This is a genomic window from Nocardioides sp. AX2bis (assembly GCF_902506435.1).
Classification (GTDB): domain Bacteria; phylum Actinomycetota; class Actinomycetes; order Propionibacteriales; family Nocardioidaceae; genus Nocardioides.
In genome coordinates, this window is the sequence record NZ_LR733215.1 from 3,081,660 (window position 1) to 3,195,001 (window position 113,342).

General features: G+C 73.9%; 107 protein-coding genes, 3 tRNA genes and 1 pseudogene (2 of these 111 cut by a window edge). 48 read left to right on the forward strand and 63 right to left on the reverse strand.

Features of this window, described 5'->3' with window-relative positions:
* Positions 1-689, forward strand: the end of a protein-coding gene (locus GV155_RS14790) for a SulP family inorganic anion transporter (RefSeq protein WP_236554342.1). It extends 820 nt beyond the left edge of the window; the window shows 689 of its 1,509 coding nt (coding positions 821-1,509); the start codon falls outside the window, past its left edge; its stop codon occupies positions 687-689.
* A 436-nt stretch (positions 690-1,125) separates the two neighbouring features.
* On the opposite strand, the gene GV155_RS14795 is transcribed toward GV155_RS14790, so the two are convergent.
* Both GV155_RS14795 and GV155_RS14800 read right to left on the reverse strand, forming a co-directional pair.
* Positions 1,126-1,698, reverse strand: coding sequence for a peroxidase-related enzyme (locus GV155_RS14795; RefSeq protein ID WP_160011406.1), 573 nt, complete (start codon positions 1,696-1,698; stop codon positions 1,126-1,128).
* A 5-nt stretch (positions 1,699-1,703) separates the two neighbouring features.
* Positions 1,704-3,326: an AMP-binding protein gene (locus tag GV155_RS14800; protein WP_160009161.1), complete on the reverse strand. Its 1,623-nt coding sequence runs from the start codon at positions 3,324-3,326 to the stop codon at positions 1,704-1,706.
* A 133-nt stretch (positions 3,327-3,459) separates the two neighbouring features.
* Here GV155_RS14800 and GV155_RS14805 point away from each other — a divergent pair, with 133 nt between their 5' ends.
* The 8 genes from GV155_RS14805 to katG all read left to right on the forward strand — a co-directional run bounded on the left by GV155_RS14805 (position 3,460) and on the right by katG (position 12,412).
* Positions 3,460-4,314: a helix-turn-helix transcriptional regulator gene (locus tag GV155_RS14805; RefSeq protein ID WP_160009163.1), complete on the forward strand. Its 855-nt coding sequence runs from the start codon at positions 3,460-3,462 to the stop codon at positions 4,312-4,314.
* A 144-nt stretch (positions 4,315-4,458) separates the two neighbouring features.
* The gene (locus GV155_RS14810) at positions 4,459-5,310 is read left to right on the forward strand and encodes an ABC transporter ATP-binding protein (protein WP_236554343.1); all 852 of its coding nucleotides are present in this window, start codon (positions 4,459-4,461) and stop codon (positions 5,308-5,310) included.
* Positions 5,307-6,197, forward strand: a complete 891-nt coding sequence (locus tag GV155_RS14815) for an ABC transporter ATP-binding protein (RefSeq protein ID WP_160009165.1) — start codon at positions 5,307-5,309, stop codon at positions 6,195-6,197. Before GV155_RS14810 ends, GV155_RS14815 begins: the two co-directional genes overlap by 4 nt.
* Positions 6,194-7,069: a branched-chain amino acid ABC transporter permease gene (locus tag GV155_RS14820; RefSeq protein ID WP_160009167.1), complete on the forward strand. Its 876-nt coding sequence runs from the start codon at positions 6,194-6,196 to the stop codon at positions 7,067-7,069. Before GV155_RS14815 ends, GV155_RS14820 begins: the two co-directional genes overlap by 4 nt.
* A complete protein-coding gene (locus GV155_RS14825; RefSeq protein WP_160009169.1) occupies positions 7,062-8,231 on the forward strand; it encodes a branched-chain amino acid ABC transporter permease in 1,170 nt (389 codons plus the stop codon). The genes GV155_RS14820 and GV155_RS14825 overlap by 8 nt, the downstream gene beginning before the upstream one ends.
* A gap of 23 nt (positions 8,232-8,254) precedes the next feature.
* A complete protein-coding gene (locus tag GV155_RS14830) occupies positions 8,255-9,487 on the forward strand; it encodes an ABC transporter substrate-binding protein (RefSeq protein WP_160009171.1) in 1,233 nt (410 codons plus the stop codon).
* Positions 9,488-9,611: 124 nt separating this feature from the next.
* On the forward strand, positions 9,612-10,079 hold the full coding sequence (locus GV155_RS14835) for a hypothetical protein (protein WP_160009173.1): 468 nt from the start codon (positions 9,612-9,614) through the stop codon (positions 10,077-10,079).
* Positions 10,080-10,141: 62 nt separating this feature from the next.
* Positions 10,142-12,412: a catalase/peroxidase HPI gene (katG, locus tag GV155_RS14840; RefSeq protein WP_160009175.1), complete on the forward strand. Its 2,271-nt coding sequence runs from the start codon at positions 10,142-10,144 to the stop codon at positions 12,410-12,412.
* 89 nt (positions 12,413-12,501) lie between these two features.
* On the opposite strand, the gene GV155_RS14845 is transcribed toward katG, so the two are convergent.
* On the reverse strand, positions 12,502-12,870 hold the full coding sequence (locus GV155_RS14845; protein ID WP_160009177.1) for a VOC family protein: 369 nt from the start codon (positions 12,868-12,870) through the stop codon (positions 12,502-12,504).
* A 62-nt stretch (positions 12,871-12,932) separates the two neighbouring features.
* Here GV155_RS14845 and GV155_RS14850 point away from each other — a divergent pair, with 62 nt between their 5' ends.
* Positions 12,933-13,388 carry a MarR family winged helix-turn-helix transcriptional regulator gene (locus GV155_RS14850; protein ID WP_160009179.1) on the forward strand — a complete coding sequence of 152 codons (456 nt, stop codon included), beginning with the start codon at positions 12,933-12,935 and terminating at the stop codon, positions 13,386-13,388.
* A gap of 240 nt (positions 13,389-13,628) precedes the next feature.
* Here the strand turns inward: GV155_RS14850 and GV155_RS14855 are convergent, their stop codons facing one another.
* The 3 genes from GV155_RS14855 to GV155_RS14865 are packed head-to-tail and all read right to left on the reverse strand — an operon-like array spanning position 13,629 to position 15,420.
* Positions 13,629-14,183: an NADPH-dependent FMN reductase gene (locus tag GV155_RS14855; protein WP_160011410.1), complete on the reverse strand. Its 555-nt coding sequence runs from the start codon at positions 14,181-14,183 to the stop codon at positions 13,629-13,631.
* A gap of 5 nt (positions 14,184-14,188) precedes the next feature.
* Positions 14,189-14,551 carry a hypothetical protein gene (locus GV155_RS14860; protein WP_160009181.1) on the reverse strand — a complete coding sequence of 121 codons (363 nt, stop codon included), beginning with the start codon at positions 14,549-14,551 and terminating at the stop codon, positions 14,189-14,191.
* Entirely contained in the window at positions 14,548-15,420 is an 873-nt protein-coding gene (locus tag GV155_RS14865; protein ID WP_160009183.1) for an extradiol ring-cleavage dioxygenase, read from the reverse strand. Before GV155_RS14865 ends, GV155_RS14860 begins: the two co-directional genes overlap by 4 nt.
* Before the next feature lie 128 nt (positions 15,421-15,548).
* Here GV155_RS14865 and GV155_RS14870 point away from each other — a divergent pair, with 128 nt between their 5' ends.
* Positions 15,549-16,343 (forward strand): IclR family transcriptional regulator domain-containing protein, encoded by a 795-nt coding sequence (locus GV155_RS14870; protein WP_160009185.1) that lies wholly within the window; start codon positions 15,549-15,551, stop codon positions 16,341-16,343.
* Positions 16,344-16,380: 37 nt separating this feature from the next.
* Here the strand turns inward: GV155_RS14870 and GV155_RS14875 are convergent, their stop codons facing one another.
* Positions 16,381-17,844 carry an amidohydrolase family protein gene (locus GV155_RS14875; RefSeq protein WP_201300182.1) on the reverse strand — a complete coding sequence of 488 codons (1,464 nt, stop codon included), beginning with the start codon at positions 17,842-17,844 and terminating at the stop codon, positions 16,381-16,383.
* Between the two features lie 161 nt (positions 17,845-18,005).
* On the opposite strand from GV155_RS14875, the gene GV155_RS14880 reads away from it, so the two are divergent.
* Both GV155_RS14880 and GV155_RS14885 read left to right on the forward strand, forming a co-directional pair.
* Positions 18,006-19,187, forward strand: coding sequence for a CaiB/BaiF CoA transferase family protein (locus tag GV155_RS14880; protein WP_201300183.1), 1,182 nt, complete (start codon positions 18,006-18,008; stop codon positions 19,185-19,187).
* Positions 19,184-19,984: a citryl-CoA lyase gene (locus GV155_RS14885; protein ID WP_160009191.1), complete on the forward strand. Its 801-nt coding sequence runs from the start codon at positions 19,184-19,186 to the stop codon at positions 19,982-19,984. The genes GV155_RS14880 and GV155_RS14885 overlap by 4 nt, the downstream gene beginning before the upstream one ends.
* A gap of 14 nt (positions 19,985-19,998) precedes the next feature.
* Here GV155_RS14885 and GV155_RS14890 read toward each other — a convergent pair whose 3' ends face one another.
* Complete coding sequence (locus tag GV155_RS14890; protein WP_236554344.1) at positions 19,999-20,967, reverse strand: MsnO8 family LLM class oxidoreductase; 969 nt, start codon at positions 20,965-20,967, stop codon at positions 19,999-20,001.
* 165 nt (positions 20,968-21,132) lie between these two features.
* Between GV155_RS14890 and GV155_RS14895 the strand changes: the two genes are divergently transcribed.
* The 4 genes from GV155_RS14895 (at position 21,133) to GV155_RS14915 (ending at position 26,374) form a co-directional block, all read left to right on the forward strand.
* On the forward strand, positions 21,133-21,966 hold the full coding sequence (locus GV155_RS14895; protein ID WP_160009195.1) for a formate/nitrite transporter family protein: 834 nt from the start codon (positions 21,133-21,135) through the stop codon (positions 21,964-21,966).
* A gap of 720 nt (positions 21,967-22,686) precedes the next feature.
* Positions 22,687-24,750 (forward strand): glycosyltransferase, encoded by a 2,064-nt coding sequence (locus tag GV155_RS20490; RefSeq protein ID WP_201300184.1) that lies wholly within the window; start codon positions 22,687-22,689, stop codon positions 24,748-24,750.
* 23 nt (positions 24,751-24,773) lie between these two features.
* Complete coding sequence (locus GV155_RS14910; RefSeq protein WP_160009197.1) at positions 24,774-25,670, forward strand: DUF4397 domain-containing protein; 897 nt, start codon at positions 24,774-24,776, stop codon at positions 25,668-25,670.
* On the forward strand, positions 25,670-26,374 hold the full coding sequence (locus tag GV155_RS14915; RefSeq protein ID WP_160009199.1) for a class F sortase: 705 nt from the start codon (positions 25,670-25,672) through the stop codon (positions 26,372-26,374). Before GV155_RS14910 ends, GV155_RS14915 begins: the two co-directional genes overlap by 1 nt.
* A 356-nt stretch (positions 26,375-26,730) precedes the next feature.
* Here the strand turns inward: GV155_RS14915 and GV155_RS14920 are convergent, their stop codons facing one another.
* Positions 26,731-27,504: an isoprenyl transferase gene (locus GV155_RS14920; protein ID WP_160009201.1), complete on the reverse strand. Its 774-nt coding sequence runs from the start codon at positions 27,502-27,504 to the stop codon at positions 26,731-26,733.
* Positions 27,505-27,556: 52 nt separating this feature from the next.
* Here GV155_RS14920 and trhA point away from each other — a divergent pair, with 52 nt between their 5' ends.
* The 3 genes from trhA to GV155_RS14935 all read left to right on the forward strand — a co-directional run bounded on the left by trhA (position 27,557) and on the right by GV155_RS14935 (position 31,259).
* Positions 27,557-28,297, forward strand: a complete 741-nt coding sequence (gene trhA / locus GV155_RS14925; protein WP_160009203.1) for a PAQR family membrane homeostasis protein TrhA — start codon at positions 27,557-27,559, stop codon at positions 28,295-28,297.
* A gap of 93 nt (positions 28,298-28,390) precedes the next feature.
* Positions 28,391-29,323: a TauD/TfdA dioxygenase family protein gene (locus GV155_RS14930; RefSeq protein ID WP_160009205.1), complete on the forward strand. Its 933-nt coding sequence runs from the start codon at positions 28,391-28,393 to the stop codon at positions 29,321-29,323.
* Positions 29,324-29,375: 52 nt separating this feature from the next.
* Positions 29,376-31,259, forward strand: coding sequence for a DHA2 family efflux MFS transporter permease subunit (locus tag GV155_RS14935; protein ID WP_160009207.1), 1,884 nt, complete (start codon positions 29,376-29,378; stop codon positions 31,257-31,259).
* A 27-nt stretch (positions 31,260-31,286) separates the two neighbouring features.
* Here the strand turns inward: GV155_RS14935 and GV155_RS14940 are convergent, their stop codons facing one another.
* The gene (locus GV155_RS14940) at positions 31,287-32,459 is read right to left on the reverse strand and encodes a cysteine--tRNA ligase (protein WP_160009209.1); all 1,173 of its coding nucleotides are present in this window, start codon (positions 32,457-32,459) and stop codon (positions 31,287-31,289) included.
* A 66-nt stretch (positions 32,460-32,525) separates the two neighbouring features.
* On the reverse strand, positions 32,526-32,798 hold the full coding sequence (locus tag GV155_RS14945) for a GlsB/YeaQ/YmgE family stress response membrane protein (protein ID WP_236554345.1): 273 nt from the start codon (positions 32,796-32,798) through the stop codon (positions 32,526-32,528).
* Between the two features lie 157 nt (positions 32,799-32,955).
* Between GV155_RS14945 and GV155_RS14950 the strand changes: the two genes are divergently transcribed.
* The 5 genes from GV155_RS14950 to GV155_RS14970 all read left to right on the forward strand — a co-directional run bounded on the left by GV155_RS14950 (position 32,956) and on the right by GV155_RS14970 (position 39,661).
* Positions 32,956-33,474 (forward strand): hypothetical protein, encoded by a 519-nt coding sequence (locus tag GV155_RS14950; protein ID WP_160009211.1) that lies wholly within the window; start codon positions 32,956-32,958, stop codon positions 33,472-33,474.
* Complete coding sequence (locus tag GV155_RS14955; RefSeq protein WP_160009213.1) at positions 33,471-35,339, forward strand: alpha-amylase family protein; 1,869 nt, start codon at positions 33,471-33,473, stop codon at positions 35,337-35,339. Before GV155_RS14950 ends, GV155_RS14955 begins: the two co-directional genes overlap by 4 nt.
* A gap of 268 nt (positions 35,340-35,607) precedes the next feature.
* A complete protein-coding gene (locus GV155_RS14960) occupies positions 35,608-37,428 on the forward strand; it encodes a PKD domain-containing protein (RefSeq protein WP_160009215.1) in 1,821 nt (606 codons plus the stop codon).
* A gap of 59 nt (positions 37,429-37,487) precedes the next feature.
* Entirely contained in the window at positions 37,488-39,032 is a 1,545-nt protein-coding gene (locus tag GV155_RS14965; protein ID WP_160009217.1) for a fatty acyl-CoA synthetase, read from the forward strand.
* 2 nt (positions 39,033-39,034) lie between these two features.
* Positions 39,035-39,661 carry a class I SAM-dependent methyltransferase gene (locus GV155_RS14970; protein ID WP_160009219.1) on the forward strand — a complete coding sequence of 209 codons (627 nt, stop codon included), beginning with the start codon at positions 39,035-39,037 and terminating at the stop codon, positions 39,659-39,661.
* 19 nt (positions 39,662-39,680) lie between these two features.
* Here the strand turns inward: GV155_RS14970 and GV155_RS14975 are convergent, their stop codons facing one another.
* The gene (locus GV155_RS14975) at positions 39,681-39,971 is read right to left on the reverse strand and encodes a hypothetical protein (RefSeq protein WP_160009221.1); all 291 of its coding nucleotides are present in this window, start codon (positions 39,969-39,971) and stop codon (positions 39,681-39,683) included.
* A 7-nt stretch (positions 39,972-39,978) separates the two neighbouring features.
* On the reverse strand, positions 39,979-40,935 hold the full coding sequence (mca, locus tag GV155_RS14980) for a mycothiol conjugate amidase Mca (protein WP_160009224.1): 957 nt from the start codon (positions 40,933-40,935) through the stop codon (positions 39,979-39,981).
* Positions 40,936-40,994: 59 nt separating this feature from the next.
* On the opposite strand from mca, the gene GV155_RS14985 reads away from it, so the two are divergent.
* Together GV155_RS14985 and greA are read left to right on the forward strand one after the other, a co-directional pair.
* Entirely contained in the window at positions 40,995-41,399 is a 405-nt protein-coding gene (locus tag GV155_RS14985) for a DUF4307 domain-containing protein (protein WP_160009226.1), read from the forward strand.
* A gap of 179 nt (positions 41,400-41,578) precedes the next feature.
* Positions 41,579-42,082 (forward strand): transcription elongation factor GreA, encoded by a 504-nt coding sequence (gene greA / locus GV155_RS14990; RefSeq protein WP_160009228.1) that lies wholly within the window; start codon positions 41,579-41,581, stop codon positions 42,080-42,082.
* A gap of 25 nt (positions 42,083-42,107) precedes the next feature.
* Here greA and ilvA read toward each other — a convergent pair whose 3' ends face one another.
* The 4 genes and pseudogenes from ilvA to GV155_RS15010 form a co-directional block, all read right to left on the reverse strand.
* The gene (ilvA, locus tag GV155_RS14995) at positions 42,108-43,337 is read right to left on the reverse strand and encodes a threonine ammonia-lyase (RefSeq protein WP_201300185.1); all 1,230 of its coding nucleotides are present in this window, start codon (positions 43,335-43,337) and stop codon (positions 42,108-42,110) included.
* A gap of 46 nt (positions 43,338-43,383) precedes the next feature.
* Positions 43,384-44,208: pseudogene (locus tag GV155_RS21145) on the reverse strand (AI-2E family transporter); the annotation flags it as partial.
* A 4-nt stretch (positions 44,209-44,212) separates the two neighbouring features.
* The gene (locus tag GV155_RS15005) at positions 44,213-45,658 is read right to left on the reverse strand and encodes a glutamate mutase L (RefSeq protein WP_160009230.1); all 1,446 of its coding nucleotides are present in this window, start codon (positions 45,656-45,658) and stop codon (positions 44,213-44,215) included.
* 7 nt (positions 45,659-45,665) lie between these two features.
* Positions 45,666-46,856, reverse strand: a complete 1,191-nt coding sequence (locus GV155_RS15010) for a cystathionine gamma-synthase (RefSeq protein WP_160009232.1) — start codon at positions 46,854-46,856, stop codon at positions 45,666-45,668.
* A 91-nt stretch (positions 46,857-46,947) separates the two neighbouring features.
* On the opposite strand from GV155_RS15010, the gene msrA reads away from it, so the two are divergent.
* The 4 genes from msrA to GV155_RS15030 all read left to right on the forward strand — a co-directional run bounded on the left by msrA (position 46,948) and on the right by GV155_RS15030 (position 50,683).
* Positions 46,948-47,592 (forward strand): peptide-methionine (S)-S-oxide reductase MsrA, encoded by a 645-nt coding sequence (gene msrA, locus GV155_RS15015; protein ID WP_160009234.1) that lies wholly within the window; start codon positions 46,948-46,950, stop codon positions 47,590-47,592.
* Positions 47,593-47,703: 111 nt separating this feature from the next.
* A complete protein-coding gene (locus tag GV155_RS15020; RefSeq protein ID WP_201300186.1) occupies positions 47,704-48,864 on the forward strand; it encodes a calcium-binding protein in 1,161 nt (386 codons plus the stop codon).
* A gap of 72 nt (positions 48,865-48,936) precedes the next feature.
* Positions 48,937-49,284 (forward strand): cupin domain-containing protein, encoded by a 348-nt coding sequence (locus GV155_RS15025; protein WP_160009236.1) that lies wholly within the window; start codon positions 48,937-48,939, stop codon positions 49,282-49,284.
* 58 nt (positions 49,285-49,342) lie between these two features.
* Positions 49,343-50,683, forward strand: a complete 1,341-nt coding sequence (locus GV155_RS15030; RefSeq protein WP_160009238.1) for an ABC1 kinase family protein — start codon at positions 49,343-49,345, stop codon at positions 50,681-50,683.
* Between the two features lie 19 nt (positions 50,684-50,702).
* Here GV155_RS15030 and GV155_RS15035 read toward each other — a convergent pair whose 3' ends face one another.
* The 4 genes from GV155_RS15035 to GV155_RS15050 are packed head-to-tail and all read right to left on the reverse strand — an operon-like array spanning position 50,703 to position 53,033.
* Positions 50,703-51,212 (reverse strand): GNAT family N-acetyltransferase, encoded by a 510-nt coding sequence (locus GV155_RS15035; protein ID WP_160009240.1) that lies wholly within the window; start codon positions 51,210-51,212, stop codon positions 50,703-50,705.
* A complete protein-coding gene (locus GV155_RS15040) occupies positions 51,209-51,589 on the reverse strand; it encodes a pyridoxamine 5'-phosphate oxidase (RefSeq protein ID WP_160009242.1) in 381 nt (126 codons plus the stop codon). The genes GV155_RS15035 and GV155_RS15040 overlap by 4 nt, the downstream gene beginning before the upstream one ends.
* Positions 51,590-51,598: 9 nt before the next feature.
* On the reverse strand, positions 51,599-52,246 hold the full coding sequence (locus tag GV155_RS15045; protein ID WP_160009244.1) for an IMPACT family protein: 648 nt from the start codon (positions 52,244-52,246) through the stop codon (positions 51,599-51,601).
* Between the two features lie 7 nt (positions 52,247-52,253).
* Entirely contained in the window at positions 52,254-53,033 is a 780-nt protein-coding gene (locus GV155_RS15050; RefSeq protein WP_160009246.1) for a TSUP family transporter, read from the reverse strand.
* A 45-nt stretch (positions 53,034-53,078) separates the two neighbouring features.
* Here GV155_RS15050 and GV155_RS15055 point away from each other — a divergent pair, with 45 nt between their 5' ends.
* Complete coding sequence (locus GV155_RS15055; protein WP_160009248.1) at positions 53,079-53,927, forward strand: cobalamin-binding protein; 849 nt, start codon at positions 53,079-53,081, stop codon at positions 53,925-53,927.
* Positions 53,928-54,206: 279 nt separating this feature from the next.
* Entirely contained in the window at positions 54,207-55,745 is a 1,539-nt protein-coding gene (locus tag GV155_RS15060) for an HNH endonuclease signature motif containing protein (RefSeq protein ID WP_160009250.1), read from the forward strand.
* A 588-nt stretch (positions 55,746-56,333) separates the two neighbouring features.
* On the opposite strand, the gene GV155_RS15065 is transcribed toward GV155_RS15060, so the two are convergent.
* Both GV155_RS15065 and GV155_RS15070 read right to left on the reverse strand, forming a co-directional pair.
* Complete coding sequence (locus GV155_RS15065) at positions 56,334-58,403, reverse strand: vWA domain-containing protein (protein ID WP_160009252.1); 2,070 nt, start codon at positions 58,401-58,403, stop codon at positions 56,334-56,336.
* A 49-nt stretch (positions 58,404-58,452) separates the two neighbouring features.
* Complete coding sequence (locus GV155_RS15070; protein WP_160009254.1) at positions 58,453-59,871, reverse strand: sigma 54-interacting transcriptional regulator; 1,419 nt, start codon at positions 59,869-59,871, stop codon at positions 58,453-58,455.
* A 131-nt stretch (positions 59,872-60,002) separates the two neighbouring features.
* On the opposite strand from GV155_RS15070, the gene GV155_RS15075 reads away from it, so the two are divergent.
* Positions 60,003-61,436 carry a WS/DGAT/MGAT family O-acyltransferase gene (locus tag GV155_RS15075; RefSeq protein WP_201300187.1) on the forward strand — a complete coding sequence of 478 codons (1,434 nt, stop codon included), beginning with the start codon at positions 60,003-60,005 and terminating at the stop codon, positions 61,434-61,436.
* Positions 61,433-62,278 carry an adenylate/guanylate cyclase domain-containing protein gene (locus tag GV155_RS15080; protein ID WP_160009256.1) on the forward strand — a complete coding sequence of 282 codons (846 nt, stop codon included), beginning with the start codon at positions 61,433-61,435 and terminating at the stop codon, positions 62,276-62,278. Before GV155_RS15075 ends, GV155_RS15080 begins: the two co-directional genes overlap by 4 nt.
* Here GV155_RS15080 and GV155_RS15085 read toward each other — a convergent pair.
* From GV155_RS15085 to GV155_RS15095, 3 genes are all read right to left on the reverse strand, one after another.
* Entirely contained in the window at positions 62,275-62,988 is a 714-nt protein-coding gene (locus tag GV155_RS15085; protein WP_236554346.1) for a response regulator transcription factor, read from the reverse strand. The genes GV155_RS15080 and GV155_RS15085 overlap by 4 nt on opposite strands.
* Before the next feature lie 63 nt (positions 62,989-63,051).
* Positions 63,052-64,851, reverse strand: a complete 1,800-nt coding sequence (locus GV155_RS15090; RefSeq protein WP_160009260.1) for a BCCT family transporter — start codon at positions 64,849-64,851, stop codon at positions 63,052-63,054.
* A 79-nt stretch (positions 64,852-64,930) separates the two neighbouring features.
* Positions 64,931-66,337, reverse strand: a complete 1,407-nt coding sequence (locus tag GV155_RS15095) for a cystathionine beta-synthase (protein ID WP_160009262.1) — start codon at positions 66,335-66,337, stop codon at positions 64,931-64,933.
* A 61-nt stretch (positions 66,338-66,398) separates the two neighbouring features.
* Here GV155_RS15095 and GV155_RS15100 point away from each other — a divergent pair, with 61 nt between their 5' ends.
* Positions 66,399-67,454, forward strand: coding sequence for an SGNH/GDSL hydrolase family protein (locus GV155_RS15100; RefSeq protein WP_160009264.1), 1,056 nt, complete (start codon positions 66,399-66,401; stop codon positions 67,452-67,454).
* Between the two features lie 29 nt (positions 67,455-67,483).
* Here GV155_RS15100 and GV155_RS15105 read toward each other — a convergent pair whose 3' ends face one another.
* From GV155_RS15105 to eno, 7 genes are all read right to left on the reverse strand, one after another.
* Positions 67,484-68,368 (reverse strand): Bax inhibitor-1/YccA family protein, encoded by an 885-nt coding sequence (locus GV155_RS15105; RefSeq protein ID WP_160009266.1) that lies wholly within the window; start codon positions 68,366-68,368, stop codon positions 67,484-67,486.
* A 207-nt stretch (positions 68,369-68,575) separates the two neighbouring features.
* Positions 68,576-68,649, reverse strand: a tRNA-Leu gene (locus tag GV155_RS15110).
* A gap of 9 nt (positions 68,650-68,658) precedes the next feature.
* A complete protein-coding gene (locus tag GV155_RS15115; RefSeq protein ID WP_160009268.1) occupies positions 68,659-69,465 on the reverse strand; it encodes a uracil-DNA glycosylase in 807 nt (268 codons plus the stop codon).
* 70 nt (positions 69,466-69,535) lie between these two features.
* Positions 69,536-70,462: a Ppx/GppA phosphatase family protein gene (locus GV155_RS15120; RefSeq protein WP_160009270.1), complete on the reverse strand. Its 927-nt coding sequence runs from the start codon at positions 70,460-70,462 to the stop codon at positions 69,536-69,538.
* Positions 70,455-70,982: a DUF501 domain-containing protein gene (locus tag GV155_RS15125; RefSeq protein WP_160009272.1), complete on the reverse strand. Its 528-nt coding sequence runs from the start codon at positions 70,980-70,982 to the stop codon at positions 70,455-70,457. Before GV155_RS15125 ends, GV155_RS15120 begins: the two co-directional genes overlap by 8 nt.
* A complete protein-coding gene (locus GV155_RS20810; RefSeq protein WP_236554347.1) occupies positions 70,979-71,545 on the reverse strand; it encodes an FtsB family cell division protein in 567 nt (188 codons plus the stop codon). The genes GV155_RS15125 and GV155_RS20810 overlap by 4 nt, the downstream gene beginning before the upstream one ends.
* A 17-nt stretch (positions 71,546-71,562) precedes the next feature.
* Positions 71,563-72,840 (reverse strand): phosphopyruvate hydratase, encoded by a 1,278-nt coding sequence (gene eno, locus GV155_RS15135; protein ID WP_160009274.1) that lies wholly within the window; start codon positions 72,838-72,840, stop codon positions 71,563-71,565.
* Between the two features lie 92 nt (positions 72,841-72,932).
* On the opposite strand from eno, the gene GV155_RS15140 reads away from it, so the two are divergent.
* A complete protein-coding gene (locus GV155_RS15140) occupies positions 72,933-74,414 on the forward strand; it encodes an amidase (RefSeq protein ID WP_236554348.1) in 1,482 nt (493 codons plus the stop codon).
* Here GV155_RS15140 and GV155_RS15145 read toward each other — a convergent pair whose 3' ends face one another.
* The 7 genes from GV155_RS15145 to GV155_RS15175 form a co-directional block, all read right to left on the reverse strand.
* Positions 74,415-75,038: a MazG family protein gene (locus GV155_RS15145; protein WP_160009276.1), complete on the reverse strand. Its 624-nt coding sequence runs from the start codon at positions 75,036-75,038 to the stop codon at positions 74,415-74,417. It lies immediately after the preceding gene.
* Positions 75,039-75,042: 4 nt separating this feature from the next.
* Positions 75,043-75,765: a hypothetical protein gene (locus GV155_RS15150; protein WP_160009278.1), complete on the reverse strand. Its 723-nt coding sequence runs from the start codon at positions 75,763-75,765 to the stop codon at positions 75,043-75,045.
* On the reverse strand, positions 75,762-79,325 hold the full coding sequence (mfd, locus tag GV155_RS15155; protein ID WP_160009280.1) for a transcription-repair coupling factor: 3,564 nt from the start codon (positions 79,323-79,325) through the stop codon (positions 75,762-75,764). Before mfd ends, GV155_RS15150 begins: the two co-directional genes overlap by 4 nt.
* Positions 79,326-79,492: 167 nt before the next feature.
* The gene (locus GV155_RS15160) at positions 79,493-80,368 is read right to left on the reverse strand and encodes a hypothetical protein (protein WP_160009282.1); all 876 of its coding nucleotides are present in this window, start codon (positions 80,366-80,368) and stop codon (positions 79,493-79,495) included.
* Between the two features lie 50 nt (positions 80,369-80,418).
* Positions 80,419-81,039 carry an HAD-IA family hydrolase gene (locus GV155_RS15165; RefSeq protein ID WP_160009284.1) on the reverse strand — a complete coding sequence of 207 codons (621 nt, stop codon included), beginning with the start codon at positions 81,037-81,039 and terminating at the stop codon, positions 80,419-80,421.
* Positions 81,036-81,860, reverse strand: coding sequence for a 3'(2'),5'-bisphosphate nucleotidase CysQ (locus GV155_RS15170; protein ID WP_160009286.1), 825 nt, complete (start codon positions 81,858-81,860; stop codon positions 81,036-81,038). Before GV155_RS15170 ends, GV155_RS15165 begins: the two co-directional genes overlap by 4 nt.
* Positions 81,861-81,895: 35 nt before the next feature.
* Positions 81,896-82,630, reverse strand: coding sequence for a helix-turn-helix transcriptional regulator (locus GV155_RS15175; RefSeq protein ID WP_160009288.1), 735 nt, complete (start codon positions 82,628-82,630; stop codon positions 81,896-81,898).
* Between the two features lie 259 nt (positions 82,631-82,889).
* On the opposite strand from GV155_RS15175, the gene GV155_RS15180 reads away from it, so the two are divergent.
* Positions 82,890-83,609 carry a response regulator transcription factor gene (locus GV155_RS15180; protein ID WP_160009290.1) on the forward strand — a complete coding sequence of 240 codons (720 nt, stop codon included), beginning with the start codon at positions 82,890-82,892 and terminating at the stop codon, positions 83,607-83,609.
* On the opposite strand, the gene pth is transcribed toward GV155_RS15180, so the two are convergent.
* Both pth and GV155_RS15190 read right to left on the reverse strand, forming a co-directional pair.
* A complete protein-coding gene (gene pth / locus GV155_RS15185) occupies positions 83,606-84,202 on the reverse strand; it encodes an aminoacyl-tRNA hydrolase (RefSeq protein ID WP_160009292.1) in 597 nt (198 codons plus the stop codon). The two genes, GV155_RS15180 and pth, sit on opposite strands and share 4 nt — an antisense overlap.
* A 107-nt stretch (positions 84,203-84,309) precedes the next feature.
* A complete protein-coding gene (locus tag GV155_RS15190; RefSeq protein WP_160009294.1) occupies positions 84,310-85,008 on the reverse strand; it encodes a 50S ribosomal protein L25/general stress protein Ctc in 699 nt (232 codons plus the stop codon).
* A gap of 269 nt (positions 85,009-85,277) precedes the next feature.
* On the opposite strand from GV155_RS15190, the gene GV155_RS15195 reads away from it, so the two are divergent.
* On the forward strand, positions 85,278-86,567 hold the full coding sequence (locus GV155_RS15195; protein WP_160009296.1) for a hypothetical protein: 1,290 nt from the start codon (positions 85,278-85,280) through the stop codon (positions 86,565-86,567).
* Complete coding sequence (locus tag GV155_RS15200) at positions 86,564-87,154, forward strand: hypothetical protein (protein ID WP_160009298.1); 591 nt, start codon at positions 86,564-86,566, stop codon at positions 87,152-87,154. The genes GV155_RS15195 and GV155_RS15200 overlap by 4 nt, the downstream gene beginning before the upstream one ends.
* A 24-nt stretch (positions 87,155-87,178) precedes the next feature.
* Here GV155_RS15200 and GV155_RS15205 read toward each other — a convergent pair whose 3' ends face one another.
* The 8 genes from GV155_RS15205 to GV155_RS15240 all read right to left on the reverse strand — a co-directional run bounded on the left by GV155_RS15205 (position 87,179) and on the right by GV155_RS15240 (position 91,976).
* A complete protein-coding gene (locus GV155_RS15205) occupies positions 87,179-88,159 on the reverse strand; it encodes a ribose-phosphate pyrophosphokinase (protein WP_442938847.1) in 981 nt (326 codons plus the stop codon).
* A gap of 43 nt (positions 88,160-88,202) precedes the next feature.
* A complete protein-coding gene (glmU, locus tag GV155_RS15210; protein ID WP_328820806.1) occupies positions 88,203-89,711 on the reverse strand; it encodes a bifunctional UDP-N-acetylglucosamine diphosphorylase/glucosamine-1-phosphate N-acetyltransferase GlmU in 1,509 nt (502 codons plus the stop codon).
* Positions 89,668-89,776: transfer RNA gene (locus GV155_RS15215), tRNA-OTHER, on the reverse strand. The genes glmU and GV155_RS15215 overlap by 44 nt, the downstream gene beginning before the upstream one ends.
* A gap of 52 nt (positions 89,777-89,828) precedes the next feature.
* Positions 89,829-90,293 carry a hypothetical protein gene (locus tag GV155_RS15220; protein WP_160009304.1) on the reverse strand — a complete coding sequence of 155 codons (465 nt, stop codon included), beginning with the start codon at positions 90,291-90,293 and terminating at the stop codon, positions 89,829-89,831.
* Positions 90,286-90,732 carry a DUF3592 domain-containing protein gene (locus GV155_RS15225; protein WP_160009306.1) on the reverse strand — a complete coding sequence of 149 codons (447 nt, stop codon included), beginning with the start codon at positions 90,730-90,732 and terminating at the stop codon, positions 90,286-90,288. The genes GV155_RS15220 and GV155_RS15225 overlap by 8 nt, the downstream gene beginning before the upstream one ends.
* A gap of 82 nt (positions 90,733-90,814) precedes the next feature.
* On the reverse strand, positions 90,815-91,267 hold the full coding sequence (locus tag GV155_RS15230; RefSeq protein WP_160009308.1) for a hypothetical protein: 453 nt from the start codon (positions 91,265-91,267) through the stop codon (positions 90,815-90,817).
* A 102-nt stretch (positions 91,268-91,369) separates the two neighbouring features.
* Entirely contained in the window at positions 91,370-91,822 is a 453-nt protein-coding gene (locus GV155_RS15235) for a hypothetical protein (RefSeq protein ID WP_160009310.1), read from the reverse strand.
* Between the two features lie 72 nt (positions 91,823-91,894).
* A tRNA-Gln gene (locus tag GV155_RS15240) sits at positions 91,895-91,976 on the reverse strand.
* Between the two features lie 61 nt (positions 91,977-92,037).
* On the opposite strand from GV155_RS15240, the gene GV155_RS15245 reads away from it, so the two are divergent.
* Positions 92,038-93,138 carry an ATP-dependent DNA ligase gene (locus GV155_RS15245; RefSeq protein ID WP_201300188.1) on the forward strand — a complete coding sequence of 367 codons (1,101 nt, stop codon included), beginning with the start codon at positions 92,038-92,040 and terminating at the stop codon, positions 93,136-93,138.
* The gene (locus tag GV155_RS15250) at positions 93,131-93,706 is read left to right on the forward strand and encodes a hypothetical protein (protein WP_160009312.1); all 576 of its coding nucleotides are present in this window, start codon (positions 93,131-93,133) and stop codon (positions 93,704-93,706) included. The genes GV155_RS15245 and GV155_RS15250 overlap by 8 nt, the downstream gene beginning before the upstream one ends.
* Positions 93,707-94,134: 428 nt before the next feature.
* Here the strand turns inward: GV155_RS15250 and GV155_RS15255 are convergent, their stop codons facing one another.
* Positions 94,135-95,196, reverse strand: coding sequence for a DNA polymerase domain-containing protein (locus GV155_RS15255; RefSeq protein ID WP_160009314.1), 1,062 nt, complete (start codon positions 95,194-95,196; stop codon positions 94,135-94,137).
* A 34-nt stretch (positions 95,197-95,230) separates the two neighbouring features.
* Here GV155_RS15255 and GV155_RS15260 point away from each other — a divergent pair, with 34 nt between their 5' ends.
* The gene (locus GV155_RS15260; protein WP_160009316.1) at positions 95,231-96,565 is read left to right on the forward strand and encodes a GNAT family N-acetyltransferase; all 1,335 of its coding nucleotides are present in this window, start codon (positions 95,231-95,233) and stop codon (positions 96,563-96,565) included.
* 24 nt (positions 96,566-96,589) lie between these two features.
* Entirely contained in the window at positions 96,590-96,994 is a 405-nt protein-coding gene (gene msrB / locus GV155_RS15265; RefSeq protein ID WP_160009318.1) for a peptide-methionine (R)-S-oxide reductase MsrB, read from the forward strand.
* A 22-nt stretch (positions 96,995-97,016) separates the two neighbouring features.
* On the opposite strand, the gene hemQ is transcribed toward msrB, so the two are convergent.
* The 8 genes from hemQ to GV155_RS15305 all read right to left on the reverse strand — a co-directional run bounded on the left by hemQ (position 97,017) and on the right by GV155_RS15305 (position 105,318).
* Positions 97,017-97,748 carry a hydrogen peroxide-dependent heme synthase gene (gene hemQ, locus GV155_RS15270; RefSeq protein WP_160009320.1) on the reverse strand — a complete coding sequence of 244 codons (732 nt, stop codon included), beginning with the start codon at positions 97,746-97,748 and terminating at the stop codon, positions 97,017-97,019.
* On the reverse strand, positions 97,745-99,154 hold the full coding sequence (gene hemG, locus GV155_RS15275) for a protoporphyrinogen oxidase (protein ID WP_268892606.1): 1,410 nt from the start codon (positions 99,152-99,154) through the stop codon (positions 97,745-97,747). The genes hemQ and hemG overlap by 4 nt, the downstream gene beginning before the upstream one ends.
* A gap of 111 nt (positions 99,155-99,265) precedes the next feature.
* A complete protein-coding gene (locus GV155_RS15280; RefSeq protein WP_201300189.1) occupies positions 99,266-99,817 on the reverse strand; it encodes a flavin reductase family protein in 552 nt (183 codons plus the stop codon).
* Positions 99,814-100,329 carry an NADPH-dependent FMN reductase gene (locus GV155_RS15285; protein ID WP_201300190.1) on the reverse strand — a complete coding sequence of 172 codons (516 nt, stop codon included), beginning with the start codon at positions 100,327-100,329 and terminating at the stop codon, positions 99,814-99,816. Before GV155_RS15285 ends, GV155_RS15280 begins: the two co-directional genes overlap by 4 nt.
* On the reverse strand, positions 100,326-101,519 hold the full coding sequence (locus tag GV155_RS15290) for an LLM class flavin-dependent oxidoreductase (protein WP_160009324.1): 1,194 nt from the start codon (positions 101,517-101,519) through the stop codon (positions 100,326-100,328). Before GV155_RS15290 ends, GV155_RS15285 begins: the two co-directional genes overlap by 4 nt.
* 13 nt (positions 101,520-101,532) lie before the next feature.
* Entirely contained in the window at positions 101,533-102,762 is a 1,230-nt protein-coding gene (locus GV155_RS15295) for an SfnB family sulfur acquisition oxidoreductase (RefSeq protein ID WP_160009326.1), read from the reverse strand.
* A complete protein-coding gene (gene sfnG, locus GV155_RS15300) occupies positions 102,759-103,880 on the reverse strand; it encodes a dimethylsulfone monooxygenase SfnG (protein ID WP_160009328.1) in 1,122 nt (373 codons plus the stop codon). The genes GV155_RS15295 and sfnG overlap by 4 nt, the downstream gene beginning before the upstream one ends.
* 157 nt (positions 103,881-104,037) lie before the next feature.
* Positions 104,038-105,318 (reverse strand): acyl-CoA dehydrogenase family protein, encoded by a 1,281-nt coding sequence (locus GV155_RS15305; protein WP_160009330.1) that lies wholly within the window; start codon positions 105,316-105,318, stop codon positions 104,038-104,040.
* Between the two features lie 151 nt (positions 105,319-105,469).
* On the opposite strand from GV155_RS15305, the gene GV155_RS15310 reads away from it, so the two are divergent.
* Together GV155_RS15310 and GV155_RS15315 are read left to right on the forward strand one after the other, a co-directional pair.
* Positions 105,470-106,405, forward strand: a complete 936-nt coding sequence (locus GV155_RS15310) for a LysR family transcriptional regulator (protein ID WP_160009332.1) — start codon at positions 105,470-105,472, stop codon at positions 106,403-106,405.
* The gene (locus GV155_RS15315) at positions 106,402-107,415 is read left to right on the forward strand and encodes an NYN domain-containing protein (protein WP_160009334.1); all 1,014 of its coding nucleotides are present in this window, start codon (positions 106,402-106,404) and stop codon (positions 107,413-107,415) included. The genes GV155_RS15310 and GV155_RS15315 overlap by 4 nt, the downstream gene beginning before the upstream one ends.
* A gap of 18 nt (positions 107,416-107,433) precedes the next feature.
* On the opposite strand, the gene hemE is transcribed toward GV155_RS15315, so the two are convergent.
* A complete protein-coding gene (gene hemE, locus GV155_RS15320; RefSeq protein ID WP_160009336.1) occupies positions 107,434-108,477 on the reverse strand; it encodes a uroporphyrinogen decarboxylase in 1,044 nt (347 codons plus the stop codon).
* 71 nt (positions 108,478-108,548) lie between these two features.
* Between hemE and GV155_RS15325 the strand changes: the two genes are divergently transcribed.
* On the forward strand, positions 108,549-109,157 hold the full coding sequence (locus GV155_RS15325) for a DUF3000 domain-containing protein (protein ID WP_160009338.1): 609 nt from the start codon (positions 108,549-108,551) through the stop codon (positions 109,155-109,157).
* The gene (locus GV155_RS15330; protein ID WP_160009340.1) at positions 109,157-110,500 is read left to right on the forward strand and encodes an HRDC domain-containing protein; all 1,344 of its coding nucleotides are present in this window, start codon (positions 109,157-109,159) and stop codon (positions 110,498-110,500) included. The genes GV155_RS15325 and GV155_RS15330 overlap by 1 nt, the downstream gene beginning before the upstream one ends.
* Before the next feature lie 4 nt (positions 110,501-110,504).
* Here the strand turns inward: GV155_RS15330 and GV155_RS15335 are convergent, their stop codons facing one another.
* From GV155_RS15335 to hrpA, 3 genes are all read right to left on the reverse strand, one after another.
* The gene (locus tag GV155_RS15335; RefSeq protein WP_160009342.1) at positions 110,505-111,944 is read right to left on the reverse strand and encodes an ABC transporter substrate-binding protein; all 1,440 of its coding nucleotides are present in this window, start codon (positions 111,942-111,944) and stop codon (positions 110,505-110,507) included.
* Between the two features lie 266 nt (positions 111,945-112,210).
* Positions 112,211-112,816 carry a hypothetical protein gene (locus tag GV155_RS15340; protein WP_160009344.1) on the reverse strand — a complete coding sequence of 202 codons (606 nt, stop codon included), beginning with the start codon at positions 112,814-112,816 and terminating at the stop codon, positions 112,211-112,213.
* A gap of 54 nt (positions 112,817-112,870) precedes the next feature.
* A protein-coding gene (gene hrpA, locus GV155_RS15345; protein WP_236554350.1) for an ATP-dependent RNA helicase HrpA crosses the window boundary here: on the reverse strand, positions 112,871-113,342 show its 3' portion. It continues 3,470 nt past the right edge of the window; 472 of the gene's 3,942 nt are visible here — the last part of the coding sequence; the start codon falls outside the window, past its right edge — the gene reads right to left on this strand; the stop codon is at positions 112,871-112,873.

The window sequence follows — 113,342 nt, forward strand, 5'->3', positions numbered from 1 at the left end:
CGAACGTGGTCACCGGCTTCTTCGGCGGCATGGGCGGCTGCGCGATGATCGGCCAGACGATGATCAACGTGAAGGCCTCCGGCGCCCGTACCCGGATCTCGACCTTCTGCGCCGGGCTCTTCCTGCTCGTCCTCGTGGTCGGGTTCGGCGACGTCGTGGCCACGATCCCGATGGCCGCCCTGGTCGCGGTGATGGTCATGGTCGCCGTCGGCACCTTCGACTGGCACAGCATCACCCCCGGCACGCTGCGCCGGATGCCCAAGTCGGAGACCCTGGTGATGCTGGTGACCGTCGCGGTCACCGTCACCACCCACAACCTGGCCATCGGCGTGGTCAGCGGCGTGCTCGTCGCGATGGTCCTCTTCGCCCGCCGCGTCGCGCACCTGACGCAGACCCACCGCGAGGTCGTCCAGGACGGCGGCGTCGAGACCGCGGTCTACCGCGTCACCGGGGAGCTGTTCTTCGCCTCGAGCAACGACCTCTACACCCAGTTCGAGTACGCCGACGACCCGCAGCGCGTGGTCATCGACCTCTCCGGGTCCCACGTCTGGGACGCCTCGACCGTGGCCTCCCTCGACGCCATCACCACCAAGTACGGGCGCCGGGGCAAGCAGGTCGAGATCCGCGGCCTCGACGACCACAGCGCCCACCGCCACGACCGCCTCACCGGCCGCCTCTCCGCCCACTAGCCGCACGGGGCCCGACCCCGGCGGTCGCGGAACGGACGCCAGCCACCCGGCGGTCGAGGAACGGACACCAGCCACCCCGGTGGTCGAGGAACGGACACCAGCCACCCCGGTGGTCGAGGAACGGACACCAGCCACCCCGGTGGTCGAGGAGCGAGCGCAGCGAGCGTCACGAGACCCTCTGACCCAGCGGCAGCACTCGCACCCCCGTCACACCGGCAGCTCTCAACTCGCGATCTGGTGCCACCTGCTGGCACCGGACCACGACCCGAGGACCTGGCGCGGTTCGGCTACGCCTTCTGACCGTCGACCTGTGACTTTCACGCACCTGGTGCGTGAAAGTCACAGGTCGAGGTCTCGTGAGGCTCGCTGCGCTCGCTCCTCGACCACCGGGGCTGAGGCTCGCTGCGCTCGCTCCTCGACCACCGGGGCGCCAGCGTCAGCGCCCCATCCCGAAGAACTCCGGGTTCGGCTGGAGGCCGACGAGGTGGGCGAGGCGGTTGGAGGCGGCGAAGAGCGCGGTGATCGAGCCGACGTCCCAGACCTCGTCCTCGCTCAGTCCCGCCGCCCGCGCCGCGGCGACGTCGGCCTCACCGAAGCCGCCGGGGTCGCCGGCCAGGGCGAGGGCCAGGTCGACGATCGCCCGCTGGCGGGGCTCGAGGTCGGCGCCGCGCGGGTGGGTCGCGACGTGGTCGGCCAGCTGCGGGTCCTTGCCCCGGATGCGCAGCACGGCGCCGTGCGCCACCACGCAGTAGAGGCAGTCGTTCAGCCCCGAGGTGGCCACCACCACCAGCTCGCGCTCGGCCTTGGAGAGTCCGTCGTCGGAGTCCATCAGCGCGTCGTGGTAGTCCAGGAACGCCCGCAGCTCGGCCGGCCGGCGGCCCAGCGCTCGGAAGATGTTCGGTACGAACCCGGTCTTCTCGACCAGCGGCTCGAGCCGCTCGCGCAGGTCGTCGGGCAGGTCGGCGACCTCGACGGTGCCGAACCGGCTGACCGGCCGCTCCTGCCGCATCCCGCTCACAGGCCGAGCCGCGCAGCCGTGGTCTCGCGCATCTCGACCTTGCGGACCTTGCCGGTCACGGTCATCGGGAACTCCTCGACGACCATCACGTAGCGGGGGACCTTGAAGTGCGCCAGCCGCCCGTCGCAGAACGCGCGCACGGCCGCCGCGTCGAGCGGCTCGGCACCGGCCTTCATCTTGACCCAGGCGCAGAGCTCCTCGCCGTACTTCTCGTCCGGCACCCCGATCACCTGCACGTCCTCGATGTCGGGGTGGGTGTAGAGGAAGTCCTCCACCTCGCGCGGGTAGACGTTCTCCCCACCGCGGATCACCAGGTCCTTGATCCGCCCGACGATGTTGCAGTAGCCGTCGGGGCGCATCTCGGCCAGGTCCCCGGTGTGCATCCACCCGTCGGCGTCGATGGCCTCCGCGGTCTTCTCCGGCTCCTCCCAGTAGCCGAGCATCACCGAGTAGCCGCGGGTGCACAGCTCCCCGGTCGTCCCCCGGCCGACGGTCTCCCCGGTCGCCGGGTCGACGACCTTGATCTCGAGGTGCGGGTGCACCCGCCCGATCGAGGCCGTACGCCGGTCGAGGTCGTCGTCGGAGCGGGTCTGGCAGGACACCGGGGAGGTCTCCGTCATGCCGTAGGCGATCGAGACCTCGCTCATGTGCATCTCGGCGATGCACCGCTTCATCACCTCGACCGGGCAGATCGAGCCGGCCATGATGCCGGTGCGCAGCGAGGACAGGTCGTGCTCGGCGAAGGTCGGGTGGTTCAGCATCGCGATGAACATGGTCGGCACGCCGTAGACGCCCGTGCACCGCTCGTCGGCGATCGCGCGCAGCGTCGCCTCGGCGTCGAAGCCCGGCGCGGGGATCACCATCGTCGTGCCGTGCGAGGTGCAGCCGAGGTTCGCCATCACCATCCCGAAGCAGTGGTAGAAGGGCACCGGGATGCACAACCGGTCCTCCGGCCCCAGGTTGATCAGCTCGGTGGTGAAGAAGCCGTTGTTCAGGATGTTGCGGTGGCTCAGGGTCGCGCCCTTGGGCCGGCCGGTCGTGCCGGAGGTGTACTGGATGTTGATCGGGTCGCGCGCGTCGAGCGTGGCCATCCGCTCGGCCACTGCCCCGGCCGGGACGTCGGCGCCGTCGGCCAGGAGCGCGTCCCAGTCGTCGGTGTCGACGAAGACCGCCCGCTCGAGCGCGGGGCACTCCCCGCGCACCTGCTCGACCATGCCGCGGTAGTCGCTGGTCTTGAACGACGACGCGGCCAGCAGCAGCCGCATCCCGGACTGGTTCACCGCGAAGGCCAGCTCGTGGGTGCGGTACGCCGGGTTCACGTTGACCAGGACCACGCCGGTCTTGGCGGTGGCGTACTGCGCGATGGTCCACTCGGCGCAGTTCGGCGCCCACATGCCCACCCGGTCGCCGCGCTCGAGCCCGGCGCCGATCAGCCCGCGCGCCAGCGCGTCGACCGCGGCGTCCAGCTCGGTCCAGGTCCAGCGGCGGCCGCTGGCCACCTCCACCAGGGCCTCCGCGTCGGGGTGCGCGCGCACCGTGGCCTCGAAGTTCTCGCCGATGGTGTCCTCCAGGAGCGCAGGCTCGTGGGGGCCGCGGTCGTAGGACGTCTCCGTGCTCATGGGGGGAGGCTAGGCAGCGCGAGACGTGGGTCACACCTCCAAGGGGAGGTTCGACCCTCCCCGGGTCGGACCCGGTGGGGCATCCTGTGCTGTGACCCAGCCCACAGGGGTGTGGTGGAGCAGGAGGAGAAGCGTGACGACGTCGACCGAGATGGTCCTCAGCCGCCTGAGCCCGGCGCTGCCCGCGTGGCGCAGCACCAGCGGGATGGACCTCGCCTTCGGCAGCGTCGTCGACGACCGCACCGGCTCGCTGCAGATCCTGTGCACCCTCGGCACGCGCAGCCGCGCCCTCGACCACCTCGAGATCACCCCGGGCACCGGCCTCGGCGGCAAGGCGCTGGCGCTCTCGCGCCCCACCAGTGTGGGCAACTACGAGAACGCGCGCGGCATCACGCACCACTACGACCACGCCGTGCGCAGCGAGGCCATCGTCACCACGGCCGCCGTCCCGATCATCGTGACCGGCCGGGCCCGGGCCGTGGTCTACCTCGGCAGCACCTCCGAGCTGCCCCTGGGCGACCGGTGGTTCGACAGCCTCGACCCGCTGCGCCGGCGGCTGCAGCACGAGATCCTCGTCGAGGACGAGGTCCAGGCGCGGCTGGCCCAGCTGGAGGCCGCCCAGGCGTCCCTGCGGCCCGACCCCAGCGCCGCCGAGCTCGCCTCGGTGGCCCGGGAGCTGGGCGAGGTGGCCGCCCAGCTCGGCACGTCGGCGATCAGCGCCCAGCTCGACCGGATCCGTCAGCGGCTCGACGGCGGCGCCGCGGTCGACCACGGCATCACCCTGCCCGACGGGTCGTCGCTGACCCGCCGCGAGCTCCAGGTGCTCGTCGAGGCCGCCCGTGGCCTGTCCAACCGCCAGATCGCAGCCAACCTCGGCCTGCTGCCCAACACCGTGAAGTCCTACTTCCAGGACCTGCTGCGCAAGCTCGACTGCGCCAACCGGGTGCAGGCCATCGACCTGGCCCGCCGCGCCGGCTGGATCGACTGAGCCGCCCCGGGTAACGATTCGGGCGTGACCGGGCTCACACCTCTGATCGGAGGTAGGCAGGCGCCTCCGCACCGCCCACTCTCAGCGGACGCAACGCCGCCTGGGACACGTGTCACAGGGGCGGCCTGACGGAGGGACACCCAGTTGAGCGAGCACCCGGGCGTGGACCAGACGCCGCCCGTGCTGTCGATCACGGACCTGGTCACCGGCTACGGCACCAGCACCAGCGTCCTCGACCACGTCGACCTCGCCGTGCGGCCGGGCACGGTCGTGGCGGTCCTGGGCAGCAACGGCGCCGGCAAGTCGACCCTGCTCCGGGCCATCTCCGGCACGCTCGGCATGCACGGCGGCGCGATCCGTTCCGGCTCGATCGAGTTCGAGGGCCAGGCGCTGCACAAGCTCGCCCCCGCCGCGATCACGCGGGCCGGCATCGTGCAGTCCCCCGAGGGCCGCCAGGTCTTCGGCCGGATGACGGTCGAGGAGAACCTCGCGGTCGGCGGCCTGACCACCCCGCGTCCGCGCCGCTCGGCCTCCCGCGACCGCGTCATGGACCTGTTCCCGCGCCTGGCCGAGCGCAGCAAGCAGCGCGCCGGGCTCCTCTCCGGCGGCGAGCAGCAGATGCTGGCCATCGGCAGGGCCCTGATGGCCGAGCCGAAGGTGCTGCTGCTCGACGAGCCCTCCCTCGGTCTGGCGCCGCTGCTGATCGACCAGATCGGCCAGATCGTCACGACGATCAACAGCCAGGGCACGCCGGTCGTGCTGGTCGAGCAGAACGCCGCCATGGCGCTGCGGGTGGCCCACGACGCCGTCGCCCTCGAGGTCGGCCGGGTCGCCATCCGCGGCACCGCGGCCGAGCTCGCCGGGTCCGACGCCGTCAAGGCGCTCTACCTCGGCGGGCACGGCGGCACCGACCACGGCGACGACGAGAACACCGGCGACGACACCGACCACCAGCGGCGTACGGGCCGCCCGACCCTGAGCAGGTGGACCCGATGACCGCCACGACCACGGCCCCCGAGCCGACCGCGGAGGACGTCCCGACGCTGCACGTGGAGGACGTCACCGTCCGCTTCGGGGGCGTCACCGCGCTCGACCACGTCAGCTTCGACGTCCGTCCGGCCACGATCCACGCCGTGATCGGCCCGAACGGCGCCGGCAAGTCGACCTGCTTCAACGTCATCTCCGGCCTCTACAAGGTCAGCGAGGGCACCGTCCGCTTCGGCGACGACGACGTCGTCGGGCGCCGCCCGCACCAGCTGGCGCACCTCGGCATCGGCCGCGCCTTCCAGAACGTCTCGCTGTCGGCGCACACCACGGTCCTCGACACCGTGATGCTCGGGCGCCACGCGCTCACCTCCGGCGGCTTCGTCAGCGCCGGGCTGCGCCTGCCCCGGATGCGGCGCGAGCAGGCCCGGCACGCCGAGCGGGTCGCCGAGATCTGCGCCTTCCTCGGCCTGGGCGACCGGCTGCACCGCCCGGTGACCGAGATGTCGTACGGGGACCAGAAGCGCGTCGACATCGCCCGCGCGGTCGCCACCGAGCCCCGGCTGCTGATGCTCGACGAGCCCGCCGCCGGGATGAACGAGGGCGAGACGCGGGAGATGGCCCGCACCATCACCGACCTGCGCGACGCGCTCGGCATCTCGGTGCTCCTCGTCGAGCACGACATGGCGCTGGTGATGGGGATCGCCGACCACGTCACGGTCCTCGACTTCGGCAAGCGGATCGCCGACGGCACCCCGGCCGAGATCCAGCAGGACCCGGAGGTGATCCGGGCCTACCTCGGCGACATGGCCGCCGAGGGCGTCACCGCCGACGACCTCGACACCCACCACCACGACCACCCGGCCACCTCGGGCCCCACGGAAGGCACCTCGTCGTGACCACCCTGCTCCAGCTCACGGTGAACGGCGCGGGCCGCGGCGCGGTCTACGCGCTGCTCGCCCTCGGCTTCGTCATCATCTTCCGTGCGACCGGGGTGGTGAACTTCGCGCACGGCTCGCTGGTCCTCGCCGGTGGCTACGTCGCCTACCGGTTCTCCGACCAGGGCTTCCTGGTGGCCGGGGTCGCGGGGGTCCTGACCGCGGGCCTGCTCGCGGTCTTCATCGAGCGCGTCCTGGTCGCCCGCAGCCGCAACGCCGACCCGATCGCGCTGGTGCTGCTCACCATCGGCGTCGACGTGATCGTGACCGAGGAGGTCGCCCGGCGCCTCAGCACCGACGCGCCGTTCCTGCGGCCGCCGTGGGCGCAGGAGGTCCTCCGCTTCGGCGAGATCACCGTCCTGGTCGGCCAGCTCGTGGCCCTGGGCACCGGGCTGGTCCTGATCGGTGCGCTGCTGGCGCTCTTCCGCTTCACCGGGTGGGGCCTGAGCATGCGGGCCCAGGCCGAGAACCGGGAGGCGGCCGCCCTGATGGGCGTCCGCAACGCCCAGGTCACCGCCGCCGCCTGGCTGGTCGCCGGGCTCCTGGCGGGGGTCGCGGTCCTCTTCCTGGCCACGCCGGACTTCTCCGGCTCCGGCGTCTCCCGTGCCACCCACTTCCTGGCGCTGGTGGCCTTCCCGGCCGCCATCCTCGGCGGGCTCGACTCCGTCTTCGGCGCGGTGGTCGGCGGGTTCGTCGTCGGGCTCACCGAGGCCTACGCCGCGCAGTACATCGGCTTCGACTTCGCCAAGAGCGCGGTGTTCCTGGTGATGCTCGCCGTCCTCGTCGTCCGCCCGTCCGGCCTGTTCGGCTCCGTGGAGGTGCACCGTGTCTGACACCCAGAAGCCCGACCGACCGACCGCGCCCGCGGCCGCACCGACCGCGACACCGGCCACCGGCCGTACCCGGGCCCTGGTCCGCGTGGTCCTGGGCCTGGCCCTGCTGCTGGTCCTGCTCGCGTTCCCGCTCTACGTCGACGCCACCTGGCTGCGCGTCGGCGAGTTCGTGATGGTCAGCGCGGTCGCCGCGATCGGGTTGACCATGCTGACCGGGCACTGCGGCCAGCTCTCGCTGGGCACACCGTTCTTCATGCTGGTCGGCGCGACGACGTACGCCACGCTGGCCAGCGACCCGGTCGCCGAGTCCGGCCTGGTGGCCCTCGGGTGGCCGCCGCTGCTGGCGCTGCTCGGCGCGATCGTGGTCAGCGGGCTCGCCGGCCTGGCCTTCGCGCCGGTCGCCGGCCGGGTCGGAGGCATCTACCTGTCGGTGGCGACCCTGGCGCTGGTCTACCTCGGCCTCTACCTCGGCCAGCGGTTCTCCGAGCTCACCGGCGGCGCCGCGACCGGCCGCCCCTCCCCCGCCTTCGACGTGCTCGGGTTCTCCTTCACCACCGCCGAGCCGGAGTTCCTGCTGCTCGGCGTGCCGCTCCAGGCCCCCGAACGCACCTGGTACCTCTTCCTGGTCTTCACCGCCATCGCCTTCGTGCTGGCCACCGGCGCCGTGCGCTCCCGCCCGGGCCGCGCCTGGCGCGCCGTGCGGGACAACCCGGCCTCGGCGACCGCGATGGGCGTCGACGTCGCCCGGACCCGGGCCGGCGCGTTCGTGGTCTCCTCGGCCTACGCCGGACTCGCCGGGGTGATGACGATCCAGTGGTTCGGGCTGCTGAAGGCCGACGAGAACGAGTTCGACGGCTCGTGGTCCATCACGGTCGCGATCGGGCTGCTGGCGATGATCATCATCGGCGGCCTCGGCTCGATCACCGGTGCCGTCGTCGGTGCCGCGTTCGTCTCCGGCTTCCCGCTCGCCCTGAACGTGCTCGTCCCCCAGGTCGGCTTCCTGCAGGACCTCACCACCGGCGACGGCGGCTTCACGCCGGTCGTGCTGACCGCCTACGCCTACGGCGCCCTGATCGTCCTGCTCGTGATCTTCGAGCCAGGGGGCCTGGCCGCCATCGCCCGTCGACTCACCCACCGCTTCACGCGCGCCACCACCCGATGAAGAACCCCGAGAGAAGAGGCACCATGAAGACCCGACGCCTACTGGCCACGGCCGCCGTCGCCACCCTGGCCCTCACGGCCTGCAGCAGCAAGAGCACCGACAGCGCCGAGGGCGGCGCCGCGGCACCCGGCGTCACCGACGACACCATCAGCCTCGGTGTCCTCACCGACCAGAGCGGGCCGTTCATCCAGCTCGGCACCGGCACCGTCGACGGCCACCAGATCTGGGCCGACGAGGTCAACGCCGCCGGCGGCATCTGCGGCCGCCAGATCGAGCTCGTGGTGCGCGACCACGGCTACCAGGCCGACGCCGGCGTGCTGGCCTACCAGGAGCTGCTGCCCGAGGTGCTCGGCTTCATGCAGATCCTGGGCTCGCCGGTCATCGCCGCGCTCGACCAGCAGCTGATCGACAACGAGACCACCTCGGTGGCGCTGTCGTGGTCGTCGTTCCTGCTCAAGAACCCCTACGTCGTCATCCCCGGCACCACCTACGACGTCGAGATGGTCAACGGCCTCTCCTACCTCCTCGAGCAGGGCGAGATCGCCGAGGGCGACACCGTCGGCTTCGTCTACCTCGAGGGCGAGTACGGCGAGAACGGGCTGCTGGGCGCGGAGTACTTCGCCGAGCAGCACGACATCACGCTCGAGGCCGTCAAGGTGCTGCCGACCGACACCGACCTCCGCAACGTGGTGACCGGCCTGCGCGGGGCCGACGTCTCCGCGATCGGCCTGACCACGACGCCGTCGCAGACGCTGTCGGTGGCCACGGTCGCCGCCCAGCTGGGCCTCGACGTCCCGCTGGTGGGCAACAACCCGACCTTCGCCCCGGCCATCCTCACCGAGGACACCGCGGCCGCGCTCGAGAACTACTACCTCGTCGGCAGCGCGACGCCGTACAGCTCGGACGTGCCGAAGGCTGCCGAGGTCGCGACCGCCTACGAGGAGCTCGGCAAGTCCGAGCCCGCGAACGCCGGCATCCCCTACGGCTACGCCATCGGGGAGATCTGGGGCCAGGTGCTCGAGGCCTCCTGCGACGACCTGACCCGCTCGGGCATCCAGGACGCCCTGGCCTCGAGCACCGACGTCACCACCGACGAGCTCGTCGCCGACCTCGACCTCACCTCCCCCGGCTCGCCGGCCACGCGTGAGGTCTACATCGCCACCGCCGACATCGACGCCGAGGGCGGCCTCACGCAGCAGGGCGACCTGTTCACCTCCCCCGACGCCGAGAGCTACGTGGCGCCCGAGGAGCAGTGACCCCAGCTCGACGACGACGGGCCCGTCGCGGCCTCCGGTGACGGAGGTCGTGGCGGGCCCGTCCCGCGTCCGGGGCCGTCTAGGCTCGCCCGCGACGCGCCCCCTCTCGGATCGGAACCACACCGTGCTGCTGAACCCCCGCACCCTGCTCGCGACCTCGGCCCTGCTGCTGCTCGCCTCCTGCGGCTCCGACGACGGATCCGCCTCCGACTCCTCCCCCGCGACGGAGGAGTCCTCGAGCGCCGCCCCGGTCGAGACCCCCAGCGCCCCCGACACCAGCCAGGTCGAGATCGACGCCGAGGTGTCCAAGGTCGAGGGCGAGGCGACGACGGTCGGCCTCGACGTGGCGCAGTACGCCATCGACCAGGGCTTCGTGAACCCGAAGGACCAGGCCGACTTCGAGGCCAACGTCGACTACGACCGCAGCCTGCGGACCGGCAGCGAGGCCGGCTACGAGGTGATCGGCAAGACCTTCCGCATCTGCGTCACCCGGGTCGTCGACGGTGAGCCGCTGGCGTGGGCGATCTACGACGGCAAGTCGGGCCGCTCCGAGGGCGAGGCCGGCGCGCCGACCGAGCCCTTCTGCCCCTGAGTCACGAGCGGATCCTGCCGGGGTCACCCGCACGGTCGGGTGGTGCTGATTAGCATCCGGACATGACCCAGTACACCGAGTACGACGACGTCCTCGCGGGGACGTGCCCCTTCGGCGGCCACACCATCGGCGGTGCCTACACCTCCAGCCCGACCCTGTCGGACTGGTACCCCAACCGCCTGCGCGTCGAGCAGCTGCACCGTGACGGCGCCGCCGCGAACCCGCTGAGCGACTTCGACTACGAGGCCGCCTTCAACACCATCGACCTCGCCGAGCTCAAGGCCGACCTCCGGCACTTCATGACGACCTCGGTCTCGTGGTGGCCCTCGGACTACGGCAACTACGCACCGCAGATGATCCGGATGGCCTGGCACTCGGCCGGCACCTACCGGATCGCCGACGGTCGCGGCGGCGCCGGCCAGGCGCTCCAGCGCTTCGCCCCGATCAACAGCTGGTGGGACAACGGCAACACCGACAAGTCGCGCCGCCTGCTGTGGCCGATCAAGAAGAAGTACGGCAACGCCCTCTCCTGGGCCGACCTGATGGTCCTTGCCGGCAACGTGGCGCTCGAGGTCATGGGCTTCCCGACGACCGGGTTCGGCGGCGGTCGCCGCGACGCCTGGGAGGCCGACGACGGGACGTACTGGGGCCCGGAGTACATCGAGAACTCCAACCCCGAGTCGTACGACGCCATGGTGATGCGCAGCCAGCGCTGGACCGGCGAGCCCGGTGACAGCGACTACGAGCTCGAGCAGCCGCTCGCCGCCTCGCACCAGGCGCTGATCTACGTCAACCCCGAGGGTCCGAACGAGAACGGGATCCCCGAGGAGTCCGCCGTCGACATCCGCATCACCTTCGGGCGGATGGCGATGAACGACGAGGAGACCGTCGCGCTCATCGCCGGCGGCCACGCCTTCGGCAAGAGCCACGGCAAGGTCGCCGCGGACAAGATCGGCGCCCCGCCGGAGATCGCCCCCATGGAGGCCATGGGCATGGGCTGGAACAACCCCGAGGGCAAGGGCTTCGCCGAGTACACGATGACCAACGGCATCGAGGGCGCCTGGACGCCGGACCCCACGCAGTGGGACAACTCCTACCTCGAGAACCTCTTCGCCTACGAGTGGGAGAAGATCGAGAACCCCGACACCGGCGCCACCCAGTGGAAGCCGATCGACGCGAGCGCGCCGAAGACCCCCGACGCGCACCTCGAGGGCGTCGAGCACGAGCTGATGATGATGACCAGCGACATCGCGCTCAAGGTGGACCCGGTCTACCGCGAGATCTGCCTGCGCTTCCGCGACGACTTCGACTACTTCACGCAGGAGTTCTCGAAGGCCTGGTACAAGCTGACCCACCGTGACATGGGCCCGAAGTCGCGCTACCTCGGGCCCGAGGTCGCCGAGGAGGACTTCATCTGGCAGGACCCGCTGCCCGTCGCGCAGCACCCGGTCGTCGGCGACGAGGGGATCGGCCGGCTCAAGCAGGCCATCCTCGACTCCGGCCTCACGGTCTCCGACCTGGCCTACACCGCGTTCTCCGCGGCCGTGACCTACCGCGACACCGACAAGCGCGGTGGCGCCAACGGCGCCCGCCTCGCCCTCGCGCCGCAGAAGGACTGGGCCGTCAACCGCCGCACCGTCGACGTCGTCGCCCGCCTGCGCGGCGTCATGGCCGACTTCAACACCGGCACCGAGAAGGTCAGCCTGGCCGACCTGATCGTGCTCGGTGGGTGCGTCGCGGTCGAGCAGGCCGCCCGGGCGGCCGGCGAGGACGTGTCCGTCCCCTTCACCCCGGGCCGCGTGGACGCCACCGACGAGCAGACCGACATCCGGCAGTTCCAGTGGCTCGCCCCGGTCGTCGACGGGTTCCGCAACTTCGTCATGGACGACTTCGCCACGGTCGCGCCCAAGGTCTCCCCCGAGCAGATGTTCCTCGACCGGGCCGGGCTGCTGAGCCTGTCCGCCCCGGAGTGGGTCGCCCTCACCGGTGGCATGCGGGTGCTCGGGTGCAACCACGACGGGTCCGACCACGGCGTCTTCACCGACCGGGTCGGTGTGCTGTCGACGGACTTCTTCGACAACCTGACGAGCACCGACTACGAGTGGAGCAAGGCCGACGAGGCCGGGCTGTCGTTCACCCTCGACGACCGCGGGACCGGCCAGCCGGTCTTCCGCGCCACCCGTAACGACCTGGTCTTCGGCTCCAACTCCCAGCTGCGCGCCGTGGCCGAGGTGTACGCCGCCAGCGACGGCCAGTCGCGGTTCGTGCGCGACTTCGTCGCCGTGTGGGACAAGGTGATGATGGCCGACCGGTACGACGTCAAGCCCGGCTGACGTACCCCTCGTCCCTCTCGGAGCCCCCGTCCCGCCTCGTGCGGGGCGGGGGCTCCGTCGTGCCCGGTCTCGGGCACGGTCGTGCCCGGTCAGGCGCGGTCGTGGAGGGTGACGTGGTAGCCGTCGGGGTCGGCGAAGGTGAACGTCCGGCCGAACGGGCCGTCGACCGGGGCGGCCACGATCCTGTGCCCGTCCGCGTCGAGCGCGTCGTGGATGGCCTGGACGTCGGTGGCGTGCAGCCAGATCGCGGCGCCGATGCCGGGCCGGCTCGCGCCGTCGAGGTCGGTGCCGGGCACGACCTCGCGCAGCGCGAACGCGATCGGCGTGGTCCCGAACACGACGGCGTGCGGAGGTCCGGCCGGGGAGCGGACCAGACCGAGGTAGTGCTCGTAGAACGCCTGCGAGGCGACGAGGTCGCGGGCTTGGAGCGAGACGAAGTCGGGGCCGGTGACGGGCATGGGGTGCTCCTTCGGTTTCGTGTCAGGTTCCTGACATCCAGAACGTATGTCAGGATGCTGACATGAGTCAAGACGGCGCCGGCATCGACCTCCAGACGTCCCTCGGCTACCTCCTCAAGCAGGCATCGAGCGCGCTCCGCGCCTCGATGGAGGAGGCGCTCCGGCCGCTCGACATGACCGTGACGCACTACTCCTGCCTCGAGCTGCTGGCCCAGCGGCCCGGCCTGTCCAGCTCGGAGCTCGCCCGGGGCGCGTTCGTGACCCGCCAGTCGATGAACGCGTTGCTGCAGACCCTGGAGCGGGACGGCCAGGTGACCAGGCCGGCCGAGGCGCCGGTCGGCAAGGCCCTCCCCGCCCAGCTCACCGCTCGCGGACGGCGGGACCTGGCGGAGGCGACCGCCGCGGTCCGGGCCGTCGAGGACAGGATGCTGACCGGCCTGAGCGACACCGAGCGGTCGGCCGCGCGCGGGGTCCTGCGGAGCATGGTCGCGTCGCTCCAGACCCCTCCTCCACCGTAGGACGAGGAGCGGGCGGAAACCCGCCGGTGGTCGAGGAGCGAGCGAAGCGAGCGTCACGAGACCGGTCGCGGCGGGTCGAGGAGCGAGCGGAAACCCCCGGTGGTCGAGGAGCGAGCGAAGCGAGCGTCACGAGACCAGTCGCGGCGGGTCGAAGAGCGAGCAGAAACCCCCGGTGGTCGAGGAGCGAGCGAAGCGAGCGTCACGAGACCGGTCGCGGTGGGTCGCTCCACGCCATCGAGCTCAGCCGGTGCCGCGCACCTTCGCGGTGAGGTCGGCGAGCTGGTCCAGCAGCGTCGACAGCTCGGTCGCGCGCCGCTCGAGCGGGGCCAGCCCTGCGCCGTCGAAGTCCGTGAACAGCGACATCGCCACCTGCTGGCGTACGTCGAGCATCTGGAAGTTGGCCACGATGGACCGCCAGTGCTCGACGCACCGCACCCCGCCGTCGGCGCCGTAGGAGACGAACCCGATCGTCTTGCCGACCCACTCCGGGCCCAGGCTGTCGACGGCGTTCTTCAGCGCTCCCGGGACGCCGTGGTTGTACTCCGGGGTCACCATGACGAAGCCGTCGCAGGCGTCGATCGCGCGGCTCCAGGCAGCGACGCCCGGCGAGTCGTAGGACCGGTTCGCCGCCATCGGCAGCGTCTCGGTGGTGAGCAGCGGGACGTCGAAGGCGCGGAGGTCGACCAGCTCCGCGTCGAGGTCGTCGCGCCCGGCCGCGGCGTCGTGCACCCACTGCGCCACTGCTCCGGCCCGGCGGCCCTCCCTGACGGACCCGATGATGATGCCGATCTTCATGGTGCTCACGTCTCGATGCTCGGGTAGGGCAGCCCCAGGTGGGCGAGCTGGCGGGCGTAGTCGAGCTGCATCCCCAGGGGTTCGTCCCAGTCACGCTCGAACATCGCGATCCAGAGCGTGAGCGTGAGGAAGGGGTGGGCCCCGAGGCCGAAGAGCGTGACGTGGTCGTGGGCCTCCAGGGCGGTGCGCTCCTCGTCGGTGAAGGACAGCCAGGTGGTGTCCTCGGCCGGGATCGACCCGAGGACCCGGTTCGCCCGCTCCCGCTCCCACCAGGCCACGGTCGCGACCGGGTCGCGGCGGTAGCGCTCGGTGAGGTCGGTGTCGCGGTCGACGGTGAAGAGGAACTTGTTGACCAGGTACCTGCTCACGACGGGTCTCCGATCAGCTCGGGGTTCGGGTACCAGGTGAAGTAGGCCTCCATCGTGTGGAACAGGTCGAGGGAGTCCGTGTGGTCGGCCTTGGCGTAGCCGGCGATGCCCATCATCAGCATGAAGTCCATGAAGCCGTGGGTGGCGTTGCCGGGCTCGTGCAGGCTGTCCAGGCTCACCCCGGCCAGGCATCCGTCGATGTCACCGCGGGAGATCCAGTCGACCGCGCGGGCGTCGAACTCGGGGTCGGGGCCGTGCGGCCCGAACTGGCGCGGACCGCCGAGCTCCAGCGAGAGGTGCCCGGTGCCGATCACCGCGACCCGCAGGTCGCTGGGCCACGCGTCGATGATCTCGCGGATGGTGCGCCCGAGCTGGACGAACCGCTCGGGGCGCGGCAGCGGAGGCGCGAAGATGTTGGTGTAGATCGGCACGATCGGCAGGTCGTTCTGCGGTCGTACCGTGAGGATCGGGCAGGTCACCGAGTGGTCGACGCGCAGCTCGTTGGAGAAGGCCAGGTCGAACCCCTTGTCGATGCCCTCGCGCAGCATGTAGGCCGACAGCTCCTCGTGGCCGCGCAGGAGCATCTTGGGCAGGCCGAACTCGCGGACCTCGTTCTCCCAGTTGCCGTCGTAGAACGGCGCCTTGCCGACCAGGAACTGGGGCATGTTGTCCAGCCACAGCTGGTGGAAGTGGTCGGACCCGACCATCACCAGCACGTCGGGCCGGGCCCGGGTCAGCGTCTCCCGGTAGGTCGCGACCTTGCTGACCCACTCGGCGGCGAAGGGCGGCGCCTCCTCGGGCGGGAGCTGGCTGGTGCGGTAGTAGAACGGGTGGTGCGTGGTGGCCAGGATCGCGACGAGCTTCGCCATCAGCGCCCCTCCTTCTTCGTCGGGACCGTGGTGCGGGTCGGGGTGGGGCGGGCGGCCGGTACGTCCCGGGCAGCGCCGCCGCTGTGGCAGGATCGCCGCCGGCGGGCGGAGCAGGACGAGGAGCAGGCGTGGCGGGTCGAGGGACGGGGCCGGACTTCGTCGAGGCGCTCGCGCGCGGCCTCGACGTGATCGCCTGCTTCGACGCCACCCACCGTCGGCTGAGCCTGGCCGAGGTGGCCGCGGCCACCGACCTGACCCGGCCTACCGCGCGCCGGCTCCTGCTGACGCTGGAGGAGCTGGGCTTCGTGCGCGCGCTGGACGGGGGCTACGAGCTCACGCCGCAGGTGCTGCGCCTGGGTACGGCCTACGCCAGCTCGCTGGGCCTGTGGGAGATGGCGCGGCCCCACCTGCGCACCCTGGTCGAGCGCACCGGCGAGTCGTCCTCGATGAGCCAGCTCGACGGGTCCGACATCGTCTACGTCGCGCGGGTCTCGGTGCCCAAGCTGATCGCGCTGCGCGTCGACATCGGCACCCGCTTCCCGGCGCTGTGGACCTCCCAGGGCAAGGTCCTGCTGGCGGCGCTCACGCCCGAGGAGCGCCGCGCCGCCCTGGCCGAGGCGTCCCGCGCCGGGGTCGCCGTACCCCCGATCGGCGCCGACCGGGACGTGGAGGCGGAGCTGGCCCAGGTCGCCGCCCGCGGCTGGGCCGTGGCCGACGAGGAGCTGGCGCTCGGCGTCCGCTCGGTGGCGGTGCCCGTGCGCGGGGAGGGCGGGGAGGTCCGGGCGGCGATGAACGTGACCGTCCACGCCGCCGAGACCAGCCTCGAGACGCTCGTCGAGGACTACCTCCCGCTGCTGATGCGCACCGCGGGCGACGTCTCCGCCGACTGGGCGCTGTGGCTCTCGCGCCCGCACGAGGAGTAGCGGGCCGCGCGGTTCCTTCGGGCACCGGGCCACGGGCTCAGCCACGCTGGTGCGTCGAGGCGTCCCGGTACTCCGTGTAGGTGTACGGGTTGTCGAGCACCGCGGTGTCCGGCACGTCCGGGGTCATCCCCGCGGCCCAGCCCTCGGCCCCGAGGGTGGACTCGAGGTGGGCGACGGTGTCCTCGATCGCGGCGCGCGCCTTCGCGAGGTCGGCGTCGACCAGGCGGTGCTCGTGCTTGACCAGGCGGCCGTTGCTCAGCACGGTGTGCACGTCCCCGCGCTGGGCCTGGAAGACCACGTGGCCGTAGGGGTTGAGCACGGGGAACATCGTCGGGGAGTCGTCGTTCTTGATCAGCACGACGTCGGCGCGCTTGCCGACCTCGAGGCTGCCGACCTCGTCGGCGATCCCGAGGGCCTCGGCGCCGCCGCGGGTCGCCCAGCCGACCACGTCCTGGGCGCGCAGACCGATGTGGGTGACGGTGTCACCCTCGGCGTGCGCCAGCTCGTGCTCGCGGGCACGGTCCGAGGACAGCGTCGCGCGCATCGCGGAGAAGGCGTCCGCGCTCCACCAGACGCTGGTGTCGACCGACAGCGAGACCGGGATGCCGTGCCGGCGCAGCTTCCACGACGAGGGGTAGCCCTGCCCGCAGGACGACTCGCTCTCCGAGGAGACCGAGGCGGAGCCGCCGGTCGCCGCGATCCGCTGGTAGGAGTCCTCGCTGAGCGTCGCGGCGTGCACGTAGGTGGTCCGCGGCGTCATGAAGCCGTGCTCGTGCATGAGCCGGATGCCCTCGTCGTTGGTCGCGCCCCAGACCCCGGCGTGGGTCGTCACCGGCAGGCCGAGGTCCCGCGCCACCTCGAAGGCCGCCTTCTCGGGGAACGACGGGTCACCGGTCACGTCGAAGGCCATCTGCAGGCTGGTCCGACCGCCGTCGACCACCCGGCGGGCGAAGGCCTGGAAGTCCGCGGACGCCGACCACTCCCACGGCGCGGCGTGGATGTTGCCGTAGGCGAGCACCCAGCGGCCCGGCGTCTCCTCCAGCGCGGCCAGCGCGGCCTCGGCGTGCCCGACGCTCTGCAGCCCGTGCGACCAGTCGACGCTCGTGGTCACCCCGGCCTCGAGCGAGTCCAGGGTGCTGAGGAGGTTGCCGGCGTAGACGTCCTCCGGACGGAAGTGCCGACCGTGCTCCAGGTAGTTCCACACGAAGTACTGCGTGAGCGTCCAGTCGGCGCCGTAGCCGCGCATCGCGGTCTGCCACATGTGCCGGTGGGTGTCGATCATCCCGGGCATCACGATGCCGTCGGTGGCGTCGACCTCGGCCGTGCCCTCGGGCACCTCGAGCCGGGGCCCGACGGCCGCGATCCGCTCGCCGACCACGAGCACGTCGGCGTCGCGCAGCACGGTGCCGGCGGCGTCCATGGTCAGCACGGTCCCGCCGCGCAGGACGACGGCGGGGGCGTCCCGCACGGCTGCGGTCCGGGGGTTCTCGGCTGTGGTCACGGACGTCACCTCGGGGTCTCGGACCGTCGCGCGGCGACGATCTGCGGACACCTGTCCGCTCCGACCGAGCATGCGGTGACGCCGATCACGTGTCAACCCCTCCGCAACCGTCCTGGGCGGGCGGTTGACCGCAGCGCGATCCGCCGCGCACTATGACGGACATGTGTCCGCAACCACCGGCCGAGGCCGCCCCCGGCCCGCTCGACGGCCTGCTCGTCGCCGACTTCAGCCGGGTGCTGGCCGGGCCGTACGCGACCATGCTGCTCGCCGACCTCGGCGCCGACGTGGTCAAGGTCGAGGGACCGACCGGCGACGACACCCGGCACTGGGTGCCGCCGGTGCGCGACGACGTGGGCACGTACTACCTCGCGATCAACCGCAACAAGCGGTCGATCCAGCTCGACCTCAAGGACCCCGCCGACCAGGAGGTCGCCCGACGGCTGGCGACCCGCGCCGACGTGATGATCCACAACTTCAAGCCGGGCGGCCTCGACAAGTACCGCCTCGGGTACGCCGCGGTGTCGGCCGCCAACCCCGGCAGCGTCTACTGCTCCATCAGCGGTTTCGGGTCGGCCGGCGGCGCCCACCTGCCGGGCTACGACCTGCTCGTCCAGGGCATGTCCGGGCTGATGAGCCTGACCGGCGGCCCGGACGGCCCGCCGTACCGCGCCGGGATCTCGGTCTTCGACGTGATGACCGGGATGCACTCGGTCATCGGCATCCTGGCGGCCCTGCGCCACCGCGAGGCGACCGGGGAGGGCCAGCACGTCGAGACCAACCTGCTGTCGACCGCGATGTCGGCACTGGTGAACCAGACCTCGGCCTACGTGGCCGGCGGGGTCGTGCCGGGCCGGATGGGCAACGCCCACCTCTCCCTGTTCCCGTACGAGCCGCTGGCCACCGGCGACGGCGACCTGATCGTGGTGGCCGGCAACGACGGGCAGTTCCGCCGGCTCGCCGCGGCGCTGGGCATCCCCGAGGTGGCCGACGACGAGCGCTTCGACTCGGTCGGGCGGCGCAACGACCACCGCGAGGAGCTGCGCCCCCTGCTGCTCGAGGCGCTGTCGACCCGTTCGGCCCAGGAGTGGTTCGACCTGCTGTCGGACGCCGGCATCCCCTGCGGTCCGATCAACGACGTCCGGGGCGGGGTCGAGCTGGCCGAGAGCCTCGGCCTGGAGCCGGTGGCGATGGCCGGCGGCGTGCCGACGGTGCGCAACCCGATCCGCCTGAGCGCCACGCCCGCGCGCTACGACCTGCCCCCACCCGCGCTGGACAGCCACGGCGACGAGATCCGTGCCTGGCTGGCCGACGACACCCGGCCCGACCCGCAGGAGACCCCGTGAGCACCGACGACCGGCCCCGCTTCCCGACCTCGCTGGGCACCTCCGACCTGACGTCGATGAGCCTGCTGGGCCAGGACGTCACCGAGGACCTGATGGGCAAGGTCAGCTTCGGCGAGCTGGCCTACTGGCTGCTCACCACCCGCCGCCCCAGCGCGGAGCAGGGCCGGGTCTTCGAGGCGGTGCTGATCGGGCTGGCCGACCACGGCTTCACCCCCACCGCGATCGCAGCCCGGCTCACCTGGCTCAGCGCACCCGACGCGATCCAGGGCGCGCTGGCCGCCGGGCTGCTGGGAGGCGGGTCGCGCTACCTCGGGGTCACCGAGGACACCGGCCGCTTCCTGGGCGACGTGCTCGACGGCCTGGACGCCCACCCCACCACCGACGCCGGCTGGGACGAGGTGGCCGAGGCCGCCGTCCGTCGGCAGCGCGAGGCCGGCCGGTTCGTGCCGGGCCTGGGGCACCCGGTGCACAAGCAGGGTGACCCGCGGACCCCGGTGATCCTGCGGATCGCCCGCGAGGAGGGCCAGCACGGCCCCCACCTGGCGCTCTTCGAGGCGATCGGCCGCACCCACGAGCGGGTGCTCGGCAAGCGGCTGCCGCTCAACGGCGCCGGCGTCAGCGGGGCCGCGCTCGCCGACGTGGGCATCCCCTGCGAGCTGCTGCGCGGGGCCGTGCTGCTGGCGCGGTGCGCCGGGCTGCTCGGCCACATCGCCGAGGAGATCCGCACCCCGATCGCCAACGACATGTACCTCTCGATCGACCGCAACGCCGTGTACGTCGACCCCGACCAGGCCTGAGACCGCCCGACGTCTCAGGCCACCAGCTCGCGCAGCATCGCGTCGGAGGCCAGCAGCGCGTCGCGGTCGTAGGTGGAGGTGCTCGCCAGCAGCTCGTCGGCGCCGGTGAGCTCGGCCAGCCGCTCCAGACGTCGCCGCACCGTGGCCGGACCACCAGCGACGGCGCGGTCCAGGGACTCCTCGACCCGGCGTCGCACCTGGTCGCCCCAGGCGGCGGCGCGGATCGTGGCCGGGCTCTCCAGCGCCCCGAACTCCCCCGTCTGCCGTGACCGGGCCATCGCCCAGGCCTCGGGCAGCGCCAGCTCGCGGGCCGTCGCGTCGTCGTCGGCCAGCGTGACGTCGAGCGACACCGTGACCGACGGCGTGCTGCCGCGGTGGGGCCGGAACTCCCGGCGGTAGTCCGCCAGGGCATCGGTGACCTGGTCGGACTCGAGCACCGGACCGCCCACGACCACCGGCAGCCCCAGCCGGGCGGCCACCGCGATCCCGCGACCGGTCGCGAGCAGGTGCAACGGCACGGGCCGTACGGCGGCCGGGCGGGCGGTGACCGACCCGGTCCCGTCGACGTAGCCGCGGAGCTCGGCCAGGTCGTCCTCGAACGTGTCGGGCTCGTCCGCGCGCCGCCGCAGCGCCTCGCGCACCGGCCGGGTGAACCCCAGGGAGCGGCCGAGGCCGAGGTCCACACGGCCGGGGTGCAGGGCCTCGAGCAGCAGGGCTTGCTCGGCCACGACCAGCGGCTGGTGCAGCGGCAGCATCACGCCGCCGGACCCGATCCGGATCGTCGAGGTCCGCGCCCCGACGGCGGCCAGCAGCACGGCCGGGGCACCCGACCCGATGCCCGGCACGGCGTGGTGCTCGGCGACCCAGAACCGCTCGTAGCCCAGGCGCTCCGCGTGGACCGCGCGCTCCACGGTGCCGGTGACGGCCTCCGCGTCGGGGTGGCCCGCGCGGGTCCGGGAGCGGTCGAGCAGGGAGAGCCTCACGCTTCCCCAACGCCGGGATGACTGCTGCCCTTCCCCGATGACCGCGGCGGTCGTCCTGGGCGGCCCGGTCGGAAGCATCGGACCGTATCCCTGGCGGACGGGGCGGGCGGTGCGGTTGACTCCCCAGCGTCGTCGACCGGCGGCCCCGCCCAGCCAGGAGGCCCCATGTCCGCCCGTGAGCCTGCAGAGACCGCAACCGTGGCCGTCGAGGCCGGCACCAAGAAGACCCAGCGCAGCTGGGACAAGCTGCTGCTCAGCTCGTTCCTGGCCGGCGCCTACATCGCCTTCGGCGCGCTGGTCGCGATCACGGTCTCCTCGGGCCTGGACCCCGCGACGTGGGGGACGCTGCCGACGCTGTTCATGGGGTTCGCGTTCACCCTCGGCCTGGTCCTCGTCCTGATCGCGGGTTCGGACCTGGCGACCGGGAACATGATGCTGGTCCCGCTGAGCGCGATGCGCGGCAAGATCGCGACGAAGGACGTGGCGGTCAACCTGGCCCTGGTCCTCCTCGGCAACCTGATCGGGGCGATGTTCGTCGCGTTCTTCCTCGCTGTGCAGGCCGGCGTCATCGGCGGCACCGGCGAGGAGGCCGGCAGCGTCGCAGCGATGACGCACGAGCGGCTGGCGACCATCGCCACGGACAAGACGGGTGAGACCGCGTGGGAGACGTTCCTGCGGGGCGTCGGCTGCAACTGGCTGGTCTGCCTGGCGGTCTGGATGTCGCTGTCCGCCTCGACGGTCTCGGGCAAGATCCTGGCGATCTTCTTCCCGGTCATGGCGTTCGTGGCCATGGGCTTCGACCACGTGGTGGCGAACATGTTCTTCCTGCCGGCGGCGATCTTCGCGGGCGTCCCAGGCGTGGACTGGAGCGCCACGCTGCTCAACTGGGGCGTGGCCGGGGTGGGCAACCTGGTCGGTGCCGTGGTCTTCGTGGCCACCTCGTACTGGTACCTGTTCGTGAAGGACCAGCCGGAGGCGGAGGCCACCAGCGACGCGTAGCCCCGCAGCAACCGCGACCGCCGGGGCTCCGTCACCGCCTCCAGCGGTGGTAGTGCGTCGTGTGCGGGCAGTGCGACCCGTGGTCGCGTCGGCAGCGCAAACGACGTAATCACTGCTTCAGCATCCCCCCACGCTTCCCCGGGGCCGCCGGACCGTGAAGGGCACATCGGCCCTGCCGTCCGGGCAGAGGACGGCGCCTGCGCCGACCCCCGGCCGAGCTGCCGTCCCCCGACGCCCTGAGCCACAACGGGGTAACAGCAGCGCCCGGCATCCCGGACGGGGACGGCCCGGACCGGGGTCCGGACCGGCCTGGACGTCGTCCAACCGGTGTCGCCGAGCCCCGAACCGCCTCGGCGGTAATGCCCGTCACACCTCTGACCTGGAAAAACGGGTCCGCAGGGGGCTTACTTGAGAGTAGCCAAAGAAGGCGTGCACAGGCCGGTGACAATCCCCGGTTCGGGCAATCGAAGTCGGTCGCAGGGCCGTAGTACCCACCGTGACCATCTGCGACACCCGCCCCCTGGCCATCGTGCCCACGCCTCCGTCCCCGCGCCGCCCCTCCGTCGAGCGCGAGCGCGCCCGGACGACCACGTGACGGGCGGGTCGCCACGTCCCGTGCAGCAGCAGGCCGCACGTGCTCCCGACAACGACGTCGAGGAGGAGCGTCCACCTGAAGGGGGGACGACGTCCCGGTCGCAGTTCCACCATCGAGGAGTCCACATGAGCAGCTCACGTCCGCGGCCGGCCGTGCCGACCGTCACGATCATCGTCCCGGCGCGCAACGAGGCCCGCAACCTCGAGCTCATCCTCCCGACCCTTCCGGAGGTGCACGAGGTCATCGTCGTGGACGGGCACTCCGTGGACGACACCGAGGACGTCGTCCGCCGCACGCTGCCGTCGGCGCGCTTCGTGCAGCAGACCCGACGGGGCAAGGGCAACGCCCTGGCCTGCGGCTTCGAGGCCGCGACCGGTGACGTCATCGTCATGTTCGACGCCGACGGGTCGGCGGATGCGGCCGAGATCCCCGCCTACGTCTCGACCCTGGTCGCCGGTGCCGACTTCGCGAAGGGCAGCCGCGTCCTGGGAGACGGTGGCAGCGAGGACATCACCTGGCTGCGCGACGCCGGCAACCGCGGGCTCACCGGTGTCACCAACCTGCTCTTCCACACGCGGTACACAGACCTCTGCTACGGCTACAACGCCTTCTGGCGCGACATCCTCCCGACACTGGCCATCCCGAGCTCCCGCGGGAGCGACGCGCAGTGGGGTGACGGCTTCGAGATCGAGACCCTCATCAACACCCGGGTGGCCGCGGGGAACCTCCAGATCCACGAGGTCCCGAGCGTCGAGCTCGCCCGGATCCACGGTGAGAGCAACCTGAACACCTTCCGGGACGGCTTCCGGGTGCTGCGCACCATCGTCACCGAGCGTTTCCGACGCGGGGCGACCGCGATCCCCACCCCGTCGGCCGACACCGTGCGACACAGCGACGACGCCCAGACGACGAACGTGCACCCCGCCCCCGCCGCGGGCGACACGACCACCCCGCGCGTGCTGGTCGTCGGGTCGGGCTGGCGCTTCACCTCGGGCATCAGCTACTACACCTGCTCCCTGGCCAACGCCCTCGCGTCCTCCCTCCCGACGGACGCCCTCCTGATGCGCCAGCTGGTGCCGACGTTCCTCTACCCCGGGCGCAAGCGCGTCGGGCTGCGGGTCAACGAGCTGGACTACGACGACAGCGTGACCGTCTACGACGGCGTGGACTGGTCGTGGGGCCCCTCGATGCGCGGCGCCAGCCGCTTCCTGCGCACCCGTCGCCCGCAGGTCGTCGTGCTGCAGTGGTGGACCGGCGCCGTCCTCCACAGCTACCTGCGTCTCGCCCGCCAGGCCAAGAAGCAGGGCGCCACGGTCGTCATGGAGTGGCACGAGGTGCAGGACACCGGGGAGGCGCGCATCCCCGGGGTCACCAGCTACGTCACCAGGGCGATGGGCAGCCTGCTCCGCCAGGTCGACTCGCACGTCGTCCACTCCGACTTCGACCTGGACCAGCTCACGCGGGCCTACGACATCACCGCCGACGGGACCCCGGTCACGGTGGTGCCCCACGGGCCGTACGCCCACGTGCGGACCCCCGCCGTCGAGGCCGGGACCACCGCGACCGCACCGACCACCGAGGCCACCGAGGCCGCCGAGGCGGCACCGTTCAACCTGCTGTTCTTCGGCGTGATCCGGCCCTACAAGGGGCTGGAGGACCTGGTGGACGCGTTCGGCGCGCTGCCCGCCGAGGTGCGCGAGCACGTCCACCTGACCATCGTGGGGGAGACCTGGGAGGGGTGGGACGCCCCCCTCGACCGGGTGGCCTCGAGCCCGGCCCGGCACCAGATCACCGTGGTGAACCGCTACGTGACCGACGCCGAGGCCGCGCAGCACTTCGCTGCGGCCGACGCCGTGGTGCTGCCCTACCGGCGGTCGTCGTCGTCGGGGCCGTTGCAGATGGCGATGAGCGCCGGGCTCCCCGTCGTCGTCACCTCCGTCGGCGGACTCGTCGAGGCCGCCTCGGGCTACCAGGGCGTCCGGTTCGTGCCGCCGGCCGACGTCCGGGAACTCACCACGGCCCTGGCCGAGCTGCCCGCCCTGCGTGGTCGGCGCTACCCGGACATCCGGAGCTGGGAGGACACCGTCTCGTCCTACCGGGCGATCTTCGCCGAGCTCGGCGTCCCCATCCACACCGACGACGACGCCGACAGCGCCGAGCCCACCAGCTCCCTGTCCGCCGTCTCGTGACCCCCCTCGGAAGGACCCACCCCATGGACCCCCGCACCCAAAGGGTGTCGCGCCACCGACTCCCGTACGTCGTCGCGGCCCTGCTCCTCGGCCTGCTGGTGCTCGCCGTGCCCGGCGCCGCCCAGGCGGAGGACGGCGTGCCCCCGGGCAAGGCCTGGGTCCGCGTCGGACACTTCGTGCCCGGCATGGGCACGACCAGCGTCGACGTCGAGCCCCTGGACGGCTCCTCCGCACCGACCACGCTGGCCGGCAGCGCGCGGTACGGCGACGTGTCGAGCTACGAGCAGCTGGCCCCCGGCAGCTACACCGCCACGGTCCGCGAGACCTCGGCGGCGGCGGACGCCGCCCCGTTGCTGTCCCGCTCCTTCGAGGTCACCTCCAGCGAGGCCAGGACCATCGCGGTGGTCGGGGCCGCCGACGCGCCCCGCCTGGCCCTGCTCTCCGACGACCTGACACCCCCGGAGCCCGGCACCGCCCGGGTCCGGATCCTGTCCGCCTTCGAGGGTGCCGATTCCGTCACGGTCGAGGCCGTCGACGGACCCACCATCGCCGAGGACGCCGTCCTGGGCCAGGCCACCGACTACGCCACGGTGCCCGCCGGGTCCTGGACCCTGCAGCTGCAGAGCAGCACCGCGGACGCCTCCCTGCAGCAGGTCCCGGTGTCCAGCGGCAGCGTCTACACCGTGGTCGCCCTCGACGCCGCGAACGGTGGCGTCGAGCTCGAGGTGGTCACGGACGCCGCAGGCACCGTGGTCGCCCCCCGTGGTGGGGCCGAGACCGGTGGTGGCGGCACGGCCGTCGCGCAGGCCGCCGCCCCCCAGCAGGTCGTCCCGGTCGGCGCCGGGCTGCTGGCGCTCGCCGGTGCCCTCGGAGTCCTGGGCCTGATGGGTCGTCGACGCCCGGAGCGGGTCGCCGACTGATGCCGGTCCCCACCAGGGGACCGGGCCGCTCCCGCCGGCCCGGTGCGTCGGTCCTGCTGCCCCTGACCCTGGCCGCGGTGCTGCTGACGGGCGCCTGCGCCTCGGGTGACGCCGGGAGCGGGACCGCACCGGCCGCCCCCACGACGACCTCGACGCCGGCCGCACCGTCACCCGACGCGCCTGCCGGCGCGGTGTCCGGCGCGACGTCCGGCTCGACGGCCGACGCGGCGGTGCCGGGTCCGACGGGCGCGGTGACCTCGACGACCCCCACGACGCTGCGCCCGGTCCGGATCGCCGTCCCGTCCATCGGCGTGGACGCCTCGATGGTCGACCTCGGCATCGCGGGGGACGGCTCCATCGAGGTGCCCCACGACCCCGACCAGGCGGGGTGGCTGGACGCCAGCCCGGCCCCGGGCGAGCAGGGACCCGCCGTCGTGGCCGGTCACGTGGACTCGACCACCGGGCCGGCCGTCTTCGCCCGGCTCAGCACCCTCGAGGTGGGCGACGAGGTCGTCGTGACCCGGCAGAACGGGTCGACCGCGACCTTCACCGTCGACGGCGTCCGCACCTATCCGCAGGACAGGTTCCCCACCAGCCAGGTGTACGGACCGGTGCCCGGCCCCGCGCTGCGCCTGATCACCTGTGGCGGCGCCTACCTGGAGGACGAGGGCTACCAGGACAACGTCGTGGTCTACGCCTCGTGACCCGCACCCGCACCCGCACGGCCTCCCCCGACCACCCCCCGACGGCTGGTGGAGGACGCGGTGCTGGACGCGGGGCTGGGCGCGGTGACGGTCACGGTGGTTCCTCACAGGACGGCGCGCGCACTCCTCGCCCCGGCCCTAGTCGCTGCTTCTCTCGGACCGGGAGAGCGCGCGACCACCGGAGTGCCGGCGTCCGGGACCACCGTCGGCCGGGGCCGACGGTCGTTCCAGGTCGTGAGCTGCCACGAACGAGCCTCCCAGTACGGCGGGCTTCCCCACCCGCCATTGCTGGTGAAATTACGCCCGGGCGCGGGCCGTGGCGGGGCGACACGCCCGACCACGAGGTGAACCGCGTGTTACGAGCCGAAGCGGCGCTCGCGCTGGGCGTAGGCCCGGATCGCGCGCAGGAAGTCGACCTTGCGGAACTCGGGCCAGTAGGCCTCGCAGAAGTAGAACTCCGACTTCGCGCTCTGCCAGAGCAGGAAGCCGCCGAGCCGCTGCTCGCCGGAGGTGCGGATGACGAGGTCCGGGTCGGGCTGGCCCTTGGTGTAGAGGTGGTCGGCGATGTGCTCGACCTCGAGCACGGCGGCCAACTCCTCCAGCGTCGTGCCCCGCGCCGCGTGCTCGTGCAGCAGCGAGCGGACCGCGTCGGTGATCTCGCGGCGACCGCCGTACCCGACCGCGATGTTGACCAGCGAGCCGTCCACCTCCGCCGTCGCCTCGGCGGCCGCCTTGAGCCGCTCGGCCGTCGCCGGCGGCAGCAGGTCGAGGGCGCCGACCGGGTGCAGGCGCCACCGTCCGCGGCGCACCAGGGCCTCGACGGCCTCCTCGATGATCTCGAGCAGCGGGACGAGCTCGGCCTCGGGCCGGTTCAGGTTGTCGGTGGACAGCAGCCACAGGGTGACCACCTCGATGCCCACCTCGTCGCACCACTCCAGCAGCGGCTCGATGTTGGCGGCGCCGGCGCGGTGACCGTGGGCCGAGTCCCGGCCGACCGCCCGCGCCCACCGACGGTTGCCGTCGAGCATCACGCCGACGTGGTGCGGCAGGTGCTGCGGCATCCGTCGCACCATCCGCGCCTCGTAGGCCGGGTAGAGCACCCGCCGCACGCCTCGCTTCCAGTCGACCACCCGCCGATGGTAGCCGCGACGGGGCCCGTCGCGGCCCCGCTAGGCTCGTCTCATGAACGAGGCCGCCGACCGTGCGCAGGAGCGGGCCCGCCAGGGCCTGGACCACCTCGGCGACCAGATCAGCGAGGTCCTCGCCGAGGTGAAGCCACGCCTGCGGGGCTGGCTCCACCTCGGCACGGCCCCGCTGACCCTGGCCGCGGGGATCGTGCTGGTCGTGCTCTCACCGACGAGCGAGACCAAGATCGCCAACGCGATCTTCTGCGGCACCGGCGTCCTGCTCTTCACCGTCTCGGCGGTCTACCACACCGGCACGTGGTCGCCCGCCACTTGGCGACTGCTGCGGCGGATGGACCACTCCAACATCTTCCTGCTCATCGCGGGCTCCTACACGCCGTTCAGCGTGATCCTGCTCGACGGCACCGAGCAGACGGTGCTGCTGGTGGTGGTGTGGTCCGGTGCCATCCTGGGGGTGCTCTTCCGGGTGTTCTGGACCGGCGCCCCACGGTGGCTCTACGTGCCCATCTACCTCGCCCTGGGCTGGGCCGCGGTCTTCTTCATCCCGTCGTTCTTCGACGGCGCCCTGGACCTCGGGGTCGGCCTCGGCGTCGCCGCGTTCGTCATGATCATCGTCGGCGGCGGCCTCTACACCGTGGGCGGCGTGGTCTACGGGCTGAAGAGGCCGAACCCCTGGCCGCGCTGGTTCGGCTTCCACGAGATCTTCCACACCTTCACCATCGTCGCCTTCGCCGCGCACTACATCGGCGTCTCGCTGGCCACCTACTCGCTGCGCTGACCGCGCCCGCCCCGCGCCGTCGCCGCGGCGGGGCTGATCTCGCCCGGCCGCTTTAGTCGAGTGTTTTGATTGACATTGTGTAGTCTCAGGTCCATGAACCTCGCCCTCGCCCACACCCGGTCCGCCTCCGTCCAGCAGCTCGGGGGCCGCATCGGCGCCCGCGTCGACGGCGTCCGCCTCGGCGCCACCACCTCCGACGCCGACGTCGCAGCGGTCCGCGACGCGATCCTGCGGCACAAGGTGGTCTTCCTGCGCGGCCAGCACCACCTCGACGACGAGGGCCAGATCGCCTTCGCCGAGAAGCTCGGGCCGCTCACCAGCGCCCACCCGACGGTCAACACCGGCAGCGCCAAGGTCCTCAGCGTCAACGCCACCAAGGGGATGGCCGCCAACTCCTGGCACACCGACGTCACCTTCGTCGACCGCGTGCCCGCCTTCAGCGTCCTGCGCGGCGTCACCATCCCGGAGCACGGCGGCAACACCGTCTGGGCCAACACCGTCACCGCCTACGACGCCCTGCCGCGCCCGCTCCAGGCCCTGGTCGAGGAGCTGTGGGCGGTCCACACCAACGAGTACGACTACGCCGCCGACACCGAGAACCCCACCTCCTACGAGGACAGCGAGGTCTTCGACCGCGCGGAGTTCACCCGTACCCGCTTCGAGACCCGCCACCCGGTCGTGCGCGTGCACCCCGAGACCGGTGAGCGCTCCCTGGTCCTGGGTCAGTTCGTGAAGTCCTTCGAGGGCCTCAACGGGCGCGAGTCCGCCGAGCTGTTCAACCTCCTCCAGAACCGGGTCACCCGGCTGGAGAACACGATCCGGTGGACCTGGCAGACCGGCGACGTGGCCATCTGGGACAACCGCGCCACGCAGCACTACGCCGTCGCCGACTTCGGCACGCAGCCCCGCGAGGTCCGCCGGATCACCGTCGCCGGCGACGTGCCGGTCTCGATCGACGGCCGCCGCAGCGAGGTCCTCCACGGCGACGCCACGGCGTACTCCGACCTGGACTCGCTGATCAGCTGACCCCGCCCGCGCAGCACTCCCCCAGCGGCTCTCCGCGTGGGACGCTGCGGGGGTGCTGACCCTCGACTCCGCCGCGGGGCGGTGGCTGCTCCTGGCCGCCGTCCTCGGCTCGGGCCTGGCCGGGATCGACGCCACCGTCGTGAACGTCGCGCTGCCCGCGATCGGGGAGTCCCTCGACGCCGACTTCACCACCCTGCAGTGGACGGTCTCGGCCTACGCCCTGACCCTGGCCTCCTTCATCCTGCTCGGCGGGGTGCTCGGCGACCGGTACGGCCGGCGGCGGGTGTTCCTGGTCGGCGTGGTCTGGTTCGCGGTCGGCTCCCTGCTCTGCGGCCTCGCCCCCACCGGGTGGGCCCTGGTCGGTGCCCGCGCGCTGCAGGGCGTGGGTGGCGCGCTGCTGACGCCGGGCAGCCTGGCGATGATCCAGGCCTCCTTCGGTCCCGGGGACCGCGCCCGCGCGATCGGGGCGTGGTCCGGTCTCGGCGGCGTGGCGACGGCGATCGGGCCGTTCGTGGGCGGCGGCCTGGTGGAGCTCGGGTCCTGGCGGTGGGTCTTCCTCGTCAACGTGCCGCTGGCCGCGCTGGTGGTCTGGGTGACGCTGCGGCACGTGCCGGAGTCCCGGGACCCCGACGCCCACGGCCGGCTCGACCTCGCCGGCGCCGGCCTCGGCGCGCTCGCGCTGGGCGCGCTGACCTGGGCGCTGATCTCCGCCGGGGAGACCGGGCCGGGGCCCGCGACCGCGGTCGTCGGCGGCCTCGGGCTGCTGGCGGCGGTGCTCTTCGTGGCCGTCGAGCGGCGCGTGGCCGACCCGATGCTGCGCCTGACCGCCTTCGCCGAGCCGCAGCTCCGGGCCGCGAACGCGGTCACCTTCGTGGTCTACGCCGGCTTCGGCGCGGTCTTCCTCCTGCTGGTCGTGCACCTGCAGGTCGTGGCCGGCTTCTCCCCGGTCCTCGCCGGGACCGCCCTGCTCCCGGTCACCGCGCTGATGCTGGTCCTGTCCCCGCGGTCCGGGGCGCTCGCGGCACGGATCGGCCCGCGCCGCCAGATGGCCGTCGGTCCGGTGGTGGCCGCGGCCGGCGTGCTGCTGATGCTGCGGATCGGGCCCGGGGCGTCGTACGCCGCCGACGTGCTGCCGGCCGTCGTCGTGCTCGGCCTCGGCCTGGCGGTGATGGTCTCCCCGCTCACCGCGACCGCGCTCGCCGCGGCGCCCCCGGAGCAGGCCGGGATGGCCTCCGGGATCAACAACGCGGTCGCCCGGACCGCCGGCCTGGTCGCGGTCGCCGCCGTGCCGGTCCTGGCCGGGCTCGACGGCCGGGTCTACGACGACCCGGTCGCCTTCGACGCCGGCTTCGGCACCGCCCTGCTGATCTCGGCCGGGGTCCTCGTCGCCGGCGGGGTGCTGGCCGCGGTGACCGTCCGCGACGACGTGCTGGCGACCGCGACCGCCCCGCCCGTCCCGCCGCAGCAGCTGCGGCACTGCGCCGGCGTGGGGGGACCGCCCCTGGCCACCCGCGTCGACGCGGCCGGCCACGCCGACTGCGACCCCGTCCCGCTCGCCCTGCTCACGCTCGACCCCGTCACTCTCGATCCCGTCACTCTCGACCCCGAGGAGACCGCCATGTCCACCACCGCCGCCGGCCAGGCCGGCCCGTCCTGCCCGCACCTGCTCGACCCGACGCCGCCCGTCCCGGTGTCGTCGGGCTGCGTCGACTGCCTCGCCGAGGGCGGGAGGTGGGTCCACCTGCGGCTGTGCCAGGAGTGCGGGCACGTCGGCTGCTGCGACTCCTCGCCGGGCCGGCACGCCACCGCGCACGCGCACCTCGCCGACCATCCCGTGGTCCGCTCGTTCGAGCCGGGCGAGGAGTGGTTCTACTGCTACGTCGACGACGTCGCGCTGGAGGTGCCGGGCGCGCCTCCGGCGCCCAGCCACCCGTGACCAGCCACCCCTGAGGGGTCGGCGGGGTCAGGCGGAGCCGAGGCGCAGCAGCGAGATCAGCCGGCGGGCGCACTCGCCGCCGACCTCGAGCGCGAGGTCGACGGCGCCGGTCACGTCGAGGCCGTCACGGACCCGTGCCACGGCCAGCCCGGCCTGGTCACCGCCACCACCGGGGCGGCCCGCGGCGGCGTAGAGCAGGCGGAGCCGCTCGGCGGCGCCCTCGAGCAGCGACGCGTCGTAGTCCCAGGGCTCACCGACCGCGCGGTCGAGCAGGAGCAGGCGCAGGACGGACGGCTCGTGGTCGGCCAGGACGGTCTCGACCAGGACCAGGTTGCCCGTGGACTTGGCCATCTTCTCGCCACCGGTCCGCACGGTGCCGACGTGCAGCTGCGCGCGGCTGAAGGGGCGGACGCCCGTCACCGCCTCCGCCATCGCCTCCTGGTAGGCGTGGTGCGGGAAGCGCAGGTCCTCGCCGCCGACCAGGACGTCGACCGACGGGCCCAGCACGTCGACGGCCATCGCGGCACACTCGGCGTGCCACCCCGGACGGCCCCAGCCCCACGGGCTGGCCCAGGCCGGGGCGTCGTCGACCGACGGTCGCCAGACCGCGACGTCGAGCGGGTGCTGCTGACCGGGGGCGTCGGTCGGGTCGGCGTACGCCTCGAGCAGCGCGCGGGCGGCCGCCTCGTCGAGACCGGCGGCGGCGGCGACCCCGGCGCCCCGGAACCAGACGGTGCCGTCGTGCTCGTAGGCGGCGCCGGCGTCCAGCAGGCCCTGGGCGAGCTGCTGCACGGCCTGGACGTGGTGGCGGGCGCGCGGCTGGGCGGCCGGCGTGGCCACCCGCAGGGCGCGCATCGACTGCTCGAAGACGGCCTCCTGGGTGACCGCCAGCTCGTCGAAGTGACGACCCCGCTCACGGGCGGCCGCCGAGAGGACGTCGTCGACGTCGGTGACGTTGCGGCAGACCTCCGGCGTGACCCCGGTCGAGCCGAGGGCGGAGGCCAGCAGGTCGGCCCACACGAAGGTGGCCGCGTGGCCGAGGTGCGTGACGTCGTACGGGGTGATCCCGCAGACGTAGATCCGGGCCGATCCCACGATCCCGAGCGGCCGGCCGGCCAGCGTGACCGAGGCGGGGCGGGAGGGGGGCGGACCGACCCGGTACGACGGGTCGGTCACGGCGGGGATCAGCGGCGTGGCCATGACGCCAGTCTCCCACCCGGGAGCAGGGTGGGAGACCGCGCGTCGCTCACGGCGTGGCCGTGCGGGTCAGACGCGCGACTTGGTCTTGTTCTTGCCCAGGACGCCCTCGACGACGCCGATCAGCAGCACGGCGGCCACGAGCGCGAAGATGAAGCCGAGGAAGTCCATGTCGCCGATCTCGCCGGTGCCGATGAGGCTCGCCAGCAGACCGCCGATGACGGCGCCGAGGACGCCGAGCACGATGGTGCCGATGATGCCGAGGTTCTGCTTGCCCGGCTTGATGAGACGCGCCAGCGCACCGACGATCAGACCCATGATCAAGAAGTACAGAATGGACATGGTGTGTTCCTCTCCCTAGGTGTGAGGCACACCCGGGGCGGGTGTGTCCCCACGATGAGCCTAGAGCCCCACGAACCCCACCAGTCTCACCCTCCCAGTCCGCCGCCGATCGTGTCCCCGCTGGCCGGGAGCGGCCCACCACGGCAGGATCACGGCCATGGAACGCGTCTGGCTCCTCGACCACCTCGCCCTCACCCTGCGCGAGACCGACTTCGCCGACCCCGCGCTGGCCGGTGAGCCGGACGTGCGCGAGCGCGGCGTCCGCCTCGAGGTACGTCCCGTGGCCGTCACCGCCGAGGGCTCGCTCTACTCCTCCCCCGCCCTCGCCCTCGCCCCGCCGGTCTGCCGGGTCGACCTCCTGGAGTCCGCCCCCGGCGCGGCCGACCGGGTGCACTGGCACCCCGTGATGCACGACGGCGAGCCGGGCGAGCGGGTCTTCGACGAGGCGCTGTCCGCCGACCCCGAGGGCTGGCTGGCCGCCCGGCTGCGCGACCTCCCCTCCCTGGTGGCCGGGGCGCCCGAGGCCGACCGCGGGCGGCTGCTGGCCGACACCGCGGCCGTCGCCGCGCTGGCCGGCGAGGTCGCGGGGCAGGTGTCCACGTCGCTGGTGGCCCTGCGCGGCCCCTGGCCCAGCGTCACCCACGACGAGCGCGGGATGGCACCGGTCCCGGCATGAGCCACGCGCCGGACGCGGCGTACCGCCGTGAGGTGCTCGACGCGCGGGTCGAGCGCTGGCTCCCCGACCTCCGCGAGGCCCTCGGCCTGGTCTACGACGACCCCGACGCCGTGGCCGACCGGCTGCTGGCCGTGGCCGCCGCGGGGTACGCCGCACGTCCCGACGACCTGCACCACCTCGACCTGCGGCGCTCGCTGGCCCCCGACTGGTTCCAGCAGCCCGGGACGGTCGGGTACGCCGCGTACGCGGACCGCTTCGGCGGCACTCTGGCCGGGGTCGGTGAGCGGGTCGGCCACCTGCGCGACCTCGGGGTGACCTACCTGCACCTGATGCCGCTGCTCGAGCCGCGTCCCGGGCCGGACGACGGCGGGTACGCCGTGGCCGACCACCGTCGGGTCCGCGCCGACCTCGGCACGGTCGACGACCTGCGGGACCTCGCCCGGCTGCTGCGCGGCGAGGGGATCAGCCTGTGCCTCGACCTCGTGGTCAACCACGTGGCCCGCGAGCACCCGTGGGCGGCCGCGGCGCGGGCCGGCGATCCTCGCTACCGGGCCTACTTCCGCACCTTCCCCGACCGGACCGGTCCGGACCGCTGGGAGCAGACGCTGCCCGAGGTCTTCCCCGACTTCGCCCCGGGCTCGTTCACCTGGGACGACGAGCTCGACGCGTGGGTGTGGACGACCTTCAACGCCTGGCAGTGGGACCTCGACTGGTCCAACCCCGACGTCCTGGTCGAGATGGCCGACGTCGTCTGCTTCCTGGCCAACGCCGGCGCCGAGGTGCTCCGCCTCGACGCGATCGCGTTCCTGTGGAAGCGGCTCGGCACGGACTGCCAGAACCAGCCCGAGGTGCACGCGCTGACCCAGGCGCTGCGCTGCGTGGCCCGGATCGCCTGCCCGGCGGTGGTGTTCCTGGCCGAGGCGATCGTCGGTCCGCAGGACCTGCCGGCCTACCTCGGCCGGGGCCGCCACCACGGCAAGGTCAGCGACCTCGCCTACCACAACGCGCTGATGGTGCACCTGTGGTCGATGCTCGCCTCGGGCGACACCGCACTGTCCTCCCACGCGCTGCAGCAGCTGCCGGCGCCGCCGGCCTCGACGGCCTGGATCACCTACGTCCGGTGCCACGACGACATCGGGTGGGCGATCGACGACGCGGACGCCGCAGCGGTCGGCATCTCCGGCTGGGCGCACCGGCGGTTCCTGGCCGACTGGTACGACGGCACCCACCCCGGGTCGTGGTCGCGCGGGCTGGTCTTCCAGCACCACCCCGAGACCGGTGACAAGCGCACCTCCGGCTCGCTGGCCTCGCTGGCCGGCGTCGAGGCCGGGGACCCGTACGGCCCGGACCGCGTCGTCCTCCTCCACGCGGTCGTCGCGGGCTGGGGCGGCGTGCCCGTGCTGTGGATGGGCGACGAGGTCGCGCTCCTGAACGACCCGGCCTGGGCCGAGGACCCCGCCCACGCCGACGACAACCGGTGGGCGCACCGGCCCCCGATGCCGTGGGCCCCCGACGGGTCGCTGCCGGACCCGTACGGCGTGCTCCCCCGGCTCCGTGACCTCCTGGCCGCCCGGGGCCGGCTGCCGCACCTGCACGCGGCGACGCAGGTCGAGGTGCTCGACCCGCCGGCGCCCGGGGTGCTCGCGGTGGTGCGGCACCACCCGCTCGGGGCCTTCGTGGGGCTCTACAACATGACCGCCGAGGAGCGGCGCGTGCCGTGGTCGGTGCTGCACGCGACGGGCCTGGGCCAGGGGGTGGCGGTCCTCGACCACCTGGCCGGTGGACGGTCGGTGCGCTCGGAGGGCGACCAGGTGGTCCTACCGCCCTGCGGCGCGTCGTGGCTGACCGACGAGACGACGAGCTAGCGCCCGGGGCGACGGACCTGGACCTTGGTCCTGTTACCTACCTGGGGGTCGCTCGAGGGTGTGCGGCATCTCCCGTCGGCCCTACGTTCCGACCATGGTCATCCGGTCCCGTCTGCGTCGGACCGGCCCTCGGCGAGCCGGCCCTCGGCGAGCCGGGCCCGCGGGCCTGGTCGCCCTGACCGCGCTCGTCGTCCTCGTGGTGGCAGGCACCGCCACCCCCTCGACGCCGACGCCGGTCGCCGCGGCCGATCCCGTGCCGGGGACGACCGTGAGGCTGAGCGCGGCGGGCGACTTCAGCTCCTCGCCCGGCGCCGACCGGGTCCTGCGCGCGATGGCAGCCTCCTCGCCGGACGCCATGCTCGCCCTCGGCGACCTCTCCTACGGCCCCACCGGCCAGGAGCAGGCCTGGTGCGACTTCGTGACCGAGCGGGTCGGCGCGGGCGCGCCCTTCGAGCTGCTCAGCGGGAACCACGAGAGCGACGGCCAGAACGGCCACGTCAACGACTTCTCCGCCTGCCTGCCCAACCAGCTGCCGGGGCTGCGCGGGACCTACGGCCGCCAGTACGCCGTCGACCTGCCGCAGCAGCAGCCCCTGGTGCGCTACCTCGCGATCTCACCGGGGCTCACCTTCCCCGACGGCACCTGGAGCTACGCGGCCGGGACGCCCCGCTACCGGTGGGTCGCCGACGAGATCGACGCCGCCCGCGCCGCCGGCATCCGGTGGGTGGTCGTCGGCATGCACAAGCCGTGCCTCTCGGTCGGCCAGTACCCCTGCGAGGTCGGTGACGACCTCCTCCAGCTCCTCCTCGCCAAGCGGGTCGACGTGGTGCTGAGCGGCCACGAGCACCTCTACTCCCGGATGGCGCAGCTGGCGCTGGGACCGGGTTGCGACGCGCTCCTTCCCGGTGGCTACGACGCCGACTGCGTCGCGGACGCCGACGACGACCTGCAGGCGGGCGCGGGCACCGTCCTGACGGTGGTCGGCACCGGCGGCGCCGTGCTGCGCGACGTCGACCTCGGCGACCCGGAGTACCCCTACGTGCGGCGGGCGATCGCGCAGAACGTCGACCCGACCTTCGGCCACGCGGAGCTGGACCTCACCGCGACCGGGTTGTCGTTCGCCCTGGAACGACCCGACGGCAGCGTCGCCGACGCCTTCACCCTGACCAGCCCGATCGCGAACCGCGCCCCGGTGGCCGCGTTCAGCGCGTCGGGGACCGGCTCCGCGCGGCGCCTCGACGCCGTCCTGGCCACCGACACCGACGGTGCGCTCGCCGTCTGGGACTGGGACCTCGGCGACGGCTCCACCGCCACCGGACCGGTCGTCGACCACACCTGGGCGGCACCGGGGACCTACGCCGTGCGGCTCACCGTCACCGACGCCGAGGGCGCGACGGGCAGCGCGGTGCAGCAGGTCACGGTCGACGACGCCGGTCAGGTGCTGGCCGCGGACGACTTCGAGCGGACGACGACCCGGTCGTGGGGTGCCGCCGACGTCGGCGGCCCCTGGACTGTCAGCACTGCGGTCGGGACCTCGTCGGTCGCGGGCGGGCTCGGTCGCACCCAGCTCACCAGCACGGCTCGCAGCACCCTCTCCCGCCTGCCGGGTGCCTCGGCGACGGGCACGGACCTGACCACCGAGGTGTCGCTGGCCGCGCTGCCCGGCGGCGGGAGCAGCGGCCGGGTCGACGTGGGTGTCGTGCCCCGCCGCACCACCACCGGCGACGAGTACCGGGCCGTGGTCCGGGTCGGCGGCAACGGCGCCACCCGACTCTTCCTCGGCCGTCTCGTCGCCGGGTCGTCCACCCGGATCGGCACGGAGGCCGTGCTGCCGGGGACGCCGCTCGCCGCCTCGGCGGTCCTCGAGGTGCGGGTCCAGGCCGTGGGCGCCGGACCGACCACCGTGCGCGCGAAGGCCTGGCCCCGGGGCACCGCCGAGCCGACCGCGTGGCAGGTCAGCGGCACCGACGCCACGCCGGCCCTCCAGCAGCCCGGGTCGCTCGCCCTGCGAGCCCTGGCCACCCCCACCTCGACGGGCTGGCCGCTCGAGGTCCGGTTCGACGCGCTGCGGATGGTCCCGGCGCCGTGAGGCCCGTCGAGGACTAGCGTGACCCGGGTCACCCCCGCCCGCGCTCCCCCGGAGGTCCGATGCCCGCCGTCCGCTCCAGCACCGTCGACGACGTCCTCGCGCGCAGCGCGCGACGCCACCCCGACCGGGTCGCCCTCCGCTTCGCCGACCGCACCTGGACCTACCGCGCGCTCGACGACGCGGTGAGCCGGGCCGCGGTCGCCCTGCGCGGCCTCGGCCTCGCCCGTGGCGACCGGGTCGCGGCGTACGGGCGCAACTCCGACGCCTACCTGCTCGGCTTCCTCGGCTGCGCCCGCGCCGGGCTGGTGCACGTGCCGGTGAACTACGCGCTGACCGGGGAGGAGCTGGGCTACCTCGTCGAGCAGTCCGGCTCGGTGGCGGCGCTGGTCGACCCCGGCCTGCGGGCGCAGTACGACGCCGCGGGGCTGGCGGTCGGGACCGTGCTGGCGCTGCGCGACGAGGCCGGCTCGCTGCTGGAGCGGGCGACCTCCGGGCCGGTGCCGACCTCCGTGCTGCCCGACGGGGAGCCACCCGTGGTCGACGGCGACCTGGCGCAGCTGCTCTACACCTCGGGCACCACCTCGCGGCCCAAGGGCGCGATGATGACGCACCGCGCACTGGTCCACGAGTACGTCTCCTGCGTGGTAGCCCTGGAGCTGCGCGAGAGCGACGACCCGCTGCACCCGATGCCGCTCTACCACTCCGCCGGGATGCACGTGTTCCTGATGCCCTACCTCGCGGTCGGGGCGGTGAACCACCTGATGGAGGCGCCCGACGTCCCGGAGGTGCTCCGCCTGGTCGAGGAGCGCAGCCTGGGCGCGGTCTTCCTCGCCCCGACGGTGTGGGTGCCGCTGACCAACCACCCCGACTTCGCCACCCGCGACCTCTCCAGCCTGCGCAAGGCGTTCTACGGCGCCTCGATCATGCCCGGGCCCGTGCTCGCGCGGCTGACCGAGGCGCTGCCCGACCTGACGGTGTGGAACTGCTTCGGGCAGTCCGAGATCGGCCCGCTGGCCACCGTGCTGCGTCCCGAGGAGCACGCCGAGCGGCCGAGCTCCTGCGGGCGACCGGTGCTCTTCGTCGAGGTGCGGGTGGTCGACGAGACCGGCGCCGACGTGGAGCCCGGCGGCAGCGGTGAGGTGCTCTACCGCTCACCGCAGCTGTGCGAGGGCTACTGGGACGCCCCCGAGGCGACCGCCGAGGCCTTCGCCGACGGCTGGTTCCACTCCGGCGACCTCGTCCGCGTCGACGAGGAGGGCTACCTGACGGTGGTCGACCGGATCAAGGACGTCATCAACACCGGCGGCGTGCTGGTGGCCTCCCGCGAGGTCGAGGACGTCCTCTACACCCACCCGGCGGTGGCCGAGGTCGCCGTGGTCGGCACGCCGGACGAGCGGTGGATCGAGGCCGTCACCGCCTTCGTCGTGCTGCGTCCCGACGCCGCGATCGGCCCGGCCGAGGCGCCCGGGGCCCTGGTCGCGCACGCCCGGGAGTCGTTGGCCGGGTTCAAGGTGCCCAAGCAGGTGCTCCTGGTCGACGAGCTGCCCCGCAACCAGTCCGGCAAGCTGCTCAAGCGGGTGCTGCGCGACCAGGTCGGCGGCTGAGCGTGGACGCGGGCGCCTGGGACGAGCGGTACGCCGGCCGCGAGCTGGTCTGGTCGCTGGAGCCGAACGCGTTCGTGGCGCAGGAGTGCTCCGACCTCCCGCCGGGCCGCGCGCTCGACGTGGCCTGCGGCGAGGGCCGCAACGCGCTGTGGCTGGCCGGGCGGGGCTGGCGGGTGACCGCCGCGGACTTCTCGGCGGCGGCGCTCGAGAAGGGGCGGGCGCTGGCCGCCGAGCAGGAGCACGGCGACCGCGTCACCTGGCAGCGCGCCGACGCGACCACCTGGTCGCCGCCGGCCGGCCAGGACCTCGTCGTGCTGGCCTACCTGCAGCTGGACGACGAGCAGCGCCGGGCCGCGGTGCGGTCGGCGTACGACGCCCTGCGACCGGGCGGGACGTTCCTGCTCGTCGCCCACGACCGGAGCAACCTCGCCGAGGGCACCGGCGGGCCGCAGGACCCGACGGTGCTGATGACCGCCGAGGACGTCCTCGCCGACCTCGCCGACCGGGCGCCGGACGTGGTCAGGGCCGGACGGGTGGCGCGGGAGGTGCCGCCCCACGGCACCCACACCCGACCGGGCGAGGCGGCGGCGACCGCGTGGGACTGCCTCGTCCGCTGCGTGCGGACCTGAGGCCCGGGGGCGGCGGGGATCAGCCGCGCGGGTCGTCCTGCTGCGGGGCGTGCTGCGCCTTGAGACCGCGGGCCCGCGGCGCGGGAGGGCCGTCCTGCGGGACGCCCTCGTGGGGCTTGCGGTCGGTGGCGTCGTAGAGCCCCTTCTCCTCCGCCGCGTCGACGTTGCGCAGCCGGTGCACGAGGCTCCAGCCGAGCAGCGCGATCGTCAGGATCCCGAGCCCGAAGATGCCGAAGGCTCCCCAGCCGGCGACCACGTTGTCCGGCTCGGGGACGGGGTCGAGCTGCCACAGGGTCACGAGCAGGTCCATGGCCCCATCATCCCACGGAGGCCCTCACGGCACCGGTCCGGACGCCGGCGAAGAGGTCGTCCTCGGGGACCGGGGCGTCGACGTGGGTGGTGACCAGCTCGTAGTCCTCGGTCGGCCAGGTCTTCTGCTGGACCTCGCGCGGGATGGCGAACCAGTGCCCGTCGGGGTCGATCTGGGTGGCGTGGGCCAGCAGCGCCTGGTCGCGGACCCCGAAGTACTCCCCGCAGGGCACCTTGGTGGTGACGCGCGCGTCCCACTCGGGCTCGGGCACCCACTCCTTGAGGCGGTCGGCCCACGGCGACTCCAGGCCGTGCGCGAGCGTCGCGTCGTGCAGCGACTGCATCCGCTCCCGGTTGAAGGAGTGGTGGTAGTAGAGCTTGGCGACCTGCCAGGCCTCCCCCGCGTCGGGGAACCGTGCCGGGTCGGCGGCCGCGTCGAAGGCGGCCACGCTCACCTCGTGGCAGCGGACGTGGTCGGGGTGGGGGTAGCCGCCGCGCTCGTCGTAGGTCGTCATCACGTGTGGGCGGACCCGGCGCACGACCCGGACCAGCGCCTCGACGGCCTCCTCGAGCGGGACCAGGCCGAAGCAGCCCTCCGGCAGCGGGGGCTTGGGGTCGCCGTCGGGCCAGCCGGAGTCCACGAAGCCGAGCCACTCCTGGTGGATGCCGAGGATGTCGCGGGCACGCTCCATCTCCTGGCGACGCACCTCGCTGATGTTCTCCAGCACGTCGGGACGGTCCATCCGTGGGTTCAGGATCGACCCGCGCTCGCCGCCGGTGCAGGTCACGACGTGGACCTCGGCGCCCTCCGCGACGTAGCGGGCGGTGGTGGCCGCGCCCTTGCTCGACTCGTCGTCGGGGTGGGCGTGCACGTGCATCAGGCGGAGTCCCGCGCTGGGACCGCTGGACGTGGCGCCCGCGGGGTGCGACGGGTCGGGGTGCTGCGGCTCGGCATGCTGCGACATGGCTCTCATGGTAGGTCTCACCCCACCCGTCGTCCCGCCCCACCTGTCATCCTGGGGTGGTGAGCCCACAGGTCGACCTCGACACCCGGTACGGCACCCCCGCGCCCTGGCGGCGCCGCGTGCTGCTGGCCGGCGTGGGCGTCGTGGTCGCCGCGTTCGCGGCCTGGCTGGGGTGGGCCACGATCTACCACTCCGAGCCCGAGGTGCAGTCGCAGCTGGTCTCCTTCGACGTCCTCGACGCCCGCACCGTCGACGCCACCGTCGACGTCGAGGTCGAGGACGGCGTGACCGGGCTGTGCCGGCTGCGTGCCTTCGCCGAGGACCACTCGGTGGTCGGCGAGATCGCCTTCGAGGTCGCCCCCGCCGAGGGCCAGCGCTACGAGCAGCAGCTGCGCACCGACCGCCTGGCCACGTCGGTGGAGTCCCTCGGCTGCACCACGACCTCCCAGCCGCGTCCCCGGTGACCCTGCTCCGCCCTCGGTGAGCCGCCCACGGGCGGCCTGGTGTTGTTAGGGTGGTCGGTCTGACCGCCCGCCGGGCCACCCCGGAACCCCGGGGAAGAGCCCGCCACCCGTCGTCGGCCGTCCCTCCCACCCAGGCGCATGCCGCCTGGCGAGGGACGCCCGTACCACCAGGAGTCCGCATGACCGAGCAGAGCCAGCCCGCCAGCACCGTGTGGCTGACCCAGAAGACCCACGACCGCCTGCACGCCGAGCTCGAGGAGCTCAAGGGGCCGCTGCGCGCCGAGATCATCGCGCGGATCAGCGCCGCCCGTGACGAGGGCGACCTGAAGGAGAACGGCGGGTACCACTCGGCCAAGGACGAGCAGGGCAAGATGGAGGGCCGGATCCGCCAGCTCGAGGACATGCTGCGCCAGGCGACGACCGAGCCCGCCGCCGACGACGGCCGCGTGTCGGCCGGCAAGGTCGTCACCTACCGCTACCAGGGCGACGACGAGACCGAGCAGTTCCTGCTCGGCTCCCGCGACATCGACGACGACGAGGCCGACGTCGAGGTCTTCTCCCCGCAGTCGCCGCTCGGTGCGGCGCTCGACGGCGCGGCCAAGGGCGAGACGGTCGACTTCGAGGCACCGAACGGCAAGACGCTGAAGATCGAGATCGTCGACGCGGTCCCCTTCAGCGGCTGACCTGCGCCTCGCGCGGACGGACGGCTCAGCCGGTGACCCGGTAGCCGCGCTCGCGCAGCCGGGTCAGCAGCCGTTCGGAGTGGTCCTGGCCCCGCGTCTCGAGCTGCAGCAGCACCTCCACCTCGCCCACGTGCAACGTGGGCGAGGTGCGTTCGTGCACGACCTCGATCACGTTGGCGCCGGCGTCGGAGACCTCCAGCAGCAGCCCCGCCAGGCCCCCGGGCACGTCGGGGATGTTGACCCGCATCGCGTGGTAGCGCCCGGCGGCGGCCATGCCGTGCCGGATGACCTTGCCCAGCAGCAGCGGGTCGATGTTGCCCCCGGACAGCACCGCGACCAGCGGGGTCCGCCAGCGGTCGGGGTGGTCGAGCAGCGCGGCCACCGCGGCGGCGCCGGCCGGTTCCACGATGGTCTTGGTCCGCTCGACCAGCGCCACGAGCGCGCGTGACATCGAGTCCTCGGAGACCGTGACGACCTCGTCGACGAGGTCGCGCACCGCGGCGAAGGTCAGCTCCCCCGGCATCCCGACCGCGATGCCGTCGGCCATGGTGCGCATCGAGGTGAGCGCGACCGGGGCACCCTGCTCGAGCGAGGTCGGGTACGCCGCCGCGCCCTCGGCCTGGACGCCCACCAGGTGCACGTCGGGCCGCAGCGCCTTGAGCGCGATCGCGACGCCCGCGATCAGCCCCCCACCGCCGGTCGGCACCAGCACGGTGCGCGCCTCCGGCGCCTGCTCGGCCACCTCCAGGCCGCAGGTGCCCTGGCCGGCCATGATGTCGGCGTGGTCGAAGGGGTGGATCAGCACCGCCCCGGTCTCCTCCGCGAAGCGCCGCGCGCCCACCAGGGCGTCCTCGATGTAACGCCCCTCGAAGACCACGTCGGCGCCGTACCCCCGGGTCGCCCGCTCCTTCGGGATCGGCGCGCCCTCCGGCATGAACACGGTGGCGTGGATGCCGAGCAGCTGCCCGGCCAGGGCGACGCCCTGCGCGTGGTTGCCGGCCGAGGCCGCGACGACACCATTCGCCCGCTCCGCCTCGGTCAGCCGCGCCATCCGGTAGTAGGCGCCGCGGGCCTTGAAGGAGCCGGTGCGCTGCAGGTTCTCGCACTTGAGGTGCACCGGACCGCCGCAGAGCGCCGACAGCCAGCGCGACCGCTCCATCGGGGTCTCCACCGCCACCCCGCGCAGGACCTCGCGGGCGGCCTGGATCTCGGCCAGGCCGAGCGCCAGCGGCGGTCGGGTCACGGGCTCGGTCATCGGGTCTCCTGCTCGGGGTCGGGGGCTGGGTGGCCACCGCGCCGGCCAGGGTCGCACCGACGACCGGGATGAACGCACCGAGGAAGGTCAGCACGAAGATCGCGGCCAGGAACGGCACGCCGAGCACGGCGGCCCAGACGGTGATCCCGATCGCGTCGACCAGGGCGACCGCGACGGTGGCCCGGACGTAGTGGGTCAGGGTCGTCCAGGCGACCCGGCCCGAGGAGTCGACGTGGCCGCGGGCGGCGCGAGGGGCCAGGCGGACCGCCCAGCCCCAGATCCGGGGGCCGTCGGAGAGGAAGAAGAACAGCGCGAAGAGGGCCAGGAAGAACCCGACGACCGCGTTGCCCGCGCCCGAGCCGACCGCGAGCGCCTGCTGCAGCGCACCGTCGCCGGCGAAGGAGGCCACGGCGTCACGCAGGGCGGCGACCGCGTCGTCGACCTGCGACTGGCTGGCGTCGAGCGGCCCCTCGACGAGCCAGGTGCGGACCTGCTCGATGCCCTCCGCGGCCGACGTGGCCAGGTCGGAGGCGCCGGTGGCGATCTGCTGGCCGACGAAGCCGAGCAGGCCGCCGACGACCACCAGCCCGACCACCACGACCAGCAGCGCCGCCAGGCCACGCGGCAGCCACCGCGTGAGCAGCCGGACCGCCGGGTCGGCCAGCGCTGCCAGCAGCACCGCGATCGCCAGCGGCAGGACCAGCACGGAGTACGTCGCGACCAGCTGCACCAGCACCCACCCGAGCGCTGCGAGCAGCAGCACCCGCCACGACCAGGCCGCGGCGAGGTCGAGGCCCCAGGGCACACCGGCGCCGCCTCGCGCCCGGACCTGCTCGGGGGCGCGGCCGGGTGGAGCGGGGTTCGGCGGCATCGCGTCAGCGTATGCCCGTGGCACCCGTCACCAGACCGCGGGCGAGCGCCCGCGCGGCGGCGGGGTGGGCGTCGGCGAGCAGCCCGACCGCGGCCAGGACGTAGTCGTGGTCCACGACCACGCGGGGGTGCTCGGGCAGCTGCCAGCCGCCGCCGGCGCGGGCCGCGGCGTCGGGCCCGAGGGCCGGGGCGAGGACCCGGTCGGCCACGCCCGGACGACCGTGTCGGAGCACGCCGCCGGAGCCGACGACGAGGTCGACGGTGCGCAGGTCGCGCCCGCTGCGCTCGACGACCCGACCATCGGCTCCGAGGACGACCCGGGCGCGACCGGCGTGCCGGCGCAGCGCCTGGGACAGCGCGGCGCGGGCCAGGGCCTCGTCGTCGTCGAGGTCCGCGTCGTCCACCGGGAGGTGGGCCGGGTCGTCGGTGCGTCGCCGGGCGGCGGCGGCGAGCCGGTCGTACGCCTTCGGCGCCAGCTCGTCGGGGTCGAGCCGCTCGACGGTCGTGACGGCCGACCACCGCATCCCGAGGTCGCCCTCGACGGTGCGCCCGGCGCGGGTGGTGGCGACGACCTCGCGGGCCAGGCCGCTCTGCTCGGGGTCGACCTCGACCACGGCGTGCACGTCGGTGGTGGCACCGCCGACGTCGACCACCACGACGTCGCCGACCTCCTCGGCCAGCACCTCGACCCCGCGCAGGACGACGTCGGGGGTCGCGCCGCGTACCAGGGCCTCGAGCTCGCGACGGCGCGCCGGCGAGGTCAGGCGCTTGCCCCCGATGACGTGGCTGACGAACACCTCGCGCACGGCCGCGCGGGCGCCGTCGGGGGCGAGCACCCCGATCCGGGGCACGACGTTGGGTGCCAGGACGTGCGGTACGCCGGCCAGGACCGCCGCCACCTCCGCGTGTGCGGAGACGTTGCCGGCCACCACCACCGGGCCGGTCCAGCCGGCTCTGGCGATCGCCGCCGCACCGTCGACCAGCGCCCGGGTGTTGCCGCCGTCGGTGCCCCCGGTCAGCAGCACGACGTCCGGCGTCGCGGCGAGCACGTCGGCGGCCGGGTCCGCGTCGCCGGCGACCGACGCCACGGCGACGACGTGGCCGCCGCTCGACAGCGCGACCCGGCGCCCGGCCTCGGCGGTGACGAGCGGCTCGTTGCCGAGCACCGCGATCCGCAGGCCGCCGCCGGCGCTGGAGCAGGCGAGCAGGGAGGCGTCGGCGGCCCGGGGGTGGGAGGCGACCAGGGCGGCGCGGCAGGCGTCGTACCCGGCGAGGACGTCGCCGCCGGCGGCGCTCAGCAGGAGCAGGAACGCCAGCAGCAGCGAGACGAGGTCGCGCTCGATCAGGTGCAGCACGAAGAGCGCGGCCGCGACCAGCCCGAGGCTGGTGCGGGTCCAGGCCAGGAAGGTCCGCTCGTTGGCCAGCGTGAACCGGTAGTCGGGCTCGCTCATCGGCTGCTCATCGGGCCTGCTGCGAGCGGTCGAGCGCCTGCTCGAGGTCGGCGACGAGGTCGGCGACGGACTCGATGCCGACGCTGAGCCGGACCAGGTCCTCGGGCACCTCGAGCGCGGTCCCGCTCACGCTGGCGTGGGTCATCCGCCCGGGGTGCTCGATCAACGACTCGACGCCGCCGAGGCTCTCGCCGAGGGTGAACACCTCCGTGCCCTCGCAGACCGCGAGGGCGGCCTCGACCCCGCCGGCCACGCGGAAGGACACCATCCCGCCGAACCGCTTCATCTGGCGCGCGGCGACCGCGTGACCGGGGTGCTCGGGCAGCCCGGGGTAGATCACCTCGGTGACGGCGGGGTGCGCGGCCAGCATCGCCACGACCTGCTCGGCGTTGTCGCAGTGCCGGTCCATCCGGACCGCGAGCGTCTTCAGGCCGCGCAGCACCAGCCAGGCGTCGAAAGGACCCGCGACCGCACCGATCGCGTTCTGGTGGAAGGCGACCTTCTCGGCCAGGTCGAGGTCGCGCACGACGAGCGCGCCGCCGACGACGTCGGAGTGGCCCCCGGCGTACTTCGTCGTGGAGTGCACCACGACGTCGGCGCCCAGCGTCAGCGGCTGCTGCAGGTACGGCGAGGCGAAGGTGTTGTCGACCACCAGCAGCGCGCCGGCCTCGTGGGCGACCGCCGCCAGGGCCTCGATGTCCCCGATGTTGAGCAGCGGGTTCGTCGGCGTCTCGCACCACACCAGCTTCGTGGTGCCGGGGCGGATCGCGGCGCGGACGGCCTCGACGTCGGAGACCGGGGCGGGCGTGTGCTCGACGCCCCACGCCTGCTCGACCTTGTCGAAGAGCCGGTACGTGCCGCCGTAGGCGTCGTCGGGGATGACGACGTGGTCGCCCGGGCGGCAGGTCGCGCGGACCAGGGTGTCCTCGGCGGCCAGGCCGGAGGCGAAGGCGAAGGCCCGCTCCCCCTCCTCGAGCGCGGCCAGGTTGCCCTCGAGCGCGGTACGCGTCGGGTTGGCCGAGCGCGAGTACTCGTACCCGCCGCGCAGGCCGCCGACGCCGTCCTGCTTGTAGGTCGAGGTCGCGAAGATCGGCGGGATCACCGCCCCCGTGGTCGGGTCGGGCTCGTAGCCGGCGTGGATGGCGCGGGTCTCGAACCCGGCCTTCTCGGACTGGTTCCCCTGCTGCTGCTCGCTCACCCGTCGAGAGTAGTGCGCGGGAAGGTCCGGGCGGCCTGCGGTGTTGAGGGGGGTGACGATCGATGATCGACCCCGACCGAAGGAGATCGAAGTGTTCGGACGCGACAAGTCCTCCCTCCCCGAGCCCGGCAAGGCCCTCGCCGGCCGGCCCGAGCGGCCCTGGCACCTGGCCGCGCAGCACGCCGTGCTCGACGCGCCGCTGGTGACCGACGAGGTCCCCGCCGGCCACGAGGTCGCCATCTTCGGCCTGGGCTGCTTCTGGGGCGCCGAGGAGGCGTACTGGGGCCTGGACGGCGTGTTCTCGACCTCGGTCGGCTACGCGGGCGGCGAGACCCCGCACCCGTCGTACGAGGAGGTCTGCTCCGGGCGTACCGGGCACACCGAGGCCGTGCGGATCGTCTACGACCCCACCCGCGTCGCCTTCGCCGACCTGGTGAAGCGCTTCTTCGAGATCCACGACCCGACCCAGGGCATGCGCCAGGGCAACGACGTCGGCACGCAGTACCGCTCGGCGATCTACTGGACCACGCCCGCGCAGGAGGAGACCGCGCGCGAGCTGACCGAGGTCTACGGCGCCGAGCTCGAGCGCCGCCGCCTCGGCTCGATCACCACCGAGATCAAGCCGGCGCCGGAGTACTACTACGCCGAGGACCCGCACCAGCAGTACCTCGCCAAGAACCCCTTCGGCTACCGCTGCCACGCCAACACCGGGGTGCGGTTCCCGCAGACCGCCTGAGGCCTGCCGGGCTGAAAGAACACCCGCCCTGAGGTGGTGGGGCGCATAGGTTGCCGGTGACGGTCGGTCGGGTCCGGCCTCGTCGATCGCCGGGGGGCTGTCGTGGGACGTGTGCAGAGGTCGAGGAACCGGACGGCGGCGCTGCTGCTGGGCGTGGTCGTCGTCGTGACGGGATCGCTGGTGGTGGCCTCACCGGCCTCCGCGGCGCCGCCGAACGACGACTACGCCGACGCGCAGGCGATCGGCGGCGCGGAGGGCGGCGTCGAGGGTGGCGTCGAGGGCACGACCATCGGCGCGACCACGGCTCCTGGCGAGACGTACAGCCAGTCGGTGTGGTTCGCCTGGACCGCACCGCGGGACGGCGTGTTCACCTTCCAGACCGAGCAGTCCGCGTTGAGCATGCGGATCGGGCGCCGGGACGGAGCCGCCGGCCGCGGTGACCTGTGCCAGCACCAGAGCGAGGTGTACTCCTGCATCTACAAGCAGGTCGAGGCGGGCGCCACCTACATGATCGAGGTCGGGCAGTACGACGGCCAGCGTCCGGCGGCCTTCCGGCTGACCTGGACCCCGGTGCCGCCCCCGGCCAACGACGACCTGGCCGACGCGACGGTGCTGACGGGGCGTTCCACCGCGTTCCCGTCCCCGCACCCCGCCTCGGGCCTGCTGGCCACGCTCGAGCCGGGCGAGGAGCCGTCCTACGTCGGCTCGACGCCCGCCCGGCACTCGATCTGGTACGAGTGGACGGCACCCTTCGCGTCCAGCGTGGAGATCGACGTCGCGGTCGGGCCGTCACCGCAGCGCTACTGCGAGGAGCGCCTGTCCGTGATCGAGGTGTACGTCGGAGAGGCCGACGACGGCGGCTTCCGGGAGACCGACCAGCAGTTCGACGACTGCGACGGGCTCGACGTCGAGATCGACACCGCCTTCCCCGGCCAGACCTTCCTGATCAAGCTCGACTCCCCCGACGGCCCGACCCCCGTCAGCGGCACGCTCGTCGCCACCCCCCGCTGCGGGGTCACGGGCACCGACGGCGACGACGTGCTGGAGCCGCCGTCCTCGTCCGGCCGCTACGTGGTCTGCGGCGGCCGCGGCGACGACGTCCTCCGCGGCGGTGGCGACGACGACCTCCTGATCGGTGGGCGGGGCGACGACGTGCTCCGAGGCGGCGCCGGCGCCGACCGGTTGCAGGGCGGTCAGGGTCGTGACCGGTGCGTGGGCGGCGCCGGCACCGACCGCTTCGCAGGGTGCGAGGTGATCAGGTCGGTCCCCTGACCTCAACCCCGGGAGCCGGCTGCGACCAACGGCCCTGGCAGGCCCGGGGCACCCGGTGCGACCGTGGGGCGCATGGACCTCGACCCGGTCGCGACGAACGGTGACCACTACCGCGTCGTGTTCGAGAACGACCGGGTCCGGGTGCTCGACTACGCCGACCGGCCGGGTGACGCGACCACGAACCACCGTCATCCGGACAGCGTGATGTACACGCTGTCGTCCTTCCGTCGGCTGCTCGTCTCGGGCGACGGGTCCCGCGAGGTGACGATGGAAGCGGGGACCACCGCGTGGCTCCCCGCGCAGGAGCACCGTGGCGAGAACATCGGGGACACCCCGACGCACGTGCTCCTCGTGGAGCTGAAGGAGCCGGGCCCGCTCGTCGGCGCCCAGGACGGAACGCTCCTGGGCCCCCAGACCTGAGGCGTGCTCCCCGCGCTCGGGTGACCCGGGCTCAGGTGCCGTGAGCCAGGATGGGCTCATGAGCGACCTCCCTCGCAAGGCCGCCGCGCGCACCGCACGTCTGGCCCGCCTTCCCCTGGGGTACGCCGGGCGCAGCGCCGTCGGCTTCGGCCGCCGCCTCGGTGGCGCGCCGGCGGAGGCCGTGATGAGCGACATCCAGGCCAAGACCGCTGAGCAGGTGTTCCGCACCCTGGGCGAGCTCAAGGGCGGGGCGATGAAGTTCGGTCAGGCGATGTCGGTCTTCGAGTCGGCACTGCCGGAGGAGATCGCGGGTCCGTACCGCGACCAGCTGACCAAGCTGCAGGACTCCGCCCCCCCGATGCCGACCTCGACGGTGCGCCAGGTGCTCACCGAGGACCTCGGACCGGACTGGAAGCAGCAGCTGGTCTGGCTGGACGGCGGCCCGACCGCCTCGGCCTCGATCGGGCAGGTCCACAAGGGTCGCTGGCACGACGGCCGCGAGGTCGCGGTCAAGGTGCAGTACCCCGGCGCCGACGAGGCGCTGCGCTCCGACCTGCGCCAGCTGTCGCGGCTCGGCCGCTCGATCGCGCCGGTCTTCCCCGGCATCGACCTCAAGCCGCTGATCGAGGAGCTGCAGCTGCGCGCCGAGGAGGAGCTCGACTACGAGCTCGAGGCGCAGGCCCAGCGCGGCTTCGCCGAGGGCTACCGCGGCGACCCCGACATCGTCGTGCCCGACGTCGTCGCCGTCGGCCGTCGGGTGCTGGTCACCGAGTGGCTCGACAGCCCGGCCTCGCTGGCCTCGATCATCGCCTCCGGCACGCAGGAGGAGCGCGACCACTACGGCGACCTCTTCACCCGCTTCATCTTCTCCTCACCGGCGCGGGTCGCGATGCTCCACGCCGACCCGCACCCCGGCAACTACCGGGTGATGCCCACCGAGGACGGCCGCCCGGGTCGCCTCGGCGTGCTCGACTTCGGCGCGGTCGCCCGGCTGCCCGACTCCGGGCTGCCCGAGGTCATGGGTCGGCTGATCCGCCTGGCCGCCCTCGACGACGCCACCCAGCTGATGGACGGCCTGCGGGCCGAGGGCTTCGTCAAGGAGCGCACCAAGCTGGAGGCCCAGCAGGTCGCGGACTACCTCTCGCCGCTGGTCGAGCCGACCCGGGTCGAGGAGTTCCAGTTCAGCCGGGAGTGGATGCGCGAGCAGTTCGCCCGGATCAACGACCCGCGTGAGCCCGCGTACACCGTCGCGATCAAGCTGAACCTGCCGCCGGAGTACCTGCTGATCCACCGCTCGTGGGTCGGCGGCATCGCGATCCTCTCCCAGCTCGGGACGCGGGCGCGGTTCCGCGAGATCCTCGAGGAGCTGCTCCCCGGCTTCGCCGAGCCCGCCGCCTGAGGCCGGTGGCCGCTGCTGCTCAGAGCCGCAGGTGCATGACGTGCAGGCCCACCCGGCCGTGGGTCGGGGAGGCGAACGCCTCGGGGACGGTGCCGACGACCTCGAAGCCGAGCGAGCGCCACAGGCGCACGGCCGCGGTGTTGGTCTCGACCACCGCGTTGAACTGGATCGCGGCGTACCCCTGCTCGCGGTGCCAGGCCACGACGTGCTCGCCGAGCGCGCGACCGACGCCGCGCCCGCGCGCCGCCGGGGCGACCATGAACGAGGCGGTGCCGACGTGGCTGCCGGGCCCGGGCCGGTTCGGCCCCATCCGCGCGGTACCGAGCACGACCTCGCCGCCGACGGTGTCGTCGACCAGCACGACGGTGGCGCCCGGTGGCTCCGCGAACCACAGTGCGCGGCCCTGCTCGCTGGTCAGCCCGAGCGGGTAGGCGTACGTCTCCTGCGCCTCGACCACCTCGTCGAAGAACGGGCGGATGGCGGGCCAGTCCGCGCCGGTGGCGGGGCGGATCGTGAGAGTGCCGCTCACGTCACCGGGTGGCAGTCGTGCCCGCAGGAGCTCGTGCTGCCCGGGGCGTGGTCCGGTCCGGCGTGGTCCGCGGGGCGGTGCAGCACGGCGTGCCCGGGGGTGACCCGGACGTCGTCGCCGTCGACCGTGGCGGTCCCGTCGACCAGCAGGGTGTACCCGCGCTCCTCGCGCGGCGGGAACAGCAGCGTCACGGTCGCGTTCGCGACGACGTTGCGCAGGCTGCCGCCACCGGGACCGGCCACCACGACCACGCCGTCGCTCAGCACGGGGTCCGCCGAGACCGCCTTGACGCTCTCACCGGCGGTGCTCAGGAGGTAGCCCGGGCCGTACTGCTCCAGGGTGCGGGCGAGGTCCGCGAGGTCGACCGGGATGCTCATGGTCCGAACCTACCCGCGGTCGACCCAGCGCTCCCCCGCGTCCACCGCCTCCGCGGTACCGCCGGTCAGCTCCGCGACCAGGGCGTGCAGCGTGGCGACGCCGTCGGTGGGGACGCCCAGGCGGAGGGTGACGCGGGCGGCGTAGGCCTGGTCGAGCACCGCGACGTCATGCGCCCGCAGACCGCTCTCCAGCCGTCCGGCGTCGGCGTGCCCGACCTCCACCTCGAGCTCGCGCAGCAGCTCGCGGCGGCGGGTCCCGGCGGCCTCCAGGGCGGTACGCACGGCGTCGCCGTAGGCGCGCACCAGGCCGCCCGCGCCGAGCAGGGTCCCGCCGAACCACCGCGTCACCACCGCGACCACGTCGGCCAGCGGCTCCGCGTCGGAGCCCGCTCCCCGGAGGACCTCCAGCATCGGGGCGCCGGCGGTCCCGGCCGGCTCCCCGTCGTCGCTCGAGCGCTCGACCACCTGGGGCGGCGGGCCGAGCAGGAAGGCGGAGCAGTGGTGCCGGGCGTCGCGGTGCTCGCGGCGGGCGGCGTCGACCACGGCACGGGCCTCGCCTTCGGTGCCGACGCGCTCGAGACGGCATAGGAACCGGGAGCGGCTGACCTCGGTCTCGACCTCCGCCGCGCGGGCGACCGTGCGGTAGCGGGTGCTCATGACGGCGTCACCAGAGGCCCAGCACGTCGCCGCCGATGCGGACCACGAAACCGCCCACGACCACCACGAAGAACGCGCGGACGAAGCCGGCACCGCGAGCCACGGCGGTGCGCGCCCCGACGTAGGAACCGACGACGTTGGCCGCCCCGACGACGAGCCCGACCTCCCAGAGCACCGCACCCTGGGGCACGAAGACGACCAGCGCCGCGAGGTTGGTGGCCCAGTTGGCCAGGCGCGCATTGGCGGACCCCTCCAGGAACGAGTAGCCGAGGAGCCCGACCATCGCCAGCACGAAGAAGCTGCCGGTGCCGGGGCCGAGCGCCCCGTCGTAGAAGCCGACGACGAGGCCGGCGCCCACGGCCAGCGCGACGTGGTGGCCGCGGCCGAAGCGCAGCTCGGTCGCCTCGCCGAGGGACGGCCGGAACAGCACCCAGGCGCCGACCAGGAGCAGCGCGACGAGGACGACCGGGTCGAACGCCTCGCGCGGGATGAAGGACGCGACGACGGCACCGCCGGCCGACCCGACGAAGGCGGCCAGCATCAGCGGCACGAACGTCGACGCCTGCGGTCGTACCCGTCTCAGGTAGGTCGCCGAGCTGACCGTCACCCCCAGCCAGGACGCGAGCTTGTTGGTGGCCAGGACCTGCACCGGGCTCGCGCCGGGCAGCCCGACGAGCAGGGCCGGGAGCTGGACCAGCCCGCCGCCGCCGACGACCGCGTCGACGAAGCCGGCGACCAGGCCCGCCAGGGCGAGCAGCGCCAGCAGGGTCAGGCCGGGGTCCTCCACGGCGGTCACCCTAGGACCGCGCGCGGGCGACCTAGGGTGGCGGGCGTGCGTATCGTCTCCCTCCTCCCCTCGACCACCGAGATCCTCTTCGCGATCGGCGCCGGGGACGAGGTGGTCGGCGTGACGTTCGAGTGCGACCACCCCGCCGAGGCACGGACGCGGCGGATCGTGTCGACCTCGAACCTGCCCGAGGGCCTCGACCCCGCCGGGATCGACGCCGCGGTGTCGGCCGCCGTGGCCCGCGGCGAGGACCTCTACCGGCTCGACGAGGACGCCCTGGCCGGGCTCGACGCCGACCTCGTGGTCACCCAGGACCTGTGCGCGGTGTGCGCGATCGACGTCTCGACCGTCAGCGACGCCCTGACCCACCTCGGCTGCACCGCCGACGTCGTCACCACCGACCCGCACACCCTGGCCGAGGTGCTCGGCACGGTCGGCGAGCTCGGCCGACGCACGGGGCGTGAACCGGCCGCCGCCGCCCTGGTGGCCTCGCTGGAGGAACGGCTCGCGGCCGTGCAGCAGCGCGTCGCCGGCCGGCCCCGCCCGCGCGTGGTGGTGCTGGAGTGGACCGACCCGCCGTACGCCCCGGGTCACTGGATCCCGGAGATGGTCCAGGCCGCGGGCGGCGACTGCGTCCTCGGCGCCGCCGGCGAGAAGTCCGTGCGCACCACGTGGGAGGCCGTCCACGCCGCCCGGCCCGACCTGGTCGTCGTCGCCCCCTGCGGCTTCGACCGCGCGGCGTCCCAGGCCCAGGCCGACGCCCTGGTCGCGGCCGGCGTGCTGCCGGCCGGGGCCCGCGTCCACGCCGTCGACGCCGACGCCTCCTGGGCGCGCCCCGGCCCGCGCCTGGTGGACGGGGTCGAGGAGCTGGCCGGGGTGCTGCACGGGGGCTGACCGGTCGTCTGTCGCCGAGGGAGCGCCAGCACCGCGGTGGTCGAAGAGGCGGCGGCAACCCCCGGTGGTCGAGGAGGCAGCGCAAGCCCCGGTGGTCGAGGAGCGAGCGCCAGCGAGCGTCACGAGACCAGCACCCGGGGGCCGACGAGCGAACGCAGCGAGCGTCACGAGACCAAGGCCCGGTGGTCGAGGAGCGAGCGCCAGCGAGCGTCACGAGACCCTCTCCACAAGGACATAGGTCCACTGACGATCGAACGCCTGTTCGACTACACTAGATCCATGACCACCACCCCAGACGACAGCACCGGGCCCGACCCGATGCTCGACGTCCAGGTCGAGGCCGTCATGTCCCCGGACCCCTCGTTCCTCGACTGGGTCCACGAGCTCGACAACCGCCGCGAAGCCACCCGAGCCGCCCTGCTGGCTGAGGTCAAGGACGCCAAGGCGGTCCGCGCCGCGGCAGAAGTCCGGGTGCTCCAGAGCATCGTGGAGTGGTGCATCGCGAACGAAGCGCTACGCGACGACGAAGCGATGTGGATCGCCGGTTACGGCGACCACGGCCTGTCCCTCGGCGGTGTCGGGTGTCCGTTGGTGCGTGAGTCCGCGGTCATCGAGATCTCCGCCGTCCTGGGCGTCTCGACCAGGTCCGGTGCCGACCAGATCGCGATCACCCTCGAGCTGCGCTACCGCCTCCCCAGACTCTACGAACGCGTCGTGTCCGGTGCCTGCCCGGTCTGGCGGGCCCGACTCGTCGCAGAGAAGACCATGGCCCTGTGCGAGGACGGTGCCGCGGAGGTCGACCGGCTCGTCGCTCCGTTCGCGCACTCCATCTCCTACGCCCAACTGTCCCGCCTGACCGACGAAGCACTGATGCGGTGGGACCCCGCCGCGGCGGAGGAGAAGCGGAAGGCTGCCGCCGACGGCAGGTACTGCCGCATCGGACTCGCCGACCACGCCGACGGCACCGTCCAGCTCGACGCCGGGCTCGACCTCGCCGACGCCATGGCCCTCGAAGCCACCGTCCGCGACCGGGCGAAGGCCTACGCCGACGACGGATCGACCGAGTCCCTCGACGTCCGCCGCTCCCAGGCCCTGGGCTCGCTGGCCCTCGGCCAGGCCATGCTCCCCGAGGGCCACGATGAGCCCACGACACCCGCGGGTCCGGCCCTGGTGCTGTTCGCCCACATCCCCGGCGGCGTGTTCAACCCGCTCTTCTGTGCCGGCGCCGGCGACGTCAACGACACCCTCGTCTCACGCCTGGACAACCGGCACCCCGCCAAGGGCCCGATCACCACCGCCCAGGTCCGCCAATGGGCCAGCACCGCCGCCTCGATCACCATCCGGCCGGTCCTCGACCTGGCCGAGACGATCCACTGCGACTCCTACGAGTGCTCCGACCGCCTCAAGGAACAGACCCAGCTGCGCGACACCACCTGCGTCTTCCCCTGGTGCACCAACCCGGCCGTCTTCACCGACATGGAACACGTCATCCCGTACCCCGAAGGACCGACCGAGACCGGGAACGTCGCCCCCGCCTGCCGCCAGCACCACCGCGCCAAGACCCACATGGGCTGGGACTACGAGGCACTCGGCCCAGGGCTGTACCTGTGGACTAGTCCCCAAGGCGAGCGGTACCTCCGCTCCCACGCCGGGACCCATCCGATCGACCAGCTGCCGCCCGGTCCACCACCCGACCCACTCCCCAAAACGCCGGACACCACCCCCTACCCGGCGCCGCCGCCCCAGGTCGCAGACGACCCCGACCAACCCGGCAATGCCACCGCGTCACCACCCCGCAACACCACCCCACCCTTCTGACCCACTGACACTCAGCAGCAGCCCTACCGCCGGACCGGGCACGCCCACCGGCGGTACCGGCGCGCCAGGTCACACCGGTGGCTCTCGACTCGCGATCTAGTGCCACCTGCTGACAGCAGATCACGACCCGACCACCCCGCGGCTTACCCGCTGCAGCGACCGGTCTCGTGACGCTCGCTTCGCTCGCTCCTCGACCACCGGCGGTACCGGCCCGCCCGGACCTCCCCCGGGCACACGGCGGCTCTCGACCCGCTGCCGCGACCGGTCTCGTGACGCTCGCTTCGCTCGCTCCTCGACCACCGGGGCCGGCCGCTCGCCCCTCGACCACCGGGGCCGCCGCTCGCTCCTCGGCCACCGGGGGCCCGGCGGGTGACGCCGCCGCGGCGCCCTGCGCGGGAGCGGAGGGAGCCGTGAGCCTGCGACAGAGACGCACCGGGCCCGGGGGGCGAGGTGGCGGCACCGCGGCGGCGTACCGGGTGGGCGCCGGAGCGCCCGCGCCGAGGCTAGGGAAGGTGCGGCGTCACCGTGTCTCGATCACTGAAGCTGTTGCTGTCTCGTGACCGAGATGTTGCCGTCCAGTGGATCGGGTCAGCCGACCCAGGACCCCCGGCCACCGCCACCGAACCAGTCGCGCCCCGAGAAGCCACCGAGCCCGCCGCCGCCCGCTGCGCCGCCGGCGCCGCCACGCCCGCGGGAACCGAGGTAGGAGCCGACCACCGCCGCGCCGAGGTCGTCGAGCTCGGGCGCGACGACCCGACCGTCGACGCGCTGGGCCATCTGCTCGATGAAACGCGCCAGACCCGGGTCCTCCCCCAGCCGGAAGAACGTGGTCTGCGCCCCCAGCCGCCGCGCGTTGTCGAGCTCCTTGACCGCGTAGGCCACCGTCAGCGGGTGCGGCGGGTAGGAGAACCACACCTCGCCGTCCGGCTCGAGGTGGGAGGTCGGCTCGCCGTCGGTGACGATCAGCAGCACCGGCTGGGCGTTCGGGTGCTTGCGGAAGTGCCGGTTGGCCAGCAGCAGCGCGTGGTGGAGGTTGGTGCCCTTGTCCCACATCGCGTCGAGCGCCGTGAGCTGCTCGATCTCCATTACCTCGGCGTGCCGGCCGAAGCCGATCAGCTGGAGCGCGTCACCGCGGAAGCGCGATCGGATCAGCGTGTGCAGCGCGAGCGCGGTGCGCTTCATCGGCACCCAGCGGCCGTCCATCGCCATCGAGAACGACGTGTCCACCAGCAGCGCCACGCAGGCCTGCGTCCGGTCCTCGGTCTCGGACACCTCGATGTCCTCGAGCTCGATCGCCCGCCCGCCGACGGCGCCGGCCGCCGACCCGCCCAGCGCCGCGCCGGCACGACGGCGTACGGAGTTGAGCACGGTCCGCGGGATGTCCCACGGCTCGGTGTCACCGAACTCCCAGCCGCGGGAGGACCCGGTCATCTCCCCGGCCCCACCGGCGCGACGGGTGTCGCGCTGACCCTGGCGCCCGCTCATCCGGGTCGCCACGTCACGCAGCAGCGCCTTGCCGAGCTGCCGCATCGCCTTGGGCGTCAGGCGCAGCTGCCCGTCCGAGCCGCGCTGCATCGTGCCGCTGTCGCGCAGCGCCTTCTCCAGCTCCTGCAGCGTGCGGGCGTCGACCGAGGCCTGGTCGCCGAGCTGGCGGGCGAGCTTGTCGAGGTCGACGTCGTCCATCCGGGAGCCGGAGTACGACTGGGCGAGCTGGTCCGCGAGGTCGTCGAGGTCCGCGAGGTCCTGGAAGACGCCCGTGCCGTCACCGAGTCCGAGCCCCTCCTCGCCGTCCATCCTCTCCGAGCCGCCCCAGTCCTCCCCGGGTCGCAGCCCGCGCAGGTTGGCGTCGAGCTGCGACAGCGAGTCCATCAGCTCGGGCGAGCCGAAGGCCTGCTGCGCCAGGGCGTCGAGCTCGGCGCGCTGCTCGGGCGTCATCGAGTTGCGCATCCGCTGCGCCGCCGCCGCCCGCTGGGCCAGCGCGTCGAGCAGCTCGTCGATGTCCTGCGGGCCCTCGGGGAAGTACTCCCCGTGCTTGGCCATGAAGTCGTCGAAGTCCGCAGGCGTGTCCTCGCCCCGCGCGTGCTTGGCGAGCAGCTCGTTCAGGTCGCCGAGCATCTCGTTGATCGCCGCACGGTCCTCGTCGGTGGCGTTCTCGAGCGCCTGCTTCATGCCGGCGAAGCGCTGCTCGAGCATCTCGCGACCCAGCAGGTCCTTGATCTTCTCGAAGTCGGCGCGGGCCTCGCTGCTCTGCCAGTCGTAGGACGACAGCTCGCTGACCGCGGCGGCCGGGCTGGCCGGCAGGTTGTCGAGCTGCATCTCGCGGAACGCGCGGTCGCCGTCGTCCATCAGCGCGTCGCGCGCGAGCTGCTTGCGCTCCTCGAGCACCGCCTTGTCCAGCAGCTCCTTGATCTCGGCCAGGGTGCCGTCGAGGTTGTGCCGGTCCATCAGCTCGCGGCGTCGCTCCGCGACCCGTCGGGCGAGGTCGTCGAGGCCGGCCTGGTCCTGGCCCCCGCGACGCAGGAACTCCCGCATCGCCCGCTCGGGGCTGTAGCCGGCCATCACGTCCTCGCCGATCGCGTCCAGGGCCTCGGAGAGGTCGACCGGCGGCGCCAGCGGGTCGCCGCCGTCGTAGCGCTTGAAGCGGGTGCGGTCCTTCACGGGGCGCTCCTCGTCGGGGCTGTGGTCGGAACGGTGCGGGCGGGGCGGCTCAGCCGTACACCGTCTCCCGGCCGTCGGTGTCCTTGCCGACCTTGCGGGCGAGGTACAGCCCCTCGAGCGCGAGCTCGATGGCGCCGGCCCGCTGGCCGTCGTTGGTCGCGCCCAGCGCGTCGCAGACCTGGTCGTAGAGGTCGGACTCCCCCAGCACCGGCAGACCGGTCAGGAAGTCGCGGGCCGTGACCTGCTCGCCGGTGCTGACCATCGCGCCGTTCTCGATGGCGTCGGCCAGCAGCCCCAGGTCGATGCCGCGCAGGTGCGCGCGCACCACCTCGGCGGTGGCGGTGCGCAGCAGGTGGGTCAGCACCTCCTGCTCGCGGCCCTCCTCGCCGGTCTCGAACTCGATCTTGCCGCCGAGGACCTCCACGGCGGTCTCGAGGTCGACCACGCGGGCCACCGCCTCGTCCTCGCCGTGGCGCGTGGCGCGGTGGAGCGCGGCGGCGGCGATGGTCTCGGCGCCGGCGATCGCGAAGCGGGCCGAGACGCCGGAGCGCTGGTCGACCGCGGAGGAGTCGCGCAGGTTGCGGGTGAAGCGCGCCAGCACCTCGACCAGGTGGTCCGGCACGTCGGCGACGAGGTCGGCCTCCTGGCGGATCACGCGGATCTCGGCGTCCAGCTCGGTCGGGTAGTGCGTGCGGATCTCGGCGCCGAAGCGGTCCTTGAGCGGGGTGATGATCCGACCGCGGTTGGTGTAGTCCTCGGGGTTCGCGCTGGCCACGACGAGCACGTCGAGGGGCAGCCGCAGCACGTAGCCGCGGATCTGCACGTCGCGCTCCTCCATCACGTTGAGCATCGCGACCTGGATCCGCTCGGCGAGGTCGGGCAGCTCGTTGAGCGCCACGATGCCGCGGTGGCTGCGCGGCACGAGCCCGAAGTGGATCGTCTCGGGGTCGCCCAGCGAGCGGCCCTCGGCGACCTTCATCGGGTCGACGTCGCCGATCAGGTCGGCCACGGACGTGTCGGGGGTCGCGAGCTTCTCGGCGTACCGCTCGTCGCGGTGGCGCCACACGACCGGCAGCTCGTCGCCGAGCTCGGCGGCGCGGCGCTGCGAGGCGTGGATGATCGGGTCGTACGGGTGCTCGCCGAGCTCGGAGCCCTCGATCACCGGCGTCCACTCGTCGAGCAGGCCGACCATCGTGCGCAGCAGCCGGGTCTTGCCCTGGCCGCGCTCGCCGAGCAGCACGATGTCGTGGCCCGCGATCAGCGCCCGCTCGAGCTGCGGGACCACGGTGTGCTCGAAGCCGTGCAGGCCCGGCCACGGGTCGCGGCCCTCGCGCAGGGCGTCCAGCAGGTTCTCGCGGATCTCAGTGCGGAGCGAGCGCAGCTGGTGCCCGGAGGCGCGCAGCTGGCCGACGGTACGGGCCTCGGGGGCCGGCGACGGGGAGGGACCGGCGGTCGGGGTGGCAGTCACGAATTCCACGGTACGCCCGGCCGCCCAGCCCGTGACGGGCCCTCCCCGCGGACGGCCTGCCCGGTGTCGGCCGGGGCCAGTAGGGTCCGGTCCGGAGGCGCTCGAGGGCGAGTGTCGGAAGGAGTGCGGTCGTGGGACGCACGCTGCTGTCCGTGAACGACTCGGCCTGGCTGTTCGCCGAGACCCGTCGTACCCCGATGCAGGTCGGCATGCTGGCGACCTTCCGGGTGCCCGAGGGCGAGCCGACCTTCGTGGCGGACCTCGTCGCGAGGTGGCGGGAGGCGCGGCACTTCCACCCGCCCTACAACTACCTCTTCCACCGGTTCCCGGTCCCGAGCTGGAGCGAGCTCGAGGACGACCAGATCGACCTCGACTACCACCTGCGCCACTCCGCCCTGCCCTCTCCCGGCTCCCAGCGCGAGCTCGGCGTCCTGGTCTCGCGGCTGCACTCCTCCCGGATGGACCGGCGCTACCCGTTGTGGGAGTGCCACGTCATCGAGGGCCTGGAGGAGGACCGCTGGTCGCTCTACTTCAAGGCGCACCACTCCCAGGTCGACGGCGTCGGCGGGGTACGCCTCCTGCGCCGGATGCTCTCGGTCGACCCCGAGCGCCGCGGCATGCTGCCCCCGTGGGCCGTCGGCGCCCACGGGCCCGACCAGTCCGGGCTGCCGCCGCGCGAGAAGCCCACGCGCGAGGTGGAGCGTGCAGCCGACGTCGCCGACCGCGACTCCCTGCTCGGCGACCTCGCCACCGGGGTCACCGACCGGGTGCGCGCCGGCGCGGCGGTCGGCGGCTCGCTGGCCCAGACCTACGTCGAGACGCTGACCGGCCTGCGCCGCGACCCCGACCGCGCCGTGCCCTTCCGCGCCCCACGCTCGATCCTCAACGAGCGCATCCACGCACCCCGCCGCTTCGCCACCCAGCACTACTCCGTCGACCGGCTCAAGGCCGTCGCGACGGCCGCCGACGCGAGCCTCAACGACGTCTACCTCGCGCTCTGCGGGGGCGCGCTGCGCCGCTACCTGCTCGAGCTCGACGCCCTGCCCACCGACGACCTGACCGCCAACGTGCCGGTGTCGGTCCGCCCGGAGGGCGGCGCCCGGGTGGGCAACGCGATCACCTTCCTCTACGCCAGCCTCGGCACCACCGTCGAGGACCCGCTGCAGCGGGTGGCGCTGATCAAGGCCTCGACGCGGCTGGGCAAGGCCCGCCTGCCTGACGTCGGCGGCGCCGCGATGGACGCCTACACCGCCGCCCTGATGGCGCCGTTCCTGTCCGTGGCGCTCCTCGGCGTCGGCGGTCACGGACGCCCGGCCGCGAACGTCGTGGTCTCCAACGTCCCCGGGCCCGCCGAGACCCGCTACCTCGACGGCTCACCGGTGGAGGAGATCTACCCGGTCAGCCTGCTCTTCAACGGCCAGGCCCTCAACATCACCGGGGTCAGCTACGACGGCTCCTTCAACATCGGCTTCACCGGGTGCCGCGACTCCGTCCCGAGCCTGCAGCGCATCGCGGTGTACTCCGGCGAGGAGCTGGAGCGCCTCGAGCAGGCCCTCGGCCTGTGAGCGCGGCCTCCGTCCTGCTCGGGGGTGCGGCGCTGCTGCTCGCCGTCGGGCTGGGGGCGGCCGTGCTGCTGCTGCGCCGCGAACGGCTCGCCCATGACGCGACCCGGGCCCGCGCGGCCCGGCTCGAGGCCGACCTCGACGCGGCGCTGCGGCCGCCGTCGCCGGCCACCGGCGTCGAGCGCGCGGTGCGCCGCGTCGTGCGCACCGCGGCCCAGCTGCGCCGCGAGGGCGTCGGCGGCCTGCTGCAGTCCTCCCTCGACGACCTGCAGACGTGGGCCACCGACGGCCGGTCCCAGGTCGCCACCATGGCCGCGGCCGACGGCACGGTGACCCTGTTCTTCTCCGACATCGAGGGGTCCACCCGCTTGAACGCCCGGCTCGGCGACGACGCGTTCGTCAAGGTGCTGGCCGCGCACGACGCCCTGGTCCGCTCGCGGGTGGAGAAGCACCGCGGTCAGGTCGTCAAGACCGCCGGCGACGGGTTCATGGTGGCCTTCCGTGACGCCGAGGCCGCCTGCCGGGCCGCGCTGAGCATCCAGCGGCGCCTGGCCTCGGGCCGCGACCACCGGTTGCGCAGGGAGCGCGTCGCCGTCCGGATCGGGATCCACACCGGCACCGCGGTCAGCCGCGACGGCGACTACTTCGGGCGCAACGTCGCCACGGCGGCGCGGCTCGCCGACCTGGCCGACGGGGGGCAGGTGCTGGCCTCGCGCGCGGTCGCCGCGGCCCTCGACGAGGACGCGGTGATCGTCCTCGAGCCGCGCGGCGAGACGGAGCTGCGAGGGCTGCCGGGCACGCACGAGGTCTACCTGGTCGAGCCCCGGCCGGGCACGCCGCCCTAGTCGCGCTGGCGGAGCAGGAGCGCGACGGCCTGCGTACGACGGGAGACGCCGAGCTTCGACAGCATCCCGGTCACGTGGTTCTTCACCGTCTTCTCGCTGATCTGGAGCTCGCCGGCGATGCGCCGGTTGCTCAGGCCCTCGGCGATCAGGTCGAGCACCGCCCGCTCCCGCGGGGTCAGTCGCCACAGGGCCGGTCGGCCGCCGGTCGCGTACGCCACCGAGTCGGCCGCGGCCACGACGCCGGCGGGCGGGGCACCCTCCTGGCCGGGAGCGCGGGAGCGTACCGGCGGCAGCGCGAGGGTGCCGCCGGCCGCGACCTTCCGCACCCCGTCGAGCAGGTGACCGCCGCCGACCCCCTTCAGCAGGACCCCCGAGGCACCGGCCGCGAGCACGCCCGTGACCGCCACCTCGTCGTCGAAGGCGGTGAGCACCACGACCGCCGTGCCCTGGGCCAGGGCCGCCCGGCAGACCTCGGCGCCGTCACCGTCGGGCAGCCGGACGTCGACCACGGCCAGGTCCGGCAGGACCCGCCTCAGCTCGCGCATCGCCCCGGCGACGTCCCCGGCCTCACCGGCCACCTCGAGGTCCGGCTCGGCGTCCAGCAGCGACCGCAGCCCGCGACGCACCAGCTCGTGGTCGTCGACCAGCAGCACCCGCACGACCCGGGCCGGTGCCGCGATCTCGGTGGGCTGCTGGGTCATGGCGGGCATCGAGCCAGTTTCAACGACCCGGGTGGCACCGCCCAGAGGCGTACGTCGCGGCGCCCGCGTGACCTAGGTCCCTGGAGTGCCCGGGTCCCGCGTCGACCGCTCCCGCTCGACCCGGTCGGCCTCGGCGGCGCGCGCCTCCTCGTCGGCGACCTCCACACCGTCCTCGCTCGGGGCGGTGACCAGCTCGAACCCGCCGTCGTGGCGGTCCGCCCCGCTGGTGACCGCGACCTCGACCAGGGCCACGCCGGCCCGCTCGCGCACGATGATCGGGTCGTGGCGCAGGTCGCGGTAGAGCGAGAGGCACAGCGCGAGGATGACCAGCACGAACGGCACCGAGGCGACCACGGTCACCCGCTGCAGGCCGCTGAGGGCGTTGTTGCCGCCGACGGCGAGCATGATCGCGGCCACGGCGCCGGTCAGCGTCCCCCAGAAGACCACCGTGCGCTTGCTGGGCTCGATCCGCCCCTTCTCCGACAGCGTGCCCATCACCAGCGAGGCGGCGTCGGCGCCGGAGACGAAGAAGACCGCCACCAGCAGCATGACCACCACGGTCGAGACCGAGGCCAGGGGGTAGTCGCCGAGCAGCGCGAAGAGCGCGGTGTCGAAGTTGACGACGCCGTCCGGGGCGAGGTCGCCGCCGGTGCGCTGCTGGTCGATCGCCGCGCCGCCGAAGACCGCGAACCAGACCAGGCTGACCAGGGTCGGCACCAGCAGCACGCCGGTCACGAACTGGCGGATGGTGCGGCCCCGGCTGATCCGGGCGATGAACATGCCGACGAAGGGGGTCCAGGAGACCCACCAGGCCCAGTAGAAGACCGTCCAGTCGCCCAGCCAGGCGTTCATGTCGGCGTCGCCGGTGGCGGCGGTCCGCGAGGCCATCTCGCCCATCTGGCCGAGGTAGTCGGCCAGCGTGGTCGGGATCAGGTTCAGGATCAGCAGGGTCGGGCCGACGACGAAGACGAAGACGGCCAGGACCAGCGCGAGGACCATGTTGCCGTTGGAGAGGTACTGGATGCCCTTCTCGACGCCGGACACCGCGGAGGCGATGAAGGCGACCGTCAGGACCGCGATGATGCCGACCAGGACGGGGGTGCCGACCTCGCCGACCCACCCGTTGAAGCGCAGGCCGCCGGCGATCTGCAGGGCGCCGAGGCCCAGCGAGGCGGCCGAGCCGAAGAGCGTGGCGAAGATGGCCAGGATGTCGACCACGCGACCGAACGGGCCCTCCGCGTGCCGGCCGATCAGGGGCCAGAAGGCGGCGGAGATGGTCTGCGAGCGCCCGGCGCGGTAGCTGCCGTAGGCGATGGCGATGCCGACCACGGCGTAGATCGCCCAGGGGTGCAGGCCCCAGTGGAACATCGTGGTCGCCATCGCGACCTCGATCGCGTCGTCGGAACCGCCCTCGACCGTGCCCGGGGGCGGGGAGGTGAAGTGCGACAGCGGCTCGGCGACGCCGTAGAACATCAGGCCGATGCCCATGCCCGCGCTGAACATCATCGCGATCCAGGAGACCGTCTTGAACTCCGGCTTCTCCCCGTCGTGGCCGAGCGGGATCTTGCCGTAGCGGCTGGCGGCCAGCCACAGCACGTAGACCACGAAGAAGGACGAGACCAGCACGAAGAACCAGCCGCCGTTGGTGACCACGGCGTCCTGCGCGGTCGTCGAGGCGGAGGCGAGGTTCTTGGTGCTGAGGATCCCCCACGCCACGAAGCCGATCGCGATCGCGCCGGTGACCACGAAGACCACGAGGTCGACGTTGTCGCGCCAGCGCGGGGACAGGGGGCGGTCGGCCGCGCTCGTGCCGCGGCCGGGGCCGGGGCCGGCTGCGGGGCCGGGGGTCGGTGTCTGCTCGTCGATGGCCACCGACCGAGGTTAAGCCCACCCCCACGGGTGAGGACATACCCCGGTGGGGGTGCAGCCGGGACCAAGGTCCCCAGACGGGTCAGGTCGAGCTGAGGTAGCCCAGCAGGTCCTGGCGGGTCAGCACCCCGACCGGCGAGCCGTCCTCCTGGACCAGCACCGCGTCGGCGTCCTCGAGCAGGTGCACGGCAGCCTGGGCACCCTCGGTCGCGCCGATCGTGGGCAGCGCGGGCGACATGTGCTGCTCGACGAGGTCGGTCAGCCGGGCGTCGCCGGCGTAGAGCGCCTCGAGCAGCGCGCGGTCCGACACCGACCCGGCGACCTCCTGCGCGACCACGGGGGGCTCCGCGCGGACCACCGGCATCTGGGAGACGCCGTACTCCCGAAGGATCGCGACGGCCTCGGCGATGGTCTCGCCGGGGTGGGTGTGCACGAGGTCGGGCAGCCGGCCGTCCTTGCCACGCAGCACCTCGCCCACGGTGCGGCCCTCGCGGGCGTCGGCGCCGGTGGTCGGGAAGCCGTAGGTGGCCAGCCAGTCGTCGTTGAAGATCTTCGACAGGTAGCCGCGCCCGGAGTCGGGCAGCAGCACCACGATCACCGCGTCGCGGCCCTCGGGCGTGCCGGCGAGCTCGTGCGCGAGCTGGCGGGCGGCGTACGCGGCCATCCCGCAGGAGCCCCCGACGAGCATCGCCTCCTCGCGGGCCAGGCGGCGGGTGAACGCGAACGAGTCGGCGTCGGAGACCTCGATGATCCGGTCGGCGACGTCGCGGTCGTAGGTGTCGGGCCAGAAGTCCTCGCCGACGCCCTCGACCAGGTACGGCCGACCGGTGCCGCCGGAGTAGACCGACCCGCTGGGGTCGGCGCCGACGACCTGGACGGTGGGGTCCTGCTCCTTCAGGTAGCGACCGACGCCCGAGATCGTGCCGCCGGTGCCGACGCCGGCCACGAAGTGGGTGACCCGGCCCTCGGTCTGCGTCCACACCTCGGGCCCGGTGGTCTCGTAGTGCGAGCGCGGGTTGTGCGGGTTGGCGTACTGGTTGGGCTTCCAGGCGCCGGGCTCGGCGGCCAGCCGGTCGGAGACGTTGTAGTAGCTGTCGGGGTGCTCGGGGGCGACGGCGGTCGGGCAGACGACGACGTCCGCGCCGTACGCGCGGAGCACGTTGCGCTTGTCCTCGCTGACCTTGTCGGGGCACACGAACACGCAGTGGTAGCCCTTGGCCTGGGCGACCATCGCGAGGCCGACGCCGGTGTTGCCGGAGGTCGGCTCGACGATCGTGCCGCCCGGCTGGAGCTCGCCGGACGCCTCGGCCGCCTCGATCATCCGGGTCGCGATCCGGTCCTTCACCGAGCCCCCCGGGTTGAGGTACTCGATCTTGGCCAGCACGACCGGCCCCTCCCCCGGAGCCGTCACGGGGAGGTCGAGGGTGCGGGCCAGCCGCACCAGGGGCGTGTCGCCGATGAGGTCGACCAGGGAGTCCACGTACTGCATCCGGTCACCCTAGGGCTCGGGGCCCTCCGGCGCCGCAGCGGTGGATCCCTAGGATGGAGGGGTGGGGAGAGCCGGAGCAGCACGCAAGCTCGCCGCCGCCGCGGCCTATGGCGGGGGCGGCCTGTCCGTCGTCGGCGCCGGGCTCTACGGCGTGCTGACCGCCGAGGCCAAGCTGGCCCGCAGGACGATCGGGCAGCCCCGTGACGAGCCCCCGCCGGACGCCACCGGCTGGTACGGCCGCGGCCGCCCCGGCCCCGCGATCAAGGTGGCGCTGCTGGGCGACTCCAGCGCGGCCGGGTACGGCGTCGAGCGCGTGGAGGAGACCCCGGGCGCGCTGCTGGCCAGCGGCGTCGCCGAGCACGCCGACCGGCGCGTCTACCTGCGCGAGTTCTGCAAGGTCGGCGCCGAGTCCTCCGCCCTGGCCGGGCAGGTCGACCGTGCGCTGGCGATCGAGCCGGACGTCGTGGTCGTCCTGATCGGCGCCAACGACGTCACCCACGTGACCCTGCCCTCGCAGTCGGTGCGCCACCTCTCCGAGGGCGTACGCCGGCTGATCGCCGCCGACTGCGCCGTCGTGGTCGGCACCTGCCCCGACCTGGGCACGATCAAGCCGATCGCGCCGCCGCTGAAGCAGGTGGCCCGTGCCTGGTCGCGACGGCTCGCGGCCGCCCAGACCATCGCGGTCGTCGAGGAGGGCGGGCGGACCGTCTCGATCGGCTCGGTGCTGGGCCCCGAGTTCGACGCCGCCCCCGCCCTGCTCTTCGGACCGGACCAGTTCCACCCCTCGGCCGCGGGCTACGCCTCGCTGTCGACCGTGCTGCTGCCCTCGGTGCTCGCCGCCCTCGGCTTCGCACGCCCCGACGAGGCGCTGCCGGAGGCGTACCGCGGTGAGGGCCGGCTGCCGATCACCGCCGCCGCCGTCGCCGCCGTGCAGACGCCCGGCACCGAGGTCGACGGGACCGCCGTCGGTGGCGAGAAGCGCGGCGTGCGCGGGCTCTGGGTGGAGCTGCGGCACCGCCGGGGCCGGCTGCCCGGCGAGGGCCAGGCGCCGGAGGCCGAGGAGACGGCCGAGGGCCCCGGATCAGATCCGGGGCCCTCGGGTCACGCGCCGACCTAGCGGGGGTCGGGGTCTGAGGTGCTCGTCGATCAGTCGGAGGAGAAGATCGCGAGCAGGCGCAGCAGGTTGGTGTAGATCCAGACCAGGCTGACGGTCATCGCGAACGCCGCACGCCACGACTCGCGCTCGGGCAGGCCGTTGGCGATGCCCTTCTCCACGAAGTCGAAGTCCATGATCAGCATGAAGACACCGAGCACCAGGCCGACCACCGCGGTGATCACGCCGAGGACGCCGAAGCCGAACAGGCCGGTGTTCACACCGAACAGGCTGAGCACGAGGCTCATCCCGGCCAGGCCGACCATGCCGAACATCGCAGCCATGACGCCCTTGCGGAACTTGTCACCGACCTTGATGTCGAAGAACTTGTACGCCGCGAGCGTGCCGGCGAAGGCCGCCATGGTGCCGAGGACGGCGCTGCTGACGATGCTGGACTCACCGGTGCTGGTGGCGACGTAGCTGTCGAGCACCTTGCTGAAGGCACCGAGGGCGACACCCTCGAGCACGGCGAAGGCCAGCACCAGGGCGGGGCTGATGACGCGCTTGAACGAGTTCACCATCGACAGCGCGAAGGCCCCGAGGGAGCCGATCATCGCGGCCGAGAAGACCGCCGCGGCGTTGCCCGAGGCGTCCATGTCGGGTGTGAGGACCCAGGTGGCCAGCGCTGCGAGCACGACGACGCCGAGCGTCATCGCGGTCTTCTGGACCACCGAGTCGATCGTCATCCGGCCGCCGTCGGCGGCGAGGCCGTAGCCCTGGTCGCCCGGCTGGCCGGTGCCCCACTGGGACGGGTCGTTCGCGTAGCCCGGGTAGGCCGAGCCGTTGCCGGCGTAGGTCTGGTTGCCGTAGGACGGGGCGTTCTGGCCGCCTCGGTTGAACTCCTCCGAGCGGCGGAACACCGGGTTGTTGCTCTGCATGTGGTCTCTCCTTGGAGGCCGGGGGTGTTGGCCGTCTGCGACGGCTCAGCGCGAGTCCCAGGTTAGCGGGTCTCACCTGCTTCAACGTGCGGGTCGGCCCCGGTGTTCCCACACGCCCCCACCGCCGAGGTGGCGCTCGCGGACAGCCGAGATGACGCTCGCGGCGCCTCGAGATGACGGTTCCGGCGCACTGGTGGTGCGCCGGGGTGCCCCCGCTGGGACTCGAACCCAGAACTGACCGCTTTTAAGGCGGTTCCCTCTGCCGGTTGGGGCACGGGGGCGAGCCAGGATCATCCCAGGGCGGCTGCCCGGCCGAGCACCGCGTCGAGCATCGGCTCGGTGAGCCGGCCGGTGAAGGTGTTCTGCTGGCTCGGGTGGTAGCAGCCGAGCAGGACCAGCGGGCCGGTCCCGCCGGGCAGGGACGGCAGGTCGACCTCGGCGGCGTGGGCGAACCGCGGCCGCGGCCGGGGTACGGCGCTGCCGGCCCGACCCAGCGCGGTCAGCGCGGCGGCCCAGCCGAAGGAGCCGAGCGCGACCACCACCCGCAGGTGCGGCGCGAGCAGGCCGAGCTCGACGTCGAGGAACGGCGCGCACGCGTCCCGCTCGGCCGGGGTCGGCTTGTTGGCCGGGGGCGCGCAGCGTACGGCCGCCGCCACGCGGGCGCCGACCAGCTCGAGGCCGTCACCGGCGTGGACGCTGGTCGGCTGCGTGGCCAGGCCTGCGCGGTGCAGCCCGGCGTAGAGCCAGTCCCCCGACCGGTCACCGGTGAACACGCGACCGGTGCGGTTGGCGCCGTGCGCGGCCGGGGCCAGCCCCACCACGAGCACGCCGGCGTCCGTGGCGCCGAAGCCCGGCACCGGCCGGCCCCAGTAGGGCTCGCCGGCGTACGACGCCCGCTTGGCGTGGGCGACCTCCTCGCGCCAGTCGACCAGGCGCGGGCAGCGGCGGCAGGTGCTGATCGCGGCGTCGAGCTCGCGCCAGGGTCCGGCAGGGACGTCGGCGGTGCGGGCGTCGGTCGGGTCGCCGGGCCAGCCGGAGGCCGGCGGGACAGGAGAGGGGTGGGGCCGGCCGGTCAGCGGGTGCGGCAGGTCGGTCACCGGGCGAGCCTAGATGTCCGCAACCGTCATCTCGAGGCGCCGCGAGCGTCATCTCGGCTGTCCGCGAGCGTCATCTCGGCGAGAGGGACCAGGCGATGCCGTCGAGGATGTCGGACTCCGAGACCACCAGGCGCTGGGGGCGGGCGTGGGCCAGGACCCGCGAGAGCACCAGCGCGCCGGCGCCGATCACGTCGACGCGGCCGGGGTGCAGCCACGGCAGCTCCCGGCGCTCCTCCGTGCTCATCGCGAGCAGCCGGGCGGCCTGCTCCTCGACCGCGGGCACGTCGAGGACCGCCCGGTCGATGGCGTCGCGGTCGTAGGCGTCGAGGCCGAGGACGCCGGCGGCCACCGTGGTGACCGTGCCGGCGACCCCGACGACCGTCCGGGCGCGGGCGACGTCGACCGGGCAGCCGGCGAGGGCGGCGTCGAGGTCGGCGGCGCAGGCCTCCACCTGGGCGCGGGTCGGCGGGTCGTCGTGCAGGTGCCGCTCGTGCAGGCGCACCGACCCGACCTGCAGCGACTCGGCCTGGGCGACCCCGTCGGCGAGGTCGTCACCGCCGAGGACCAGCTCGGTGGAGCCGCCGCCGATGTCGACGACCAGCACCGGGGCCACCAGCGCGGCGAGGCCGGCCAGCCCGCGCACCGCCCCGGCGTACGACAGCGCCGCCTCCTCCGCGCCGCTGAGCACCTCCGGGCGTACCCCGAGGCGCTGCTCGACGCCGTCGGCAAAGGCCTCGGCGTTGGCGGCGTCCCGGGTCGCCGAGGTCGCGCAGAACCGCAGCCGGGAGACGTCGTGGGCGGCGAGCAGGTCGGCGTACTCGTCGAGCGCGGCGAAGGTGCGCTCCAGCGCGGCCGGCGACAGCTCGCCGGTGCGGTCGACGCCCTCGCCGAGCCGGACCATCCGCGCCTCCCGGACGGCCACGTCCGGCAGCGCACCGATCAACAGCTTGACGGTGTTGGTGCCGCAGTCGATCGCGGCGACGACCGGGTCAGTCATCGTCGCGCCCGGCGGCGTCGCGCTCGTCCTCGGGCACGACCACGCACGGACCCTCCGCACCCCAGTCCCCCAGCAGCGCCAGCACCTCGTCGCCGAGCGGGTTCACGCCCGGGCCGGCGGCCAGGGCGTGCCCGGCGAGCACGTGCAGGCACTTCACGCGGTCCGGCATGCCCCCGGCCGAGATGCCCTCGATCTCGGGCACGTCGCCGAGCGCGGCGCGGTCGGCGAGGTACGCGCGGTGCGCGGCGGCGTAGGCCTGCGCCAGCGCGGGGTCCTCGCCCAAGCGGTCCTGCATCTCGCGCATCAGCCCGGAGCCCTCGAGCGTCCCGATCCGGGACGCGGCGCGCGGGCAGGTCAGGTAGTAGGTGGTCGGGAACGGGGTGCCGTTGGGCAGCCGCGGCTCCGTGGTCACGACGTCGGGCGCGCCGCAGCCGCAGCGGTGGCCGACGGCGTGGATGCCGCGGGCGGGGCGCCCGAGCTGCTCGCGGACCACCCGCTCGTCGTGGGGCTCGACGCTCACCGCTGGGTGCCGTCGACGCGCACCGCCGGCGCCTCCTCGGTGCGCGGCGGGTCGCCGGCCGTCTCGACCGAGGACCAGGCGCGGTCCCACCAGGCCTGCTCGTCGGTGGGGTCGGCCGGCGTGTCGCCGGACAGCGTCGCCTCGGGCTCGAGCGGCTCGCCGTCCTCGTCCAGCACGACGTAGGAGGTCTCCCCCGGCATCACGTAGCCGAAGCGCTCCCGGGCCTGCTGCTCGGCGTAGGCCGGGTCGTCCCAGCGCTGCCGCTCCAGGCTGAGGTCGTCGATCGCGGCCTCGCGTTCGCTGATCTCGGCCTTGAGGTCGCCGATGTGCGCACGCTGCTCGAGGTAGGCCCGCATCGAGGAGGCGTAGCTGACCGCGAGCACCGCGAGCACCAGGACCAGCACCGCCGAGCGCCCGGTCAGCCGGGGGCGGCGCCGTGGCGCGGCCCCGTCGGTCCCGGTCCCCGGGGTCCCGCTGCCGGACGCGCCCCGGCCGGCCCCGGGCGTACGGGGTCGGCTGCGTCCCCGCGTGGGCGGGCGGCGCTTGTCGGGGCGGTCGGCCACGTCTCCTCGGCTCCTGCTCAGCGGGTCAGGCGCGGGAAGGCGGCGGCACCGGCGTAGCGGGCGGCGTCGCCGAGCTCCTCCTCGATGCGGAGCAGCTGGTTGTACTTCGCCACCCGCTCCGAGCGGGCCGGGGCACCGGTCTTGATCTGGCCGCAGTTCGTGGCCACGGCGAGGTCGGCGATCGTGGTGTCCTCGGTCTCCCCCGAGCGGTGGCTCATCATGCAGCGGTAGCCGGCGCGGTGGGCGAGGTCGACGGAGTCGAGGGTCTCGGTGAGCGAGCCGATCTGGTTGACCTTGACCAGCAGCGCGTTGGCCTGGCCGCCCTCGATGCCGCGTCGCAGCCGCTCGACGTTGGTGACGAACAGGTCGTCGCCGACGATCTGGATCTTGTCGCCGAGCTGCTCGGTCATCGTGCGCCAGCCGGCCCAGTCCTCCTCGTCGAGGGGGTCCTCGATCGAGACGATGGGGTAGGCGTCGACGAGCTCGGCGTAGTAGGCGGTCATCTCCGCAGCGGACTTCGAGCCGCCCTCGAAGGTGTAGACGTCGCCCTCGCAGAACTCGGTCGCGGCCACGTCGAGGGCCAGCACGATGTCCGAGCCAAGGTTCAGACCGGCGGCCCCGACGGCCTCCGCGATCAGGTCGAGCGCGGCGCGGTTGGAGTCGAGGCTGGGCGCGAAGCCGCCCTCGTCGCCGAGGCCGGTGGCCAGGCCGCGCTGCTTGAGGACCGACTTCAGGGAGTGGTAGACCTCGGCGCCCATCCGGACGGCCTCGCGGAAGGTCGGGGCGCCGATCGGGGCGACCATGAACTCCTGCACGTCGACGTTGGAGTCGGCGTGGGAGCCGCCGTTGAGGATGTTCATCATCGGCACCGGCAGCACGTGGGCGTTGGCGCCCCCGACGTAGCGGTAGAGCGGCAGCCCGGCGGACTCCGACGCGGCCCGGGCCGTGGCCAGCGAGACGCCGAGGATCGCGTTGGCGCCGAGCTCGGCCTTGTTGGGGGTGCCGTCGAGGTCGAGCATCACCTGGTCGACCAGCCGCTGGTCGTCGGCCTCGACGCCCACGAGGGCGGGGCCGATCCGGTCGATGACGGCGTCGACGGCGCCCTGGACGCCCTTGCCGAGGTAGCGCTCGCCACCGTCGCGGAGCTCGACGGCCTCGAAGGCGCCGGTGGAGGCACCGCTGGGGACGGCCGCGCGGGCGAACACCCCGTCGTCGAGGAGCACCTCGACCTCGACGGTGGGGTTGCCGCGGGAGTCGAGGATCTCGCGTGCGCCGACTGCTTCGATTGCTGCCACTGGGATGCTCCTGAGCTGCGGGACGGGACGCCGCCAACCCTAGACCGTGCGGAGGTCCCGCCGGCGGACGCCGGACGGCTAGCCTGCGGCTCGTGCTGAGCCATGACGAGTACGCCGCCCACGACGCCGTCGGCCTCGCCGCCCTGGTCCGCGACGGGCAGGCGACCTCGGCCGACCTCGTCGCCGCCGCCCGGGCCCGGCTGGTCGAGGTCAACCCCCGGATCAACGCCGTGGTGACCGAGCTCGACCCGCCGGTGCGCGACCCGGGCGCCTCGGCCGACGCGCCCTTCGCCGGCGTGCCGTTCCTGCTGAAGGACCTCGGCCAGGACCTGGCCGGCCACCCGACCAGCGGCGGGTCGCGGTCGATGGTCGACGTCCCGGCCGTCGACAACGCCGAGGTCGTCGACCGCTGGCTGGCGGCCGGGCTGGTCGTGCTGGGCAAGACCAACACCCCCGAGCTCGGCGCCAAGGGCGTCACCGAGCCCGCCGCGCACGGCCCCTCCCGCAACCCCTGGGACCTCGACCGCACGCCCGGCGGGTCGTCGGGCGGGTCGGCGGCCGCGGTCGCCGCGGGCGTCGTGCCCTGCGCGGCGGCCAGCGACGGCGGCGGCTCGATCCGGATCCCGGCCTCGGCCTGCGGCCTGGTCGGGCTCAAGGCCGGCCGCGGCCTGCTCCCGGTGGGCCCGACGGTCGGCGAGACCATCTCCGGCACCACGGTCGACGGCGTGCTCTCGCGCACCGTGCGCGACACCGCCGCGATGCTCGACGTCCTGGCCGGGGCCAGCGAGGTGCAGCCGTTCCTGCCGGCGCCGCCCGCGGAGTCGTACGCCGCCGAGGTCGGCCGCGACCCCGGCCGCCTGCGGATCGCGGTCTGCTCGGCCAGCCGGATCACGCCCGAGGTCCACCCCGAGGCCGTGGCCGCCGTCCGCCGCGCCGCCGACCTGCTCGCCGCCCAGGGCCACGACGTGGTCGAGCTGGACGAGCAGCCCGTCGACGACGAGGCGCTGGCCCAGGACTTCCTCACCAGCTGGTTCGTGCACTGCGCGCGCTCGGTCGCCGACTTCCGGGCGCGCTCGGGCGCCGGCGACGAGGGCTTCGAGCCCGACACGCTCCTGATGGCCGCGCTCGGCCGCGCGACCAGCGCCACCGACTACGTCGCGGCGGTCGAGAACCGCCACCTCCACGTACGCCGCCTGGCCGCGTTCCACCGCGACCACGACCTGCTGCTCACCCCGACCACCGCCACCCCGCCGCCGCGCGTCGGTCAGTTCGACCTGCCGGCCGCCGCCGTCCTCGGCCAGCGGGCGCTGCTCCGGGCGAAGGTCGCCGGCCTGCTCCGGTTCACCCCGCTGGTCCAGCAGCTGATCCGGGAGAACCTCGGCTGGGTGCCCTACACCCAGCTGGCCAACCTGACCGGTCGCCCGGCGATCAGCCTGCCGCTGCACCGCACGCCCGAGGGCCTGCCGATGGGCGTCCAGCTGGTCGGGAGGCTGGGAAGCGAGGGCCTGCTGCTCCGGCTCGCCGCCCAGCTCGAGGACGCCGCCCCCTGGGCGCACCTGCGTCCCGCCCTCTGACTACCCCAGCCGGCGACGTACGGCGGCCCGCAGCGCCTGCTCCGGGTCGGTGCCGGACGCGCGCGCCTCGGCGACGAGGGCGAGCAGCCGTTCCCCCACCTCGGCGTCCTCGTCGCTCGCCGACGCGAGCGCGGGGTCGGTGCCGGCGCGGGCCATCCGGTCGAGCACCTTGTCCGCGGTCATCAGCGCCGGCAGCGTCGGGGCGATGCCGTCGGCGAGCGCGGTGCGGTGCGCCTTCTCCCGCGCCTTCGCGGCCTCCCAGACCTCGTTGACCTCCGCCGGCGTCAGCGAGCCCGCCGCCGCGCCCGCGTCCGGACCGAGGACGTGCGGGTTGCGGCGCACCATCTTGGCCGTGACGTCGCGGGCGACGTCGTCGAGGGTGAAGGCACCGGCCTGCTCGGCGATGGCGGTGTGGAAGAAGACCTGCATCAGCAGGTCGCCGAGCTCCTCGCGCAGGTCCGCGGGCGTGCCGGTCTCGATCGCCTCGACCGTCTCGTGCGCCTCCTCGAGGAGGTGACGCACCAGCGAGCGGTGCGTCTGGGCGGCCTTCCACGGGCACTGCGCCTGCAGCACCCGCACGACGTCGGCGAACGCCCCCACCGGGTCGGGCACCGGCTGCGTCACCGGCTCAGCCGCAGCGCTGGGAGGCCGGCAGGGACGCGACGTAGTCGGAGTAGGCGGCGACCGGCTGCCCGGCCTCGTCGACCGGGCTGGTCGCGGCGGCCAGGGCGAGGTCGCTGGCCGCGACCGAGGTGGTCCCGTCGACCTGGGCCAGCGCGCCGGTGTCGTCGAGCTCCACCCCGAGCGCGGGGTCGATCTCGACGTCCTGGTCGGCCAGCCACTCGGCGAACAGGGCCTGGCCGCGCTCCTGGGCGGCGTCGGGGCCGGGGTCGGTGTCGCCCTCGGCGACCAGGGCGTCCTCGCCCGCGACGAGGGCCACGCTGCTGACGAAGGCCTCCGTGCTCTGGACCTCGACCAGGGCGGCGGTCGCGTCGGCGGACAGCGCCGTCAGCGAGGCCTCGGCCTGGGCGGCGACCTGCTGGTAATAGTCGTCCGGCGTGATGCCGAGGTCCTCGGCGAACTGCTCCGCGGCGAGGCGGCGGGTGAGGTTGCCGGCCACGCCCTGCTTGAGCTCGGCGCCGGGCACGGCCCCCACCTCGCCCAGCGCGCCGTCGTCGAGGGCGTCGCAGAAGTAGGTGGCGTACTCGTCGACGGTGGCGCTGGACACCGTGGCGTCACCGACGGTCGCGGCGGCGCCCGGCTGGACACCCGTGCCCGCGACGCCGCAGCCGCTGGTGACGACGAGGACCGCCGCTCCGGCCAGCCCGACCCGGGTTCCGTGCAGGATCACGTGGTTCCTCCTCCGGCGCCGGCCCCGTCGGGGTCCAGCACGCTGTCGATGACTCCGCGCGCCCATTCAAGCAGGGCGATCCCGGCCACGGGCGTCCCGGTCTTCCCCGGGATGCCGGGGCGCGGCACCAGGACGGTGTCGACCGAGGCCTTGACCAACGACTTGGGGTAGAGCCGCTCGAGCCGCACCTTGCGCGAGTCGGGCAGGCTCACCGGCGCGAAGCGCACGTTGCGTCCGGCGAGGGTCACCTCGCCGATCCCGGCCCGGCGCGCCCGGGCCCGGAACCGCGCCACCAGCATCAGGCTGACCACCGGCACGGGCGGCTCGCCGTACCGGTCCTGGAGCTCCTCGCCGATCGCGTCGACGTCGGCGTCGACGCGCACCTCGGCCAGCCGCTTGTACATCTCCAGGCGCAGCCGCTCGCTGGGGATGTAGTCGTGCGGGAGGTGCGCCTCGACCGGCAGCTCGATGCGGACCTCGTCGAGGGTGTCGTCGGGGGCGTCCCCGCGGAAGTCCGCGACGGCCTCCCCGACCAGGCGGACGTAGAGGTCGAACCCGACGTCGGCGATGTGGCCCGACTGCTGACCACCGAGCAGGTTGCCGGCGCCGCGGATCTCGAGGTCCTTCATCGCGATCGCCATGCCGCCGCCGAGGTCGGAGTGCTGGGCCAGGGTGGCCAGCCGCTCGTGCGCGGTCTCGGTGAGCGGCTTCTCGCTCGGGTAGAGGAAGTAGGCGTACGCCCGCTCGCGCGAACGTCCGACGCGCCCGCGGAGCTGGTGCAGCTGGGAGAGGCCGAGGGTGTCGGCGCGCTCGATGATCATGGTGTTGGCGTTCGAGACGTCCAGCCCGGACTCGACGATCGTGGTGCAGACGAGCACGTCGAAGGTCTTCTCCCAGAAGTCGACCATGACCTGCTCGAGCTGGTGCTCGCCCATCTGGCCGTGCGCCACCGCGACCCGGGCCTCGGGCACGAGCTCGCGGATCCGCGCGGCGGCCTTGTCGATGGAGTTGACCCGGTTGTGGATGTAGAAGACCTGGCCGTCGCGCAGCAGCTCGCGGCGCACGGCCGCGGTGACCTGGCGGTCCTCGTAGCCCCCGACGTAGGTCAGCACGGGGTGCCGTTCCTCGGGCGGGGTGGTGATCGTGGACATCTCGCGGATGCCGGTGATCGCCATCTCCAGGGTGCGCGGGATCGGCGTCGCGCTCATCGCCAGCACGTCGACGGAGGTGCGCAGCCGCTTCATCTGCTCCTTGTGCTCGACGCCGAAGCGCTGCTCCTCGTCGACGATGATCAGGCCGAGGTCCTTGACCCGCACGTCGGGGTTCAGCAGCCGGTGCGTGCCGACCACGATGTCGACGCTGCCGTCGGCCAGGCCCGCCATCACCTCGCGCACCTCGGACTCGGTCTGGAAGCGCGACATGCCCTTGATGACGACCGGGAAGCCGGTCATCCGCTCCGAGAACGTCGACATGTGCTGGGTCACCAGCAGCGTGGTGGGCACCAGCACGACGACCTGCTTGCCGTCCTGGACGGCCTTGAACGCCGCGCGGACCGCGATCTCGGTCTTGCCGTAGCCGACGTCGCCGCAGACCAGACGGTCCATCGGCACCGTCTGGCGCATGTCGGACTTGACCTCCTCGACCGTGGTCAGCTGGTCGACGGTCTCGGTGAACGGGAAGGCGTCCTCGAGCTCGCGCTGCCAGGGGGTGTCCGGGCCGAAGGCGAAGCCCTTGGTGGCCCGCCGGGCGGCGTAGAGCTTGATCAGCTCGGCGGCGATCTCGCGCACGGCCTTGCGGGCGCGGCCCTTGCGCTTGGCCCAGTCGGCCCCGCCGAGGCGGTCCAGGCTGGGCTGCTCGCCGCCGACGTAGCGGGTGACCTGGTCCAGCGCGTCGGCCGGCACGAAGAGCCGGTCGGGGGCCGCGCCGCGCTTGGCCGCGCCGTACTCCAGGACGAGGTACTCGCGCACCGCCCCCTGGATCTCGCGCTGCTTCATCTCCACGAACCGACCCACGCCGTGCTGCTCGTGCACGACGTAGTCGCCGGCCGCGAGCTCGAGGGGGTCGATCTGCTTGCGGCGCCGGGCCGGCATCGCGCGCATGTCGCGGGTCGAGGCCTTCTGCCCCGAGATGTCCTCGCCGGTGACCAGCGCCAGCCGGTTGGTGTCGTCGACGAACCCGCGCGACAGCGAGCCGCAGGTCACCTCGATCACGCCGGGGTGCTCGGTGGCGTCGTCGGGCTCGACCAGGACGGCCGGGACGTCGCGCTCCCCCAGCGCCTCGACCATCCGCTGCGCCGGGCCGTGGCCCTGGTGCACGACCACGACGCGGTACGCGTCCGCGCGCCACTTCTCCAGGTCGGAGGCGACGCGGTCCACGTCGCCGCGGTAGGAGTCGACCGGCACCGCCGGCAGCGCGCGGACCGCGACCGTCTCGACGTCGCCGGCCGGGGCCTCCGCGTCGTCGAGGCCGAACGGGCTCATCGTCCACCAGGGCAGGCCGCGGGCCAGCGTCTGCTCCCGCACGTCGGCCAGGGCGTGGTACGACGCGGCGCCGAGGTCGATCGGCGCCGAGCCGCCCGAGGCCGCCGCGGCCCAGCTGGCCCCGAGGAACTCCTCGCTGGTCGCCACCAGGTCGTGGGCCCGGCTGCGGGCCCGCTCGGGGTCCAGCACGAGCACGTGCGTGTCGTCGGGCATCAGGTCGACGAGCAGCTCCATCTCGTCGACGAGCACCGGTGCGAGCGACTCCATGCCCTCGACGGCGACGCCACCGGCGATCTTGTCGGTCAGCCCGAGCAGCTGCGGGTGGGCGCGACCGAGCTCGGCGGCGCGGGCCCGGACCTCGTCGGTGAGCAGCAGCTCGCGGCAGGGCGGGGCCCACAGCCGGGCGGCGGGCTCGAGCGTGCGCTGGTCGGCCACCGAGAACGTCCGGATCTCCTCGACCTCGTCGCCCCACAGCTCCACGCGCAGCGGGTGCTCCTCGGTGGGCGGGAAGACGTCGAGGATCCCGCCACGCACGGCGAACTCGCCACGCTTCTCGACCAGGTCGACCCGGGCGTACGCCGCGTCCGCCAGCCGCTGGACCAGGTCGTCGAGCGGGGCCTCGTCGCCCTTCGCCAGCTCGACCGGCTCGAGGTCGCCGAGCCCCTTGACCTGGGGCTGGAGGACCGAGCGCACCGGGGCGACGACCACCTTGACCGGCCCGGTGCCCGGCGTGGTGCCGGGGTGGCAGAGCCGGCGCAGGACCGCCAGGCGCCGCCCGACGGTGTCGCTGCGCGGGCTCAGCCGCTCGTGCGGCAGCGTCTCCCAGCTCGGGTAGGACACCACGAGCTCCGGGTCGACCAGGCTGCCCAGGGCGGCCTCGAGGTCCTCGGCCTCACGCGAGGTCGCGGTCACCGCGAGCACGCTGCGTCCCTCGCGGACCAGGCCGGCGACGACGAAGGGCCGCAGCGCCTCCGGACCGGTCAGCTCGCGGGTGCGCACCCCGGCGGTCCGGGCGTCCTCGAGGGCGGCGGCGAGGACGGGGTCGGCCAGGACGGCCTCGGTGAGTCCGGAGAGGGACACGGTGCTCCGTTACATGGGGTGTGACGTGGGGGTCGGGGCCCGCGGGCGCGGGCCACGCACGACGACCCCCGCGGAGTACGCGGGGGTGGGTCGGCTACGTCCTCGAGTCTACGGCGCCCGGGTCGCCCCACCGGGTCCCGGCAGGCCCCGCCGTCCCTGCGGAGGGATCAGTCGAGGACGTCGAGGTAGACGTCGTCGATGCTGCCGTTCATCGGGTCGGCACTGGCGGAGAGCGGCGCGCCGGTGGGGTCGGTCTTGCCCCCGACGGTGAGCGGGACGCCGGGGGCCAGGCCGGAGAGGCTGCCGATCGGCCCGTTGCGCGACCAGCTGCGACGGGCGACCGTGCCGTCGGCGAGCACCCGCTCCCGGACCAGCGTCACCGTCGCGCCGGTGCGCCGGCAGGTCAGGTCGAACCAGCGGTCCGCCCGCAGCCGGGTGTCGGCGAAGACCGTCACGGCGCCCTCGGCGCCCTTCACGCGGCACGACGGCGTGCGCCCGTCGACCTGCAGCTTCATCTGGGACGCCGCGTCGAAGGTGCCGCGCTGCACGACGTTGTCCCCGTTGTCCACCCTGGTGCCGGTCGAGGTCGCGTCGAGGCGGACGGAGGCGCCGAGGACGAAGTCGCTCGCGCCGGGGTCGAGGTCCGGCGACCCCGTCGAGGTCACGGCGACCAGCGCCACCGGCACGGTCGTCGCGTCGGCGCCCGCGGCGAAGGACGGCAGGCGCAGGGCGCGCCCGGCGCCCTCGTGGCGCACCACGCGGACCACGGCGTCGGCGTTGGTACGCACCTCGGCCGTCGTGGGCGACGTGCCCGCGGTGGGGACCCGGGTCCCCTCCCCGCCTGCCACGGCGGTGTCGAGGTCGAGCACGAGCTCCCGACCGAGGTCGCCCGTGGCGGCGACGGACGTCGCCGCGGCAGCACCCGGGGCGACACCGGGCGAGACCAGCAGCAGCGGCCCGGCGGCGCAGGCCGCCACCGCGGCGACCAGCGCCGCGGACCTCCGACCGACCCGGGTCGAGGCGCGCACGGTGAGGGTGTCCATGGGGGCTCCCGAGAGGTCGGACGACGAGTAGCGGCTCATCCTAGGTCGGCTCAGGGGGTGGGGAGGACGCCGTGGGCGGCGAGCACCGCCCGCAGCCGGTCGTGGCCGTCGTCGAGGTGCCACTGCTCGGCCCTCAGCCCCACGGAGCGGGCGGCCTCGACGTTGTCGGCTCGGTCGTCGACGAAGAGCACGCCCGCGGCCTCGTCCCGGAGCCGCTCGACGGCCCTCTCGAAGTACGCGGGCTCCGGCTTGGCCGCCCCCAGGTCGCAGGAGTAGCAGGAGACGTCGAAGAGGTCGTCGTAGCCCAGGACGGTCCGCATGTGGGCGGCCCGGTGCCGTTCCTGGTTGGTCCCGAGGTGCACCCCGACCCCGGTGGCACGGAGCTCGTCGACCAGCGCCATGGACGTCGGGTCGACCTCGATGGCCAGCCAGACCGCCTCGAAGACCTCCCGCGGGTCGGCCGGGTTGCCCGCCCGGCGGAGGTGGTCCTCGAGGAGGGAGAGGAAGTCCCCCTCGCCCCGCAGCGCCGGCATCTCCTCGGACCAGAAGCCCTCGAGGAAGCCCCGCGCGTCCGGGCCCAGCCACGGCTCGACCAGCGCGACCCAGTCCCCCGGGACACGTTGCAGGACGCCGTCCGCGTCGAGCAGGACGTGGCGTACCGGGCGGCTCACACCTCGGTGCCGTGGGCGCGCACGAACGCCACGACCTGCTCGGCCAGCTCCGGGCGGCACACGATCAGGTCGGGGAGGTAGACCTCGTCCTGGTTGTACTGCAGCGGCGTCCCGTCGACGCGGGAGGTGAAGAGGCCCGCGGCGCGGGCCACGGCCACCGGCGCGGCGCTGTCCCACTCGTACTGGCCGCCGGCGTGGACGTAGGCGTCGGTGAGGTCACGCACGACGGACATCACCTTGACCCCGGCCGAGCCCATCGGGACCAGCTCGGCGTCGAGGTCCTCGGCCAGGGCGGCCACGAAGGCCGGGGGCCGGCTGCGCGACACCGCGATCCGCGGGCGGTCCGAGGTCCGCGGCGGCACCTCCCGCGTCCCGCCGGTGCTGAAGGTCTCCCCCAGGGCCGGCTGCGCCACCGCGCCGGCGACGAGGTCGCCGTCCCCGCCGGAGCCGTCGCCGGCCCCGCGCTGCCAGAGCGCCACGTGGACCGCCCAGTCGTCGCGGGGCGGCTCGGAGAACTCCCGGGTGCCGTCGAGCGGGTCGATGATCCACACGCGGTCCGCCGTCAGGCGCGCCTTGTCGTCCTTGCCCTCCTCGGAGAGCACGGCGTCGTCGGGGCGCATCTCGGCCACCAGCCGCATCAGCAGCTCGTGCGCCGCGGCGTCACCGGCGTCCTTGAGCTCACGACCCTCCAGCCCCTGCTGACGGACCTCCAGCAGGAGGTGGCCCGCCTGCTCGGCCAGCCAGGTGGCCAGGACGTGGTCGTCGGTCGTCGCCTCGCGGGGCGGGTGGCCGGCGTCGGGCTGCTGGGGGCTGTGATCCACGGGCCCCAGGGTAGTCGCAGCCGGGGCCGCGGCCGTCAGGCCAGGTGCGGGACCGGCGCCCCGGGGCGTACCGACGCTGCCGGGCCCGACGTGGCGCGCCCGCGGTAGGGGCCGTCCTCGGCCTGCTGCCGGATCAGCAGCGCCACCGCGGCCAGCTGCGAGCGGACGCCGAGCTTCACGCGGACCGCCCGGCGGTGCGCACGCACGGTGGCCACGGTCGAGCCGATGGCGTGGGCGGTCTCGCCGAGCGACCGCCCCCCGGCCATGGCCTCCAGCACCGCCCGCTCCTCGGTCGTGAGCGAGGCGAGCCTCCGGGCGGGCGACGTCGTCACCGCACGCCGGAGGACCGGGGCGCCGGTGCGAGCGGGGTCGGCGGGGGCGGCGGAGGCGGTCAGGGCAGCCAGGGCGTCCAGGACCGTGGGGAGGCCCGCGTCGGCGTCGAGCACCCAGGAGGCACCCGCCTCGCCGAGGGCGTCCACCGTCGCCGCCCCCCGCGCGTCGGCGCGGCCGTCCACGATCGCGCCCCAGGGCAGCCGGTGCCGGCCGACCACGTCCAGCGCGCGGCACAACGCCTCGGCGCCCACCGGGACCAGCAGGAGCAGCGACCGCGCGGCGGGCGCGTCGTCCTCCTGCCCCGCGCGGGCGTCCACGCCGTGCCCCTGCAGGGCGGCTGCCGTGGCGTCGACGACGAGGGTCGGCTCGCCGTCCACCAGGACCGGCCCGTACCTCCAGCTGTGCCCCATGTCGCTCCCCACCAGACGGATCGGCATCGCCCCGACCCGAGAGGTCCGGTGGTCACGACGCTGTGCAGTACGACTGTGCCGCCACCATCGGCACGTCCCCGCGGTCAAGGGCCATTTTCCCTAGTTTTCGGGATGCAGACGTCCGTGATCCGGCGCCGTGTCCAGGGATCCGCGGGCACCGGGCCCCGACCCTGGTTAACTTGAGCCACCGCTCGGGTCGTCCGTCCGGCCGGAGACGAGGGGGGAGACGGCGCGTGTGGGCAGAACGTCGTGTGGGGACCCCTCGGTGAGCGCCTCCAGCACCGCACGCTCGGACTACCGCGTCGTCGTGCTCGACGACCACGCCCTGTTCGCGGAGTCCCTCGAGCTGGCACTGGGCGTCGAGCAGTACACCGCCATCCGCCCCGAGCCCCCCCAGGCCGGCACCAGCGTCCGCGCCGCGGTGCAGAGCGTGCTCAAGCACCGTCCCGACGTGGTGCTGCTCGACCTCCACCTCGGTGACTTCGGCGACTCCGACGCCCTGATCCGGCCCCTGGCGGAGGCCGGCGCGAACGTGGTCATCGTCTCCAGCACGCTCGACGCCGCCCGCCTGGGCGGGTGCATCCAGCGCGGCGCACGCGCGATCGTCAGCAAGGACCGTCGGCTCAACGAGATCCTCGCGGTCGTCCGCCGGCTGCGCACCGGCCTGCCGGTGCTGACCGCGGAGGAGCGCGAGTCCTTCATCTCCGCGTGGCGGCGCGACCGCCAGGAGAACGAGGTCGCGATGACGCGCCTCGGGCTGCTGTCGAACCGGGAGCGCGAGGTGCTGGCCGACCTGATGGCCGGACGCTCGGTCCGCGAGATCGCCGAGCGCAAGGTCGTCTCCGAGGGCACGGTGCGCACCCAGGTCAAGGCCGTGCTGGCCAAGCTCGAGGTCGGCTCACAGCTGGCGGCGGTCGGACTGGCCCACCGGGTGGGCTGGCGCCCGCCCGGCGACCCCGCGGACCGGGTCGGCGACGCGACCTAGGAGTTGAAGCGCTGCTGGGTGCGCTCGAGACCGTCGGTGAGCAGGCACTCCACGGCGTCGGCCGCGGTGTCCACCTGCAGCGCCAGCTCGTCGCGCTCACGCTTGGCGTAGTCGGAGAGCACGAAGTCGGCGACGTCCTGGCGTCCGGGCGGGCGGCCGATCCCGGCGCGCACGCGGTAGAAGTCACCGCCGCCGAGGGAGGACCGCATCGAGCGCAGCCCGTTGTGGCCGTTGTCGCCGCCGCCGCGCTTGACCCGCAGCGTGCCGAAGTCGATGTCGAGCTCGTCGTGGATCGCCACGACGTGGTCGAGGTCGGTCTTGTAGAACCCGGCGAGGGCCTTGACCGGCCCGCCGAGCTCGTTCATGTACGAGCGGGGCCGCGCGAGGACGATCCGCGGACCCGGCGAGCCCGGGGCACCGAGGCGCCCCTCGACCACGTCGGCCCGACCGGACTTGTGCGACCGCCAGCGGGACCCCAGGCGGCGGGCCAGCTCGTCGGTGACGAGGTAGCCGACGTTGTGGCGGTGCCCGGCGTACCCGGGTCCGGGGTTGCCGAGACCGACGACCAGCCATGCTCCGGCGTCGTCGACCACGGGGTCCTCCTCGCGCTCGTTCCGGGTGCGGGGGGCGGGCGCCGTGGCGCCCGCCCCCCGCACCGGGGAGACCAGTCGGCCCAGGAACCACCTGAGCCGGGTGGCCTTCACTCCTTGTCGCCGCCCTGGGCGTCGTCGGCGGAGTCGGCGGAGTCGCCCTCGGCGTCGTCGGAGGCGGCCTCGGCCTGCTCCTCGTCGGACTCCTCGCGCTCGATGCCGGCCTCGGCCTCGGCGTCCTCGAGCTCGGCCTCCAGCGCCTCGGCGGAGATCTGCTCGGTGACGTTGACGACCAGCGTCTCGGGGTCGGTGACCAGCACCGAGCCCTCGGGCAGGGTGAGCTCGGCCGCGGTGATCTGCGTGCCGGCGGGCAGGCCCTCGACGCTGACCTCGAGGGTCTCGGGGATGTGGGTGGCCTCGGCCTCGACGGTCAGGGTGGTGTTCTCGGTGACGACCAGCGTGTCCGGGCCGGCCTCGCCGGTCACGTGGACCTCGATGTCGACGGTGACGCGCTCGCCACGGCGGACCGCGACGAAGTCGATGTGCTCGAGGGTGCGACGGATCGGGTCGACCTGGATCTGCTTGGTCAGCGCCAGCTGGGTCTCGCCGTCGATCTCGAGCTCGAGCAGCGCGTTGGCGCCGCCGGCCTTGAGCGCCAGCCAGGTGTCGTGGCCCGGCAGGGTCAGGTGGCGGGTGTCGGCGCCGTGGCCGTAGACCACCGCGGGCACCTTGTCGGCGCGGCGGATGCGGCGTGCCGCGCCCTTGCCGAACTCGGTCCGGGTCTCTGCCTTGATCTTCTCGGCGGCCATCGTTGCTCCTGTGTGCTCGTCTGTGCGGGTGCGGTGGTTGGTGGTCGCCGGCGACGGGCGCGGTCGTCGCGCCCGGAGGCAGAAGACGCCGCGTGCCCGGTGATCGGCAGCGCGGCGTGGGCGGCGCTCTCGCGCCCGCCGGCCCTGTCGATCACGGAGCGGCGGGGATCCCCGCGCTCCCTCGCCGAGGCAACCCGGTGATCCTAGACCGTGCGGCGCGGGCGCACCAATCCGAGGACGCCGGTCCGGCGTCGACCTACGCTGCCGCCGTGGAACGTTCCCCGGTGCTCCTGCCCGCCACCGGGGCGGGCCTCTCGATCGCCCGGGGCCGCTCGACCTCGCTGTCGGTGGAGGACGCCGCGGTGGTGCTGCGCCAGGACGGCCGCGAGCAGGTGCTGGCCCGACCGGGTGCGGTGACCCGGGTCGCGCACGACGCCCCGGACCGGCCCGGCCTCGACCCCGACCGGTCCAGCCGCCTGCTGCTCCGCTCGGGCGACCGGGCCGTCGCCGTGGTCCACCTCGACCACTTCACCGCGCCGGCGGTGCTCCTCTCCGGGGACCGGTCGCTGCAGCGCAGCGTCTCGGGTGCCGACGCCCTGGCGGCAGCCCTCGACCTGGCCGTCGAGCAGGCCGACAGGACCGACCGCGAGGTCCTGGGGCAGGCGGGCCGGGAGGTGCAGGTGCGTGGTCGGCTGCGCCGCACGGGCTCGCGGTGGTCGTACGCGGTCCTCCTGCTCGGTGCCGTGCTGACCTTCCTCACCCTCCCCCTGCTCGGCGAGGGCCCCGTCCTCGGCGTGCTGGCAGCAGCCACGGGTCTGGCCGTGACCGCGTGGCCGGCTCTCGCGTGGTGGCGACGCCGGCGGCGCTTCCTGGAGCTGGACGAGGAGGGACCGGACACCGACGAGGGGGGACCCGGGGCCACCCTGCTGTCACCGGCTCCGCCCTACGACGACCTCTTCCCGCACACCCGTCTGCTCGTCGGCCCCCGTGCCGTGGTGCTCCACCACCGTGGCCGGCAGACGCGCCTGGCCGGCGCCGACCTCGGCGGCGTCGACCGTCTCGTCCACGACGGCTCCAGCGCCACGTTCCTCGACGCCCGCCGTCGCGCCCTGCTCGCGATCGACCCGGCGTTCTGGTGCCCCGACCCCACCCGTCCCGAGCGCCTCGCCGACGCCTGTCGCCGCGCCGGGATCGGCGTGGGTCGCGACCCGGTGGTGAGCAGCGGGCTGGTCGCCGAGCCGACGGCCGACCCGGGTGTGATCGACGACGACCCCCGGTTCCTGATGCCGCCCGGCGAGCGCGGCAACGGCACGGCCGTCCTGTCCACGCTCGTCGCCTTCGTGGTGGCGTTGTCCGTCGTGGTCGGCCTCGTCGGCGTGCTCGGCACGCTGCCCCCCGTCACCGGGGAGCCGCTCGCCGTCGTGGCGCTGGTCGGGTCCGGGCTCGTGCTCGTCGCCGCCCTCGTGCTGCTGTCCCTGGTGCTCGGCGTCCGCCGGCGCACCAACCGGTGGGCCCGCCCCGTCACCGCGCCGCCCACCCCGTCCAGGAGGAGCTCATGACCACCCCACCGACCCCGGGCGACATCTCCGCCGTCGGCCTCGAGGGCTGGTTCCCGCTCGACCTCACCCGCACCCCCGAGCAGGTCCACGCCGCGATCCTGGCGGAGTACCCCGCCGGCGACGAGGTGACCGCAGCGACCGCCGAGGGCCTCGTCGGCATGGTCCGCAGCCTCCAGGCACAGACGGGCGAGGGAGAGGCCACCGGGATCGTCAACCTGGCCGCCTGGGTGCTGCTGGACGACCCCGCCACCCTCAGCCCGGTGGCGGTCGCGACGCTGCGCGGTCTGGTCGAGGAGTCGGGGGACCCGATGCAGGTCGTCGCCGGCATGACCGCGGGCGCCGAGCTCTACGACGAGCCGCCCCTGGTCGCCCTCGGGACGGCGTCCGGGCCGGCCACCCTGACCCGGATCCGCACGGTGGAGGTGGTGCGGGGTGGCCGCGAGGTGCACGAGCAGTCCCTGGTCCTCTGGCCCCGCCCGCAGCACGGGTACGTCGTGACCCTGTCGGCCTACGTCCAGGACCTCGTCCTGTCCGACAGGGTCGGCGCCGCGATGCGTCAGCTGGCGACCGGGATCACCGGCCTGTGACGGACCAGGGCCACGGTGGGTCCCTCAGGCGTGACCGTCGAACATCGACGTCACGGAGCCGTCCTCGAAGACCTCGCGGATCGCACGCCCGACCAGCGGGGCGATCGAGAGGCACGTCAGCTTGTCGAAGCTGACGTCGTCGCCCAGCGGCAGGGTGTTGGTGACCACGACCTCGACGGCCGGGGAGCTCTTCAGCCGCTCCACGGCGGGGTCGGAGAGGATCGCGTGCGTGGCCGCGATGATCACGCCGGCCGCACCCTCGGCCATGATCGCCTCGGCGGCCTTCACGATGGTCCCGCCGGTGTCGATCATGTCGTCGACCAGCACGCACATCCGGCCCTTGACCTCGCCGACGACGCGGTTGGCGACGGTCTCGTTGGGCCGGTCGGTGCGACGGGTCTTGTGGATGAAGGCCAGCGGGGCGCCGCCGAGGCGGGCCGACCAGCGCTCGGCGACCTTGATCCGGCCGGCGTCGGGCGAGACCACGCATAGCGACTGGCCGCCGTACTGCTGCTTGACGTAGTCGGCCAGGATCGGCAGCGCCATCAGGTGGTCGACGGGGCCGTCGAAGAAGCCCTGGATCTGGTCGGCGTGCAGGTCGACGGTGATCAGCCGGTCGGCGCCGGCGGTCTTGAAGAGGTCGGCGACCAGGCGGGCCGAGATCGGCTCGCGGCCGCGGTGCTTCTTGTCCTGGCGGGCGTAGCCGTAGAACGGCATCACCACGGTGATCCGCTTCGCGGAGGCGCGCTTGAGCGCGTCGACCATGAGCAGGTGCTCCATGATCCACTCGTTGATCGGCGCGGTGTGGCTCTGCAGCACGAAGGCGTCGCAGCCGCGGACGGACTCCTCGAAGCGCACGTAGAGCTCGCCGTTGGCGAACTCGTAGGCGCTCTGCGGCACCAGCGCGGTGCCGAGGAGGTCGGCCACCTCCTGGGCGAGGACGGGGTGCGCCCGCCCACTGAAGACCATCAGGTTCTTCTCGGTCGTGCGCTTCATGCCGGTCACGGTGCGTCGCTCCAGGGTCGCCGGGGGTGCGGTGGGCCGTGGTTCAGTCTGACGCACCCGGCGCCGGTGGCGCACCTCCGGGTCCCGAGGCCTGGTCAGCGGCCTCGGCCTGGGCGGTCCCCGGTCGGCGCCGCTTCGCCCAGCCCTCGATCACCCGCTGCGGACCCGCGGAGACGGCCAGCGCGCCGGCCGGCACGTCCTCGCGCACGACGGTGCCGGCGCCGGTCGACGCACCGTCACCGACCGTGACGGGCGCGACGAACACGTTGTGGGACCCGGTCCTCGCGTGGCGGCCCACGACGGTGCGGTGCTTGGCCTGCCCGTCGTAGTTGGCGGTGATCGAGCCGGCCCCGATGTTGGTCCCCTCCCCCACCTCCGCGTCGCCGACGTAGGACAGGTGCGGGACCTTCGCACCGCGGCCCAGGACAGCGTTCTTGGTCTCCACGAAGGTGCCGATCTTGCCGTCCTCGCCGAGGTCGGTGCCGGGGCGCAGGTAGGCGAACGGGCCGACGGAGGCGCCGGCGCCGACCACGGCGAGCAGCCCGTGCGTCCGCACCACGCTCGCCCCGGCGCCGACCTCGCAGTCACGCAGGGTGGTGTCGGGGCCGACCACGGCGTCCTCGGCCACGACGGTCGTCCCGAGCAGCTGGGTGCCAGGGAGCAGGGTGACGTCGGGGGCGAGGACCACGTCGGCGTCGACCCAGGTCGTCCCCGGGTCGACGACCGTCACGCCGGCACGCATCCAGCGCTCGAGGATGCGGCGGTTGAGCTCGCGCCCGATCTCGGCCAGCTGCACCCGGTCGTTGGCGCCCTCGGTCTGGCGCACGTCGGCGACCGGGTGGGCGCCGGTGTGCAGGCCCGCCTCGCGGGCCAGGCCGACCAGGTCGGTGAGGTAGTACTCGCCCTTGGCGTTGTCGTTGCGCAGCCGCGGCAGCGCCTCGAGGAGGAAGTCGGCGTCGAGGGCCAGGATCCCGGAGTTGATCTCGGCGATCTCGCGCTGGGCGGGCGTGGCGTCCTTCTCCTCGACGATCGCCTCGACCTCGCCGTCGGCGTCGCGCAGCACCCGGCCGTACCCCGTCGGGTCGGGCACCCGCCCCGAGAGCACGCTCACCGCGCAGTCGGAGGCGGCGTGCTCGTCGGCGAAGGCGCGCAGGGCCTCCCCGGTGAGCAGGGGCGTGTCGCCGTACGCGACCACGACCGTCCCGGTCACCGGGCCCTCGGCGGCGAGCGCGTCGACCGCGACCCGGACCGCGTGGCCGGTGCCGAGCTGCTCCTCCTGCACGGCCAGCAGCGCGTCGGGTCGCCGCTCGGTCACGTGCAGACCGACCAGCTCGCGCTGGTGGCCCACGACGACCGCGACGCGTCCGGGGTCCAGCGACCCCACCGCCGCCAGCACGTGGCCGACCATGGAGCGGCCGGCGACGGCGTGCAGGACCTTCGGGGTCTTCGACCTCATCCTCGTCCCGCCCCCGGCAGCGAGGAGGACCACGGTCAGCTCGTTCGTCACGCTCCCCGGGCAGGAGTCGAACCTGCGTCGCTCGTCCTGGCCCACGAGGTGTGCTGTCGGGCCTGGTCCAGCAGCGAGTGCCGTCCTGGACCAGTCGGTCCAGCCGGGGACTGGCGGTGATCCTAGCGACTGCCGGCCCCGGCGGGGCGGGTGCGGCCGCGGTCAGCCCGTCCGGACGAACGGCGGGGGCCAGCCCTCCTGGCCGGTCTGCTCGCCGTAGAACCGTGCGAAGTCCTCGGTCGTGAAGAGGTCGTGGGCCGTGCCCGACTCGGTCTCGCCGGACGACCTGACGAGGACGGTCGTCGACGCACCCCACCGCCCGTGGCGGAGGATCTCGGTCACACGGTCGAACACCGGGACCAGCTCCCGTCGAGACAGGCCGGGCTGGAGGCGGACCTCTGCGCGGTAGTCGTTGCTCTGCCCGAGCTGGTCCAGATGGTCCAGGTCGGCCGAGCGCACCTCCGGCAGCGCCCGCACGGCTGCGAACAGCTCCTCGTCGGGCACCGCCTCGTACCCCGCCGGCGCGGTGGGGTCCGGCGTGGCTCCACCCGTGCTGCTGCACGCCGCGGCGAGCGCGAGGGCCAGGCCCGCCAGCAACGACCGGGCCCGGGTCCTCCGGCTAGTCAAGACCCAGCCCGAGCGCCGTGGTGAGGACGGCGAACAGGCCGACCCCGAGGGTGTAGAGGACGAGGAGCGCCAGCGCCACCCAGACAGCCGTCGCTCCGGCGACCGGCTCGTGCGACGAGGGATCCTCCGGGTCGTGCATCACCTCGACCAGGTCGCCCTTCCTCAGGACCGTCCGCGACCGGTGCTCACCGCGCTGGGTGCGACCCGCGGGATCGGTGAACTCGTAGCGTCCCTCGAAGACCGTGTACCGCTGGGTCTGGTCGCCGACGGTGACGCTCTCGTTCTTCGCCGACGCCTTCCGCACCTCCGCACTCACCCTCGGCCAGCTGCGGAGCCGGCGTCGCCGCCGCAGCCGTCCTCGGACCCACCAGACCCACCCGGCGACGATCGCCAGCCACAGGACCGCGGCCAGCAGCAGGAACCACGGCTCGGGGGTCACGCGCCCAGGCTAGGACGCACGATGGCCCAGCAGGAGCTGGCTCCCCGGGCGCGAGTCGAACCTGTGTCGGTCCGGGACGGAGTCAACCCGTCCGGACGAACGGCGGGGGCCAGCCCTCCTGGCCGGTCTGCTCGCCGTACCGGTCCTCGTAGTCCGCCGCCTGCCTCAGGCCGACGCTGACGCCACTGACCGTCGCGTCCGAGGAGCTGACCTGGACGACGGCGCCCGCCTCCCAGCGCCCGTGCCGCAGCACCTCCAGGACCTGGTCGAAGACGGCGACGGCCTGCCGACGAGGGAGGTCGGGAGCCAGGCGCACCTCCGCCCGGTACGTGTTGCTCTGCCCGAGCTGGTCCAGGTGGTCCAGGTCGGCCGACCGCACCTTCGGCAGGGCCCGCACGGCTGCGAACAGCTCCTCGTCGGGCACCGCCTCGTACCCCGCCGGCACGGTGGGTTCCGGTGTGGCTCCACCCGTGCTGCTGCACGCCGCGGCGAGCGCGAGGAGCAGGCCTGCCAGCAACGACCGGGCCCGGGTCATCCTGCGGGTGGTGCGACGGTCGGCTCGGGGGTCACGCGCCCAGGCTAGGACCGATGACGCCCCAGCAGGGGCTGGCTCCCCGGGCAAGGGTTCGAGCCGGCGTCAACCCGTCCGGAGGGACGGCAGGGGCCAGCCCTCCTGGCCGGTCTGCTCGCCGTACCGGGCCTCGTAGTCCTCAGCCAGGGTCAGATCGAACGTGACACCGCCGGCGACGTAGGAGCCGGACTGCACGTCCACCTCGTAAGACGCCCCGAACCGTCCGTGCCGGAGCACCCTGAGCACGGTGTCGAACGTGCGGTCGACCCGCTCCTCGGGCAGCCCCTCCTGCATCGTCACCCTGCCCCGGTACGACCTCGACTGGCCGAGCTCGTCGACGTACCGCAGGTCCGAGGCCCGCACCCCGGGCAGGCTCCGCGGGACGGAGAACAGCTCCTCGTCAGGCACCGCCTCGTACCCCGCCGGCACGGTGGGGTCCGGTGTGGCTCCACCCGTGCTGCTGCACGCCGCGGCGAGCGCGACGAGCAGGCCCGCCAGCAACGACCGGGCCCGGGTCATCCTGCGGGTGGTGCGACGGTCGGCTCGGGGGTCACGCGCCCAGGCTAGGACCGATGACGCCCCAGCAGGGGCTGGCTCCCCGGGCAGGAGTCGAACCTGCGTCGCTTGTCCTGATTCAAAGTCAGGCGGGCCCTACCGGCAGACCAACCGGGGATCGACCGCGCCCAACTCTAGGACCTGCCCCCGCGTCGGCGCGGGGCCCTAGGGTCGGCGGGGTGGACCTCCCCGTGATGCCGCCGGTGCGGCCGATGCTCGCGAAGTCCGTCAGCGGGGTCCCCGACCCCGCGAAGCACGGCGGACTGTCCTTCGAGCCGAAGTGGGACGGGTTCCGCTGCCTGGTCTTCCGCGACGGCGACGAGGTCGAGCTGGCCAGCCGCAACACCAAGCCGCTGACCCGCTACTTCCCCGAGGTGGTGGCGGCGGTGCTCGAGCAGCTGCCCGAGCGGTGCGTGCTGGACGGCGAGGTCTTCGTGGCCGCCGACGGCCGGCTGCAGTTCGAGACCCTGCAGGAGCGCATCCACCCCGCGGCCTCGCGGGTGCGGATGCTGAGCGAGCAGACCCCCGCCGGGTTCGTCGCCTTCGACCTCCTCGCGCTGGGCGACACCTCCTTCGTGGACCGTCCGTTCGCCGAGCGTCGGGCGGCCCTGGCCGACGCACTCGGCGGGCTGGGCACCGACGGCCCGTGCTACCTGACCCGGACCACCACCGAGCAGGCCGAGGCGCAACGGTGGTTCGAGCAGTTCGAGGGGGCCGGGCTCGACGGCGTGGTCGCCAAGCCGCTCGACGCTCCGTACGTCGAGAACGGGCGCACGATGCTGAAGATCAAGCACGTCCGCACCGCCGACGTGGTCGTCGCGGGCTACCGCGAGCACAAGACCAGCACGCCGGAGCGGCCGCTGCTGGGCAGCCTGCTGCTCGGCCTGCACGCCGGCGGGTCCCTCCAGCACGTCGGCGTGAGCGCCAGCTTCACCGAGGCCCGCCGCGCCGAGCTGGTCACCGAGCTGCAGCCGCTGGTCTGCCCGATCGAGGAGCACCCGTGGTCGGCGTGGGCCGGCGACGCGGTCGCGAACCCCGACCGGATGCCGGGCACCCAGAGCCGGTGGAGCGTCGGCAAGGACCTCTCCTTCGTCCCGCTGCGGCCCGAGCGGGTGCTCGAGGTCAAGTACGACCACATGGAGGGACGCCGTTTCCGCCACACCGCGCACTTCCTGCGCTGGCGACCCGACCGGGACGCCGCCTCGTGCGGCTACGAGCAGCTCGAGGAGCCGGTCTCCTACGACCTGGGTACGGTGCTCTCAGGAGGTCGTGATGACTGAGCAGGGACAGGACCGGCCCGACGGCACGGGCGCGCACTACGACGTGGTGCTGCTGGTCGAGCAGGCGCTGAGCGCCGCCGACGCCAGCCAGGTGCGCTCGCTGCACGTGGGCATCGAGGAGCAGGTGCGCTACCACCTCGTCCTGCCGGTCGAGGACGCCGCGCTGCGGGTCGAGGCCGCGCTGGGCAGCATGTCGACCGGGGAGGTCCTCAGCCCGCCTGCGGCGCCGATGGCCGACGTCGACGTCGACGCGGTGCGCGAGCAGACCCACCACCGGGCCGCGAGCACCCTGGCCACCAGCACCGCGGCGCTCGAGGGTGCCGGCGCGGTCGTCGGCACCAGCCGCGCGGTCGACGAGGAGCCGGTCGACGCCCTCACGGCGGTGATCGAGGAGGTCGGCGGCCAGGAGGCCATCGTGCTGACCCGGCCGCACCTGGTGGCCGAGTTCTTCCACGTCGACTGGGCCTCGCAGGCGCGGCGCCACCTCGGCATCCCGGTGCTGCACCTGGTCGAGCACGAGACGTTCGACGAGCAGACCGGCGGCCCCGAGGGCGTCACCGGCTTCTGAACCGCCCGGGGGCATCACCACCGCTTCCACCCCTGTTACCGGGGCTTACCCGCTTTTGGGCGGACCGTTGACGTGCTGTTCCCCTGCCTCCCGCGCGGCTCCCCTAGCGTTCTCGTCGAGGGTCCTAGGACCCCACTGCACGTGCTGCCAGGGTCCGGGGGGACCCGACCGTCTCCGGGGGGAGAAACGGTCAGGCAGACGCAGACGGAGGAGCCGGCCGGGACACCTGGCCGGCTCCTTCGTCGCTCCCCGGGGTCGGTGGCGACGCCCGGTCGGAGAGGCCCGGCGCCACCAGGCAGGACAGCAGCGGATCGCTGCCACCTGGTGACAGTGATCCGCTGCTGTCAGCGTCCCCGCGCAAGATCGCGTGCGGTGGGTGCTGCTGAGCCGGGTGCGCCGCAGCTCACGTCGACGGGGACCGGTCAGGACTACTCCTCCCAGTGCGCCGCGACCTTCCGGCTCGGCTGCACGCGCGGCGGCTCGCCCGGCATCTTGGGGTGGTCCGGCGGGTAGGGCATCTCGCCCAGGCCGGACTCGTCGTAGAGCGCGAGCAGCGGCTCGATCGACCCGGGGGCGTCGTCGATGCCCGCCCACGGATCGCCGTCGGCCAGCCGGTCGGGCACGGTGTGCAGGTTCCAGACCCTCGGGTCGGTGGTGGTGGCCAGCTCGTCCCAGGTCATCGGGGTGGACACCGGAGCACCGGGCAGCGGGCGCAGCGAGTAGGCCGAGGCGATCGTGCGGTCCCGGCAGTTCTGGTTGTAGTCGACGAAGATCCGCTCCCCGCGCTCCTCCTTCCACCAGGCGGTGGTGACCTGCTCGTCGCGGCGCTCCAGCTCGCGACCGAAGCCGATGGCGGCGTGCCGGACGTCGACGAAGTCCCACTCCGGGCGGATCCGGACGTAGACGTGCACGCCCCGGTTGCCCGACGTCTTGGGCCACCCGACCAGGCCGAGCTCGTCGAGGAGCTCGCGGGCGACCCCCGCGACCCGCGCCGCGTCGGTGAAGGTCGTGCCCGGCTGCGGGTCGAGGTCGATCCGCAGCTCGTCGGGGTGGTCGACGTCGTCGCGGCGCACCGGCCACGGGTGGAAGGTCAGCGTGCCCATGTGCGCGCACCACACAGGCACGGCGATCTCGGTCGGGCAGATCTCCTCGGCCGTGCGTCCCGACGGGAAGGTCACCGTCGTGGTCTCGAGGTAGTCGGGCGCCCCCCGGGGCACCCGCTTCTGGTAGAACGCGTCGGCCTTGCTGTCCTGCGGGCCGGTCGCCAGCCTCATGCCCGGGCGTACGCCCGAGGGCCAGCGCTCCAGCGCGGTCGGCCGCCCGCGCAGCGCGCGCATCAGCCCGTCGTCGACCGAGGCGACGTACTGCGCCACCTCCAGCTTGGTCACCTCGGGGGTGCTGTCGGTCGCCTCGTAGACCACCCGGTCCGGGCTGGAGACCCGCACCGTGCGCCCGCCTGCCTCGACCTCGGCCGCCGCCACCTTCGCCATGGCCCGACCCTAGGACCTGTCTAGGCTCTGGCGCGTGGACCAGCACCTCGACCTGCCGACCGACCTGACCGCGGAGCGCTTCGGCCCCGACGACCTCACCGACGACGCCGGGGCGCTGCTGCCCCGCGTCCGGGGCTTCGGCGAGGCGGTGGGTCGCGCGTTCCTGGAGGGCCGGGGCAGCGACGAGCGGCACCGGCGCTGGGTGGAGCACCTCGTCGCCGACCGGGCGGTGCTGCGCGGCGTCTGGGAGGCCGACCCCGCCCTGGGTCCGGGCACCGCCACGGCGGCGATCCCGGTCGCGACCTTCACGTCCTTCGACAAGACCCTCGCCGTCGGTGACGGCCGTGTCCTGGACCTGCACATGATCACCGACGTCACCGTCTCGCCGGCCCACCGTCGGCGCGGCCTGACCCGGCGGCTGATGACCGCAGACCTCGCCGACGCTGCCGCCCGGGGGCTCCCGCTGGCCGCGCTCACGGTGTCCGAGGGGTCGATCTACGGCCGGTTCGGGTTCGGGTGCGCCACCACGCTGCACCAGGTCGACGTCGACACCGGGCCCCGGTTCGCGCTGCGCGCCGACGTCGCGTCCGGCCTGGGCGACGACCCGGGCCGGTTCGCGGTGGTCGAGCCGCTCGACGCCTGGCCCGCGGTGCAGCAGGTCTTCGCCGCCCACCACGCCGCCACCCGGGGCTCGGTGGAGCGGCCCCAGTTCTACGAGCCGATGCTGAGCGGCGCCTTCCACCACGGCGAGAACGGCCCGGACCGGACGCTCCGTGCCGTCGTGCACCTCGACGCGACCGGGGCGCCGGACGGGTACGCGCTCTACCGGCCGCTGGGCAAGGTCGACGGCGTGCACGCGCTCGAGGTGACCGACCTGATCGCCCCCGAGCCGACGGTGCGGCTGCGGCTGTGGCGCTTCCTGGCCGAGATGGACCTGGTCCGCCTCCTCCGCTTCCCGCGGATGCGCGTCGACGACGCCCTGGCCTGGGCCCTGGTCGAGCCGCGCGCGGTCCGCACCGCCGGCTCCTCGGACATGCTCTGGGTCCGGGTCCTCGACGTCGTCGCGGCCCTCGAGGCCCGTCCCTGGTACGCCGACGGCGACGTCGTCCTGGAGGTCGAGGACCCCCTGGACCACGCCTCCGGTCGGTGGCGGCTCGCGGTCGAGGACGGCGTCGCGCGGGTCACCCGCACCGACGACCCGGCCGGGGTGCGGATGACGGCCGACACCCTCGGCGCGCTCTACCTCGGCGGGGTGGAGGTCGCCACGCTGCACGCCGCCGGCCGGCTCCCGGGCGTGGCGGAGGCCGTACGGTGCCTCGCCGCGCTGGCCGACGGCGGCCCGGCGCCGTACTGCTCGACGGGCTTCTGACCCCGCCCGTCGTATCCTGGAGCCATGGCATACGACGTGGAGAAGACCGACGAGCAGTGGCGCGCGGAGCTGTCGCCGGAGGAGTACCAGGTGCTGCGCAAGGCCGGCACCGAGCGCGCGTTCGTCGGGGAGTACACCGACATCGAGACGACCGGCGTCTACCGCTGCAAGGCGTGCCAGGCGAAGCTCTTCGAGAGCGACACCAAGTTCCACTCCGGGTGCGGGTGGCCGTCGTTCTACCAGCCGGTGAGCGACACCATCGAGTACCTCGACGACAGCAGCGCCGGGATGAAGCGCACCGAGGTCCGCTGCGCGAGCTGCGGCTCGCACCTCGGTCACGTGTTCCCCGACGGGTACGGCACGCCCACCGGCGACCGCTACTGCATCAACTCGATCGCGCTCACGCTGGAGCCCGCCGACCAGCAGTGACCGGTCCGCCGGCTGCCCGCGGTCAGGGCAGCCGGTCGACCAGGTCGGCCACCGGCACCAGCGACCCCGTGTAGAACGGGACCTCCTCGCGCACGTGGCGCCGGGCGCCGGAGGCCCGCAGGTCGCGCATCAGGTCGACGATGCGGAACAGCTGGTCGGCCTCGAAGGCCAGCATCCACTCGTAGTCGCCGAGCGCGAACGAGGCCACGGTGTTGGCGCGGACGTCGGGGTAGGGCCGCGCCATCTGGCCGTGCTCGCGCAGCAGGTCGCGGCGCTCCTCGTCGGGCAGCAGGTACCACTCGTAGGAGCGCACGAACGGGTACACGCAGACGTGCGCCTTCGGCTCCTCGTCACCCATGAACGCCGGGACGTGGCTCTTGTTGAACTCGGCCGGGCGGTGCAGCGCCATCTGCGACCAGACCGGGGCGAGCCGCCGGCCGAAGGAGGTGCGGCGCAAGCGGTGGTAGGCCGCCTGGAGGTCCTCGCTCTCGGCGGCGTGCCACCAGACCATCACGTCGGCGTCGGCGCGCAGGCCGCTGACGTCGTAGACGCCGCGCACGACCACGTCGGCCTCGGCCAGGTCGGCGAAGAGCTTCTCGACCTCGGCGCCCTCGGCGGCACGGTCGGCGTCCTCACCGAGCACCGTGTCGAGGCGGAAGACCGACCACATGGTGTAGCGGACGCTGGCGTTGATCTCCCTGAGCCGTGCCGCGTTGGTCTGCTCGGTCTGCTCGGCCTGCTCGGTGTCGCTCATGCCCCCATTGTGCCGCGCACCGGGGCAGGACCCACACGGGCCGCGGCCGCGTGGGCCGAACCCACCACCGCAGGGATGCCGACGCCGTCGTACGTCGCGCCGCACACCGCCAGCCCGGGGACCTGCTCGACCGCGGCGCGCACCCGCGCCACCCGCTCGCGGTGGCCCACGGCGTACTGCGGGAAGCCCCCTCCCCAGCGCTGGACGTGGGTGTCGACGGGCTGAGCCGTGACCCCGGTGGCCGCGGCCAGGTCGGCCAGCGACGCCGCGACCAGCTCGGCGTCGTCGGACTGCAGGGTGCGCTCCTCGCCGGCGCGGCCGAGCGAGGTGCGCAGCAGCAGCAGTCCGTCCGCGGCACCGGCCTCGCGCACCCAGTCCCACTTGGCGAAGGAGAACGTCGCGGCCTTGATCCGACGTCCCTCGACCGGCGGGACCAGGAACCCGGAGCCGAGGCCGCCGAGCAGGCCGGCGTCGACGACCCGCAGCGCCAGGGTGACCACGGCGACCGAGGCGGTCTCGACGGCGGCGAGCTCGGCCGCGGCTGCGGGGGCGACGTCGGCGAGCAGCCGGCCGGTGGGGGCGGCCGGGGTCGCCAGGACGACCCGGTCGGCGTGCAGCTCCTCGGGGTCGGCGGCCGATCCGGTGACCAGCGCGAACCCGCCGGTCGTGCGGCGCAGGCCGCGGACGGTCGTGCCGAGCCGGACCTCGACGCCGTCGGCGCGCAGGCCGGCCAGCAGCGCCTCGGGGAGCCGGCCCATGCCGCCGGCCAGGCCGGCGAAGACCGGCAGGTCGTAGGTGGTCGGGATCGCCGCGGCCTGCTCCAGCACCGAGCCGCGGGCGGCGTGGGCGAGCAGCTGCGGCACGGCCGCACGGGCCGAGATCCGCCGCGCCTGCCCCGCGTAGACACCGCCGAGCAGCGGCTCGACGAGACGGTCGGTCACCTCGGGGCCGAAGCGCTCGTCGACCAGGTCGCCCACCGACACGTCCTCGTCGTAGGTGCTCGGGCCGAGCGTCGGCTCCCGCCGCACCCGGGCCAGCCCCTCCTCGGAGAGCACGCCGGAGGCCGCCAGCTGGTCGAGGTCGAGCGGGACCCCCATCAGGCTCCGCGGCAGCGGGCGGAGCTCGCCGCGGGTCCAGATCCGGGAGGCCGCGACGGCGGGGTGGGTCACCTCGAGGCCCACGCCGCGCGCCAGGTCGACGCCCTCCGGTCGGCGGTTGAGCATCGCCTCGGCCCCCACGTCGACGGTGACCCCGGCGACCTCGGTGCGGCGCACGGTCCCGCCGGCGTACGCCCGCTGGTCGAGCACCAGGACGTCCCAGCCGGCGGCGCGGAGGTCGCGGGCGGCGGTGAGGCCGGCCATCCCGGCGCCGACCACGACGACGCGGGGCCCGGGGCTGGTCTGCACGTCACGAGCGTGCCACAGCGCCCCGCCCCCGGGTCGGTCACCCGACCGACGCTCCTGTCAGGCGTCGGCCGGGTGCCCGACCCGGGGGCGGGGTGCGGGGGGCGGGGTGCGTCAGCCGGTGACGGCCATCGAGCCGAAGCCGCTGCGGTGGAAGACCAGCGGGGAGCCGGAGTCGTCGTACGCCGCGTGCTCGACGACGTGCAGGCGCAGCAGCACGATCGTGTGGTCCCCGGCGACGACCTCACGGTGCAGCGAGCACTCGAAGCGAGCCAGCGCGTCACCCACGGTCACCGCACCCTCCTCCCCCACGACCACCGGCACTCCGCTGAAGCGGTCGGCCACCGGCCCCGCCAGCTGGCGGCAGGTCCGGTCGTGGTGGTCGGCGAGCACGCTGACCCCGAGGCGACCCGCGCGGCGCAGGTCGGGCCAGGTCTTGGAGGTGTTGGCGATCGAGAACGAGACCAGCGGCGGCTCCAGGCTCACCGACGTGAACGAGCTCGCCGCGAGCCCGACGTACCGGCCGTCGACCTCCGCGGCGACGGCGACGACGCCGCTGGGGAAGATCCCGAAGGCCTCGCGCAGCCGGGTGGGGTCGAGGTCCTGGTTGGTGGGCAGCCCGGTCAGCGGACGGGGCGTGGCGGGAGGGGTCGGTCGGGTGCTCATGCGGGGACTCCTGAGGAGGCGAGGGGAAGGAGGCGGGTGACGACCGGGCGGGCCGCGGCGAGCCAGTCGTCGTAGGCCGCGGGGTCGTCGTGCTCCTGCTCGTGGACGAACAGCCCGGGGACCGGGACGGTCGCGCCGATCTCGGTGAGCAGCGGACGCAGGGTCAGCTCGGCCGCGAGCGCGTGGTGGGTGCCGGCGCCGACCATGACTGCGACCGCGACACCGCCGAGACCGGTGCCGGCCTGCGGGGCGAAGCGGTCGAGGAAGACCTTCAGCAGCCCGGAGTAGGTCGCCTTGTAGGTCGGCGAGGCGACGACGACGAGGTCGGCCGCCGCGACCCGGGCGACCAGACGGGTCACCTCGGGGTCGGACCAGTCGAGCACGCCCGGCCCCACGGTGGCGAGGTCGACGACCAGGTCCGGCTCGCTGCCGGTCAGCTCCCGGGCCACGTGCAGGCCGGCGTGCAGCGTGCGCGAGCCCGGGCGGGGGTTGCCGCAGACGACCGCGGTCACGAGGCGGCCGCCGTACGACCGGCCGCCTGGAACGGCACCGCCTGCCGCTGCCGGGCGCGCGGGGCCGGGTGCGACCACAGCCCCCGCTCGGCCAGGATCGGCAGCACGCCCTCGCCGAACCAGTAGGCGCCCTCGAGGTGGGGGTAGGCCGAGAGGACGAACTCGTCGATGCCGACCGCGTGGTACTCCTCGATCCGGTCGGCGACCTCCTCGTGGCTGCCGACCAGCGCCGTGCCGGCGCCGCCGCGCACCAGGCCGACGCCGGCCCAGACGTTGGGGTAGACCTCGAGGCCGTCCTTGGAGCCGGCGTTGAGGTCGAGCATCCGGCGCTGTCCCTCGGACTCGCTGGCCCGCAGCCCGGCCTGGACCGTCGCGATCTGCTCGGGCGAGATCTCGGCGAGCAGGCGGTCGGCCTCGGCCCAGGCCTCGGCGGAGGTGTCGCGGGTGATCGTGTGCATCCGGATCCCGAACCGGATCTGGTCCTCGCGCCCGTGCTCGGCCGCCTTGGCGCGCACCCGGGCGATCTTCTCGGCGACGGCCTCGGGCGGCTCGCCCCAGGTGAGGTAGACGTCGACGTGCTTGGCGGCCACCTCGAGCGCGGCCGGGGACGACCCGCCGAAGTAGAGCGCCGGCACCGGGTCGGGCACGTGGTCGAGGCGGGCGGCCTCGACGCTGAGGTGCTCGCCGGTGAAGTCGACGGTCTCCCCGGCCCACAGCCGCCGCACGATGGTCAGGAACTCGTCGCAGCGGGCGTACCGGGCGTCCTTGTCGAGGAAGTCGCCGAACATCCGCTGCTCGTGGCTCTCACCGCCGGTGACGACGTTGAGCAGCAGCCGCTGGCCCGACATGTTCTGGAACGTGCCCGCCATCTGCGCGGCGAGGTACGGCGCCACCAGGCCGGGCCGGAAGGCGACCAGGAACTTGAGCCGCTCGGAGACCTGGCTCAGCATCGCGGTGGACAGCCAGGCGTCCTCGCACCAGGCGCCGGCCGGCGTGAGCGCGCCGGTGAAGCCCATCTCCTCGGCGGCGCGGGCGACCTGGCCGAGGTAGGGCACGTCGGCGGGCCGTCCGGCGGCGCCGGCGCTGACGCCGTGGCCGCCGCCGACGACGTGGCGGCCGTCCCCGCCGTTGGTGGGCAGGAACCAGTGGAAGGTGAGCGGGCTGTCCGGGGTGGCCGGGGTGGCAGGCATGTGGGGTCCTCTCTCAGAGCTGGCCGTGGCGCGGGGGCAGGGTGCCGTCGACGGCCCAGCGACCGAGGTGCTGGACCTTCCACGCGGCCGGGTCGTGCAGGGTGTGGGTGCGCGCGTTGCGCCAGTGCCGGTCGAGGTCGAGCGCGGCGAGCGCGGAGCGTGTCCCGCACACCTCGAACAGGCGGGTGGAGACGTCCAGCGCGGCCTCCGTGGTGGCGGCGCGGGCGGCCGCGGTGGCCAGGCTGGCCTCGCCGGCGGTGCGTGCGGTCAGGTGGGTGTCCGCGCTGTCGACCGCCCGGGCGGCGACGTCCAGCAGCGCCTCCGCCCCGCGTACCTGCAGCTCCATCTGGCCGAAGGCCGCGACCACCGTGGGGTCCTCGGCGTGCCGGTCGACGCCGGCGTCGGCGTGCGGCCGGCTGCGGGTCCGGACGAAGTCGGCCGCCTCGGTGAGCGCGGCGCGAGCGATCCCGGCGTCGATGGCGGCGTGCAGGACCTGGGCGAAGGAGCCGTAGGTCGAGGGCCCCTCGAAGGTGAGGTGCCACGGGGTGATCATGTCGTCGGCGACGTCGACGTCGTCGAGCCGCACGGTGCCGCTGGCGGTGGTGCGCTGGCCCATCCCGTCCCAGTCGTCGACCACGCGCAGGCCGCGGGCGCCGTGGCGGACCCAGGCGACGCAGAGCGGGCCGTCCTGCCCGAGGTGGGCCAGGACCGGGATCCAGTCGGCGAGCAGGGCGCCGGTGCTGTAGCCCTTGACGCCGTCCAGGCGGTAGCCGTCGCGGGGGTGGTCGGGGTCCCGGGGTGTCAGGGTCGTGCGGTAGTCGCGAGCGTGCGCCGAGCCGGTCTCCGACTGCGCGTTGCCGAAGCGGCGCCCGGCCAGCACCTCGCCGAAGAGCCGGGTCCGCTGGGCGGTCGTGCCCTGATGGCGCAGGGCGTTGACGTAGACGAAGTGGCTGTGCGGGATCTGGGCCACGTTGGGGTCGCCGGTGGCCAGCAGGCGCACCACCTCGGTCAGCGTCGCGGTCGAGCACTGCGCCCCGCCGTACGCGGCCGGGACCGTGAGGGCGAGCAGGCCGGCCCGCGCGACCGTGTCGAGCTCGGCGGCCGGGATGACCCGCTCGCGGTCCCGCTCGGCCGAGCCCGCGGCCAGCTCGGCGGCGACGGTGGTCGCCGCGGCGACCGCGGCCTGGTGGTCGAGGACGGGGACGCGCACCGGGGTCGCGGGTTCGGCGGTCCGGGCGGTCATCGGACCCGCTCGGCGGGCTCGGCGGCCTCGGCCGGCTCGGCGGCCTCGAGCTCGCGCACGATCGGCAGCACGTGCTGCCCGAAGTACTGCACGTCCTCGTGGAAGTGCAGGAAGCCGAGCAGCATCATGTCGGCGCCGCGGCGCTTGTACTCGAGGATGCGGTGGGCGACCTGCTCGGGCGTGCCGACCAGGCCGGTGCGGAACCCGTCGTTGTACTGCACCAGGTCGGTGAAGTCCGAGTCCTGCCACATGCCCTTCTTGTCCCCCGTGGCCTGGCCGGCTTGCTTGACCGCGGCCCCGAAGCCCTCGACGGCCTCGACGTCGGCCTTGGCGATGATCTCCTCGAGCACCGCGTGCGCCTCCGACTCGCTGTCCCGGGCGACCATGAAGCCGTTGACGCCGAAGCGGACGGTGCGATGGTGCACGGTGGCCACGTCGCTGACGTCGCGCACCTGCGCCTCGATCCCCTCCGGGGTGTTGCCGTTGCAGAAGTACCAGTCGGTGACGCGCCCGCCCATCCCCCGCGCGTCGGAGGAGTTGCCCCCCATGAAGATCTCGGGGTGCGGGCGGCCCGGGACGTCGTACGGCTTCGGCTTGAGGTCGAAGTCGTGCAGCCGGTAGAAGTCGCCGGCGAGCTCGGCGTGCTCGGAAGTCCAGATCTCGCGCAGGTAGCGGATGAACTCCTCCGAGCGGCGGTAGCGCTCGCCGTGCTCGAGCCACGGCTCGCCGAGCTTGGTGAACTCGTCCTTGAACCAGCCGCTCACCACGTTGACGGCCATCCGGCCGCCGGTCATCTGGTCGGCGCTGGCCACCAGCTTGGCCAGCACGCCCGGCTGCCACAGGCCCGGGTGCACCGCGGCGATCACCTTCAGCCGCTCGGTGGCCAGCGCCAGCGCGAGGCTGATGCTGGTCGACTCGTGCTGGTAGGCCGCGCCGTAGGAGGCCATGTAGCGCACCTGCGACAGGGCGTACTCGAAACCGTTCGCCTCGGCCAGGCGCGCGAGCTCGACGTTGTAGTCGTAGCCCCAGTCCGTGCGCTGCTCGATGGTGCTGACCACGAGGCCCCCACTGACGTTGGGCACCCAGTAGGCGAACTTCAACGGCTCCGTACGGCTCATCGGACCTCCATAAGCAGACAATCTTGACTGACTCGGTCGAGTTTGGCAGACGGGCGGGGCGCGGACGAACCGGGCGCGCCCGGAATCGCCGAGGGGGTGTCGGGCGCCACCGATCACCTCGACGCGCCGCAAGCGTCACCTCGACGCGCCGCGAGCGTCATCTCGGCGCGGGGGCCTCGTCGCGCTCGGTGGTCCCGATGGCCCAGGCGTACGGCGGGGGCGTGCCGTTGACGAGGTGCGCACCCACCACGCGGGCCTTGAGCACGCGCGGGTTGTGGGAGGAGACCGTGCGAGCGTTGCGCCAGTGCCGGTCGAGCGCGAGGTCGCGTGAGGTGGCCGAGGCGCCGAGGGCGTCGAAGAGGCGGGTGGTGGCCTGGAGGACCAGCTCGGTCACGCTGACCTGCGCAGCGGAGGCCTCGACCTCGGCGAGCTCGTTGGCCGCCCGGGCGCGCAGCGTCGCGTCGGGCCCGCCGGCGAGGTCGGCGACCTCCTGCAGCGCGGTGGCCACCCGGATCGTGACGGCCTCGGCGGTGTAGACGTCGGCGGCGACCTGGCCGACCACGGCCAGCACCTGCGGGTCGTCGCGGACGCGCGCGGCGTTGGCGTGCGAGTAGTTGCGCTCGCGGCGACGGACCTCCTCGACCGCGTCCCGCAGGGCCGCACGGCCGATGCCGACCAAGGTGGCGAGCAGGTTCAGCTGGTAGAGCGCGGTCTGGTACGGGAAGCGGTCGGTGAAGGTCAGCACGTGGGTCGCCTCGACCCGGACGTCGTCGAAGGTCGTCGTGCCGCTCCCGGTCCCCCGCTGGCCGAAGCCGTCCCAGTCGTCGAGGACCGTCACCCCCGGTGCATGGGCGTCGACCACGGCGATGGCGAAGTCCTCGCTGCCGTCGGGGTGCAGCCGACGCACGTAGACATCGATCCAGTCCGCGAAGATGGTGCCGGTCGTGTAGTACTTGCTGCCGTCCAGGCGCCAGCCGGAGCCGTCACGGCCGTCGGGACGCAGCACCGTCTGCTGGGTCGAGATCCCCGTGCCACCGACCTCCGACCAGGCGTTGCCCGCGATCTCGCCGCGGGCGAAGCGCGCGAACCAGGCGGTCTGGTCCTCGCCCTGCCGGTGGTGCCACCAGCGGTCCTCGACCAGCGCGAAGTGGCCGCGCAGCGCCTGCGGCAGGTGCGCGTCGGCGGCAGCGAGGTCGATCCAGAGCTGGGTCACCTCCGGCAGCCGCGCGCCTCCCCCGCCATGGCTCGACGGGACACGGAGCGCGGTGAAGCCGGCGTCCTGGAGGCGGCGCACCGCCTCGCGCGGCAGCTCGCCGTCGAGCTCGCGGCGTCGGGCCCCGGCGGCGATCTCGCCCAGCAGGGGCGCCAGCTCGAGGCGCAGCCGGTCGACGAGGGGGGTCCGCAGGGTCGGTCGGTCCAGGCCGGGGACGTGGGTCACGCGACACTCCTTGGTCGTGATGGGATTAACTCGATCGAGTTAGTAGTCTTTGCGGCGCGACCGGCCCGGGCAACCACCCGGGCGTCGGTGTCGTCGCCCACCCCGCCCGGCCGGACCGGTCACGCCCCTGCCGCACCACCCGAGGAGCACCATGCGCATCGAGCAGCTCGAGTACCTCTCCGCCGTCACCCAGCACGGGTCGCTGCGACGCGCGAGCGAGCGGCTGCACGTCTCTCAGCCCGCGCTGAGCGAGGCCGTCAGCAAGCTCGAGCGCGAGCTCGGTGTCGACCTGCTCGACCGGCACCGCTCCGGCGCCCGGATCTCGCGGCGGGGACGCACCCTGCTGACCCACATGGACGAGGTCCTCGCCGCCGTCGGCCGGCTGCGCGCTGCGGCCGGCGAGGAACGGACGACCACGCGACCCGTCCGACTGGGCACGGTCACCGCCGCCACCTCGGCCCTGCTGGCCCCCGCGCTGTCCAGGCTGGGCACCGCGACGCCGCGCACGGTGGTCGAGATGGTCACGCTCACCTCCGACCAGGTCGCCGAGGGCGTGCGCGATGGCTCGCTCGACCTCGGGCTGGTCAACCTCCTCGACGGCGACGACGCGCCGGCCGACCTCGAGGGACGCGTGCTCGTCGAGGGCCGCCCGGTCGTGGTGCTGCCGGCCGACCACCCGCTGGCCGCCCGCCCCGAGATCGAGGTGGACGCGCTGCGCGCGGAGGCGTTCGTGATGATGCGGCACGGCTACCTGATGCACCGGGTCGCGCACCGGCTCTTCGGCGGCACGCCGCCGCTGGTCTGCCACAGCACCGACGGCGCCGAGCTGGCCAAGACCCTGGTGGCCGACGGGGTCGGGCTGACGCTGCTGCCCGACTACAGCGTGGAGTCCGACCCGCTGCTGCGCGCCGGGGCCCTGGTCGTCCGCCCGGTGGCCGGCGACCGGACCCGCCTGGGCCTCACGCTGCTGAACCGGCCGGGCGCCCGCGCGGCCGCCCCCGCACGCGAGCTGGCCACCGCCCTGGAGGACGGCGCGCGGGCCCGGGAGGCGCGAGGAGGGTTGTCCGTGGCAGGCTCGGGCGGGTGAGCGACACTCCCCGCCTGGCCGTCCTGATCGATGCCGACAACACCAGCCACCGTCACGCGGTCGCGCTGCTGGAGGAGGTGGCGCGCTACGGGATCCCCACGGTCAAGCGGGCCTACGGCGACTGGACCACGCCCCGGCTCAACGGCTGGAAGGACGAGCTGAACCGCAACGCCATCTCGCCGGTCCAGCAGTTCGCCTACACGACCGGCAAGAACTCCACCGACTCCGCGCTGATCATCGACGCGATGGACCTGCTCTACACCGGCAACCTCGACGCGTTCGCGATCGTCTCCAGCGACAGCGACTTCACCCGCCTGGTGACCCGCCTGCGCGAGTCCGGCCGCACGGTCTACGGCCTGGGCCGGCGTCGTACGCCCCAGTCGCTGGTCGCCGCCTGCGACAAGTTCATCTACCTCGAGGTCCTCGGCCACGACGAGGAGGGCGCCGCCGGCGCCGAGCCCGACGAGGCCGACACCCCCGGGGAGGACGTGCCGGCCCTGCCCGAGGTCGGCCCCCTGCTGGCCTCCGCGGTGGACGCCACCTCCAACGACGACGGCTGGGCCCACCTCGGCGCGGTGGGCTCGTTCCTGACCACCCGCCACGCGTCCTTCGACTCGCGCAACTACGGCTTCTCCAAGCTGATCGCCCTGGTCCGGGCCCAGCCCGGCCTGGAGGTCGAGCAGTCGACCGGGTCCGCGCCGATGGTCCGCGTCCGCGCCGAGGACGCCCCCGCACGTACCGCCCCGGCCCGCAAGCGCTCCGGCGCACGCAAGACCGCGGCGCCCGAGCCGGCCGCCGAGGTGGCGGTCGCGGCGGACGAGCCGGCCGAGGTCGCCGAGGCCCCGGCCGCACCGGTCAAGAAGACGCGCAGCCGCCGGGCCGCCAAGCCCGTGAAGACCGCGGAGCCCGCACCGGACGAGACGCCCGCCGAGCCGCCGGAGCCGGCCGCGACCGCGCCGAAGGTGACGACGCGGACCCGCGGCGCCCGGGCGGTCCCGCCCAGCAGCTGACGCGGGTCTCCGCGACGGTCAGTCCAGCGGGTAGGCGTGCACGTGGTCGGTGAGCCGGGCCAGCTGGTCCGGGTCGGTGGCCGGCAGCACGCCGTGGCCGAGGTTGAAGACGTGGCCGGGGGCCTTGCGGCCGGCCGCGATGATCTCGTCGGCGCGAGCGGTCATCAGCTCGGTCGGCGCGAAGACGAGGGTCGGGTCCAGGTTGCCCTGGACCGCGCGGCCGCCCGCGCGCAGGATGCCGTCGGCCAGCGGGGTGCGCCAGTCGACCCCCACCACGTCGGCGCCGGCGTCGCCCATCAGCCCGAGCAGGTTCGTGGTCCCGACCCCGAAGTGGATCCGCGGGACGTCGGTCACCGAGGCCAGCACCCGCTGCGACCACGGCATCACGTGCTCGCGGTAGTCGGTCGGGGTCAGCGACCCGGCCCAGGAGTCGAAGAGCTGCACGGCGCTGGCGCCGGCGGCGATCTGCACCTGCAGGTAGGCCGCGGAGATCTGGGCGATCTTGTCCATCAGCGCCGCCCACACCTCGGGCTGGGAGAACATCAGCGACTTGGTCAGCGCCTGCTCCTTCGACGGCCCGCCCTCGACGAGGTACGAGGCGACGGTGAAGGGCGCACCGGCGAAGCCGATCAGCGGGGTGGCGCCGAGCTCCCCGGTCAGGGTCCGGACCGACTCGGTGACGAAGTCGACGTGCTCGGGCGTGAGGTCCGGGATCGCCGCGACGTCCTCGAGGGTGCGGACGGGCCTGGCCACCACCGGGCCGACCCCCGGCACGATGTCGAGGTCGACCCCGACCGCCTTGAGCGGCAGCACGATGTCGGAGAAGAAGATGGCGGCGTCGACGCCGTAGCGGCGCACCGGCTGCAGGGTGATCTCGACGACGGTCTCCGGTCGCATGCAGGCGTCGAGCATGGCGATGCCCTCACGCAGCTTGCGGTACTCCGGCAGCGAGCGGCCGGCCTGGCGCATGAACCACACCGGGGTGTGCGGGACCGGCTCGCCGCGCACGGCGGCGAGGAACGCGCTGTCGGCCAGTCCGGGGTGGGGAACGGGGGAGGTCATGGCTCCAGCGTGACAGGCCGCTCGGCGTGTTCGCACATCTGTTCGGCGCCCGACCTCCTACTGTGGCGACCATGGTGGTCCGACCGGAGACGCACCCGGGCACGGGGACGGTGCCGCGCGTCTTCGCCGACGCCGTGGCGGCGATGCGTGGCGCCCGGCTGCGTCCCGAGGTGCTCGTGGAGGAGATGCCCGCACCGCAGCGCATCGCGCCGTACGCCTCGGCGCTGACCGGCGACGTCGACGTGGACGACGAGGAGGTCGGCACGGGCCGGATCATCCTGCTCCACGACCCCGACGGCAACGCCGCCTGGGAGGGCGAGTTCCGCTGCGTGGCCTACGTCCGCGCCGACCTCGACCCCGAGCTGATCACCGACCCCGTCCTGGCCGACGTGGTGTGGAGCTGGCTGACCGACGCGCTGGACGACCACGGCGCCGAGCACGTCGCGCCGTCGGGCACCGTGACCCGGGTGGCCTCGGAGAGCTACGGCGGGATGGCCGACGAGCCGGGCACCGCCCAGGTGGAGATCCGGGCGTCCTGGACCCCCGTCGACCCCGCGCGGGTCGGTGACCACGTCGAGGCGTGGGGCCAGCTGCTCTGCACCGCCGCCGGCCTCGAGCCCGTCCCCGAGGGCGTCACCGCGATGCCCAGCCGGCGCGGCCAGCGCGGGCACGGCGCCTGATGCCCACCGACGCGCCCGAGACCCCCGACGCCGCTCCCGACGCCGCCGCCGTCGAGGAGCCGGTCGAGCCCGCCGAGCCGGTCGAGCTGCTGACGCTGCGCGACGGCCTGCCCGACATCACCGACACCGAGGCCGGGCTGGCCGAGGTCTGCGCCCGCGTGGCCGCCGGCACCGGACCGGTCGCGCTCGACGCCGAGCGCGCGTCGGGCTACCGCTACTCCAACCGTGCCTACCTCATCCAGCTGCGCCGCGAGGGCTCGGGCTCGGCCCTCGTCGACCCGATCGCGTTCGCCTCCATGGCGCCGCTGGCCGAGGCGATCGGCGACGCGGAGTGGATCCTGCACGCCGCCACCCAGGACCTCCCCTGCCTGGCCGACATCGGGCTGCGCCCCACGTCGCTGTTCGACACCGAGCTCGCCGGTCGGCTCCTGGGCTACCCGCGCGTCGGGCTCGCGACCCTGGTCGAGACGCTGCTGGGCTACCGGTTGAAGAAGGAGCACTCGGCCGTCGACTGGTCCACCCGTCCCCTGCCGCGGCCCTGGCTGGAGTACGCCGCCCTCGACGTCGAGGTCCTGCTCGAGCTGCGCGAGGTGCTGCTCGCCGAGCTCGTCGACCAGGGCAAGGACGGCTGGGCCCGCCAGGAGTTCGACCACCTGCTGGGCTTCGAGCCGACCGTGCGCCAGGAGGCCTGGCGCCGCACCGGCGGCCTGCACCGGGTCCGCGGTCGACGCAACCTGGCGGCCGTGCGCGAGCTGTGGGAGACCCGCGACGAGCTCGCCGAGCGCCGTGACGTGACACCGGGCCGGATCGTCCCGGACGCCGCGATCATCGCCGCCGCCACCGCCCAGCCCACCGACCGCGACGCCCTGATGAGCACGCCCGGCTTCCACGGTCGCGGCGCCGACAGGTACGCCGCCCGGTGGGTGGAGGCCCTGGAGCGCGCCGCCGCGCTGTCCGAGGACGAGCTGCCGGCCCGCAACCAGCGCACCGACGGTCCGCCGACCGCCCGCGCCTGGGCCGAGCGCGACCCGGTGGCGGCCGCCCGGCTGCGCCTGGCGCGCGAGGAGCTGGCGACGCTGTCGACCGAGCAGCGCGTGCCGGCCGAGAACCTGCTGACCCCCGACTTCCTCCGCCGCACGCTGTGGACCCCGCCGGAGACCCGTGAGCCCGGCGAGCTGCTGGACCAGGTCGTCGCGCAGCTGGCGGCGTACGGCGCCCGCAGCTGGCAGGCCGCCCTGGTCGGCCCGGTGCTGGTGCGCGCGATCCTGCAGGCCGACGTCGAGGCTGCTGCGGAGCCCGACGGGCCCGAGCTGCTGCCGGCACCGCCGGACCAGGACGCCTGAGCCGCTACTGCTCGAGGCCCTCGGGCGCCTCGCCCTCCGAGGGCAGCTCCGAGGGCAGCTCGCTGGCCGGCGGGTAGTCGGGGTCCAGCACGCTGCGCGAGACGGTGTCGATCAGCGTGGTCCGCTCCTCGAGGTCGTCGAGGATCGGGACGGTGAACAGGTCCCGCACGGCCGGCCGTACGGCCTGGGAGAGCGGGCTGTCCGGGCTGAGGAGGTCGTTGACCACGAGGTCGCGGACGCTGGTGTTGAAGATGTTGGCGTTGCGCGGCATCTGCAGCGGCTGCAGGAACTCGTCGGTCAGGGCCACCCCGAGGTTGGCCGGCACGAGGTAGCCCTCGGCGGCGACCTCGGCCACCGCCTCGTCGTCGATCAGGGAGACGAGCACGTCGGCGGTGCGGGCGAGGTTCTCGTTGTCCGAGGAGATGCAGAGCCCGGTCATGTCGCCGACCGAGACCTGGTCGTCGATCAGCGGCATCGGCATCACGTCGAAGTCGAGGCCGTCGACGTCACGCAGCTCCGGGGTCAGCGCCCGGGTGCCGGTGATCATCCCGAGGCGGCCGCGCTCGAACCACTCCAGGGCGCCGGCCTGGCGCAGCTGCCGCCCGGTCAGGGTGACCTGGGTGTCGCGCAGCAGCGCGAGGGTCTGGGTGAGGGCCTCCCGCGCGTCGTCGTCCTCCAGCGCCAGCGACGTGGGCTCGTCCTCGTCGTCGAAGAGCTGCCCGGCCCCGGAGTAGACGAACGGCGCCAGGCCGCGCAGGGTCGGCTCGACGTGGACCCCCCGGGTGCCCAGGCGCGGGCGGGTCGCCTCGTCGGCGGCGGCGGCGAACATCTCGAGGTTCCAGCCACGCAGGTCGGTCGGCGGCACCGGCAGCCCGCGCTCGCGCATCGAATCGAAGTCGATGAGGTCGGTGTTGTAGTAGACGACCGTGGGCGAGATGCCGTACGGCATGCACTGCAGGTCGTCGTCGACGGAGAAGGAGAGCAGCGCGTCGCGCGAGTAGCCGTCGCCGTAGTCGACCCCGCGCTCGTCGAGCAGCTCCAGCAGCGGGGTGTTCCAGCCCTCGGTGACGATCTGGTCCAGGTCCTGGCGCGAGGCGAGGTAGGCGTCCGGGGCACGCGGGGTGCCGAGGTCCTTCAGCAGCGCGTCGCGGTTGGGGTAGGTGCGCAGGGTCACCGTCGTGGCGGTGGCCGACGCGTTGTACGACTCCACGACCCGCTCGAAGGAGGCGGTCTCGGCGTCCGGGCCGAAGACCCCGAAGGTCAGCTCGACGTCGTCGGAGGGCGGGGCCGAGGCCGTCGGGCTGGCGCTGGCGTCCGCGCCGGGGGTGTCCGGGCCCGGGTCGGGCGCCGGGTCGGCCTGGCACGCGGTGGTGGCGAGGACCGCGGCGACGGCGAGCGCGGCGACGGCGGTCCGGGGGCGACGGCCGTGGCGGTGCACGCTCATCACACTCCTGCTGGTCGTCGGGCTCCCGGGCGCGGTCATGCTACCCACCGCGGACCAGCGCGCCGGACCGGCGGGAACCGGAGGTCTCGGCCAGGTCTCAGGAAGGTCACGGAACAGTCACGGCCCCCTGACGGGGCCGGGGGTGGAGGAGCACACCGGGCTGGGAGCGCCTCACGGCGCGTGGCCGCTCGAAGCGGCTTTAGTTGGGACCCGGGGCTGCCGCAGCCCGGCGTGCTCCAAGCACCGAGTCTAGGCCGGAGGGCGGCTCACGCAAGTCGGTGGGCGAGCTCGGCGTGGCCGCCGGCCTCGAGCTGCTCGGAGAGCAGCAGCATCCGGCGCACCCCGGCCGAGCCGCGGTCCTCCAGGACGGCGCGGCCGGTGGCGACGACCCGCGCGAAGGCGGCCGCACGCAGCAGGACGTCGGCGAAGTCACGCTCGGCGATCCCGCGCAGGACCTCGTCGACCATCGCGCGCAGCGCGTCGGGCCCCGGCGGGTCGGCGACCCCGGCCACCACCCGCGCCACCTGCGCGCCGGAGCGGCCGGCCTCGAACTCCTGCGCCACCTGGTACGGGTCGGCGTGGACCCAGGAGCGCAGCAGGTAGAGCCGCCACAGGCAGCCCGCGAGCGAGTCGGCGGGCGAGCCCGACCACACCTCGGCGATCGCCTCGATGCCCTCGTCCTCGGCGAGGTGCAGGAGCCGGTCCCCCACCGCGCGGTCCTCGCTGGTGCGCGCCCCGCGCACCAGCAGGTGCGCGGCCCGGTCGGCGGCCTCGGTGACCTCGGCCGGGTCGACCCCGCCGGCGGCGGACTCGAAGAAGTGGCCGGTCTTCGGCGTCGGTCGCCGCGGGGGCCGGGGGGTCTGCTCGCTCACGTGCCCACGCTACGACCCACCCCGGCCGCGTCGTGGTCGGGCGGCCCGCCGGGCTCAGGCCTGGAGCACCTTGCGCACGCGCTGCTCGCTGATCGGGCCGTCGGTGCCCAGTCGCTGGGCCCACACCGAGACGCGCAGCTCCTCCAGCATCCACCGGGCGCGGCGCAGCCGGGCCCCCGGCGGGCGGCCCGGGGGAAGCGCGGCGACGGCGTGCCGCCAGGTGTCCTGGACGTCGACGATCCCGCCGGCGAGCTGCCGGTCGCGGGAGGGACCGCCCGGCTCGGCGAGCAGCTCACGACGGGCGACCACGGCGCCGAGGTAGGCGCGGTAGCGGCGCAGCCGGGCCGGGCCGGCCTCGGCGAGGAAGCCGCCCTCCGGGCCCGTGACGTGGACCAGGCCGGCCAGCTGTGCCTGGAGGTCGGTCAGCGCGGGCAGCTCGGCCATCTCGGCGCGCCCGCCGAGCGCCTTCTCGGCGGCCCGCCACCGGTCGAGCAGGTCGAGCACGTCGGCCACCACCGCGGCCAGC

What these genes read in the sequence shown, in the direction of transcription:
- GV155_RS14795 (WP_160011406.1), bottom strand. Translation starts at nt 1,698, where the DNA reads ATGCGGCAGGAGCGGCCGGTCAGCCGGTTCGGCACCGTCGAGGTCGCC.
- GV155_RS14800 (WP_160009161.1), bottom strand. Translation starts at nt 3,326, where the DNA reads ATGAGCACGGAGACGTCCTACGACCGCGGCCCCCACGAGCCTGCGCTC.
- GV155_RS14815 (WP_160009165.1), top strand. Translation starts at nt 5,307, where the DNA reads ATGACCGCCACGACCACGGCCCCCGAGCCGACCGCGGAGGACGTCCCG.
- GV155_RS14830 (WP_160009171.1), top strand. Translation starts at nt 8,255, where the DNA reads ATGAAGACCCGACGCCTACTGGCCACGGCCGCCGTCGCCACCCTGGCC.
- katG (WP_160009175.1), top strand. Translation starts at nt 10,142, where the DNA reads ATGACCCAGTACACCGAGTACGACGACGTCCTCGCGGGGACGTGCCCC.
- GV155_RS14845 (WP_160009177.1), bottom strand. Translation starts at nt 12,870, where the DNA reads ATGCCCGTCACCGGCCCCGACTTCGTCTCGCTCCAAGCCCGCGACCTC.
- GV155_RS14850 (WP_160009179.1), top strand. Translation starts at nt 12,933, where the DNA reads ATGAGTCAAGACGGCGCCGGCATCGACCTCCAGACGTCCCTCGGCTAC.
- GV155_RS14855 (WP_160011410.1), bottom strand. Translation starts at nt 14,183, where the DNA reads ATGAAGATCGGCATCATCATCGGGTCCGTCAGGGAGGGCCGCCGGGCC.
- GV155_RS14865 (WP_160009183.1), bottom strand. Translation starts at nt 15,420, where the DNA reads ATGGCGAAGCTCGTCGCGATCCTGGCCACCACGCACCACCCGTTCTAC.
- GV155_RS14880 (WP_201300183.1), top strand. Translation starts at nt 18,006, where the DNA reads ATGTGTCCGCAACCACCGGCCGAGGCCGCCCCCGGCCCGCTCGACGGC.
- GV155_RS14895 (WP_160009195.1), top strand. Translation starts at nt 21,133, where the DNA reads ATGTCCGCCCGTGAGCCTGCAGAGACCGCAACCGTGGCCGTCGAGGCC.
- GV155_RS20490 (WP_201300184.1), top strand. Translation starts at nt 22,687, where the DNA reads ATGAGCAGCTCACGTCCGCGGCCGGCCGTGCCGACCGTCACGATCATC.
- GV155_RS14910 (WP_160009197.1), top strand. Translation starts at nt 24,774, where the DNA reads ATGGACCCCCGCACCCAAAGGGTGTCGCGCCACCGACTCCCGTACGTC.
- GV155_RS14915 (WP_160009199.1), top strand. Translation starts at nt 25,670, where the DNA reads ATGCCGGTCCCCACCAGGGGACCGGGCCGCTCCCGCCGGCCCGGTGCG.
- trhA (WP_160009203.1), top strand. Translation starts at nt 27,557, where the DNA reads ATGAACGAGGCCGCCGACCGTGCGCAGGAGCGGGCCCGCCAGGGCCTG.
- GV155_RS14930 (WP_160009205.1), top strand. Translation starts at nt 28,391, where the DNA reads ATGAACCTCGCCCTCGCCCACACCCGGTCCGCCTCCGTCCAGCAGCTC.
- GV155_RS14940 (WP_160009209.1), bottom strand. Translation starts at nt 32,459, where the DNA reads ATGGCCACGCCGCTGATCCCCGCCGTGACCGACCCGTCGTACCGGGTC.
- GV155_RS14945 (WP_236554345.1), bottom strand. Translation starts at nt 32,798, where the DNA reads ATGTCCATTCTGTACTTCTTGATCATGGGTCTGATCGTCGGTGCGCTG.
- GV155_RS14950 (WP_160009211.1), top strand. Translation starts at nt 32,956, where the DNA reads ATGGAACGCGTCTGGCTCCTCGACCACCTCGCCCTCACCCTGCGCGAG.
- GV155_RS14955 (WP_160009213.1), top strand. Translation starts at nt 33,471, where the DNA reads ATGAGCCACGCGCCGGACGCGGCGTACCGCCGTGAGGTGCTCGACGCG.
- GV155_RS14965 (WP_160009217.1), top strand. Translation starts at nt 37,488, where the DNA reads ATGCCCGCCGTCCGCTCCAGCACCGTCGACGACGTCCTCGCGCGCAGC.
- GV155_RS14975 (WP_160009221.1), bottom strand. Translation starts at nt 39,971, where the DNA reads ATGGACCTGCTCGTGACCCTGTGGCAGCTCGACCCCGTCCCCGAGCCG.
- mca (WP_160009224.1), bottom strand. Translation starts at nt 40,935, where the DNA reads ATGTCGCAGCATGCCGAGCCGCAGCACCCCGACCCGTCGCACCCCGCG.
- greA (WP_160009228.1), top strand. Translation starts at nt 41,579, where the DNA reads ATGACCGAGCAGAGCCAGCCCGCCAGCACCGTGTGGCTGACCCAGAAG.
- ilvA (WP_201300185.1), bottom strand. Translation starts at nt 43,337, where the DNA reads ATGACCGAGCCCGTGACCCGACCGCCGCTGGCGCTCGGCCTGGCCGAG.
- GV155_RS15005 (WP_160009230.1), bottom strand. Translation starts at nt 45,658, where the DNA reads ATGAGCGAGCCCGACTACCGGTTCACGCTGGCCAACGAGCGGACCTTC.
- GV155_RS15025 (WP_160009236.1), top strand. Translation starts at nt 48,937, where the DNA reads ATGGACCTCGACCCGGTCGCGACGAACGGTGACCACTACCGCGTCGTG.
- GV155_RS15030 (WP_160009238.1), top strand. Translation starts at nt 49,343, where the DNA reads ATGAGCGACCTCCCTCGCAAGGCCGCCGCGCGCACCGCACGTCTGGCC.
- GV155_RS15040 (WP_160009242.1), bottom strand. Translation starts at nt 51,589, where the DNA reads ATGAGCATCCCGGTCGACCTCGCGGACCTCGCCCGCACCCTGGAGCAG.
- GV155_RS15045 (WP_160009244.1), bottom strand. Translation starts at nt 52,246, where the DNA reads ATGAGCACCCGCTACCGCACGGTCGCCCGCGCGGCGGAGGTCGAGACC.
- GV155_RS15060 (WP_160009250.1), top strand. Translation starts at nt 54,207, where the DNA reads ATGACCACCACCCCAGACGACAGCACCGGGCCCGACCCGATGCTCGAC.
- GV155_RS15085 (WP_236554346.1), bottom strand. Translation starts at nt 62,988, where the DNA reads ATGCCCGCCATGACCCAGCAGCCCACCGAGATCGCGGCACCGGCCCGG.
- GV155_RS15095 (WP_160009262.1), bottom strand. Translation starts at nt 66,337, where the DNA reads ATGCAGTACGTGGACTCCCTGGTCGACCTCATCGGCGACACGCCCCTG.
- GV155_RS15105 (WP_160009266.1), bottom strand. Translation starts at nt 68,368, where the DNA reads ATGCAGAGCAACAACCCGGTGTTCCGCCGCTCGGAGGAGTTCAACCGA.
- GV155_RS15120 (WP_160009270.1), bottom strand. Translation starts at nt 70,462, where the DNA reads ATGACTGACCCGGTCGTCGCCGCGATCGACTGCGGCACCAACACCGTC.
- GV155_RS15160 (WP_160009282.1), bottom strand. Translation starts at nt 80,368, where the DNA reads ATGGACACCCTCACCGTGCGCGCCTCGACCCGGGTCGGTCGGAGGTCC.
- GV155_RS15175 (WP_160009288.1), bottom strand. Translation starts at nt 82,630, where the DNA reads ATGCCGATCCGTCTGGTGGGGAGCGACATGGGGCACAGCTGGAGGTAC.
- GV155_RS15190 (WP_160009294.1), bottom strand. Translation starts at nt 85,008, where the DNA reads ATGGCCGCCGAGAAGATCAAGGCAGAGACCCGGACCGAGTTCGGCAAG.
- GV155_RS15200 (WP_160009298.1), top strand. Translation starts at nt 86,564, where the DNA reads ATGACCACCCCACCGACCCCGGGCGACATCTCCGCCGTCGGCCTCGAG.
- GV155_RS15230 (WP_160009308.1), bottom strand. Translation starts at nt 91,267, where the DNA reads ATGACCCGGGCCCGGTCGTTGCTGGCAGGCCTGCTCCTCGCGCTCGCC.
- GV155_RS15235 (WP_160009310.1), bottom strand. Translation starts at nt 91,822, where the DNA reads ATGACCCGGGCCCGGTCGTTGCTGGCGGGCCTGCTCGTCGCGCTCGCC.
- GV155_RS15250 (WP_160009312.1), top strand. Translation starts at nt 93,131, where the DNA reads ATGACTGAGCAGGGACAGGACCGGCCCGACGGCACGGGCGCGCACTAC.
- GV155_RS15255 (WP_160009314.1), bottom strand. Translation starts at nt 95,196, where the DNA reads ATGGCGAAGGTGGCGGCGGCCGAGGTCGAGGCAGGCGGGCGCACGGTG.
- msrB (WP_160009318.1), top strand. Translation starts at nt 96,590, where the DNA reads ATGGCATACGACGTGGAGAAGACCGACGAGCAGTGGCGCGCGGAGCTG.
- hemQ (WP_160009320.1), bottom strand. Translation starts at nt 97,748, where the DNA reads ATGAGCGACACCGAGCAGGCCGAGCAGACCGAGCAGACCAACGCGGCA.
- GV155_RS15280 (WP_201300189.1), bottom strand. Translation starts at nt 99,817, where the DNA reads ATGAGCACCCGACCGACCCCTCCCGCCACGCCCCGTCCGCTGACCGGG.
- GV155_RS15290 (WP_160009324.1), bottom strand. Translation starts at nt 101,519, where the DNA reads ATGCCTGCCACCCCGGCCACCCCGGACAGCCCGCTCACCTTCCACTGG.
- GV155_RS15295 (WP_160009326.1), bottom strand. Translation starts at nt 102,762, where the DNA reads ATGACCGCCCGGACCGCCGAACCCGCGACCCCGGTGCGCGTCCCCGTC.
- sfnG (WP_160009328.1), bottom strand. Translation starts at nt 103,880, where the DNA reads ATGAGCCGTACGGAGCCGTTGAAGTTCGCCTACTGGGTGCCCAACGTC.
- GV155_RS15310 (WP_160009332.1), top strand. Translation starts at nt 105,470, where the DNA reads ATGCGCATCGAGCAGCTCGAGTACCTCTCCGCCGTCACCCAGCACGGG.
- hemE (WP_160009336.1), bottom strand. Translation starts at nt 108,477, where the DNA reads ATGACCTCCCCCGTTCCCCACCCCGGACTGGCCGACAGCGCGTTCCTC.
- GV155_RS15325 (WP_160009338.1), top strand. Translation starts at nt 108,549, where the DNA reads ATGGTGGTCCGACCGGAGACGCACCCGGGCACGGGGACGGTGCCGCGC.
- GV155_RS15330 (WP_160009340.1), top strand. Translation starts at nt 109,157, where the DNA reads ATGCCCACCGACGCGCCCGAGACCCCCGACGCCGCTCCCGACGCCGCC.
- GV155_RS15335 (WP_160009342.1), bottom strand. Translation starts at nt 111,944, where the DNA reads ATGAGCGTGCACCGCCACGGCCGTCGCCCCCGGACCGCCGTCGCCGCG.